This window comes from Paenibacillus sp. NPDC058177 (assembly GCF_042883835.1).
GTDB classification, from domain to species: Bacteria; Bacillota; Bacilli; order Paenibacillales; family Paenibacillaceae; genus Paenibacillus_AQ; species Paenibacillus_AQ agri.
Genome location: NZ_JBHVVB010000006.1, coordinates 216,907 through 332,249, shown reverse-complemented (window position 1 = coordinate 332,249; position 115,343 = coordinate 216,907). Strand labels below are relative to the sequence as shown.

Below are 115,343 nucleotides of genomic sequence, written 5' to 3'. Positions count from 1 at the left end.
ATAGAAGCCGAGGTGGCCTGTATGCACGCCTACAAACGCCAGATTCGGAATGCGGTCGATAAAGGTGTGAAAAGCATGAAGCATCGTGCCATCGCCACCAATTGAGATGACAATCTCCGGGGACTCGGCATCCAGCTCCAGGTTTCGCTCCGCCGCCAGCTTGTGAAATTGCTCCGCAAGATTGATGGACAGATCATCACCGCGGTCCAGAACATAATATCTCAAGATGTACAGGCTCCTTTGTTTAATTCAGTCATACACCGATCATAATCAATCTTGATGCGGAACACAATATTTGAGGGTGTAAAAGAGCAAAGCTGATCGCAGAGCCTCAGCGATCAGCTCTTGCGGTGCAGTCGCAGCAGGGACAGCACCAGAGCCAGCAAGAGGGCTACGCTAAGGAGTAGGCCGAGAAATACAAGGCTCGCGCCGAGGCTAGAGCCGGCATTTGAAAGTGTGGCTGCAGGAGGCCAGTGGCTCCAGGCCGCCGCCAGCCGGCCGCCAGCGACGGGTTGCCATAGCAGCAAGGCGAGGCTGGCCGCGAGCACGCCATGCACCAGGCGTGCGATCATGAACGGCAGGTAGCGCAGCCCCGTGCCGTTCAGAATGCTTGCGACCTGGGCGTGGACAGACAGGCCGCCCCAGGAGAGAATGAAGGCCGCCGCTGCGATTTTGAAGTGAAGCGGCACGGCAGAGGCTGCTTCCCCGGCGGAACGGACGCCGAGGGTGACTTCGAAGAATCCGCCTACCAGGGCTTGCGCTAGCTCCGGTGAAAAGCCGATCAGGGACAGCAGGGCCCCTACAAGAGTGAAGAGTGACGACATGATGCCGGCGCGCGATAATAACTCCATCAGCACGCTGAAGAATACAACTAGGCCACCGACGACAATAATAAGTTTTAAAGAGGACTGAATGGCATCCTTCATGATTTCGCCAAGGCTTCGGCCATCCCTGCGCCGGGCTTCTGCCATCGCTGACAGCGCAGCACGAATCCTGCCAATACCTTGTCCCGTGTGGGGCTGCACAGGCACAGTGACGGAAAGATCGGGGGTGGCTGCTGCCCTCCGGCCATGAAGAGACATCAACAGCCCGACTAGCAGCCCGCCGCCATAATGAGAAATGGCCAGGATTAGGCCCAAAGACACGTCGTGAAAAAATCCGACAGAAACCGCGCCAAGCAGGAAAATAGGATCGGAAGAGGTGGTGAAAGCCACCAGCCGTTCTCCTTCTACCCGAGTAATCAAGTTCTGCTCACGTAGCTTGGCGGTTAATTTGGCGCCAACGGGGTATCCTGAGACATATCCCATAGCGGCTACGAAACCGCCGCTGCCTGGTATACGAAACAGCGGGCGCATCAGTGGATCAAGCAGAGTACCAAAGAGATGGACTACACCAAAGCCCAGCATCATCTCGGAGATGACGAAGAAAGGGAACAGCGACGGGAATAGAACATCCCACCAGATGGAGAGCCCGCGCAGTGCAGCGGTAAGGGATGATCCGGGATGTAGCAGCATCAGTACCATGCAGCCCGCCAGCCCGAAAGCCAGCAAAGGACCACCTATTCTTTTCATGATCATGATTTATGCCTCCAGGTCTATTGCTAAGAAGATATGCAAAAACAGGGACAAACAGCACAAAAAAGAAGGACAAAAGACACAAAAAAACAAGGAAAGCGGTTACAAATGTCTGTGCTTTTCGGTTGAATTTGTGATATTATAAAATTAATAAATACAACACCGCTGTACATCAGATAATTAGGGATGGAGTGATGGTGATGAGCATAGTTGCCGGAGTGCTGGTTTGTGCTTTTGTATATGTGATCCGTGCTTCCCTCGTCCCGCCTGGTGATGAGGACTTTCGGACCTATTGAATATGTAATAATGACGCTAAACAATCGTTTAGCGTCTTTTTTGTCTATGCGCAGCGTGCAAGATTTGAAGTCCTCGGGACAGATATCATTGTAGGCTGTTTTTTTGGTATAATGAATAGGCCGTTACATTATTATGGAAGAAAGCTGGTACCTTTCAATGAATCCAAATGACAGTATATATGTTAACCTGGGGGGCGCTGAAGGTCTTCACCGCCTGGTAGAGGTCTTCTATAGCAAAGTTCAAGCCCACCCACAGCTTGGTCCATTGTTCCCCGAGGACATTGCGCCTGTCCTGGAGAAGCAGTATCAATTCCTGAGCCAATTCTTTGGCGGCCCTGCGCTCTTCTCTGAGCTTCATGGACATCCCATGATGAGAGCGCGGCATATGCATGTTCCGATTACCCCGGAGCGTGCAGAGGAATGGCTGCAGTGCATGAAAGAAGCACTGGAGGAGAGAGAAGTGGAGGAGCCACTGCGTTCTTTTGTATTAAATCGCCTGGCTGGCCCTGCGCATCACTTTGTGAACATGCCCCAAGAATAAGATAAGGTTCTATGGCGAAAGGAATGAGGGCATTTGACAGAATTAATACCTTTGTATTCCATCAAGGTTCAGTGCTGTAACTGTGAACACGAGTTTTTAACCTCCCGGGTACGGCCCAGCCTCAAAAAAGCAGAACGCCGCGATGCGGATTTTTGTTCTTATTACAAGAATGAGAATCCGGATTATTATGTTGTGAGAGTCTGCCCGCAATGCGGATTTGCCTCTACAGAGAATTCTGCGGACAAGCTTGCTGATTGGCAGCGTAAAGCCTTTAATGATCAGGTCGGAAAACGCTGGAAAACGCGTGACTTCGGTGAGAAGCGTAGCTGGGGAGAAGCACTGGAGACATATAAGCTCGCGCTATTGTGTGCCCAGAGCATCAATGACAAGGATCGCATTATAGCGAGCCTGCTGCATCACATCGCTTGGTTGTACCGATATCAGGGGGACACGGCACAGGAGATGCGCTTTTTGCAGTACTCTCTAGACGCTTATATCAAGGTGTATGAGGGCGATGGTATCGGCGGGAATGATGCCCGGCTAATGTTCCTCATTGGAGAGCTTAACCGGCGCACGGGTAATTTCTCGGATGCGGTCAAATGGTTCTCCCGCCTGGTGAATGATCAGCGGATTATGGATGCAGCGATGATCCGGGCCGCACGTGAGCAATGGACGATTTTGCGTGAGCAGATGCGTGGTGAAGAGATTAGTGAGGATGGACTTCCTTCCGACTCGGTAGGAAGCTAACGGTACGTGAGCTATGTTCCTCCTCTGGCTGGAGACATAGAAAAAGCGCAGAGAGGAGCTCCTCTCTGCGCTTTGCCATCGGCTGGGACGTCCTAAACGGCCCGTTGCTTCTCCTCTTTTTACGCCAAAGTCATCTTACGGCGCGGTCGAACAGCAGATAGTCGGCATCGTTGTCGATGACCGTGAGGCTGGTGCTGCAGCAGGGAAAGACCAGAAGTCGCTTCTTGCCATCACGGATAAGAGGCAGTTCTTTCGGTTTTAGGGGCAGCAGCACATTCTCATGGGTACAGAACGGGCAGTATTGCACGTACATATCGCCCAGTATAATGTCATAAGGCCAGGTGTGGCTGAAAGGGATCATTGTCCATCCTTCCCGGATGAAGGCAATTCCGGCCGGTCTTCGGCCTGTGTTGTGTTCTTCTTGGATAGCTCAGCTATCTTTTGCAGCAAAATATGTTGGGGCATATGCATCAAGTGTTCCAAGGGAACACCAAGCTGTTTGGACAGGGCAATGGCCGTTTCTGGCGAAATTTGCAGCGGCTTCATTATGAATCCTCCTTAAGTGGTTGCCATGCAGCGCAGGCTTATGGATAGTTCCAATATTGTAATCCACTTTACCACGGCTCTTGGCCAATTACAAAGAAAAGCAAATGTGAGAAAAGGAATGGTGAATACACATGAAACAACCGTTATCGTTAACCTGGGAATTGGACTCCATTTTTAACGGAGGCTCAGCTTCTCCCGAGTTCGAAAGCTTCCTCCATAAACTGGAGGGGGATATTGAGACTTTGCAGCAGCAAGTGCAAGCTTCTGTCTCCCCGGCTGATGTCAAAGGAACAGAGGCTTTGGACAGTGTGATTGAGCTGCTGCAGAGTTGTACTAGTCGTCTGGTACAGGCTGCTGAGTTCACAGGCTGCCTTGGCGCTCAGAATCAGCAAGATAAAGGCGCGGTGCGTCTGTCCTCCAAGGTATCTGGACTGCGTGCCCGCTTCGAAGGCATTAGCTCGCAATTTGATAATGTGCTGCGCCAAACCTCTGATGAAGTATGGGGGGAGTGGATAGCCCGGCCAGAGATTGCTCCATTATCGTTCGTGCTTAGCGAGAGCCGCAGTCTGGCCCGTGAGAAAATGAGCCCTGAACTGGAAAGCTTGGCCCTCTCCTTGGCAGTAGACGGATACCATGGCTGGAGTGAGCATTATGAGACCATCGTTTCCTCCATCAAGATTCCTTTTGAAGATCAAGAAGGCAACCGTGTACTATCTGCAGGCCAGGCTTTCAACAAACTGGATGATGCAGATCCGGCCGTCCGCTCCGCAATGTTCACCAAGTGGGAAGAAGCGTGGGGCGGTGTTGAAGATTACTGTGCGGATACACTTAACCACCTAGCGGGCTTCCGCCTGAACCTCTATAACGGCCGCGGCTGGGATGACATCTTGAAAGAGCCGCTTGGAATCAACCGTATGACCCGTGAGACACTGGATGTGATGTGGGATGTCATTAACCGTAACAAGCCGGCTTTGGTTTCTTACCTGGAGCGCAAAGCGAAACTGCTTGGATTGGAGTCGCTATCCTGGGTGGATGTCGAAGCGCCTGTCGGCAATGCTAACGGCAAAATCTCCTATGATCAGGCAGCACAAGACATTGTTGCACAATTCCGCAATTTCAGTCCGAAAATGGCGGATTTCGCGGAAGAAGCTTTCGACAAAAATTGGATTGAAGTCGAAGATCGTGCAGCAAAACGCCCTGGCGGATTCTGTGTCACATTCCCTGAGAGCAAGGAATCCCGTATTTTTATGACTTACAGCGGTACGGCTTCTAATGTGTCGACACTGGCACACGAACTGGGACATGCTTATCATTCTTACCTGCTGAAGGATCAGCCGGTGTTCAATCAGAATTATGCGATGAACGTGGCGGAGACAGCTTCGACTTTCGCTGAAGCGATTATTTCTGATGCGCAAGTGAAGGCCGCGACTAATCCTGAAGAGAAGCTGGCACTGCTGGAGTCCAAGATTCAAAGAAGCGTGGCGTTCTTTATGAACATCCATGCCCGCTTCCTGTTCGAAACCCGCTTCTACGAAAAACGCAAGCAAGGTGTTGTCAGTGCAGAAGAACTGTCTGCTTTGATGGAAGAAGCACAGAAGGAAGCCTTCAACGGGGTTCTCTCCAGCTACCATCCTCATTTCTGGGCATCCAAGCTGCATTTCTATATCACAGATGTGCCGTTCTATAACTTCCCGTACACAGTGGGCTATATGTTCAGTACAGGTCTGTACCGGCTTGCACTTCAAGATGGTTCTTCATTCGCAAATAAGTATGATGATTTGCTGCGGGATACAGGTGTGATGACCTTGGAGGATTTGGTGTCGAAACATCTGGGTGTTGATCTGACTCAGCCGGATTTCTGGCAGGGAGCCACGGATCTGATTATTGCTGATATTGAAGAGTTCCTGCAAATGACAGAGCATCTGGCCTAAGATTTATGGCGATATAAAGACAACTTAGCACACGAGATGCTTAGTTAGTTAACCACAATAAGGTATTAATGCGAAAAGACCCTCAATTGAGGGTCTTTTTTTGCTTATATATTGTCGAAAATGATCAGTTTTATGGGGGCGATATTAGTTTTTAATATGAAAAATACGCATTTATAGTTATTATTGACCAATTATGTTGAATAATGTTGTATGGATTGCTGTAATTAACCTATAATTGAGTCCTAAGCCTTATATAAGGCGTGCTAGGAAGATAACTGAGGAGGAAATTTATGATGAAGACGGAGCAATTATCGCTGGCGCGACAGATCGATCTGGTGTTCAAGGAATTGCAAGAAGAACTGTCAGGTTTGTCTTCCGGCACGGTATTTGTGCAAATACGCAACAATGTCATTGGAAAGTTTGGTATTCGCCATCTTCCTCTATCCGGAAGAAAAGGTGCTTTTGCTGCTGAAACGGAAGGATTGACCCCCGAGCAGCAGGCTTCCTTCCGGTTGATGGCGCTGGAAAGCCTTAAATATAAACGGCGGTGGACCCACGGTGAGATTAGCTATGAATTTGCTGTTCGGCAGGGCATGGTTATCGTGGATGCCACGTTGGAGTCTAATTACAATATGGCGAATCTGATGATCCGTTATCCCCGCAATTCGCAATCCGACGCACATGATCAATTCCTGGGTTGATGGACGTAAGGAATGTATTGTCAAAATATTAAAAGCCCCCTCACGCTTCTGTTTAAAAGAAGCGCAAGAGGGCTGGGAAGCTTTGCAGGATAGGCTGTGATGCCTAACCAAGTAAGGCGTTTAAGATAAGGGTGTGACTAGTTCGAACGACCGGACAATTGTTGCTCTGCCAGTTGTACGAGACGTTTGGTGATGTATCCTCCCAAAGAACCGGTTTCGCGGGAAGTGTAGTTTCCGTAATAACCGTCTTGAGGAATGGTTACACCAAGCTCTTGAGCTGCTTCATATTTCAGTTGTTGCAAAGCAGCGTTTGCTTGAGGAACGACCAGGTTATTGGAACGACTACCACGACCTTGGCTTTGACCTGCTTGACCCATGTTTGTCACCTCCTTCGCCCGTTGTGAAGATAGTATGAGCGCTAGGAGATGAATTCATGCACCTTTTCGAAAGGTTTTAAGGATGGTAATTTTTAGTGTGTCATGATTGATTTTAAAAGATATGATGACTCTAATCCGCCGCAGAAGGTCAAAAAAGCGATCATCTCCTAGTATGCAGGGGATGACCGCTTGGGCGGATAATGGTGTTTAGCGATTGGGATGAATCATTTCGAGTGTGGTTGACAGCTCAATGCTGTGTCCCGGTTCCAATGTCAACAGGCCGGTAAACTCCGGATCTGGCGATACATTCGGCGCATCGGGAAGCCATGTATAGGGTTCGATGCAGAGGAATTGATCAGCCGGTCCTTTTGTATAAAGCACCCAGTGACGGAAGAGATTCTCGTCGGCTGTATACCGTAGTCCGTAGCCATCATCGCGTAGTAATAGAGCCTCTACAGGCTGATTTTTGCCGATTCGCAGAGCTGTGTCAAAGTTGGTTCCCTGAATGTTCTTTCCCTCGTTAAGGTCCTGAAGATCTCCGAGAGGAAGCAGATTGCCGCTTGGCAGCAATTCCTCATTCAGCTCATAGATGCCCTCTACAGGCAGCTTGAGATTCCAGCGTTCAGGTTCTCCATCAATCATAAACCAAGTGTGATAGCCAAGTCCGAACGGGATACGCTGTTCACCAAGGTTAGTTACTTTAAGAATCTGTTTCAGTCTGGCATCCTGTAGCCGAAATGTCATTTCGAATTTGAGTGGCACAGGCAGCTGCTCCATCCAGTGTGGATCGTCCACAGTGTTGAACTCCGTCGTTACGGCGCAGCCATCCTCGTCTTCTTCAATGTCACTAACACACCAAGCCTGTGTTCTGTGCAGGCCATGGATGTGATTGTCACCCGCGGTGTTTTGGTCAAACTGGTAACTTGCCCCGTCAAATTGAAATTGTCCTTTGCGAATGCGTCCTGGTGGGATCAAGAGCGGAATGCCAAAATGATATGGCTTTTGCATAAAAAAATCTAGGTCGCTTTCTTCAGGCCGTCGCAGAATTTGCCGTTCTTCCTTGAGGTCTTTCAAGGCTATCACGTTATTTCCAAGTCGCGGCAAAAGCGTGACTTCCAGTTCGCGGCTGTGCAAAATATAAGTATCATAACCGCCCCACTGCCCTTTGGTCACCTGTTTCATGAGATATGCTCCTTTATTGTAGCTGTAATCGGAATAGAACGCGGATAACCTTATCATAACAGATTTATGCGGCCCTGGGTTAAGGGAATTGACAAACCTCTCCGCATCGTTCATGATGAACTCATTCAATAATAATGGCAATGTGATGACGGGGACAAGTAGTCAGATGATGAACCTTCAGAAAGCCGGTGGATGATGCGAACCGGTGGAATTCTTCTGGTGAATGGACCTCCGAGCGCCGAGTTTGAACAGGAGCATAACGTCTCCCCAGTAGTCCGGCCGGTTCTTCCCCGTTAACGGAAGCTTAAGGCTGCTGTTGTCCTTTGACAAAGGACAGATGCGGCGAATAAGGGTGGCACCACGGTCTCACGTCCCTTGCGGAGTGGGCCTTTTTTGCGTTCATTACACATTGCATCTCATTCGGAAATACACTACATGGAGGGATTAGCATGGCTAAAAAAGTATTATCGGGTATTCAGCCCAGCGGTACATTGACACTTGGGAACTATATTGGAGCAATGAAGAATTTCGTGAAGCTGCAGGAAGAACATGAATGTTATTTCATGGTGGTGGATTTGCACGCTATTACAGTAGCTCAAGAGCCTGCGGCACTTCGCGAGCAATCGGAGTCGGTAGCTGCGCTGTTTATTGCAGCCGGAATTGATCCGGCACGTTCCAATGTGTATCTCCAGTCTCATGTTCCGCAGCATGCTGAGCTTGGCTGGATCATGACAACCCTGACTGCAATGGGAGAGCTGGAGCGGATGACTCAGTTCAAGGATAAATCCTCCGGTAAGGATTCTGTAGGTGCAGGCTTATTCGTTTATCCGTCGCTGATGGCAGCCGATATCCTGGTCTACAATGCAGACCTAGTACCGGTGGGGGAAGACCAGAAACAGCATTTGGAACTGACCCGCGACTTGGCAGGGCGCTTTAACAGCCGTTTTGGGGAGTTCTTCACGATTCCCGAACCGTATATCCCGCAAGTGGGCGCACGGATTATGTCTCTTGACGATGGAACCAAAAAAATGAGTAAGAGCAATCCTAATGCGGGCAGCTTTATTTCGCTTTTGGATCCGCCGGATGTCATCCGTAAGAAGATTAGCCGGGCAACTACGGACTCGGGGCGCGAAGTGATCTTTGATCCACAGAACAAACCGGAAGTTAGTAATCTGATGAGTATCTATGCGGAATGTTCAGGGATGTCGCTGGGGCAGATTGCTGACCGTTTTGAAGGACAAATGTACGGTGGCTTCAAGAAAGAGCTTGCTGAGGTGGTCGTGGCGACGCTTGAGCCACTGCAGCAGCGCTATCACGAAATCAGAAATTCAGGTGCCTTGAGCGATATTCTGGCAGAAAGTGCTGAGCGCGCCCGCGTGGTAGCTGCACAGACGCTGGCTGGCGTGAAGGAACGTATGGGTTTCCTGCCGGTACGATAAGGACAGAGCTGCAGGAAGGCATACACAAACGTTAAGCTTGTGTTGTGCCTTCCTGCCGACGTCTGCGCCGGGCTTTGACAATAAAACCCCAGCCGATGTTCAGAATGCAGGCCAAGCCAAGCGCCAGTGCTGTCCAAATACTGTAGCTGATCGCGATGGAGGCGGCGGTCAGGAGCAGAATGGACGAGCATGCGAACCACAGGGAGAGTCCTTTTCCCATAATTGACAGCCTCCTTTAGGCAATAGAGAAAGTGATCCCGGATCATTAACGTGATTCCGGGATTTTTGTGTTCATACGATTGTGACATCAACGAGTAGAATTAACGGAATGAATAGTGAAGAGCGTTATCTTGTAAACGCTTTATGGTGATTGTGCCTTATACCCGGTAAGGGAGTCAAGGGGAAAAGCCCGGCTCCTTGGGAATCTACACTTTCATGGACCCGGGGCCACTGGCAAAACGTTCGTTCAGCTTCTCGCTGCTGAGCCAGCCTACGTACGTATTCAACGGATGATAGTCGTTATCCATGACGAGAACTGCCACGAAAGGGAATTGCTTGCGGTGTAAATAACGCACATCCCCCCAGCGTACAATATAACCGGAGGGCAATTCTTCTACCTCTGCGACTGCATAAGAGGTGAAGTACAGGAAGGACTGGATATCCGGATGGGATTTGGATTGCGCTACGGCAGGGTGTTCGGAGCTTACGGCATGTTTGAACCAGTGAAGCCGACCACCTAGCAACTGGCCAATATCATAACTGCCGTCAGGTTTGGCTTTGACGATGTTCCAGCGTTTGGGCGAGATTGTGGGGATTATGTAATAGCGGTCCCCAGGGTCATGTGTGACATCCTTGACCTTGATCCTGCGTGAAAGCCGGAAATGGACAAGGGTCCGCCAAAGGTAATAAATCACGATACAAATATAGAGCGTAATGAACAAAGGGGCGGGAGGGACGAGGCCGCTCACCCAGAGCACGAGAGCTGCCGTATGGCTGCCGAAGATAAAGGGATCAAAGATGTGAATGATGTTCCAGGCAATCCATTTCTCGGTGAACGGCCTCGCGGCCTGGGTACCATAAGTATTGAATAGATCAGAAAAAACATGTACGAATACACCGATGAAACTCCAAAGCGCAATGTGACCCAGTCTGTGCGGATCGCTAACTCCAAACAAGGGTCCGATTACTATAGTAATTAGCGCGGGCCACAGTAAGAGAAAAGGCAGGGAATGGGTGATGCCTCGGTGATTGCGTATATACATCGCATTGCTCTTCAATCGCAATACAGTATCGGCATCGGGGGCCTGTGACGCAATAACGACAGATACCATAACAGCTCCGGCAAGCACAGGGTCGGAAGCAACGGCCGGATCAACGAAGGACAGCCCCGCCAGCCCCAGGCCCATGACAACATGTGTAGCAGAATCCATAATACAGTTCTCCTTTGTTTGAAAGTTCCTATTCATTACTACCCACAATCATGTCCAGTTATTAAATTGTAATCAAATTATTATCGTCACGTAATTGTCGAATTCATGAACATCAGGCCAAATGATTGTCAATTTCTTCAGGGGTTTGTTATGATAAAGTTAACAGCGGAGAGTATATTTCTCTGTCGGGAACGTTAGAAGTTTGTTTTAGAAGGAGGATCAAAACGCGTGGATAATCAATGGAGATATCAGGCTTCTTCGGATTCCGCAGCAGTGTCTGCCAAGCTTCCGCCAAAAGGTGCGAGCTGGCGTGATTTCATTACTGTGACGAAGCCAGGTATTATCAGATCGAACCTGATTGCAGCCTTTGCTGGTTTTTGGTTAGCTTCTGGATGGCATGTCCAATACGGAAGCTTGATTTTAACTTTGCTAGGTACAATGCTTGTAATGGCCTCGGCCTGTGTATTTAATAACTATTTTGACCGGGACCTGGATATGAAAATGGAACGGACCCGTGATCGCGGATTGCCTACAGGCAGACTGAAGCCGCGAACGGTTCTAGTGTATGGGATTGTTCTAGGAATTGCCGGTCTTGTTGTACTATTTGCGTTCTGCGGGATGCTTGCCGGTTTGTTCGGGATACTCGGGGTATTCGTCTATGTTGTCATATATACCCTGTGGCTCAAGCGAACATCCACTTGGAGTACTTCGGTTGGTGCCATTTCCGGAGCTACCCCACCAGTGATCGGCTATGTAGCGGTTACAGGCCAAGTAGACCTTGCCGCTGTTCTGTTATTCGCCATGCTGTTCCTGTGGCAGCCCCCCCATTTCTGGGCGCTCGGTATCCGCCGCAAGGAAGAGTACCGTGCTGCGGGCTTTCCGTTGCTACCTGTGGTAAAAGGCGTTCGTCGCACTAAGTTCCAGATGATTCCTTATGTGGCTCTGCTGCTGCCGATTCCGGTTCTGATGTATGCTTACGGATATGCGGGTATTTTCTACCTGATTATATCCAGTCTGTTGTCCCTGATGTGGTTGTATTTGACACTGAAGGGCTTCAAGGCCAAAGACGATGAAGTCTGGGCCAAACAGAATTTCCTCTTTTCCATCAATTATTTGACGGTCAGCTTGATCGTGCTAGTGCTGAATACAACTCACTTGTAATGGAGGGGAGAATGTCCTTGCAAACCTTGAAACGTTATAAATGGACCTGGCTACTTCTTCTGCTTGCATTAATTATGGCTGCTTATCTGGCCTTCAATTCCCTGGCGCTGGGGAGCAAAGAATTGCCGGTCATCGGGGAAGTGCAGGACTTCTCCCTTGAGAATGTAAATGGAGATACTGTGACGCTTGCGGATACACAAGGGAAGGCCCGGTTGGTGTACTTCTTTTTCACGGATTGTCCTGATGTGTGTCCTATAACGACATTTATGCTCTCTCAGACTCAGAATTTACTGGTCAAGGATGGTAGCTTTGGCAAGGATGTGTCGTTCTTGTCGATTTCCTTCGATCCGAAGAGAGATACGCGGGAAGCCATTAAGGATTTTGCCGACCGGTTCCATGCTAATTATGACGGCTGGTATTTCCTGCGGGGTGACCAGGAGAAGATCCGTAAGATTGCTGCAGAGTCCTTCAAGGTGCTAATTGCGGGAGATAACAAGGACAACTTTGCCCATGCGAATCTGATCGGGCTGGTGGACCGGGAGAACCGTCTTCGGGCGCTGTACGATGCTGGGGACAGCGAGAATGTTACCCCTGAATTTTTGGCCGCTGCTGTGAAGGATTTGGCCCGTGAGTAACTGAATAATCACTGATTAACCAAAACGCCTTTTTTGCTGCTCACCTTCTCATGGGAAGGGAGAACAAAGAAGGCGTTTTTGGTTTGAATTCTATTCTTAATAGGGCAGGGGTTCTGGATAGATGATAAATTCCTCCAGACCTGCTTTTTCCAGCTGAGTGATGTTATACTCGTCCGGCGTACCTTCTACCCCGGCATATCCCCGCCTTGTGTAGATGTGACCAGCGTCAGGAAAAGCATCGCGAAGCACACCGCGGATTTTTTTGCCGGAACTGTCGTTGTCCATGTACAGATAGACTTCACTATCCCCAACCTGTTGGCGCAGATTCTCCAGCTTGAGGGTGTTCAGGGTGCCAAAGGTACAGAGAATATCAACTTCAGGCATCAAGATCCGCCGTAATCTGCTGCGGTCGTTTTTGCCTTCGACAATGATTGTGATGGACATATTCAGTTCGTCACCTCCGGAGCGATAATCATGACACACACGCATATATTTTACCTAAGCTTCGTCATTTTTAACAGGCGCTAACGCGGATATGTAATCATTCCCCGGGAAATGTCGCAAAAGCAAACAATCACCCGGGTGATATGCCGGGTGATTGAGGATACGACAAAAACGCTTCCTATGGAATATTTAGAATACTCAAGCGCGGCGCATGATTACCAAAAGAATGTCCAACACCAGAATAATGACGGTGGAAGTCCAGAAAACCGGGGATACCCCAAAAAAACGTATTGAGAACCAGCCAGTTAGGCTTTAGGCTGCGCGTCCGTTCAGGCCTGCTTTGTAGCTAGGTTCGAGCTTTGTGCTCTTTGGCGGAAGCAGAAGCAGTGCAGTCATCAGCAGCAGGAAGGCAATAAAGTAAGGGGAGACAATACCCCGCAGCTGACCGGCAGCGACGGGACCTGCGAATGCGCCGAGGGACATGGCGATAGATTGCATGGAGAACGTTCTGCCTAGCCGCCCCGGGCCACCAAGGCTAATGAACAGTGAGGCCATTGCGGGAAACAGCACACCCTTGGCAGCGCCCATCAGGAACAGGAGGAGGCCAGGTGGGATGTTGCCGAAAGCAGCAAGCCCGAAGAAGCAGATCGCCATGCCGAGCAGCGCTGCGGCTATTCTACCGGAAGGTGTCAGCCGATGCAGGAAAAACATGCTGAGTGTCACGAGAGCCCCCAAACTCAGAAGCGAGAGCAGCAGGCCTGTGGAGAGAATGTCCCGACCTCCATTTTGTGAAAGAGGAAGCTCAAAGAACAGTACCCCCTGGGAACAAGAGACGAAAAATGGCAGCAGATAATAGCGTCTGGAGGGCTTGGCGAAATTGGTGTTGGTCTGAGAAGGAGCCGATTTTGCCAGTTGAGTAGCTTCCAGATCGGCTTCCGTATGAACCAAAGGATCAGCTGCACGGGTCTGCACATGCTTGGGGACGCTGAAGAAGGCCATGAAGCCAGTCAGAATCAGCAGCCAGCCTAAGCTACTGAACGTGCCGGAGAATCCGGCTTTGGCGACGATAAACGCACCGGCTGCAGGAGAGATCACAGAGGCGAGTGTATGCACGATGCCATGACCGGACATGTACTTGCCTTGAGTGGCCGAATCCGAAGAGAGCGAGGCCAATAGTGTCATACAGGCCGGGGACAGGAAGGCCAGTGCGAAGCCGCTTGCTGCGCGCAGCAGCAGCAGATGCCAGGGGAACTGCGCATGCGCCTGCAGTAGCAGGAGCACACCGGCAGTGACCAGGCTGAAGACGATATACCGGCGGCTTCCGTTACGATCCACAAGCACTCCGGCCAGCAGATTGCCGGGGAGGTGGGTCAGCGAATACATGCCCATCATCCAGCCGATAAAGGCGGGGCCGGCGCCAAGTGATATGGCAAACGGCGTCAGCACGGGATATTGGGCGTGCAAATCGAAGAAGGCCAGAAAAAGGAACAAGTAGAGCCATAGCGCAGTTTTCACATGTAACACCTCCGGGCCTGTCGCAACATAGGGATTGCAGGGCAGGCGTATTCAAATAGTTCATCTGCAGAACGAAAAAGCAGCTACTTGTACTTTACGTGGGCCAGGCAGGGCTTATACCGTTTATTAATGAGTAAAGTACTTTTCTTTTCATTAGTGTATTTGATCTTATTTAGTTCCCTGTCATGCAGTTGGTTTTTATTCTTTAGATGATTATAGAAGTCATATTGAATATCATTAATTTGTAGTATTATAAAAAATAATGTATGATAATGTTATATCATGGAAACGAAGGGAGGTATTTGTTTATTTGAGGAGTGTGTTTAGAGTCTCTTAAAGAGATTCTCATTAATATAATTAGCTCAAAAAAATATTGAAAAGGTGGCTGAACTATTTTGAAGAAACGTATGCTTCTACTAATGTTGACAACCTCTCTAATTTGCTCTATTCTTGTTCCTTCCTTTGCATCAGCATCAGAATTATCTAAAGAGGAGAAAATACAACAGACAATACAAAACTTCTATTCTAGTCTGAATGAAGCAAACAAAAATGAATATTTAAATTTAATAGCTGATTCCAATAGTCCAGAAAATCAATATGCTGCTGAAAATTTGAAGCCATCGCAAATTACTTACAACGTAATAAAGCTTGAGAAAGTGTCTGAATTAAAGTACATCGCTGATATTCTTGTTGAGGATAATGGAACTTCTTATCCACTCTTTCCATATGATATTATCTTGGAAAATGGCCAGTGGAAAGTAAACACTGACTCTTTCACAGTAGCTTCAAAAGAGCTTTTAAAAAATAGACCTTCGGGTAACATCTTTAGTGAAAATGACTACTTTATTGTTAGAAAAAATGAATACACTGAAGCTAACGATAATGCACAGTTAGCTAAAAATTCGATAGTTGCTGCTGGGACTTTATCTTATTCTTTCGGGAAATTATCTACAGACATTTATACAAACGGTTCAGTTACTCTTTATGCTTATCCTTCAGGGTATTTGGATGGCTTTACAGCGTTAGCTTATTCTAAAAATGGACAATTTCCATCGCTTGTTCGCCAAGAGTTCGTAGACTACAGTCAACGTAAGAGTGTTACATTTTCTGGATTGTATGGTTATCATGCTTATACTGTGGAGATAAATTCTATTAACCCTCCGTCAGGATACTATAGCGTCTACTACTAAGTGTTTTGAGTAATACTTTTAATTAGAATCTAGAGTAGGATGCAGGAGTAATTGTGGTAAAAGAAACGACTTTTCTTGTAGCGTATTAAATGCTCTTTTGAAAGTTGTGGCTGTGAGCAAGAGAATGATTTGCCTATGCCACTATAGTTGTGATGAGTGACCTAGACGTGTGCTGACTAAAGAGAAAACCCATGGTGATTTCATGGATATTACAGTTCTACATGTATATAGGCTCTCATGAAGATTTTGAAACTTTACTCGTATGACTAATCAGGGCAGTGTTGAATTTTAATTTAACACTGCCCTCTCTGTGAACTTTTCCGAGCTTATGACTCACTTTGCTCCAACACAAATTTTCAAAAAGAATATAAGAATATCCTATGTTATTGAATTTGGCCTCTCTAATTAGTATTGACTTATAGCTTTGCTGGCGTAACCACGAAGGAGTTTAGGACGAGCACTTTATTGTCTCTTTGTTATACTGGGTGGAGTTGAGGTGCGTTTGATAGAGTAATAGAGGGATTTGACATGGAGCCTCTGCGGGCATGAGTACTCGCGAAAGCCGCTAAGCGCAAGGACTTCGCGATGCTAACCAGCTTATCATGCCAGCCTTTCCATATAAAATCGGTATCTATAATACCTACCTCACATAGCGAGGAAGCACTTTATTTTAAGAGCATTCTTTAACTCTACAGTAAATCTTAAGCGGTAACTCTTATTTAAAATCAAAATCTTATATGTTTTCTTATTATTAGGTCAGCCCGAATGTTTTGGTTGGTCTTTTCATGGCTGGTGCATGATATCAGGGCATGTTCGGATATGAAAATGGTATTAGACAATTTAAATTTTCCTTCGAGTATTTACTTCATTTAAGAAGTGCGTTCAAAGATTATCAAGATTTTCAGTAACTAATTAAGATTATGCTCAAAATAATAATGAAAAGGTGGCTGAACTATTTTGAAGAAACGTATGCTTCTACTATTGCTGACAACCTCTCTAATTTGCTCTATTCTTGTTCCTTCCTTTGCATCAGCATCAGAATTATCTAAAGAGGAGAAAATACAACAGACAATACAAAACTTCTATTCTAGTCTGAATGAAGCAAACAAAAATGAATATTTAAATTTGATAGCTGATTCCAATAGTCCAGAAAATCAATATGCTGCTGAAAATTTGAAACCATCGCAAATTACTTACAACGTTATAAAGCTTGAGAAAGTGTCTGAATTAAAGTACATTGCTTATATTCTTATTGAGGATAATGGAACTTCTTATCCACTCTTTCCATATGATATTATCTTGGAAAATGGCCAGTGGAAAGTAAACACTGACTCTTTCACAGTAGCTTCAAAAGAGCTTTTAAAAAATAGACCTTCGGGTAACATCTTTAGTGAAAATGACTACTTTATTGTTAGAAAAAATGAATACACTGAAGCTAACGATAATTCACAGTTAGCTAAAAATTCGATAGTTGCCGCTGGTGCTCTATCATATTCTTTCGGTCAAGTTTCTACAGACATTTATACAAACGGTTCAGTTACTCTTTATGCTTATCCATCGGGGTATATACCGGGGTTTTCAGCAGAAGCTTATTCGAAAGCCGGGCAGTTTCCAGTGCTAGTTGAACAAACATTTGTGGACTACAGCCAAACTAGAAGCGTGAAATTTTCTGGTTTATACGGTTATCATTTTTATCGTGTAGATGCTAATTTTGCCGGTGCTTCATCAGGATACTATACCGTTTACTACTGAGTGTGTTTAAGAGAGATACCTTAAAAGTTATAGAAACCTGTGTAGGGTTAGAAGTATTAGTAGAGAAAAGAGGACTACTTTTCTTGTGCCAATAAGTTCTTACTAGAAAACTGTGAGGAATCAAGTTCTATTTTCATGAGATATTTTGTATTATTAGGTCAGCCAGAATGTTCTGGTTGGCCTTTTTTGTGATTGATATACGATTGTGGTACGTTCAGGTACAATTCGATAAAAACAAGGGTTAGTAGAATTTCATATTCGCTCATACAGTCATTCATGCTCCTGTAGTCGCTTTATGTTTCAAAGGTTCCATAGAGTGTCAACCATCTAGTGAATTTGGAAATTAACATCAGTAGAACCGATCGTTTGGAATTATTAGCATCCTTTTGCCTCGATGCTGCGGATATGAAATCTGAGATTCGTTCAGGTATAATAATTTATTATATACGGAATAGGGGTGTTGTGAAGTTGATGAATACAGAGGTGTGGTCACAGTTTATTAGAGAGAATTGGCTAGTCATCGTTATTGCGCTTGTGCTGCTGTTCGCTGTGGTCAATCTGGTCAAGACGGTTCTGAAATGGGCGATTGTCATTGTTATCATCGCCGGTTTGTTTATCTACAGCGGGGTTACAATGGATCAGATCGGGAACGCTGTGAACAAAGTGGCCGACAGCACATTAAGCACCTTAAAAAGCGAAGCGCAGGACGTTATGCTTAAGGAGGCTAAGGACGCCAAGTATACCTCCGGTGGGGATGGCACATTTACAATCACTACTCCGAATCTTGAAGTCAAAGGGAAAGCCGGGGAGGACAAGGTGGAAGTTACCTTCCGCGGTGTTGGACTGGGAAAATGGAGTATTAATGATACAACCAAAACTTTTATTGATGCCGCACGTAAACAGAATACAGCTGGAAAGTAAAGATAGACGGGTATTTATCAAGACACTCCATAGCTAAAGAAAGGGGGAGCGGACATGCTCAACGGATGGATAAAAAGCGTGGCTGATGCCAACATAATCTCCATCATCCTACTTCTTATTGTTGCCTTCTCCCTCTTGCAGGGCTGGGGTAGAGGGTTTTCACGTTCGACAGGCAGGTTGTTTGGTCTTTTGGGTGCGGGGATATCGACGCTTGTCGCGCTTCTTCTTGCTATACCGGCTGCGGCTTATTTCTCTCCGCTTGTCGAAGCATGGGCTTCCGGGGTGAAGTACATGGACAACGAGCTGACAAGGTGGCAGCAGCTGTACTATACAGCTATTTCCGTTTTGGCGGGATCTCCGGTTGTAAGGTTTCTATTAGTGTTGTTACTCTGTTACAGCTTGATACGTATGCTACTCGGAGTTGTTATTCTTCTGCTTCCGTTTCAGAGCAGCGGTCGTCGTAGAGGGGACAAGAAGGTGACCGCGCTAAGCCGTCTGGGCGGAGCAGGCGTTGGATTATTGATCGGGATGGCACGGGGGCTTATATTGGTAGCCGTACTTTTCATCGGCGTTGCCCTGAGTCCGGACAGCAGCTTCAGTCGTTATGTGGAATCTTCTCCAGTCTATAGCCAGAGTGCAGCCGCAGTCATTGAGCCTTTCGCTGGTGATACGGTTCATAAAAAGCTACCGATTCTGACTCAGGCAGTCGCGGCAGAGATGAATGATATTCTTCGTCGTAAATACGAGATTATCGATCACGATATTTCCGGCGATATCACTGGGGCGGCTGCTGATATTGTCGGAAAGACAGCAGGGGAAGAGGAAAAAGCACGGCTGCTGTATGACTGGGTCGGTTCCCGGGTTGCTTATGATTATGCCAAGGCTGAGAATTACGAGAAGAACCGGGTCTGGCATGAGCAGACCCCACAAGACACGTTCAATACACGACTTGGTGTATGCATTGACTATGCACGCCTTTATGCCGTAATGGCCCGTTCACAGGGCCTTCAGGTGCGAGTTGTGACTGGTCAGGGATATGATGGACAGGGCGGATACGGTCCGCACGCCTGGAATGAGGTATACGTGAGTGACAAGCAAGCCTGGATCCCCCTCGACCCTACTTGGGCGAGTAGCGGGAACTGGTTCAACACTAAGGATTTCTATGACACGCATATCAGGGAGAGCGTGCTGTGACGTAAAGGCGCAGCGTAAACAGATGTGGTACAATAAACTGGACTAACTAGACTACTCATCATAAGAATTAATAGGATTGGCTTACATTTATGTGCCATATTTTATCTATTGTTAGGAGAGAGGGCTGTGAGTCAGTTTCGTAGACAGAGACCCGGTTCGGATGATACGCCGAACAGAGGATTCACGGGTCTGCGGATCAATCTGTTCTTTTTTGGCACGTTTATTATTTTCTGCGTAATCATCGTTCGACTTGCCATTGTGCAGTTTGTCGAAGGCCCCACATTGACCGAAGTAGAGTCAGATCGTAATACGAAGAATGTGCCGCTTGCTGCTTTGCGCGGGAACATCTTTGCAGCAGGGGGCGAGAGTCTCGCTTATTCCACGTCGGTATATTCTATGTACATCACGTTAACTAAGGAGTACACAGCTAAGACGAAGGTCTTGGGCAAATCGGTTTTGACACCGGAGGCCCAGGCTAAGTCGGATGATTTGGTTGCTCGCCTTGTGGCGGATTTCAAGAAATATGGTGATCCCGCCGTTAAGGAGCAGACACAAGAGGATGTTCTTAAAGCGCTCGATTTGAATTTTCGCAAATCACTTGGTTATGTTCCCCGCCGGGTAAAGACCGGGCTGACGAATAAGGAAGTTGCCTATTTTATGGAACACAAGGATGACTACCCGGGACTAGAAATTGTTGAAGAAACTGTACGTCACTACGACAAGGATACAGTAGCCGTGCAGACTGTTGGTTATATCAAGCCGTTTAGTTATTCGCATGACCGGGCTTTCTATCAAGATATTGCTCAGGCCATGAAGAGGGAGACAGATCCGGGCCTCGTCTACAAAGATGATGAGATCGTTGGCTTCGACGGTCTGGAGCTGCAATATCAGAAAGAACTGCGCGGGAAAAATGGTTATCTAGAGATATCGGTCAATCCACAGAATATGGCAGAGAAGGTGGAACAGGTTGTTCCACCGGTTAAAGGTAACGACATCTGGACAACGATTAACAAAAACATTCAGCTTAAGACTGAGCAGGCTATCATGGAGCAGATCAATTGGCTTCATACCAACCCTGTACAGGGACAGGTCCATCCCGCCGCATTGACCGGCTATGCTGTAGCTATGGAGGTAGACACTGGCAATATCGTCGCCATGGCGAGTATGCCCGACTATGATACGAATGTGTGGACAACAGGTACTCTGTCTACGGCTGCCTGGGAGAAGATGATGTACAATTACCAGAATGGCACGATTAACCCGATTTCATCGGGGTTATCCGGACATGGACTTCAGTCGGTGCTATTGATGGGTTCGACGGTCAAACCGCTGACGGTGCTGATTGGCCTTAAAGAAGGTTTTATCTCTCCTTCGACCAGGTACATCGACACAGGCAGCACTTCGTTCGGTAAAGAAGGTCATGAGACCACAGTGAGGAACTCCTCAGGCCACGTGTATGGGAAGATGGGACCCGCAACCGCGATTGAGAAATCGTCTAATGTGTTCATGATCGATATGGTTGGCAAGAAGCTGTATGAGAAATATAAAAGCAAAGGCATTGATGTCTGGGATAGGTATATGAAGGAGTTCGGACTTGGTGTATCTACAGAAAGCGGTCTGCCTGGCGAACATCGTGGCAAGATTAACTATACCAACATCGAAGCAGCGGGTAGCTTTCAAGCCGCATTGGTGTACGCGTCTTTTGGCCAACAGGGGAGTTATACGACACTGCAATTGGCTCAATATGCCACTACGTTAGCCAATGAAGGGCAGCGGATTAAACCGCAACTGGTCAGCAAAATAACGGATGCAGAGGGCAAAACGGTTACCAAATTCAGTCGAGAAGTGCTGAATGAGGTGACGAAATTTGATAAGTCGTTTTGGCAGGAGATTAAGAAGGGTATGAACAGTAAAGTCAGTGCCTTCGATGGCTTCCCCTATGATTTTGCCCGCAAAACGGGAACTTCCCAGGAACTAGCCAAAAAGGAGCTGCGTGATAATGGTGTCTTTATCGCCTTTGCACCACGTGACAAGCCCAAGCTTGCCGTAGCGGTGGTGATTCCTGAAGGAGGATTCGGCTCCAATAGTGCTGCTCCGGTAGCCCGCAAAATATTTGACGCCTATGATTGGGAATACGGGCTGAATGGGGTGCCGAAGAAGAATCTTCAACCAGTTGTCACCACGACTCCTGAGGGTGGCGCGGCAGAATAATCATCTTAGAGAAGAAGGAGAGGAAAAACTGTGAGCTTTTTCCGTAAGCAGGCCTCGTCACAGGACGAGACTACTAGCAAAAGTTCCCTTGGCCTACGGATCAACGTGTTTTTCTTCAGCACGTTTATTATTTTTTGTGTCATTATTATTCGTCTTGCGGTTCTGCAGTTTGTAGAAGGCCCGACCTTGACCGAGGTGGAGACTAACCGGGCAACGAAGAGTGTGCCGCTTGCAGCCATGCGCGGTGTGATTTATGCCGCAGGGGGCGAGAAGCTGGCCTATTCTACACCGGTGCAATCGCTATACATTACACTGACCAAAGAATTTACGGCAAAGGTAACCGACAAAGAGACTGGGAAGACGACACTTTCACCTGCAGCTCAGGCCAAGTCCGATGATCTGGCTAACCGCCTTGTCGCGGACTTTGCAAAGTTCGGTGCCAAAGATGTCAAAGCTATGACGAAGGAAGATGTGCTGGATTCCATGGACTTGTACTTCAAGAAGTATTCAGGGTACATGGCCCGACGGATTAAGTCAGGTCTCACTGAAGAAGAAGTAGCTTACTTCATGGAACACAAGGATGAGTACCCTGGACTTACCGTGGTGGAGGAGAGCAACCGCCATTATGACAAGGACACAGTCGCCGTGCAGACCATTGGATATATCAAGCCTTTTAAGTCCTCCAACAGTTTGCCGATTTATCAGAATATTTTGAATCAGATGAAGAACAATCCCACTGCCGGTCTGACCTACAAGGACGATGAATTTGTTGGTTTTGATGGGCTGGAGCTGCAATACCAGCGGGAACTTCGCGGTCAGAACGGTTATCAGGAGATATCAGTCAACCCGCAGAATATGGCTGAGAGAATTGAGGAGGTAGTTCCGCCTGTGAAGGGAAATGACATTTGGACGACGATCAACAAGGATATCCAGATGAAAACTGAACAGGCCATTACCGACCAGCTCAACTGGCTACACAAGAATCCAGTTCAAGGGAAACTGCATCCGTCTGCGGTTACCGGCTACGCCGTGGCGATTGAAGTGGATACTGGTAATGTTGTGGCTATGGCAAGCATGCCAGATTACGATACCAATGTGTGGACACAAGACAAAATAGTCCCCGCTGTGTGGGAAAAGATTATGGGCAATTATCAAAACGGTACCATTACTCCGTTTTCTTCAGGCAGATCAGGAAATAATTTTGACTCGACCGTCTTCTTGGGATCCACGATTAAGCCACTGACAGTGCTTATTGGTCTCAAGGAAGGTTTCATTACTACACATACCACTTATTCAGATACAGGGAGCACTAAATTTGGTAAAGCTGGTCATGAAACCACGGTTAGGAATGCCGGGAGCCATGCCTATGGATTCTTTAGATCTCCGGCTGATGCCATTGCGAACTCCTCCAACGTCTTTATGATCGATAAGGTAGGTAAGAAGCTTTATGAGCAATACGGATCTAAGGGGGTAGAAGTCTGGGATAGATATATGAAGGAATTCGGACTTGGTGTATCTACGGGTGTTGACCTGCCCAACGAATATAATGGGAAATTGAACTATTTTAAAGAGGCTGAAGCAGGGAGTGCTCAATCCGCATTAGTCTATGCTTCATTTGGTCAGCAAGGTAGTTATACTACTCTGCAACTGGCTCAGTATGCATCGACGATCGCGAATCAAGGTGTACGGGTTAAACCTCAATTGGTCAGTAAAATCACCGATTCCTCCGGCAAGGTAGTGAAGACTTTCGGCCGTGAAGAACTGGATAAGGTGGATTTCGATCCGGCTTATTGGAGAGAAGTTATCAAGGGAATGAGCAGTAAAGTCAGCAGCTTTGATAAATTCCCGTATGATTTTGCCCGTAAGACAGGTACTTCGCAGCAGGATGCCTATAGTAAAGGTGTTAAAAATACAATCGATAACGGGGTATTTATTGCCTTTGCCCCGCGTGAACATCCAAAGCTGGCTGTTGCAGTAATTATTCCAGAGGGCGGATTGGGTGGCAGCAGTGCCGCACCAGTAGCCCGGAAAATCTTTGATGCCTACGATTGGGAATATGGACTGAACGGTGTGCCTAAGAAGAGCTTGCAATCTGCAACCAATGGACAAGACAATGCCGAATCTACAGATGCAACAGTAAATACACAACAACCATAAAATCGCCCGCAGATGGGCACAACAAAGAATGGAGGGGTGGCAATGACTGCCAAATACCGCCTGCTTGCCTTGGATATGGATGGAACCCTGTTGAATGATGAACAAATCATTACCCCAAAGACAGTGGAATGGATTCAAAAAGCGGTGAAGGCGGGCGTTCATGTCTGCCTATCCACAGGTCGTTCTTTTAACGGTGCCTGGCCTTATGCCAAGCAGCTTGGTCTGGAGACGCCAATGGTAACGGTGAACGGCAGCGAAGTGTGGCGTGCGCCACATGAGCTGTATCGCCGTTCCTTAATGGATCCTAAACTTGTGAGTCAGTTGTATGACATGGCAGAGCGTTATGGGATCTGGTTCTGGGCTTACTCTCTGGAGCAAGTACACAACCGGGAGAACTGGGATGGAAATACAGAGGGCCGTGAATGGTTGAAGTTCGGGTACAGCACTGAGGATGATGACATCCGGCACAAGCTGCTGCTGGAGCTGCAAGACTTAGGCGGGCTGGAAATCACGAATTCTTCGCCGCATAACCTGGAGATTAACCCGCTGGGTATTAACAAAGCAACCGGAATTAAGGAAGTCTGCCAGCTGCTCGGCATCGATATGTCCCAAGTCGTGGCCGCCGGAGACAGTCTGAACGATCTTGCAGTAATTCAGCAGGCAGGTCTTGGGGTCGCGATGGGCAATGCCCAGGAGACGGTTCTTCAGGAAGCGGACGCTATTGTAGCTAACAATAACGAAGATGGCATTGCTGAGGTCATTCAACGATTTATATTGTAAAGTGAACGACATTGGAGGAGAAGGAATTGACAATCCTGGGTTGGATTCTGATTATCGCTTTATTTGCTGTCGGGTTGGCCGGTGCAGTAGTTCCGATTCTTCCGGGTGCACTTGCGATTTATCTTGCCTTTTTTGTATACGGATGGTTCTTTTCCTTCCAGTCCTTTGGCGCCTGGTTCTGGATTACCCAGACACTGATCGTGGTGGTGCTTTTTATCGCTGATTATGTAGTTGGAGCTTGGGGTGTCAAAAAATTCGGCGGCTCACGTGCTTCGGTCATCGGCAGCACCATCGGTTTGATATTCGGGCCGTTCGTCATTCCGGCGTTCGGTTTGATTATTGGCCCGTTTCTGGGCGCGTTTATTGGTGAACTGATCGTCGGCTCCTCAGCGGGCAAAGCCACCAAAGTAAGTGTAGGAGCATTAATTGGTTTGTTCAGCAGTACGGTAGTCAAGATTGTGCTGCAATTAGCGATGGTCATCCTCTTTTTCATCTGGATCGGCCTGCATTAATTTAACAGTGAAGAAGGCGAAGCAGTTTGTCTAAGAAAGAGTCTTTTGTCAAAGGCACGCTAATATTGGCTGCAGCAGCACTCGTGGCGCGCGTGCTTGGTATTTTTCAGCGGGTTCCGCTGGAGCATCTGTTTGACGATATCGGGAACGCAGCATTTGTACAAGCGAACAACGTGTATTTAATGCTGCTGACGCTGGCAACTGCCGGTATCCCAAGTACACTTAGTAAAATGGTGTCGGAACGGTATGCGCTGAACCGACCGGATGAAGCGCGGCAGGTCTATCGGGCGGCGCTTATTTTTGCTGCGGTGATGGGGGTTATTATGAGCGTGGCGCTGTACTTTGCCGCGCCGTGGTTCGCGAACCACGCCAAGGTTCCACAGAGTACAAGGGCCATTCAGGCCATTGCGCCTGCACTCCTCTTGTTCCCGGCCATCGCGATGATGCGTGGTTATCTGCAGGGACGTAATAATATGATGGCTGGCGGTATTTCACAGATCGTGGAGCAGATTGCCAGAGTGTTCACAGCGATTCTGCTGGCTTATATTTTGCTCAAACAAGGCTATGGAAATCCGATCATGGCAGCAGGTGCTTCTTTCGGGAGCGTGCTGGGAAGTATTGCTGCGTTTGGGGTCATGCTCTATTTCATCATGAAGACCCGGAAGAAGGATCGTCTGGAGAATTTAAATACAGCGCCTAGTGCCAAGCTTCCGATGTTTGGGATATATAAGGATATTTTTAGTCTGTCCATTCCAATCGTGCTATCATCCATGACCATCCAAGCAGTGTATTTCATTGATACGACCCTGATTGTTCCGCTTCTCAGCGGCCAAATTGGTGAGGCCAGCGCCACGCAAATGCTGGGGATTCTGGGGCAAAAAGCGCAGAGCATCGCGGGAATCCCACCCGTGCTTGCCATTGCGCTAAGCACATCGCTGATCCCGGTGATCTCAGCGGCTTATGCGCGGCGGGATGATGTTCACCTGAAGCGGCAGATTACACTCGCGCTGCGGATTTCCATTTTAACAGGAACACCGATTGTTATGTCATTAGTTGCTGCCGCCTATTCTATCAATGGGCTTCTGTTCACCAATATTACAGGAACTGGAATTATTGCGCTCCTTACATTCGGTACGATTTTCCAAATAACAATGACAACCTCGAACTCGATATTGCTGGGGATGGGCAAATCCCGAATCTCTATGTTCTACGTGCTCGGCGGGATCGCCACGAAGCTTATCTTCAGTTTGGTGCTTAGCCGGTTCATGGGGATCTACGGAATTGTTATTGCAACAGCACTCTGTTTTATCGTGATTACATACTTGAACCTGCGTCTGCTGCGAAAGATCGTACCTTTCGAGATTATGGGCAAGCGCTGGGGAGGTTTTGTATTTGCGGTTCTAGTCTCCGTGGGCATCGGCTATGGCTTGAATGAAGCCGGTATTCTGCTGACACATGTTATGCCTGCTCGTCTGGCATTCTTGCTGACTTGCCTCGTGGTGGGCGCAGCGGTTGTAATTATCTATCTTGTACTGCTCATCGTGCTAGGTGTGATCAGCAAGCAGGAAATTTCCGGATACCCTCGCGCCCTTCAGAAACTTCTGAACCCGTTGATGAGATTACAGCCGGCTCGTGTGCGGGCAAGAGAATAATGCAATGATTGATTTGACTTCCGTGTCGCATTTTGCTTCACTTAAAAGGTATAGGCAACATATTTTTTATTGGAAGGGAATGACCCCTGGATGGATAAGATTAGTTCTCCCGCTGAGTTTCAGGTAGCGATTCAATCGCCCCGGCTGACGATAGCCGTATTCAAAGCCGACTGGTGTGTCGACTGCAAGTTCATTGATCCCTTTATGCCTGAGGTGGAGCAGAATTATAACGGCCGCCTGACGCTCGTGGAAGTGGATGTCGACGCTGTTGGCGATGTAAGCCAGGAGCAGAACATTCTCGGCATTCCGAGTTTTGTGGCTTATACCGATGGACGCGAGTTGGTTCGCTTTGTGAGCAAGCTGCGTAAATCCCGTGAGGAAATCGAGAATTTCCTCAATACAGCCCTTGAGGTTTATCAAAGCATTCACAAGTAATGGATGGATAATGGAAACACCGCTTTCGCCCGTTTTATGAGCAAAGCGGTGTTTTTTTTAGATATCAGACAACGGGGAGGCCATTTCTTCTTAAAATGCAGAATCAAATGCCGCAAATACCATTTTATCGGTTATAATGGAAACGCATTACTTCATACTTTTCCAGCAAAAGTCATTCATTTACTTATTTATTTTATAATGCGGGTGATCACATTTGACGACAAATCAGTTGAAGTGGCTTAGTTACATAACCTGTCTGGTAATGTTCCTGGCGCTGCTGGGCGGGGCGGTAGTAACCAAAACAGGTTCGGGCCTGGAGTGCGGAAATGAATGGCCATTGTGTCATGGTAAGCTGATTCCTGCCTATACTGTAGGGTCCTTGATCGAATATACCCACCGCTTATTTAGCGGATTGGCGGGTATGCTCTCGCTTGCCTCCATGTTTGCCTTCTGGCGTTATGCGCGTCAGCGGCGCGATCTGTTAGTGTATGCCTGGATGACGCTGCTCTTTGTAATTGTACAAGGCGGAATGGGAGCGCTTGCAGTGCTTAAATCCCAGTCTGCAGCTGTGATGGCGCTACATATGGGATTTTCACTGATTGCGTTTGCCAGTTCCCTGATGTTGGCGTTAGGGTCCAAAAGAAGGCATGAAGAAGGAGACGCTTTTTCTGTGCCCGGCAAGCCGGTGAGTATTTCTTTTCGCAATTTGACTTGGTTCACGACAATTTATTCTTACATCGTTGTCTACATAGGGGCGTTTGTTAGCCATACCGACTCCCAAGGGGGCTGCTCTGGCTGGCCACTCTGTAATGGGGAGTGGATTCCCGAGCTATCGGGGGGCGTTGGGGTTGTGTTCACGCACCGGATAGCGGCTTTGCTGTTGTTTATGTTGACGGCATTGCTGGGACATTTGGCATTCTGGAAGCAGAAGGACCACAGAGAGCTTAGAATGTTGGGGGTTGCAGCGGTTCTGCTATGCCTGATGCAGGTGTTCAGCGGGGCGGCGGTTGTGTATACGCTCGGGAATGATAAGCTCTACATCTTTGCCGCTCTTGCTCACATTTTGCTGATTGCCGGACTATTCGGTGTACTGTGTTATATGAGCGTACGGGTATGGCAGCTTAGCAAGGGAAACAGGCGTTAACTCGGCACTCATATCCTTACAGATCCTTGCGGCATTTATGTTATGCTGATCATTACTTGATCAAATGTCCCCTGAGGCTAAGAGGATGGATAGAGTGGCTTACAGGGTGGGACAATAACACTCATATTGGATTTGCTGCATCCGAAGCAGGTAAGGAGGACAACATATGCTGCGGATATTGCTGGGAGAACCGCCCCGGGTGAACAGTGGTGTGCTCGCTGAGGCGATGGAACATATGGCGGAATTTGCATCGCTACTGCGCAAGGAAATGAACAGGTATGAGGATCGTGATCATGAATTCCGAAAGCTGGAAATCTGGACTCGCGGCCTGATCGTCTCATTGGATGAACTGGAGCAGAGCTGGTTTGCCGCTGCTTTTTATCGAAAATCCGTAAAGGCCGGGTATATGGATGATATGTCGGTGGCCGAGCAGGGCGAATATGCGCGATATGTGTATTTTTATAAAAACGGCTTTATTCGTGTCTTCTCCTTGCTGGACAAGCTTGGCACGGTATTGAACAGTCTTTATGATCTTAATACATCCAGGGTTAAAACCCACTTCTCCTATTTCACGGTACTCCGGGAATTTCTTACCCACAAGGAGCATGCTGTGCTGGCCGACCAGCTGGAGAACATTAAGAACTCTTACCGGGACCCACTGCAGAACCTGCGTAAGCGCCGCAATGCCGAAATCCATTATATGAACGCTGAAATGCAGGATGATTTGTGGCAGCGGCATCAGGGTCTTCACGACAAAATACAGCTTGAGGATCTCGACAGTCATCTGGAGGATTTAAAACAGGGGCTGGAAATGGTCTGCAAATCATTAGAGGCTGTATATAAATACAGTACGGAACACTGGCTTAAGAATACTGGGAAATCCTGATGATGTAAAAATGGAATTCTGCGGAAAATTTTCCTTTGACAAAGAATGCAGAACTAAATTATACTAAATCATGCCTTCTTAGGCCGGACATTTTATGACAAACTACAACACTATATCACATATCTTATCGAGAGTGGCGGAGGGATAGGCCCGATGAAGCCCGGCAACCGATTTATGTTTATGCGTGAACCGCGTGTACATAAGTGCCATGGTGCTAATTCCTACAATGCCGTGTGAGTGCGGACGTTGGCAGATGAGACGGCATTGTCTATAAGCGCACAGGGCCTCTTGCGATCTGCAAACGATCGTCGGAGGCTTTTTTTGTACAATTCATTGATATTATCGTTAAAGGAGGACGGCAGCTTGATAGAGCTAAAGAGTCTAACCAAGGTATATGGTAAAGGCAGCAAAACCGCCACGGCACTCTCGGGGCTAAACCTGTCGATCAAGAAAGGGGAAATCTTCGGAGTCATCGGCCACTCTGGGGCAGGAAAAAGCACGCTGATCCGTTGTATTAATCTGCTGGAGCGTCCGACCGAAGGCGAGGTCTGGGTAGATGGCGTGGAACTGACTCAATTGCCGGAAGGACAGCTGCAGGAGAAGCGGCGCAAGATCGGGATGATTTTTCAGCACTTCAATCTGCTGTCCTCCGCGACCATCTACGAGAATATCGCTTTTCCGCTGCGGCTGACACGCGCTTCGAAGAAGTTTATTGACAATAAGGTCAAGGAATTGTTGGCTCTGGTAGGGCTGGAGGAACATCGGGACAAGTACCCGGCTCAATTATCGGGCGGTCAAAAACAGCGTGTCGGTATCGCCCGTGCGTTGGCCAGCGACCCGGACGTGCTTCTCTGTGATGAGGCGACCTCGGCACTTGACCCACAGACAACAGACTCGATTCTCCGTCTGCTTCTGGACATCAATAAACGGTTCAATCTGACGATTGTGCTGATTACGCACGAAATGCATGTAATCCAGAGCATTTGTGACCGGGTGGCTGTTATCCATGGCGGCGGCATCGTCGAGCAGGGAGAAGTGACGGAGGTCTTCCTGAAGCCCAAGCATGAGATCACCCGCGAGTTCATTCGCAGTGAGGCACAGCATGATGGTCCGCTGCGGGCGGCTATCGACGCCTCCCATGATGGCTCAGCGCAAGCAGTCAAGATTACTTTCCTCGGGGAAAAAACGTACGGGTCGGCCTTATCCCAGATTGCGCGAGAGACAGGCGTCGATTTTTCCATTCTTTCGGGCACCATCTCTACGATCAAGGATGTGCCTTACGGGCAACTGATCGTTCGTTTTGAAGGAGAGGCCGGGAAGGTTGCACAGACCATCGCAGAGCTGACCGCTCAAGGCCTTGATGTGGAGGTGATTGCGTAATGGGTGGCTTGGATTTCAGCAAAATTAATTGGTCGGAAATGATGGATGCTGCGGTATCCACTCTGAAAATGCTTGGAATTTCCGGAATATTCACAATTATTCTTGGTTTGCCGCTCGGAATTGTGCTATATTTATGGGGCAGATCCAACCAGTCCTTTTTAAGAGTGATCTATTCAATTCTATCGTTCGTTGTGAACATTCTGCGATCCGTACCGTTCATCATTCTGATGGTAGCGCTGATCCCGATTAGCAAATCGATTGTAGGCACCTCGATTGGTGTGTTGGGCACGATTCCCGCACTCGTCATTGGGGCTGCACCGTTCTTCGCCCGGCTGGTGGAGACGGCGCTGCGTGAGGTAGATCGCGGAGTGATCGAGGCTGCACAAGGCATGGGAGCTTCTACCGGACAGATTGTCACGCGTGTACTGCTGCCAGAGGCTCGTCCAGGTTTGTTGGCTGGGGTAACGATTACGATTGTGACGCTGGTCTCCTACACGGCAATGTCGGGGATGGTTGGCGGCGGTGGTCTGGGTGACTTGGCTATCCGTTATGGATACTATCGGTATGAGAAGGAAGTCATGATTATCTCTGTAGCGCTGATGGTTATTCTGGTGCAGTTGCTGCAAATGGCCGGCGATCGGCTAGTGAGGTATTTTACAAGGAAATAAGGGCCATTAATTATAGATATCCTTATTTACACAAAAAAACATACTGTTTTAAGGGGGATTTACAAATGAAAAAAGTACTACTGACCTTTTTTAGCCTGACACTGATTCTGGTGCTGGCTGCTTGCGGCAGCAACAACACTGCCAATAATGCTACGAACTCCGCAGCGACCAATGCTCCTTCGGATGCTTCCGCTGAGCCGACTACAGAACCAGCAGCTGATCCTGTTACATTGGTTGTAGGTGCATCTCCAGTGCCGCACGCTGAAATTTTGAAAGCTATCGCTCCATTGCTTGAAGCTCAAGGCATCAAGCTGGAAATTAAAGAATTCACGGACTATGTACAACCAAACGTTCAGCTGGCTGAGAAGCAACTGGATGCGAACTTCTTCCAGCATCAGCCTTACCTTGACGACCAGAACCAGAAGAACGGAACGGATCTTGTATCTGTAGCTGCTGTTCACGTTGAGCCATTTGGCGGTTACTCCAAGAAAATCAAATCCATCGACGAGCTGAAAGATGGTGCCAAAGTAGCGATTCCGAACGATCCAACCAACGGTGGACGTGCATTGATTCTTTTGGCTAAGAATGGTCTGATCACGTTGAAGGATGACACTAACATTACTTCTACCAAAGCAGACATCACTGAGAACAAGAAAAACCTGAATATCATTGAACTGGATGCAGCAATGCTGCCACGCCAATTGGATGAAGTAGATCTTGCGCTGATTAACACTAACTTTGCACTGGAAGCCAATCTGGTGCCAACCAAAGATGCTCTGTTCATCGAAGGTGGAGATTCCCCATACGCTAACATCCTGGTATCCCGTGCAGACAACAAGGACTCCGATGCGATCAAGAAGCTGGCTGCGGCTCTGACTTCTCCTGAAGCTAAGAAGTTCATCGAAGACAAGTACCAAGGTTCCATCATTCCAGCATTCTAAGATCATATTTAACAGCAAACCCCCACGGCCTTGAAGGCCGCGGGGGTTTTTGGTATGATAATGCGCATATTAGTTGCCAAAAAAAGAAGCCCCGGATACCTGTGACAGGCTTCCGGGACAACTATAGAACGGGATTAGAATACTTGAATAACTTCTTCAATGCCTTCTACTTCTTCAATGAGGGCACGCTCAATCCCAGCTTTCAGAGTAATTGTGGAGCTTGGGCAGCTACCGCAGGCACCCATCAGCTTCAATTTAACAATGCCGTCTTCGACATCAATCAGTTCTACGTCACCGCCATCGCGTTGCAGGAACGGACGGAGCTTATCGAGCACTTCCAGCACTTCATCATACATGGACGTGCTTTGTGTAGTTTCACTCATTTCTCAATCACTCCTTTCTTAGTGTTATTATAGTACAAAAGATTAAAAAATAAAATGGTTAGGACAGAATAGGGAGATCATCATGAGACCAATAATAGAATTTTGTGCCAGTAATGCCGGCCACGGGACCGATCCTTTGCGCATCAAGCTGGAACAAAACCCCGAATATGACGTCATTGAATATGGTTGTCTGAACAATTGCGGACAGTGCTACCTGGCTCCGTTCGCCATGGTAGAAGGCGAGATTGTGGAAGCCGAAACCGCAGAAGAACTGGAAGCAGGGATAGATGCCAAGATCAAAGAATTGGAAGAATGGTTCAATATTGATCCGGACTAGTCCCATCCAATCTTAGCCAAAATGACGTTTGGACATCCAGAGCACCCCGCTCTTAAGCAGGCGGGGGACTCTGCCCATGACAGAACGCCGGCCCATAAGTCCAAATCCGGCGTTCTTGCCGAGGGAGCCTAAAGTGCCTTTCAGGCGGATTTCATGCAGCTTTGGCGTCTCATTCCGCCAAAGTGCCTGCAGAACCTGCCCTACCTGCTCACCTTGTCCTCCAGCTGCCTGGGCGCTTGGGGCGAACGGCAGACTTGCACAGTCGCCGATCACGAACACTTCCGGATACTGTGGCACCCGGTAGTATTCATCGAGAATAACCCGGCCGCCGCGATCCTTCGCCACATCCAGGTCTTGAACGACCTTGACTGGCTGGATACCGCCCGTCCATACGGTTACGTCCGAGGCAATGGCTTGATCGCCATTAAAGACAGCTCCATCCTCGACGTGGGATACGCAGACACGGGATACAGTCTCCACGTGATGTACATTAAACCATTCCTCAACATATTGCGAGAGCTTCGACGGGAAGGCGGATAGCACACGTTCTCCCCGGTCCAGAATGGAGATGTTGAGGTCAGGGCGACTTTCCCTTAGCTCTGCTGCCAGTTCCACCCCGCTGAGTCCACCACCGACGATATTCACTTTACCGTAAGGCTTGACATCATTCAGACGACGGTAAGTCTCGCGTGTACCCGCGAACGTCTGAATACTGCAGGTATATTGATCTGCTCCAGGGATGTTGTGGTAATTATCCGTGCAACCCAGCGCGATGGCCAGGATATCATAGGAGATCGGCTCGCCGCCCTCCATGGATACTACCCGGCTCTCCAGGTCAATGGAAGCAATCTCACCGTATCGAACGGTGAGACGGGGATGAACCGGGAACTGGATGCGCAGATGGTAATCAGTGACGGTACCTGCGGCAAGCGCATAGTATTCCGTCTTGATGCCCTGATAGGGCATTCGGTCAATCAAAACAATTTCTACGTCAGAGGGAAGATGGTTGCTAATCAATTCTTGAATCAGGGCGAGGCCGCCGTAGCCGCCTCCTAGAACAAGCAGTGTTTGCATGAGACCTTACTTCCTTTCAGATAGGCATAGCCGGCAGAATCCGGCTTTCTTATTCGTAGACCTTGATTTCGTTATAGAAAGTATCGCGTTCGACAGGAATTCGCCCGGCACCTTTTACTAACCAGATTAGCTCATCGCGGGTCAAGCCTTCAGGAGTCAGTGCACCTGCAGCATGACTGATGCGTTCCTTCAGGATCGTCCCGTGAACATCGGATGCACCGAAGTTGAGCGCTACCTGTGTTAATTGTGCACCGATATTAATGAAGTACGCCTTAATATGGTCGAAATTGTCCAGCATTAATCGGCTGACAGCAATTGTCTTGAGATCCTCATAAGCTGAGTTGCGGCGCATAATGCCTGCGTTCTTGTTCTTAGGCTGCATGGACAGTGGAATGAACACCATAAAGCCGTTTGTTTCGTCCTGCAGTTCGCGAATTTGCATCATGTGGCGAATGCGGTCCTCACGAGACTCGATGGAGCCGTACAGCATGGTCGTATGGGTCTTCATACCAAGGTTGTGCGCGGTCCGGTGAACCTCCAGATATTCCTCAACGTTAGCTTTATCCACCCGCATTTTTTTACGATATTGGTCAGACAGAATTTCCGCGCCGCCACCAGTTAACGTTTTGAGACCGGCTGCACGCAGTTTTTCCAGCACTTCCCGGATACTCAGTCCACTGATTCGAGTGAAAAAGTCAATTTCCGCTGCCGTGTATGCTTTTAGGGTAACTTCGGGAAATCTGTCATGCAGGGCTTGCAAAGAATCGACATAATATTGAAAGGGTACCTTATCATTATGCCCGCCGACAATATGGAACTCCCGCACCCCTGGATTAATGTGTTGTTCGACATATTGCACCATTTCCGGACCCGAAAGGGTATACGCGCCTTCTTCACCGTCGTCTTTGCGGAAATTGCAGAATGCGCAGCGTGATTCGCAGACATTGGTGAAATACAGACTCATATTTTCGATAAAATAAACCTTGTTTCCGTTCTTGCGAAGATTGACTTCATTGGCCAGCTGGCCAATGGTCAGCAAGTCGTTGCTTTCATATAAATAAACGCCATCTTCCAAATTCAACCGTTCTCCGCCACGGACTTTCTCAATAATGGTTGCCATTCTGGCATCCGTATGAGGGGTTATAAGAGTAGACATATCATTTCCTCCTGAAAGTTTAGCGAAGCAAAAACAATGCATCGCAGTATCATACCAAGACCTGCCTGAATCTCAGGCATTTCTTTATCCTGTAGCGATAAGGGCGCCAGCTCTTCCCGTGACAATTTTTTGAATTTTTGCTCGGGCTGCCTCCCCTATTATAAACCTCTCTTTTGGGGGGAGCAACATCTGAAGCACATCTGCTTAGGTGTAATCAATAACCTTGATCATGGCAGTTATAACTTGAGAGCCGGGGGATAGTGGAGTATACTTAACTTACTTCAGAAAAATAACTTTTGGTCCTCTGGACCTTTAATACCGGAATGTTCCTGACGAATTCGCCGGAGCATCACATTATGATTTAGGGAGGTACAGTTATGATTAATATTAGTGAAACAGCTGCGGAGCAGTTGAAGACAATGCTTGGAGAACAGGAGACACCGGGGATGTTCCTGCGTCTGGGTGTGGCAGCCGGGGGCTGCAGCGGGTTCTCTTACGCCATGGGCTTCGATGACAACGAGACCGACAAAGACGTATACATGGACGTGGAGGGCCTCAAGGTCGTGGTTGAGAAGGATGATCTGCGCTACCTCAACGGTCTGGAGATCGATTTCGAGGAATCTGGTATGACCGGAGGCTTTACCATCAACAATCCTAACGCAACCGCTACCTGCGGCTGTGGCAGCAGCTTCCGTACGGCTACGGATGCCGGGAAGCCGAATGCGGAGCCTTGCTAATATGTAGTGACGCGGTTTTACGAGCTTGTTGAGCAAAAGAGCTAAGCTCTGGGATAGAATGTTGATCTAGTAACCGTGGATTATGAATTGCAAAGGAAAATAAGCACACAGCAATCGTCAATTTGTGTGGTAACAACCCTAAAATGATGTTGCGAGAATTGCGGCTTCCGAACCTCTTGAATTGTGTATGATGCCAATACACTTTTTCAGGAGGTTTTTTATGTTGAACAAAAAACAACGGCGAGCGCCAATTGGAAGAAGACCGGATCAAGAGGAATACACGAGGATAACGTTTCAGCAGGGATTGGACTTTGCTATTAATGCAAAACGCTCGGAAGGACTTAGGGAACGCACTTTAACACCACTATTAGTGGACATGGATCTGTCAATGATTAAGTGAAACAAGAAAGCCAAGAAGGAGCCATTGTCAAAAAAACAATGGCTCCTTCTTAATGAAATTACTATTTTGATAAACTTGATGGAACATCAGTATCAGCCGAATTTTCATCTGTTTCATTTAAGAGCAACGAATTGGGATACGATTTAAGAAATGTTGATTCATCTACTTTTAAAAAAAACTCGCCCTCAAAAATTAGTTGATTCGTATTAGGCCCGATTTGATCTAAATTTCTTGCTATCTCCGATTCCTTAAAGATACTTTGTTTATCTGCTCGCAAGAACATGCCATGAGGTGTATATAGTTGACTATAATACCCTTTTGCGATTTTTGATTCTACGGATTCTACGGATTTTACGTTATTTGTTGAAAAATTAGTGTTAACCGGATCTACTTCTGTCTTATTTACGGTTACCGATTCTGGATCGGAATCCGCTTTTGAATTTGCACTTAATGCCATTCCTGAAATTATAGTCACTGCAAAGGCTGCTAAAAATATTTTTTTTAACATGTTTATTTTCCACCCTTTCTTTACCAAATATTTATTTCCTACTTTCAATCTTCGTATTCAAAAAGTTGATAGTTTTACGAGAATAATCATAAAGAAGTCGTATAATTATATATGAAATAAAGCACACAGCAATTATCCCTTGGTTTGCTAACAACCTAAAGGATGTTTGCTATTTTACCTCCCGAATGGTGTATGATGCCAATACACCTTCGGGAGGTTTTTATTCTCATGAAGTAAAGGAGTTAGCCTACAGAAGAGAAGCTGGGCGGGAAGGGGAATTCGTTGAACAAATTGGTTGCAGTCTTGAGAATTTTCTCGGTGGATTCGTAAGGGATTTTCTTGCTGCCTTTTCCTGAACTAAGCACTTGCGCGGTTTCGATTTGCACTTTTAATAACCGAAAGGTAGTTGACCTTTTTAAATTACTGATGTATTCGGAGGCCGTAGTGTCTGCTGAAGTGTCGTAGTTTTCCAGCCGAGATAAGGATTCGAGAAGTCCTCCACACAAATCAGTAACATCCCTATTCGTTAAAACTCCTTTAAATTGGCTAGTCTGATCTTTGATTTTGGATACTATAGCCTTAACCTCTTGAATTTGAGTCACTTCCGTCTTTAATTTGACAGTGCTGCTACGTACCTCAACATCTTCCTTGATCTCTAAAGCCTTGTTGTACACCTCTAAAGCTGCTTCATAATCCAGGTTATCCTGATGCTGTTTGGCCTGGGTGACTAAATCATTGAATTTTCTGTCTTGCCTCGATACGCAGGAGGTGAGGAGTATCACAATAACTACTAACACAAGGATAGGTTTGATTGTTTTCAATAAACACCCTCCATATTATGGTACTTTATCTAATTATACGCATGTCCTCTCCTGCAGTGTCAATCGAAAATTACCTGACTATGCTTTAAAGCTATTCTTAGGATGAGTATGATGGGGACAGGTACACAAAGACAAAAACCTGCGATTTTCGGGACTGTAAAAGTCCTGAGCGTCGCAGGTTTATTTGTATGCTGTCTATGAATCTTGTTTTACTGACAAATTTCTCTTCTATTATATGTAGCATTGAAGCTGCTGCCGTCTCACGCTGGGATAATGAATTTGTAATTGACCATGAACACGATCATTCCTGCGGCAACCAGAGAGAAGGCAATGCAGCTTGCCCCGAGTACTCTGCGGCGGTCCTTGATGAACTTAAAGCCGATAGCGCAGACCAGAAGGGTCGTCCCTGCCAGAACAACGGACATCGCGATCATCGCCACCCAATACAATACCTCGAAAAATTGAGCCAATCCAGAGCGCCTCCCATGTAAAATGTTTCAAATTAATGTCATGATTATTTTTTACTATACGATACTTGCCCAAGTTTGAAAAGCGGTTTCTTGCTTGCTATAGCTCATTTGATTGCGTTTACAAAATGTGTCGTATTTCGCCCTGGCAGCCTGCGACAAAATTCCGCGGTTGTCACAGCCCATTCTTGTTTTTTCTTGCTTTTGCCAAGGATTATATTCTTTTGCCGAAAGATGCAGTATCTTGGGCGTGCGCCAAGGGCGGCTGCCTCTGGCACGAGCGCCCCTTTTTGCTGTAAGCGGCCCGGGCACGGACAATCATACAGGAGGGCGGGGTACTTTCTGAGTAAAGTATACGGTAGGCTACGATAATGAAGGGAGAGGGAGGACGATGGCAGGAAGACAACTGGCCAGCAAATGGCTGAAAACCGAGGCGTTGCTTAGCGATTCCAGGGTTGCCGGTTACATTCCAAGAACACAGCAATATAGTGATGCTGCTTTGCTGAATATGCTGGGCAGATATGGAAATGTAGTCATCAAACCCGTTGTGGGCGGCGGAGGCTACGGTGTGATCAAAGTGTTCCGCGACCGGCGAGGGTATGGGTTTACTTATATGTCGAAGACACGGATCTACCGCGATTTTTACGCTATGGGAAATGCACTGAACAGAGTAAGGGTGCGGCGCAGATACCTGATCCAGCAGGGGATATCTCTAGCACGGATTGCTGGCCGGCCCATCGACTATCGCGTTAAGGTAGTGAAGAACGGTGAGCACTGGGAATTTCGTTCAATGGTGGGGCGTTTGGCCCGGCCCGGCTTGTTTGTCACCAATCTGTGTAAAGGCGGAACGATGCTGAGCTGTCGCGAAGGGCTGAGACGTTCGCTCCCGAGGGTGAAGTCATCTGCCAAGCGGGCGGAGATGCGTCGTTTGACGCTGATTTGTATTGAATTGATGGAGCGGCGTTTCCCAGGAATAGGCGAGTTGGGCTTTGATTATGCCGTGGATTATAGTGGTAAAATATGGATTTTGGAAGTGAATACACGTCCCCAATAAATTAAATAATTTTTAAGAATTGACGATAATAGAAGTAGTAGGATAAAATTGCGTTTAGTTGTGTTTCCTTTGAGAAAATAATTACAGTAAAATATGACAATTTTGAAAAAAATATTTTTCTGTGTACATGTGGAAAATCTCCTGTGTATAACTCTTATCCCCATAGTCCACTGCGTAGCGATACTCTTTCTCACCCTTACACACAAATTATGCACAGGATTTCCACATGTACTTGTGGATAGTGAGAACGCTTGTTCGAAAAATGATAGTTTGATATGATAGATTCAGATCCAAATAAAGGAAAGGTAGGTGATCGTTATGGTTGAATTGTCGGATGAGATGCTGCTTGACTCTTACCATAGAGCAATAGAGCTGCAACTAGAGCATGATTTCATCGCTCTATTACTCGTTGAAATTCGCAAACGGAACTTACACTCTCCAGATCATGCGGTACTCCATTAAGACGCAGACGTTCTTCTGCAGCAGCTACATATATCAAACCGCAAGTTACACAAAATAGGGTATCCTTCCCGGCTTGGTGTTAAGCCGACGGCAGGATACCCTTTTATTATGATGTAATCATTCATACATTTTAATGAATAATTATTCTTCTCGCTAAGTCATTGGAATTGGTCTGTCAAACCTCTACAGCTTCAAGTTACTGCTGTGTCCTGGAGAGAGCTTGGCCTCTGGATCGATATAGACTTTCGCGTTGTTCACGGCAGTTGGAGCTTCACCAAAACCTACGGCGATCAGCTTCAGCTTGCCCGGATAAGTCGTAATGTCACCTGCGGCAAAAATGCCGGGGATATTGGTCTCCATGCGGGAGTCCACCACAATAGAGTTGCTCGCAATCTCAATTCCCCATTCAGCAATGGGGCCCAGGGACGAAACGAAGCCGAAATTGACAATCACGCTGTCCACTTCGATTTCCTGTGTTTCTTTGGTTTTGATATGGGATAATGTTACTTTGGTTATGAATTCCTCGCCATGCAAGGCGGTAATTTCGGTTGGAGTAATGACGTTGACCTTGGAAGCCATCAGCTTCTCCACGCTATGCTCATGCGCGCGGAATTTATCCCGGCGGTGAATCAGGGTGACTTGCTCGGCAATTGGTTCAAGCATCAAAGCCCAGTCTACTGCGGAGTCGCCACCGCCACTGATCAGCACTTTTTTACCCTTGAAGGCGTTCAGATCGTTGATGAAATAGTGCAGGTTGGCTTTCTCAAAACGCTGTGCCTCTGGCAATTCCAGACGACGTGGCTCGAATGCGCCTACTCCAGCTGTGATGATCACAGCTTTACTGTGGTATTCTGCTTTGTCAGTTGTTACCACGAAATGGCGTTCATCGCGCTTCTGTACGGAAACGACCTTCTCTTCCAAGCGGATATCGGATTGGAACAGCTCCATTTGGCGGCTCAGATTGTCCACAAGTTCCTGTGCGGTAACTTTTGGGAAACCAGCCACATCATAAATATATTTTTCAGGATAAAGAGCGGCAAGCTGTCCCCCAAGTTGGGGCATACTTTCAATAAGGGTTACAGATGCCTGGCGCATACCGCCGTAAAATGCGGCGAACATGCCGGCTGGACCGCCGCCTATGATTAGAAGGTCGCTCATAGGAACGCCGGAAGAATCTAGAGTCACAGGATATTACACCTCCGAGTTGATATATTCAATTTGCCATACTTGTTTACACTCCCATTATAAACATTGTGGCTGATACCTGCAAAGAATTTGACCTTCGTTCAAAGGATATCCATTTTTTGATGATAACATTTGATTAATAATCGAGTTAGGTTTACAATAGATATGTCAATTTTCGAAATACTTTAAGTTTGATTGGAATTTCCTCTGAATTTAAGTGTATAATTTCACAAAAATGGTTTTTAAAAAATACCACATAGACAGATTTACCTGTTGGAAGGAGTCGGAACATGAGCAGTATTCCTAAAATCGTAATCCTCGGCGCGGGGTACGGAGGAATTTTGACCGCCCAGCGGTTGCAAAAGGCGTTGAATTACAATGAGGCAGACGTGACTTTGGTTAACCGGCACGAGTACCACTATTTCACCACGCATCTTCACATGCCGGCAGCTGGCACGGACAGCATTGAGCATACCCGTGTACCTATTTCCAAGCTGATCGACGAGTTCAAGATTGACCTTGTTAAATCTTCGGTACAAGAAATTCGTACCCAACAAAAGAAAGTTATCCTTGAGGATGGCACGCTTTCGTACGACTATCTCGTGATTGCCTTGGGTGGAGAGCCTGAAACCTTTGGTATTCCTGGATTGGATAAATATGCAATGACGATCCGCAGTATTAACTCTGTGCGTTTGATCCGTGAGCATATCGAATATCAATTCGCGAAGTATAAGAACGAAGGCAATGCACAAGAGCACATCAACTTCGTGGTTGGCGGTGCAGGCTTCAGTGGTATCGAGTTTGTAGCAGAACTGGCGGACCGTATTCCTGAGCTGTGCAAAGAGTTCGACGTTGATCCTAGCCTTGTGAATATCTACAACGTAGAAGCAGCACCAACAGCATTGCCAGGCTTTGCACCTGAACTGGTGGAGCATGCAATGAACGTCCTGACGAAGAAAGGTGTTACCTTCAAAATGGGCGTTGCCATCAAGGAATGTCTGCCTGACGGAGTTATCTTGGCTACCGGCGAAGAAATCAAAGCTTCGACAATCGTATGGACCGGCGGTATCCGCGGTAACCGTCTGATTGAAGCTGCTGGCTTTGAAGCTATGCGTGGTCGTGTTAAAGTGGACGAGTTCCTGCGTGCGCCTGGCCATGACAACATCTTTATCATCGGCGACGGCTCGCTCATGATCAATCCGGAAGGGCGTCCATACCCGCCAACGGCTCAAATTGCAATGCAACAAGGCGAATGTTGTGCGCATAACTTGGTGGCATCCATCCGCAATCAACAGCCGAAGAAATTTGTATTCAGCAACAAAGGAACTGTAGCCTCCCTTGGTAGAGGTCAAGGTGTCGCTGTTGTCGGCTCCAAGACATACAAAGGCTGGTTTGCTGCGCAGTTGAAGAAAGTGGTCGATGCGCGTTACCTGTTCATTATTGGCGGCATTCCGCTCGTATTGAAAAAAGGAAAATTCCTCTAAGATGCGCCATTGCAGCGTGCAAGTGAGAGGACTGCTTACGCGTGAGGAACTGGACCGTTATAACGGTCTGATTGAAGTGGGTTCTTATCTTGAAGATCAGAATCGCTATGATCTGGCCTATAATGTCCAGAAGGAGATTGATCTGTTGATTCTGCCGGGCATTGAACGTCTGAAGGATAAGGGGCGGGCTCGTGACCGGGCGACAGCAGAGTATTTGGAAAGCCTGAAGGATACTGAGGGTGGACCCGAAGAAGAATAAGTAAGCATCAAGCTGTGATGAAGGACAAGCGTTCATCATTGCAGCCAGGATGCTTAACCATAAAACGGGGTGTCTCCAAAGCCATGGCTTTGAGGACACCCCGTTTGTTGTTACCAAAGTATGAAAATGAGTCTCCGATTATAGCTTCAGCATCTCTTCGAAGGACTCTGGTGTCAGCAGGTTGCCGACATAGAAAGGACCGAATTCGCCATAGCGGGAACTGACCTCGTCAAAGCGCATTTCGTAGATCAGCTTTTTGAACTGGAGTGCATCTTCAGCGAACAAAGTAACGCCCCATTCCCAGTCGTCAAAGCCGACAGAGCCGGTAATAATCTGCTTAACCTTGCCAGCATAGCTGCGGCCAATCAGGCCATGGGAATGCATCAGCTCACGCCGCTTGTCCATATCGAGAGTATACCAGTTGTCGTCCAGGTGCCGCTTCTTGTTCATCGGGTAGAAGCAAATATGCTTCGCTTGCGGCAAAATAGGCTTGAGCCGTGCTTGGACATGGGGACTCTGCATTGGATCTCCGCCGTTGCTGCTTCCACTTGCAGCATAGTTGCTAAGTTCGACAATGCTGACATAGGAGTAGGCTTTCGTTGTATATTGGGCGAAGGCGGTCTTGTTAAAGGCCGTCTCCAACCGGTTCAGATCTTCCAGGGTCTCACGCAGGTACATCAGTACGAAATCGGCCTTCTGGCCTACAATGGCGTATACTGCGGAGCTGCCCTGCTTGGCTTCCTCCACAGGACCCCATTCTTGTATAAAAGCATGCAGTTCTTCCAGAGCAACGGCACGTTCTTCATCATCAGCTGCCGTCCAAGCGGTCCAGTTCAGAGAGCGGAAGTCATGCAGGGCGTACCACCCTTCCAGGGTTAAAGCGGCTTCGTTCATGTTCTTTCTCACTCCTTAAAAGTTTTACTAGCATCAGCTTCCTAAGAAATACATCGGTAAAACTCGCTTCGGAAGCATGGCTTAGTTTTACTAGCTTAAACTGCTTAGAGACCCATCGGTAAAACTCGCTTCGGAAGCATGGCTTAGTTTTACTAGCTTAAACTGCTTAGAGACCCATCGGTAAAACTTGCTTCGGAAGCGTGGGCTTAGTTTTACTAGCGTAAGCTTCGCTTATATCATAGAGGCCATAGTGTCTTACTATGGCTACAGGGCGCATAAACTATGTATAGTCCAATTTGTCCTAGTTGCATTGTATCGCATGCAGCGACTCAAGAGCAAACCATAACATCCTTTTTTCGGTAAAGTTCATTGATTCGTTACATTTTTTCTAGTAAACTTACTATTAGCTCGTGTTAGATGTGCGGTTCTTTATAGAGAGGGGTGAAGACGGTAGATGGGATTGATTCCTGTGTTTGTTCTGGCCGTTTTGTTCTTTGTCATGATGTTCGGCATTGGCTTTATCCTTAACATGTTAATGAAGACCACCTGGTTTCCAGCTTACCTGTTTGTAATCGTCATTTTACCGGTCGTCGTGTATTCCATTTGGGATCGCAGCGCCATGACCCTCTGGGAGCATTTATCTTCCTTCCATATTGTCGATTATCTCACGGGTGTTGCCGGTCTGATCGGTGCTGTGCTCAGCGGCTGGACGATTCGCAAGCTGCGGATCGGCGGCTACAAAATGTTTTAGTTCTACAACGACATATAATATTTAAACCGGACTGTCCGCCCTATTTTTGAAAGGGCTCTCAGTCTGCCGGGAAATCCGGTCATTCCGATGACTGTGATTTCTTTTTTTATTGGGAAGAGACATGAAAATAAGTCCTATTAAAGAATAAACAGGGACTCGCAGGAATAAAATCGGCTATGTATAAGGGCTTGGAAAATGATAGCTGGTGCAGTGAATCGGTGGTTCGCGGAAAAGGTCGAAATTGCACTTTTTTTTACATTTCCGGCTGCGTTTTTTGTGATAGAATAGAACTCTATATGAATTCGTGCAGATAAGGGGGAGGTTTCCGCAGATGCGCATGAGTCATTTACATCATTTTACCGAACATCATCGGTACTGCGTTTCCCGCGAATTCGGCCTTAGTGTGCTTGATGGACGAATGCTGGGCTCCGTATACCAGCCTATGGTGGGTGCTTTCGCCATCAGCCTGTACCGTTTGCTCTTCGAGCATATCCCGGCAGAGGCTATTGGCTACTCCGGAGTAGAGCAGCAACGTCGACTGTTCATGACACTGGGCGTAGAACCGAACGAGAAAGGCCGTAAATATTTGATTGATCAAGCTTCCCGGCTTGAAGCAGTGGGGCTATTACAGACCTGCCGGATTTATATGCCGGAGACGGATGACTATATGTATGAATATGAGCTGCTGGCTCCGCTTTCTCCTACCGAGTTTTTTGCTACCCAGCATCTAACCCTGCTGTTGCGTGACAAAATCGGCAAATTCGCCGTGCTGGCGCTGCGGGAGCAGTTCTGGACCCGGGAGCCGGAGGAGCTTAGCCGCCGCTCGCTTGGCAAGGAGAACATCTCGCTGCCGTTCTATGATATTTTTGAGCTCAATACACATGTGATAGATTATGAGCTGGAGCAGGCGCTGGCCGAGGTTGCCATTGTACGGCAGCCTGGTGCCCGCGAAGATGGAGACCAGGCTATTGGATATAGTGATATTATTCTGCGATTCCCGCGAGAATCGGTGAACCGGTCCCATGTAGAGAAGCTGCGCTTCGATCATAACCAGATGGGGGTCATTAATTATGTGGCCCGCAAGTATGATCTGGGCCCGCAGGATATATGCCGCCTGCTGGATGAGGATGGAGTGTTCGCGCCGGACGGTGAGGTGATTCTGGACACGCTTCAGCATATCGCCAGCCAGCATTTCCGGCAGGATCTGAAACGGCAGGAGAAGCGTGAAGTCGCTGCTGCTAAGGTGGTGTCCCTCCGCTCTGCAGTGAGTGAGGAGAATAGCGACGCTATTGCTCCGCTAGAACAGGCTGTCGAGATGGAATATTATGTGGAGGTCCCTCCACAGTTTCTGTCCAAATGCGATATTCACCAATATAATATGATGCTGCGCAACGAGCCTTATACACGGCTACTGCAAACATTTTTCCCGGGCACGGTGCCGGGGCAGCTGCTGGACATTTTCGAGAAGATCGACTTGAACTACAAATTGAACGGCGAAGTTATCAACGTCCTTATCCATTACTTAATGACTATGGTTGCTTCTGGTGGTGACCAACGGATGAACCGTAATTTCGTAGAGGCGATTGCTTCCAACATGCTGGTTAAGCAGGTCAATACTTACGAGAAAGCCGTACGGTATATTCGTGATCAGTCCAAGGTTAAAGGTAAGAATGCGAGCAGTCCCGCAGCCGGAGGCCGTACGCGCACTTATACGCGGAACGGAAACCGTCCGGCGAAGCCGGATATTCCGATTGCGCTGGATGATGGCAGTGCCGGAACGGTATCGGAAGAGGAATTCGCGGCGATGATGAAGAAAGCTGCCGAAATTAAGGCTGGCAAGAAAAAAGGCGTCTCCAAGGCGCCGTAAAGAAAGTGTGGTGGAACAATGGAGTCTACGGGCGATGTGCTGCGTTCAATGAACAATCCCGCTCTGCGCCAGCGTTCCCGTGATCTGGAGCAAGGACTGCTGAACCATCCCCTGGTGAAGCAGCTCCGGGAAGAACATCCCGAGCTGGACGAATCACGTCTGCGGCTTCATCTGAGCCGCCTGTACCAGTATGTGGAGGAAAGCCGCCACTGCGCTAACTGTCCCGGCCTTGCGGCATGCCCGAATGATTTTCCGGGTCATTACAGCAAGCTAACCGTGGAGAGTGTCAGTGGTGCGCCGGATCTGTATGAACGCAAGACGCCGTGTGCGCTGAAGGTGGCGCAGGACAGTCAGGATAGCATTCGCAAGCGGATCCGCAGCTTTTATGTGGACGAGCGTGTTCTGCACGGCGGTTATGACGAGATCGATATTATGGGCAAGGACCCTCGCCGGGGGGTTGCCGTTAATAAATTATTTGATTACATTACTACCACGAAAGAGAATGGTCTGACCCCGCACGGCATCTATTTGCATGGCTCGTTCGGTACTGGCAAGACCTTTCTAATGTGCTATTTGCTGCACGAACTCGCGGTGGCTGGCTATAACGGCGTTATCGTGTATATGCCTGATTTTATCGAGGATCTGAAATCGATCATGATGGATGGTCAGAAGCTGAAGGAGACTGTGGATACGCTGAAGAACTGCGATCTGTTGATCTTTGACGATATCGGTGCAGAGAACCTGAATCCCTGGGCACGCGATCACATCCTGGGGGCCATCCTGAACTACCGGATGAACCGCAAGCCGACCTTCTACACCTCGAACTATCCGCTTGAAGGTCTGGAGAAGCATCTCAGCTTCACCAGCAAGGACGGAGAGGAGATTTACAAGGGCCAACGGCTGATGGACCGGATTGCACCGTTTGTTGATGTTATTCCGCTGTACGGGGAGAATCAACGCGGCAAGCGATAATAGTATATACAGGGCAGCTATGGATCAATATAAAACGAACAAAATAATGTAACGAAAAGCGAGAAGGAACGAAGGGGAAGTTTGGAGCTGAAGGAGCGAAAGCGTTCGCCTTATTCCCAGATTTCAACCGCTAGAAGCGGTTTATAAATAAGAAATCTGGGAACAACAGCGACCGGAAGTCCAAACATTCACCGTAGTGACGACCGAGCCTTACGTTCGGATCTTAAGTTCAGCTTATAGCGCACAAAAAATCCGTTATCTTCCTCTGGGGGAAGATAACGGATTTTTGCTTCGATAGCAAAGACGGACGATAATGGGCCGTGCTTGCTATTCCGAAAGGATGAACTTGATGATGACCATACCGAAGAACACTACCGCCATGAAGGTTGTCATGCCGAAGAATCCGTTCATCAGATCGCCAAGGTCGTTGCGGGGCTCTTCGTTGACATGCTCCCGCGGGTCACGTACATGCGCGTTGACATCCATAGTCTTTGCCTCCTTGCAGGCACCAAGCCTGCATTCTTAAATCATTATGAGATAAGTCATTGACAAATAATGCGCTTTCCATAAGTATAACGAACCTGCTGACCTCTTGTAAAGATAAGAGTGTTCCCGGCAAAATAACTGGAGAGCAATATAATTGCATGAGACATTTCACAAATTCATTATAAATATGTTATACTTAGAGCGTGTCGGTAATTGGTAATCTGGTTATCATATTACATGAAACAATTTATTCATTATAATTTCGGAGCTGTTATGCCAACCTAAGCTTCAGGCTTACTAAGCAAGCATGGCTTCGCAAAACTAAAAGGAGGAACATATCATGGCTATCGTGAACGTGTCCGACCAATCCTTCACCAATGAAGTGGAAGGTCAAGGGACTGTTGTTGTAGATTTCTGGGCTCCTTGGTGCGGCCCTTGTAAAATGCTTGCTCCGATTCTGGACGAATTGTCCGCAGAACTGGGTGACAGCGTGAAAATCGCTAAGGTGAACGTGGATGAGAACCCGGAAACAGCTTCCCGCTTTGGCGTAATGAGCATTCCGACACTGATCTTCTTCAAAGACGGTCAACCGGTTGATAAAGTAGTGGGACTGAACTCCAAAGAATCCCTGAAAAATATCGTTGCCAAACATCAATAAGATTTGATACGGCCTTCTAGGTCTGTTGCTTAGCGCCTTCGGTTCATTCCGGAGGCGCTTTGTGTGCTATAATTAGAGATAAATTATCCGCAGCACGGATCTCTTTTTTGGTTACCTGAATTGGGTGTCTGATTAGATCATGCTCTGCGGCGTCTCCCCAAGGGGAAGGATTTAGGTGGGGGTAAATCATGGATCATATGGATCATATCCGCAACAAGCTGGCACTGCTGCCCGACCTGCCCGGGTGTTATCTGATGAAGAACAAGGAAGGCACCATTATTTATGTGGGCAAGGCGAAGGTGCTGAAGAACCGGGTCCGCTCTTATTTTACAGGCAGTCATAACGGCAAAACCCAGCGTCTTGTGCTCGATATTACCGATTTCGAGTATATTGTCACGTCCAGCAATATGGAAGCCTTGATTCTGGAGTGCAATCTGATTAAGAAGCATATGCCGCGCTATAACGTGCAGCTCAAGGACGACAAGACCTTTCCGTATTTGAAAATCACGAACGAAACGCACCCGCGGCTGGAAGTAACCCGCCGGGTGATTAAAGATAAAGCCAAATATTTTGGGCCATACCCGAATGCTTATGCTGCCCAGCAGACGAAGAAGCTGCTTGACCGGATGTATCCGCTGCGCAAATGCGGCGTGATGCCGAAGGAGGTCTGTCTCTATTATCATATGGGCCAATGTCTGGCTCCGTGTGAGAAAGAGGTGCAGAAATCTCAGTATGAAGAGATCACGCAGAGTATTGCTGCTTTTCTCGGAGGCGGGCATGAGGCGGTCAAGAAAGATCTTCAGCAGAAGATGCAGGAGGCGGCCGAGGAGCTGTATTTCGAGCGGGCCAAGGAACTGCGTGACCAGATCATGTATATTGAGGCTCTGATGGAGAAGCAGAACATCAATACTACGGACACCAAAGACCGCGATGTCTTCGGCTATGCAGTGGATAAGGGCTGGATGTGTGTGCAGATTCTGTACATGCGTCAGGGTAAAATGATTCAGCGGCAATCGTCGGCCTTCCCGTTCTATGGCGAAGCGTACAGCGACTTTATGTCTTACGTCACTCAGTATTACAGTGACAACCCTGCGTTGCCGCAGGAGATTCTGCTGCCGGATGCGGTACGCGAAGCCACCGCGGAAGATCAGCCGGTGAAGGCATCGTCCACACCTGCTGCCGCCGGTGAGGCGGACGGCGCAGAGGAAGAGCCGGAGACGGCGCAAGAGGCTGCGCAGCGTGAAGCTGCGGCTGCAGAAGCGGCCGCAGCCGGGGTTGTAGATGCTGCTGGCGGAGCAGCAGCTATTCAGGAGTGGCTTGGCGTCAAGGTGCTGGTGCCGCAGCGCGGCCTGAAGAAGCAGATGGTGCGCATGGCCTGCGAGAACGGACGGGTGTCGCTGGACGAGAAATTCCGGCTCATCGAGCGGGATGAAGAGCGCACCTCGGGTGCGGCGTTCAGCCTGGGCCAGAGCCTGGGCCTGGAATCTCTTCACCGGATCGAGGCGTTCGATAACTCTAACATCCAGGGCACAAATCCGGTGTCGGCGATGGTCGTATTCATCGACGGCAAGCCGGCCCGGAAGGAGTACCGCAAGTACAAAGTACGTACGGTTCAAGGGCCGGATGATTATGAGACGATGCGTGAAGTCATTCGGCGGCGCTATGAACGGGTGCTGAAAGAGAATCTGCCGATGCCCGACCTGATCGTGGTCGACGGCGGTAAAGGGCAGATTTCAGCTGCGGTAGACATTCTGGAGAACGAGCTTGGTCTGTTCATTCCAGTCTGTGGTCTTGTGAAGGACGTGAAGCACAAGACGGCCCAGCTGCTGGTTGGCGATCCTCCGGAGCCGGTGGGTCTGGCGCGTGATAGCCAGGAATTCTATCTGCTCCAGCGCATCCAGGATGAAGTGCACAGATTCGCGATCACCTTCCACCGCGAGCAGCGCGGGAAGTCCATGGTCACCTCGAAGCTTGATTCCATTCCGGGCATTGGTGAGAAGCGGCGCAAGCTGCTGCTGAAGCATTTTGGCTCACTCAAGAAAATCAAAGAGGCCAGTATCGAGGATTTCCGTACATTGTCTATTGGAGAGAAGCTTGCAGGACAGATTCTGGAAGCCCTTCGGGATGAGGAATCGGTATTACAGGAAGATGGGGCGGAGCATTCATAACATGGGCGTGATCGTATCGTACAATGGCTGACCTTCAGGGGTCAGCCTTTTTGTTATATTTGATTTATGGTACGAAAGACCTGCTTCATTTTAGGTGAAGTCCACATGATTTGGAAGTTCGTGTAAAACTGCATGAAATCGTTGCTTTGTATAATTGTATCCGCATACATAAAAAGTTATAGTGTACACGAATTAAATGAAAGCGCTTCAAGTTGGTGGCAAATTATTGCCTTTCAAGTATGAAAAGGAGTTGATGAAGCCCAAGATCATGTAATGAAATGCAAAAGCAAGATCATATGCAATCATTTTCACAATTATAAAAATTTGAAGGAGGATTTAACGTTAATGACACCCTTACGTGTGATGAACGGTAAAAAAAGTACAAAGTTTACAGCGATGACGCTTGTACTATCCCTGCTTTTCAGCCTGGTGCTTGTTGCCCCTCAGCGGGCGGAGGCAGCACCTTCATACCTGCTTTCCCTTGACAGGCCAGCGTATGCGTCTGGCTCGGAAGGAAATAACACACCTGATCTGGCGGTGGACGGCAATACATCTTCACGTTGGAGCAGCTCTTGGGGAAATACAAATGACTGGATTTATGTGGATCTTGGCGCCTCGGCCCAAGTAGACCGGATCGTGCTGCGTTGGGAAGGCGCTTATGCTAAAGCCTATAAAATTCAGGTGTCCCAAGATGAGCTGCAGTGGAATGAGATTCATTCCAAGGTGAACGGTACCGGTGGCATTGAAGATTTTGTAGTAAACGGCACCGGCAGATACGTACGCCTTCAAGCTACTGAGAAGGCGCTACCGCAATATGGCATCTCGCTCTTCGAGTTTGAGATTTACGGCACCGGTGGTGTCAATCCTCCACCTGTGGCCCTTGGACCGAACGTGGCCCTGAACCGTCCGGTAACGGCCTCCTCTTATGAGCAGTCTCCTTACCTGCCTCCTAACTCTACCTTGCCGCAGCTGGCGGTTGACGGTAACAAGGACACCCGCTGGTCTTCCAATCCGACAGATGATGAATGGATCAGAGTGGATCTTGGCAGCGTTCGTACGCTGGGCCGGGTAATTATCGACTGGGAAGCGGCTGCCGGCCGTATCTATGATATCCAGCTCTCGAATGACGGGAACAACTGGACTACTATTTACCGCGAAATGCATGGCGACGGTGGAACACTTAACTTGCCCGTGTATGCTAGCGGTCGTTACCTGCAGATGAAGGGAATCGCCCGGGCGACTACCTTTGGCTACTCGATTTTTGAATTCAAGGCCTATGATTATGTACAGGGTGATCCAAGACCGACCTATACCATTGCGCCATTGCCGACCCTTACTACAGTTCCAGTGGGACAAGGCAGTCATTCTATGAATAACCGCTCGGTTCCACAGCCTAAATACCCGCTCTACAAAGCCGATAATATGAACGCACCGCTGCCGTCGAATGACTGGTGGCAATCGATTATGGTTAACAAGCTCGGCAACGGTATTATTACCCTGCCGCTTAAATCCAAGTACACCAAGCAAGGACTTAGCGTCTTGAACCCTGGCGCCGGCTATTTAAGTGCGGACGGTAAGGCGCAGGAAGCGGCGGGAAGTCCGGACTTGTATCTGATGGCCAGCAACATTAATACCTCTGCGATGACCAATCGTATCACCGGATACGGAGACTGGTCTGCAGTCGCGGTACTGAGCGACGGTGCTGCGGAGAAGCTGAAAACCACCTTTGTAAAAGGCTCGCCGTATCTTTTCTCGGAATTCAGCGATCCGAACAGCCCGGAACTCTATTTGCCGGCATCGGTCCGTTTCTTCAATGATCAGAACACAGAAATTCTAGTGGCTGACGGCTCGTCGATCACCGCGGATCATATCGGACTCGAAATCACCAATTCCAATGGTGCGCCTACACCTGCCATGGTAAAAAGAACGTATGGCGTGTTTGCTCCTCCGGGAACGATTTTCAAGAAGGTAGGCTCCAAGCTGAAAATCCAACTCGGACAGGGCCAGAACTATTTGTCACTGGCAGCCATTCCGAAAACTGCAGATCTCAGCTATTATCATCAGCACGCGTATGCTTTTGTAACCGATACCAAAGTAGCTTATAGCTTTAATGAGACCACTTCTGACGTCACAACTGACTTCAATGTGACTACACAGCTGAAACGCCCGGGGTTTGCGAATACAACCCTGATGGCGCAGCTTCCACACCAATGGAAGGTAACGACTACACCGCTGACAGCACTGTCCTATCCATCGATCCGGGGCACGATGAAAGTGAGTGAAGGCAACACCTTCCGGACCGTTGACAAGTTCTACGGTATTGTACCGCAGTTCACCGAACCGGATGATCCGACCTATTCACGTCAGACACTGCTGAATCAGTTGGCGATACTGGACACGGATACTGCAACCGATCTTATGAAAGCCGATGCCTACTGGCAAGGCAAGAAGCTTCATCCGCTGGCAATGGGCGTCCTGATTGCTGATCAGATTGGCAACGACCATTACAAGAATCTGTTCCTGTCCAGAATGAAGACTATTCTTGCGGACTGGTACACTTACACAGCGGGCGAATCCGATTACTTCTTCGATTACAACCCTGATTGGGGTACGCTGATCTATAAGACCAGTGAGTTCGGGGCCAACTCCGGCATTACCGACCATCACTTTACCTATGGCTATTATGTCTTTGCTTCCGCCGTGCTGGCGACCTTCGATAATGACTTCAAGAACAAATACAGCGGCATGGTTGATGAGTTAATCCGCGATTATGCCAACCCGTCCAAGACCGATCCTAAATATCCGTATATGCGCAGCTTCGATGCCTATGAGGGCCATTCATGGGCTGGCGGTTATGCCGACAATGACAGTGGCAACAACCAGGAAGCCGCCGGGGAGTCGCTGTTCGGTTGGGTTGGACAATACATGTGGAGCGCCCTGACCGGGCAGAAGAATTACCGCGATGCTTCCATCATGGGCTTCACCACCGAACTGAATGCAGTGAAGCAATACTGGTTCAATTATGACAACGACAATTGGCTTCCGAGCTACACGCATAAGACTGTAGGGCAAGTCTACGGCAGCTCCAACTTCTTCGGCACCTTCTTCAATGGGAATCCGGTATACGTGTATGGTATCCATTGGCTGCCGACCTCAGAGTATTTGACCAGCTATGGTTTTGAAAAAGACAGTGCGAAGGTTGCCGGGCTGTACAGCGGTTTTGTTGCTGACAACGGCGGACCGGAAGAGGATTGGTACCATATCGTCTGGCCGATTCAGGCGCTGAGCGATCCACAGGCAGTGCTCAATAAATGGAATCCTGCGCCTGTGCAGCAAAATGAGTTGTTCAATACCTACTGGTTCGTGCACAGCATGGCATCTCTTGGAAAGCGTAGCACCGATATTTGGGCGACCAACGGACACAGTGCCACTGTATATAAAAAAGGCTCTGCCTACCAGGCGCTGATCTGGAATCCAACAGACGCCGAAATTACGGTTACTTTCCGCAATGCTAGCGGTGTAACTGGTTCTGCCAAGGTGGCAGCCAAGAAGCTGGTCAAAGTTGACCCGACTAAAAATACGACAGGAACCGGTCCAACCGGTCCAACCGGTCCTAACCTGGCTTTGAACAAGACGGCGACATCATCACCAAATCCGAAGACGCTGGCACGCTACGCGTTTGATGGCGATCCCGGCACCAGATGGGAATCCGATTTCAGCGATCCTCAATTCATTCAGGTTGATCTGGGCGCCTCCAGGTCCATTAACTATATTGTTCTGAACTGGGAGGGGGCTTACGCCAAGTCATACCAAATCGAGACTTCCGTGAACGGAACTAGCTGGAATCAAGTCTATGCTACAACGACAGGTGCCGGTGGGATAGAGAGACTGAGTCTTAATCCTACGACTGCCCGCTATGTCAAATTGACAGGCACTCAGCGGGGCACTCCTTACGGATACTCACTATGGGAGTTTGAAGTCTATGGAACAGGAGCCAATCTGCTTGCAGCACCTGCCCTTACGGCGGATTCTGCCGCTAGCGCGGACAGCCAGCCGGTCAACATTACTTTCCCTGACAGCCCGGCCTGGAGAACGGCTGTAGAGTCTATCAAGGTAGACGACAAGGAACTGACGGCAGATCTGTTTAAGATAAGCGCAGGACAAATCGAACTGGATGGTGCGCTGTTCGAAGCCGCTAAAGATTATGAGATTACAGTGGAAGCCTCCGGCTATGAAGAGGCCGCCGTGCAGCAGCCTGTGGCAGAAGTTAATACGTTGAATCTCGCACTGCACAAGCCAGTCACCTCTTCGCCTAGTTCTGTTCAGGCTGCTGTATATGCGGTAGATGGTGATCCTGGAACCCGCTGGGAGTCTGCCTACACGGATGTCCAGTTCATTCAGGTAGACCTTGAAGCAGTGAAGACAGTTAGCCGTGTAGTGCTGGACTGGGAAGGAGCTTATGCAAAGGCATATACCATTGAACTGTCAGTAGACGGCAAGACCTGGACACAGGTGTATAACACCAAATCAGGCAAAGGGGGGCTGGAGCAGATTAGCTTTAACCCGGCAGAGGCTCGTTATGTACGCGTGAACGGTCAGGAGCGAGGCACCAATTATGGCTATTCTTTGTGGGAGATATCCATCTATTAATAAAATTTACAAGACCGTTGATTATGTAAAATAATCGTTAATTCTTCTCGTAGAGATCGCTTTCACTTTAGCGGTAAGATAATAGCATCAAATGAAAGAAATGGTGATGCTATGAAAAAAGAAACGATACCCAGTGGCGTACCGGCCAAGGCGTATAAACCCTTGGGCACGAAAGCGCCGGGCACGGGAGTCTGGAGCAGATTCGCCCGACAGTGGGATTATCAGCTCATGATTCTTCCCTCGATTATATTCATTCTGATCTTCAGCTATATTCCGATGTGGGGCGTGTTGATGGCCTTTAAGGAATACAATCTGTTCGAGGGATTTGCCGCAAGTCCGTGGGTCGGGACGATGCACTTCCGGATGTTCTTTGAATCACCGGAGTTCTGGAGCATTGTCAGAAATACTTTTGGCATCAGTTTGCTGAAGCTTCTGATCGGATTCCCGGCACCGATTATTTTGGCCCTTATGTTGAATGAAGTAAAAAATATAGTGTTTAAAAGCATTGTCCAGACCGTTACCTATATCCCTCACTTTATCTCATGGGTCGTTGTATCCGGGCTAGTGTTCTCGATGCTTGCTGTGGATAACGGTGCGGTGAATGAAGTTTTGGTCAAGATGTCTCTAATTGACAAGCCAATCAACTGGCTGTCCATTCCAGAATACTTCTGGGGCATTCTCGTATCCGTAGGCGTTTGGAAGGAAATCGGGTTTGGTTCCATCGTCTATATGGCAGCTATTGCCGGGATTGATCCAGCGATGTATGAAGCAGCTTCCATTGATGGGGCGAGTAAATTTAAGCAAATCTTCAAAATTACAATTCCGAGCATTGCACCGGTTATCACGATTTTCCTGCTGCTTGGAGTAGGTAATATCCTGAACGCAGGCTTTGAAGATATCTTGCTGCTAACCAAAAATTTGAATAACGGTATTCTGATGCCTTATGCACAGACGGTAGATACCTATGTATATCAAATGGGGATTCTGAACCAACGTTATTCATACGCGACCGCAGCCGGATTGCTTAAATCGGTGTTGAGCGTACTTCTTCTCTATGTTGCCAATACCATCTCACGCCGTTTTGGTAAAGCCAGTCTCTGGTAAGCCCATTCGGTTCTCATCAAGAAAGGAGGACACTTCTTGAAAAGCAGTCGTTCTGATAAAATCATGCATGGAATTATTTATGTCTTACTTATATTCCTTGCCTTCATTACTTTTTATCCGTTCTGGAACTCATTAGTAATTTCATTTAACAACGGAAGTGACACAGCATTGGGTGGAGTTACTTTCTGGCCACGCTCGTTCACGTTTGAGAATTACAATATCGTCTTCAAGGAAGACAACATTTTCAGAGCTTACATGATTACCATCCTACGGACGGTATTGGGAACAGCACTGTCCATGTTCTTTACGTCACTCTTTGCTTATGGTCTTTCCAAGAAAGGCATTGTGTTCAAAAAATTCTACATGATCATCTGTATCATTACGATGTACTTCACCGGAGGATTAATTCCTTACTTCATCCTGATCTACCAGATGCAACTTTACAATACGTTCACGTTCTTGTTAATTCATGGTATGGTCAATGTATTTAACATGATTATCTTCCGTACCTTCTTTGCAGAACTACCTGACGGACTTGAGGAATCAGGCAGGATTGACGGATGCTCCAACTTTGGTGTATTTTTCAAGATTGTACTGCCAATCTCCGGACCTGTTATGGCGACACTCGGATTGTTCACCGCTGTTGGACTATGGAATGACTGGTTCACACCGGCGATCTTTATCAGTGATCAGAATCTGATCCCACTGCAAACACTGCTTGTACAGATTATTAATGCAGGGGCAACCGCGAGTCTGATGAGTAACCTGAACTCCTATGCCCAAAGTTTGGTGCAGAACACGGTGACGGTCAAAGCACTGCAGATGGCAACGATGATGATTGCTACACTGCCGATACTAATGATCTATCCGTTCCTGCAAAAGTTCTTCGTCAAGGGCGCATTGGTAGGATCATTGAAAGAGTAGTATCTATGGTTATCTGTGGGGGCAGCTTCGGCTGCCGCCCACTAATGACATATTAAACTGTAAATGTGAGAGGGGTTATGAGATGAAGAAAAATAAGATAGGGCTTCTGCTGCTTGTCAGTGCAATGGCTACAAGTATGCTCGCTGCTTGCTCGAGTAACAACAACAATGCCGCGTCTGAACCAAGTCCATCCGCTGCACCCAACACAGAGAAGAGCACTGAGAATACAGGAAATACAACTCCCAGCAATAGTCCAGCAGGTGAAGGTGAAGACGCAGCGGCAAAAGTGAAACCGGTTACGTTCACAAGTTTTGTAAACTATGACTGGTACACTGCACCAACATGGGCAGAAAGACCGCATGGTCAATGGATTACCGAGAACTTGAAGGTTACCCTTGATCCGGTACAATCCAACGGCGCTGCAGCTCAAAAGCTGAACGCTATGATCGTATCCAATCAATTGCCTGACAATATTATTCTGGACCGTGGTAAAGACGTAGAGCGTCTGCAAAAAGCAGGAAAGCTGGTTGCAATCGATCCTTACCTGGAGAAGTATCCTGAGTTTGTTAAAAATGTAGGTGAGGAAACCCTGAACATGCTGCGTAGCGAAGACGGCAAGCTGTATCAGATTCCGAACTGGTACATTAATGGTAAGAACGGTAATGGTAACGCAGCCTATCTCGTAGAGAAGAAGACTTACAAAGCGCTTGGATCTCCTAAGCTTGAAACATGGGAAGACCTTGAGTCTTACCTGAAGCAAGTCAAAGAGAAATTCCCTAACTTGGTGCCGATTGACTTTGGTGAAACCCGTGATGGTGCTGACTTGCAAATGATCGGTATGCTATACAGTGGTTCCGCAAATGACCGTACACCTGGCTTTATCTCTCCTGGATCGGGCCAAATTTTCGGGGTGCCAAACGGCTCTGAGCTGACATCCGTTTATCAGGATCAAGGCTTTAAGGATACTGCTTTGTACGCAAGCAGATTGTTCCGTGAAGGTCTGACTTCCCAGGATTTGCTGACCCAAACCCGTGATCAGGTGCTTGAGAAGCTGAAGACCGGTAAAATCGCAGTATTCGGCGCTTATGACTCTGTAGTTGAAGGTATCGGACGTGAGGCGAACAACTTGCTGACCGCCAAAGATCCTGAAGGTGGCTACGAGCCAATCTGGCCTGTACACAAAGATGGCGTAGATAAGGATAAAGTCTATCCTTCCGGATTCAATACACTGGGTTGGAATGTAAACGTAATCACTACAAATGCAAAAGATCCTGAAGCGATCTTCTCTTACATGAACTGGGCAACTAGCCCAGAAGGACAACAAATTTTATTCTTCGGGCCTCCTGGATTATTTTATGATAAAGTAGAAGATGGAGTACCAATTCCAAACGATGCCTATATCAATCGCGATCCTAAGAAATACGACGAATTGAAGATTGGCGAATTTAACTGGTACGGAAACACTTCCTATGTAGACAGAGTAAAAGCAGAACGCGAGAAGTTGCTGCCTGCAGAAGCACAGGATTGGACGACACTGGCTCAGTCCAGCATCTCCTTCAAGACTTCCAAGAACATCACTGAGTTCTCGAATCTTGATCCGGCTCCAAACTCTGAAGAGGGTATCATTCTGCAACGCTTGAAAGATCAATACGCTCAAGTTATACCTAAAATTATCTTCGCGAAGAGCGACGAAGAAGTGCTTCGTTTGATCGAAGAAACGGACAAAGAAGCAGCGAAGATGGGTTATGATAAAGTTCTGAAATGGAAAACAAATGTATGGCAACAAAATCTCAGCAAAATTAAAGGCTAACGCCAGCGAAGGCGGGAACAAGAGGGACACAATCCGTGCCCTCTTTTCCTCATGAAGGGGGAGGGATTGTCATGTATAGGGCCGTGCTTGTGGACGATGAGAATTATGATCTAGAGGGGCTTCGCTGTCTTATTCCCTGGAATGACCTTGGGATCGAGGTAGTGTGTAGCGAGAACAAGGCGCTTGCTGCGCTTCAATTTATAGAAAATCATGATATTGATTTGCTGATCACCGACATTAAAATGCCGGTGATTTCTGGCATTGAGCTGTCACGCAAAGCACTGGAGAAGAATCCAGGCATCAAAACGGTCTTCATCAGTGGTTATCAGGATTTCCATTATGCCAAGCAGGCGCTTGATCTCAAGGCGCATGGCTATATTCTGAAGCCGGTTGATGATGAAGAGATCGTGGCGGTTCTGAAGACGGCGACAGCAGAACTGGACAGTGAACGCGTCAAACGAAGTGAAGATACCAGTGCCATGACCTCGTTTGAGTTCATTAAGAACGATGTGCTGAGACATTTGCTGGAGGGCACGATCGATCAGGAGACTCTTGGTGCTTTTCTGGCTCGTTATCCTATGGATTTAGTATTTACAAGCGCTTACGCGGTGCTAATTGAGGCGGACGATGTGTTGTCGCGGATCGGCGAGAATCCAGAATCCGGAAATGCCGCTCTGGACGATCTCTATGGATATATTGCCAGCCGGCTGGAGGCTGCGGGCACCGGTAAAATATGCCGTTTGAACCGCTCCCAGATTGGGCTGATCTACACAACGGAGTCAGACCTGCTGGAACTGCAGTTGCAAAAGCTGGTACAAGAGGTGCGTGAGCAAACCTCGTTTACGATAACTGTAAGCTATGGAAGTCAAGCGACTTCCCTGGAAGAGCTTCCGGTGTCTTTTTCCCAAGCTAAGACCTTTATGAACGGGAAGATGTTCATCGGCAAGAACCGGGTCATCCACCCGGTGATGAATAAAGCAGGAATGACCAAGGATATTAAGGATTTGAGCGTTGTGCTGGAAGCCATGTTTGGAGCGATGGCTGGATACAGACTGATTGATATTTGCGACTGTATTGATGAGCTATTCGACGTGGCCGCTGATTTTGAGCATCCAGTCAAGGTATACCACTTCTCTATTCACATTGCGACCCGGCTTGAAGCTTATCTGGGAACATTGAATGAGACCTATGAGAGTCTGCTTGGATGGGGCATTCAGCAAATGGATGTCATTCATAATTTGGAAACTGTGGAGGACATCAAACGCTGGCTTCGCAATACGCTGTTCCAGATTTCGGAGATTCTGTTTATGAAGAAACAGCATAAGAACCGGCGTTTAATGGAGCACATTGAACAATATATCAAGGAGAAGCTGTCCGATAACTTGACGCTGCGCGAGGTGGCTAACCATTTTGCCTATTCTCCGAATCACCTGGGCGTGATGTTCAAGGAGCATATGGGAGAGAGCTTCAATGAATATCTGGTTCGCATCCGTATGGAAAAGGCGATTACCCTGCTGGATCAGCACCAGTACAAGATTTATGAGGTGGCCGAGATGGTGGGCTACAAGAATATTGCCTATTTCAGCAGACAATTCCGTGAATTCTTCAACATTACCGCAGCAGATTACAGAAAGCAGAGTTGATCTTCATGCAGAGACGCTTTCCTTCCACTTATATGCCTTTGGGCTACAAGCTGTTGATATCCTATTTGCTGCTGGTGCTGACTCCGGTCATAGGCATCGGCAGTTATGCGTACATCTCATCCGTAAATACGATTGCAGAGCATACTAGAAGCAGTCTCGAAGTTACGGTGAAGCAGGTAGGTAATAACGTCGATTATCGTCTGAAGGACCTGATTCGCAGCTCGGATGAGATTTACGCAGATCAGACGTTGTCACGTTATTTGACCGGCTATCATTCCGGGTGGGAAAAATACAATATTATGTCCCAGTACATTCTGCCCAAATTGGAGAATGCCGCAAGCTTACCCAATCAGGAAGTGAAGTTGTCTCTGTATGTGGACAACCCGAATGTTAGCGAGTATTACTACCTTAGCGAGTATTACTATAATGACAACAGTACCGTAAATACGGGACAGGGAGGGCGCAAGTATTCTCTCTTTCACAGCGAGCGGATTCAGAATGCACCGTGGTATCAATCACTGGATCTGCATTTTGGCTCGGCGGAGTGGAAGCAGGTGGATAAGGACAGAGAAACGGGTAGCATCTCTTACCTGAGACCACTGATCAATTACGATACCCTGCAACTGAGCGGCCTGATTAAGATGACGGTGAATATGAAGTATATTTTCTCCGACGTAGATACTGGACATCTGGGCGAGGACAGCATCCTCTTTATTGTAGATGATAAGGATCATCTGCTGTTCTCCAGCTCGAAGAATCAGATGGACCCGGCGATGCTGTCTGGCGCTGCCAATGGGGATATCGTCAAACCTGAATCTTTCATGGAGATTAAGACGCCAATTGATAACATGTCGGCGAGCATAGTAGCCTGGGTCCCGTATTCTTCATTGAAAAAGAACTCTGAACAAGTGCGTAATGTGACGATATGGATCTGCGTATTGATTCTGGCGCTACTGTTCGTGATCAGCATTATTATGTCCCAGTATTTCTCACGGCGGTTCATGAAGCTGACTGCTTCTCTGAAGTCCTTCCAGGAAGGGAACTTCCACAAGCGGATGCCGATTCAGGGGAACGATGAATTTTCAGAGATTGGCAGTGCCTTCAATGATATGGCGTCAACGATTCAGCGGTTGATCGATGAAGTGTATATCAGTAATCTGGAGAAGAAGGAAACGGAGCTGCAGGTGCTTCATTCCCAGATGAATCCGCATTTTCTGTACAACACCTTCTCGTCCATCAGCCGGATGGCGAAGCTGGGGGAAATTGATAAGCTGCATGAAATCGTACGGGCTTTGGCGAGATTCTACCGTCTTTCTCTGCATCGCGGAGATATGATTATTCCGATTGAGCAGGAGATTCAGATTGTGGAATCCTATCTGGAGATTCAGAAGATCAAGAATGCTGACCGCATCAACGTGACTTATGAGATTGCGCCGGAAGTGATGGAATACGAGACGGTGAAGTTTATTCTGCAGCCGTTTGTGGAAAATGCGCTCGAACATGCCTGGTACGATGATGAGATTTCGATTATCATCCGTGCGTATCCTGAGGGCGAGGATATCTGCTTCGAAGTTGAAGATAATGGACTTGGTATGAAAGAAGAAATCATTGAACTGGTGCTGGACCCGACAGACAAGGGAATTGGCTATGGCATCCGCAATGTGGATCAGCGCATCAAGCTGCAGTACGGCAAGGAATACGGTGTAATTATCAATAGCTCACTAGGTGAGGGAACGGTCATCCGAATTCGTTTTCCTTCCCTTCTGCCAGGCAAGGATACGAAGGGCGAACAAGGCTTGACGATGTAATCCAAGCGATGACATCCATCTGTACATGCAAAAGGGATGCTCCAAAGGCCAGTGAACGGCTTAAGGAGCATCCCTTTTTTTTATATCACTGGATTGACGACTTCAGGATCTCCCGGAGTCTTGGATCGGTTAAACAGGTAGACGATATAAGCGACCAGGAATGGCATCACAATGGCAAAGATGCCTGCCCACACATTAACACTTTCCTTCATGAAGATCAGCGTCACACCCATCAGAATGCTGTCAAACACGACATGGCTGAACATGACGGCAATAAAGCCATAGCGCAGGAAAATGTAGCTGAACAGCAGTCCGATTACAGTCAGCTCAATCGGGCGCGAAGAGATCGGATAGATCGGGTACAGCGTATGCCCGAAAGCCCAGATGAGGGTTGTAATCAGGCTGGCAATTAATGTGCTGCGCACGATTTTCTTCAACATACGAATACCGAACAGGCGGTAGATAGCTTCCTCAGACAGGCCTGCGAGCCAGGCTATGACCGGCAGCAGCCAAGCGTACCTCATATTATAAGGCGACTGGCTGGCATCGGTTGTGGACCAATTGTGCAGGGTCAATGACAGGAGGATGAACATCAGCGTTTGAACCCCAAGCAGGACAAAGGCCCAGACGTACCCGGCACGAATGCTGTCCAGTACATATTGGCCGTATCCCGGCTCTTTGGCACGGGGCCATGGATTCATCCCCTCTTCTTTACGCCAGAGGCCGTCTCCGCCGACCAGTGAGAAGTAGAGCAGGGAAGACATGAGCAGGCTGTAAAGCGCATAAATCACGAACATCACAATGGCCGTAACCCGTGCCTCCACATTATCGCCAGAGGTCTCCGGCAGCATGTTGTACGTAGTGGCCATCATAATCAGGAAATGAACCGTGCTGAGGAAGAGGCCGCGCTTAAAAGAAGTATGGCTCCGCTTCAGAATGCTGTAGATCAAGGCCAGCACGCCCAGAGCGATGGTCGGCAGGCCATAGCCGTACAGGGTCATTTTCGTAGCCAATGACTTCTGGCTGTCTACGTACGAAGTATGCCAGCCTGGCGCTGTAAATCCGGGCTTGAAGGAGGAAACATCTCCTCCATCAAAAGTAAATTGATACTGCAGGCGTGATTCTCCTACAGTAACCGAGCTGTCTGTGTACGTCAGCCCGGAACTGCCGCTGCTACCCGGCTCAATTTGCAGCTTGGCAGGATTAACGCCCCATTCCTTCAGCCAGGGACGGGCCAGCTGCTCCTTCTGTGCTAAGGACAGTGGCGTTTCTTCCTCGCTCGCGGCAATGGAATGAGCACCGCTGCGCGAATTGCCGCCCGGAACAGCTGCCCCGCGGGCAAAGCTGACCGCCTGCCCGGTATACATATTAAGATTCACGGTCAGAAGAGTACCATTCTGGCCTGCAGGTGTGAAGGCCGCATGATAAACATCGTAGGGATAACGCTGGTCCAGTTTCTTTTTACTATAGTCCTCCAGCAGTTTCTCCCGGGACATATAGCCGAAGAAGGAAGAGTCGGACTGGTAGGTGATGTTCCATTCTCCGTCCGAGACGGTATAGCCCAGTTTCTCTGCCGCGAACGCTGCGGCGTTACTCCGTGCCACGTCTTTACTGATTACCGCGGTGTTTCCTTCAGGTACACCTCCGAGTAAGGAAGGGAACACTTGGAACATAATGAACAGGGCAATGCCGATGATGCCCGAAATAATAAGCCCTTTGGAGAGAGGACGCTGCTTAAGGGGCTGGCCGACGGGATTCATATAACGCCTCCTTTTGGGTGAACTCATATATTATGGCACTACTTGCAATACGGTACAAATGAGAGCAAAACAGTTATTTTGCTTGTCTACAATCTTCTAACAAGTATTCTTACGCAGAGGGGCCTGTTTTTATGACTCTAATGTTTCTTTCGGTTGACCGTTTCATTGCTTTGAGCGATAACGAGGTGTAGATATCTGGCCCCGAGAGGGAGGCAGGCCGCGGCAAGCGGCAATCCGATCAAGGTTACCCATCCAAGCAGCAGCCAATTCGGCGTCTGTCCGATTTGTATATTTTCCGGGAGAAAGGTATTATTCACAATCGTTTGTTGAAGCGCAATGATCATATACAGCGGGAAGATCAGTCCGATCAGTATCTTTGATTTCATCAGATAATAGCTGATTTGCACCAGGCAGAGGGATAGGATGAGCATCAGTGCTGATGTTAAGAAGATGTATGCAAACCAATGCAGATAATCAGTAACAGAAGCGAAATTGGTTCTTCCCCCTGCGAGAGCTGCCCCGATTCCAGCCAGAGTGGCTATGCTCAGCATCAGATGTAGGCGAAGGACGGTGACCCCTGTTGCGACGATACTAGATGTTATAAGCAGCAGTCTAGGATGGGGAAAAGAGAGGCGCCAATTCAGCTGCTTGTGCTCCACCCCGCTCTTGCACATGATCCATATGGAAGCTACCAGCACAGGCAAGATAAATTGCATCTTGGTCAGAGTCAGTACAAACTGATCGTCTTCGGGGAACAGGTAGAACAAGATAAACGCCCCAGCAAGTACGACTCCCTTGATCACCTTAATGGGTAGTAATCTTTCGAAATACTGCAGACGGCTGCGCTCCAGTTGATACAGTGCCTGGAATCCGGAAGAACGCCGGTACGACTTTATAGTGTTCTGCTCTTTAACAATCGGAAGCTGTACGGCCAGGAAATTATATCGGATCTCACTCATTCTTTCGAGACCAGCCTTGGCAATCCAATGGATCAGCATGTAGCTCAGAGGCCAGCCAATCAGTAGAATTCCTACCGTATACAGCAGGATATAGGACGGACTCAGGTATTGTAATTGCTCACCGTTCAAAGCAGTGGAGTTCAAGTAGGTGGACAAAGCCATCAATGGAGACAGCCATAATAATGAAAAGGGAACGAACAGCAGCATTTTCCAGCCCATAAGAATGGTTCCTGCCAGCAATCCGCATACGATGGCGAGCGGAAAGATCGAAGCCATAAAGAGTGCATGAGCGACTACTGTTAGGATGAGCTCTTTGAACAGAAGGTGCTCATAGTGTCCTGTCAGGTTGAAGAGTACATACAGTCCGATATTAGCAGCTATAACGATGGAAGCAAGATACAATCCATGCTTAAACAGGCTGATCGCCTTGGCATACAGAAGTAGCTTGCGGGGGTGCGGGAAATTCAGAATCCACTCCCGGCTACTATGGACTGTAAACAACAGCATATCGACTGAAGCGAGATACATAATGATCCCTACCATAAGAAAGGTGCCTGCTGTAAAAGGAGTTTGCAGGGAAGGCTGTCTGCCATGAAAGAGATACCATCCGATACCCAAGAGCAGAGCGAATAGGGCTACAGTAATCCCCAAAAAAGATTTTTGGCCCCACTTAAACGGATTATAGCGGCTGTACTCCAGATCTGTTAACGCTCTAAGCGCTGTCATGCGAACACTTCCCTGTAACGGGATTCAACGGAATGACCGGACTGACGGAGCCGTTCCACATCCTCAATACCTTGTATCCGTCCGTTACCGATTAGAATTAGGCGGTCAAACAGTAGCTCCATTTCCCGGATATCATGAGTAGCAATCAAAAAGGTACGTTCACCATCAGCCATCTCTCCCACAACTGTGGATGCAATTTCCTCTCTGGAAATGAGATCCACACCAGTGAAGGGCTCATCGAGTATGACTAACGGAGCTTTGCGGGACAGGCAGGTCAGCAGTTGCAGTCTGGCTTCTTCCCCGCGGGATAAGGTTGAGATACGGGATTCCCTCTTAACGGAAAGCTGACCCATTAGTTGTTCTGCCTTCACATTGTCCCAATCGGGATATATGCCTTCAGCAAAGTGAAGCCAGCGCCCTACAGTCAGCCATCCAGGCAGGCTGCTGCGGTCCGGCAGCAGGGATAACTGTCCTAGACGGTCTACGCCGGCAGGTTCGCCGAAAATCTTCACGGAGCCGGAGTCTGGTGTAGCCAGTCCGGTGATCAGGCGTAATAGGGTAGACTTGCCTGCACCATTAGGACCGAGCAGTCCAGTGATACTGCCTTGGGGAATATGAAAGCTTACGTCGTCCAAAATTGTTTTTTTCCTCGTGCGGAGCGTCAGGTTCTGACATTGCACGGCTGCCTTGAGTTCCGGCAGTGATGAAATATCTTTATTCGTACGCATCAAGATTCCTCCTTATCAAATTGCAGCATCTGTTCTGCTGACAGCCCCAGGCTGGCGCCCGCAGCTTTAAATTGCCGCACGGCCTCCAGGATCATTTCCTTGCGAGCCTCCCCGATGACATCCTGTTCCCTCGTAACAAAGGTACCCTGTCCACGATAGGTGACAATCAGGCTCATTCGCTCCAGCTCCTGATAAGTTCTTGCAGCTGTAGTGGGATTCACGCCTCGGTCGGCTGCCAAATCCCTCACGGATGGCAGACGCGAGCCAAGCGGGATGATACCGGTAACAATCCGGCCCCGGATGGCTTCGACGAATTGTTCATAGATGGGACGCGAGGGATTGATCTGAAATTGCTGCGGCAGCAGCTCCAAAGATTCTTCCATGTCTTCCCCCTAGTAGGAATAATGTGTATGGGTATAGGTCATACACTTGTTGTGTGTAGTGTATCATTCCTCACCATACAATTTCAAGGTTAAAAGTTCTATATATTCATGAAACCGTGAAAAACGATGCAATTACAGGAAAGTCACGGAAAAGGAATGAGAACAGGGTCTCCTGTGTTCCCGGTCACTCTTTAAGACATTATTTTATCCAAATATACTTAATAGTGTCTTTGTGATGTCAGGACAGAACGTATATAATTTGAATGCAATTAGATATAAGCCGAATTTCAATTGAAAACGGGGGAACCATAAGAAGTGAAAGGTGCATATAGACGTAAGTTTGGGCGCCGATCTTCAGGGGTGAATTTCGTTCCGGGAACGAATAGGGCACTGCAGCTGCCCGAATCCGTCAGCTAACCTCGTAGGCTTCAGAACACTGCAGGAACCAAGGGGAGAGGCATTGGTGATCCAGTGCTTTTTTTGTTTGGCATTCTAATGATATACAACGTCAATTTATTATAGTGAGAGGTGAGGATTTGGTTTCGCCATTCCCCAGGTTGAACCGTTTCACAATATTGAAACTTTCCCCGCCCCAGACGCTGGTACTCGGTTTTGCGGCGATCATTTTGATTGGTACGCTGCTGCTGATGCTTCCGGTTGCCAGTCGGACGGGACATTCATTGAACTTTATAGATGCGCTATTTACAGCAACTTCTGCTACCTGTGTTACGGGGCTGGTAGTTGTGGACACCGGCACGTATTTTTCCCTTTTTGGGCAGACCGTCATTATGATCCTGATTCAGGTTGGCGGCCTGGGCTTCATGACGATGGCAACACTCTTTGCTCTGGTGTTAAAGCGGAAAATATCGCTGCGCGACCGGCTTATTCTGCAGGAGGCCATGAACCAGAACTCGATGGAAGGCATTGTACGGCTCATCCGTCGGGTGCTGATCTATTCACTCATGATCGAGGGGAGTGCGGCACTGCTGCTGTCGATACGCTGGGCGTTTGATATGCCGCTCGGCAAGGCGATTTACTTTGGACTGTTCCATTCCATTTCCATGTTCAACAATGCAGGTTTTGACCTGTTCGGCCATTACCGCAGCCTGATGGGATATGTCAATGATCCTGTAGTGAATCTGATTGTCATGTTCCTGATTGTCACCGGTGGGCTTGGGTTTATCGTAATTGCCGATATCGTCGATTACCGGCGCAAGCGCAGGTTGTCGCTGCACAGCAAGGTGGTATTATCCACAACCGCAGCGCTGATTCTGGCAGGCACGCTCGTGATTTTTGTATTTGAATTTACGAATCCGCGGAGCATGGGCTCCCTGAACATCGGCGGGAAAATACTGGCTGCATTCTTCCAGTCGGTCACACCGCGTACGGCCGGGGCTAATACGCTGGATATTTCCGGGCTGCGTCAGGCCACGCAATTTTTTATCGTGATTCTAATGTTTATCGGTGCTTCTCCCGGTTCTACCGGGGGTGGGATCAAAACAACGACCTTTACGCTCATGATCGGCGCTGTAATCTCCATGCTGCGTGGGCGTGAGGATATAGTATTCTTCCGTTACCGGCTGGCACAGGAGCGGGTGTTCAAAGCACTGACCATCACCTTGCTCGCTCTGCTATTGATTGTCACTGTATCTATGGTGCTCTCGACGACTGAGGGACGCGACTTTTTGGAGATTCTGTTCGAGACAACTTCGGCTTTCGCGACCGTGGGGCTGAGCATGGGGTTGACGCCGGAGCTGTCGTTAGTCGGCAAAATCCTCATCTGTCTCACTATGTTCGCTGGCAGGCTGGGACTATTGACGCTGGCCTATGCACTTGGCCCAAAACAGGGTAAACCATTGTATCAGTATCCGGAAGGCAAAATGATTATTGGATAAGGAGTTATCGGGAGATGAAACCACAGCAATTTGTAGTAATTGGGCTGGGACGGTTCGGTTCAAGCTTGGCGCTTGAGCTGATGGATATGGGCTATGAGGTGCTCGGAGTGGACCATCTGGAAGAACGGGTGGAGGAGATGAGCGACAAGCTCACCCATGCGGTGATGGCGGATGCCACAGACGAGGGCATTTTGCGTTCGCTCGGTGTCCGAAATTTTGACTGTGGTATTGTAGCCATTGGCGATAATATGGAGCGTAGTATTCTGACAGCCATTCTGCTGAAGGAGCTTGGTGTCAAGCAGGTGGTGGCCAAGGCTATATCTATTCTTCATGGACGCGCCTTGACCAAACTGGGTGTGGACCGGGTGATTTTCCCCGAGCGGGATATGGGGGTTCGGGTGGCTCACCAGTTAGTCACTCCCAATCTGCTGGATTATATCGAAATATCCAAGGATTATAAAATTGTCGAGATGAATGTTCCATCCTGTATGGATGGCAAGAGTCTGTCCCAGCTGAATACCCGGGCCAAATACGGGTGCAGCATCATTGCCATCAACAGGGAGAGTGGAATTATCGTCGCTCCGACTGCGCTGGATTCCTTGTACGAAGGTGATATTATGGTCGTCATCGGCTCCAATGAGGGTATTGACCAATTTGAGGAAGAAGCCGTTAACCTGTAATTGTTTATGCCAAAAACCCGTCTGCGGCTTGTCCGCAGGCGGGTTTTTTAGAGCAAAGCCTCTTCTCAATCGGTCAGCTTTGGCAGGAATACTTCTTCTGTCACCTGCACCAGTGAGCGGGCAGCACCGCTTAGCCCGCCGCCGTCCCGGTAGATCAGACAGGTAGTCCGCTGGGTCTGCTCCAGCTCCTTGATATGCAGCGAGACGAGCCCGCTGCCATTCAGCAGCTCGGGACGCAGATAGGATTTGGGCAGGAGTGCCGCGGTCTTCGCCGTCGGCAGCAGCCGGACGATCGCCTCGAAGGAATCGATCTCCATGCGCACATCGGGATCAATACCGCAGCGCTGGAACAAATCGTCGGTCAGGCGGCGGTACCAGGTTCCCTTGGAGAACAGGATCATCGGCAGGCGTGAGAGATGGTCCATGCTCAGCTTGGGCAGCAGAGTGAGCGGATGCTGACTGGAGACCACCAGGCGGAGCTGATCCTCGAAGAGCGGAATACAGCGCAGCCCGGGCTCCTGAATGGAGGAAGCAATAATTCCTACATCACACTTGCCCTCGCTGACCGAGGAGACAATCTCATGCGTCTTTCCGGTAATCAGTTTCAGTTCGGCAGCGGGATACTTCTCCATATAGGTGTTGACCAGCGGCGGCAGTGTAGTCTGCAGCGTGGTCAGGCTGGCCCCCAGCGTAACAAGCTGGGGTTCGCCTTCTTTGAACTTTGAGAGCGCCTCCAGAAACTTGGAACGCTGTTGTCGCTGCTCTAGCGCATAGGTGTAAGCGAGGCGGCCAACCTCGGTGAGTTCCAAGCGCTTGCCGTACCGGTTGAACAATGGAACGCCCAGCCTCTCCTCCAGCTTGGAGATTTTGCGGGAAAGGGCGGGTTGTGACAGGTTAAGCTGGCGTGAAGCCCGGTTCAGGCTGGAATGCTCCACCACTGCCGCGAATATATCCAGATCGTCAAACATAGTGTCTTCCTCCCGTAATAATACAAGGTATGACTCTGTCAGGATTGTGCCTTATTCTGCCGGTATAAGAAGTGATAAAAAGCATAGAACGATTGAGGGTTGAATCACAGATAAGTAGTGCTTTCAGGAATGAAAAGGAAAAAAAGCGCTGTAAATGATAATCATTATCACATAAAAAACATTCTTATGCATTAATTGTATAACGATTAATAATTATATTGCAATTCCCTTATAAGACAAAAAAGAGTAACATGAAAAGTGACACAAGATATTCACACTTTGTGAATAAATAATCAAAGTCCGGGAACACAAGGGATAGCGGGTTGCAAATCGGGAGATACCCTTTTTTATGTCATCATGCGCTGTTTCAAGAAGTAGTCCCGGCGGTAAATGCTCATTAATGAAAACGCTGTTTTAATCGGAAAGGGGACACACCAGTATGAGAGGATTTTATTCCAGAAAGATTCATTCCTTGCTCGGCGTTATCCCGCTCGGGGGCTTTTTTCTTGAGCACATGCTGACGAATTTCTCGGCAGTTGAGGGTGGCGCTTCCGGTTTCACAGACAGTGTGCTGTGGCTGAACAGCCTGCCGCTCGTCTTCTTCCTGGAATTGTTCGGTATATGGCTTCCCTTGCTGTACCACGGGGTATACGGTCTGTACATCGCCTACCAGTCGAAGCCAAACCTGAACCGTTTTAAGCTGGAACGCAACTGGCGCTATACGCTGCAGCGGGTCACAGGGGTTATCACGTTTATCTTTATCGTCTGGCATGTGTTCGAGACTCGTTTCCAAGTGACGCTTGGCAATGTGAAGCACGAGGAGCTTGGCGGATTGATGCACAATATTGTGACACAGCCGCTGCTGCTTACATTCTACATCATCGCGATCGTGGCGGCGTCCTTCCACTTTGCCAACGGTCTGTGGTCGTTCCTGATCAGCTGGGGTATTACCGTCGGGCCGCGTTCGCAGCGCGTATCTTCCGTGATCTGCCTGGGGCTGTTCGTAATCGTAACAGTTATGTTCCTGGTATCGCTGGTTACTTTCCGTGACAGTGAGTTCCAGACAACTGCTACTGCCCTGCAATCATTGAAAACCTTTATCTAAATTAAAAGTAGATTTTTCATATTTTCGGTAAGCGTGTGCTTTTGAAGCGGGTTTTGTACGAAGCTGATCGATGCGGCATATGCTGACAAAACTGTTAGGAGTGAACTTATCATGGCAACAGCAGACATCATTATCGTGGGCGGTGGTCTGGCCGGCTTGATGGCGACCATCAAGGCAGCCGAGTCCGGTGCGCATGTTCATCTATTCTCGCTTGTCCCTGTCAAAAGATCACACTCTGTCTGCGCCCAAGGCGGCATCAATGGTGCCGTGAACACCAAGGGCGAGGGCGACTCGCCCTGGGAGCATTTTGACGACACGGTCTACGGTGGAGACTTCTTAGCGAATCAGCCGCCAGTCAAGGCGATGTGTGAAGCGGCGCCCGGCATTATCCACTTGATGGACCGGATGGGCGTTATGTTCAACCGTACGCCGGAAGGCTTGCTCGATTTCCGCCGGTTTGGCGGCACGAAGCGCCACCGGACGGCTTTTGCGGGAGCGACGACAGGTCAGCAGCTGCTGTACGCACTTGACGAGCAGGTTCGCCGCTGGGAGGCGGAGGGTCTGGTCACCAAGAGCGAGAACTGGGAATTCCTTTCGGCCATTATTGATAACGACGGCGTCTGCCGCGGAATCAGCGCCCAGAATCTGAAGACGATGGAAATCGAGACTTTCCCGGCCGATGCCGTAATTCTGGCCAGCGGCGGTCCCGGCATTATTTTCGGCAAAACGACCAACTCTGTCATTAACACAGGTACTGCGGCCAGCGCCGTCTATCAACAGGGTGTGCATTACGCGAACGGAGAGTTCATTCAGATTCACCCTACAGCCATTCCGGGCGACGACAAGCTGCGGCTGATGTCGGAATCGGCGCGCGGGGAGGGCGGACGGATCTGGACTTACAAGGACGGCAAGCCATGGTATTTCCTCGAGGAAAAATATCCGGCGTACGGTAACCTGGTGCCGCGTGACATCGCGACCCGTGAAATTTTCAATGTCTGTGTGGATCAAGGCCTCGGCATTAACGGAGAGAACATGGTCTATCTCGATCTTTCCCACAAAGATCCGAAGGAGCTGGACGTTAAGTTGGGCGGGATTATCGAAATCTATGAGAAGTTCATGGGCGATGATCCACGCAAGATTCCAATGAAAATCTTCCCGGCGGTCCACTATTCCATGGGCGGCATGTGGGTCGACTACAACCAGATGACGAACATTCCGGGCCTCTTCGCGGCTGGGGAATGTGAGTACCAGTACCATGGAGCGAACCGCCTCGGCGCGAACTCATTGGTATCCGCCATTTACGGCGGCATGGTCGCCGGGCCGAAGGCGGTTGAATATATTAAAGGCTTGAAGAAATCGGTGCAGGATATCTCTTCCACCGTGTTCGATGGCTTCCACAAGAAGCAGGTCGATAAATATGAATCCCTCCTGGGGATGTCGGGCAACGAGAATGCCTATGTCATTCACAAGGAACTGGGCGAATGGATGACCGCCAACATGACGGTGGTGCGCCACAACACCAAGCTGGAAGCGACAATCGGCAAAATTAAGGAGCTTAAGCAGCGGTACCAAAACATCAACATGAACGATACGTCACGCTGGAACAACCAAGGCGTCGCGTTCACCCGCCAGCTGTGGAACATGCTGGAGCTGTCCGAGGCGATGACGCTGGGCGCACTGCTCCGCAACGAGAGCCGCGGGGCACACTACAAGCCAGAGTTCCCTGACCGCAACGACGAGGAGTTCCTGAAGACAACCAAAGCGGAGTGGACTGCGGAAGGCCCGCAGATTTCTTACGAAGCCGTGGATGTCTCACTGATCCCGCCGCGGATTCGCGACTACTCGAAGGACAAGTAAGCGGAAAGCGTAACATGGCCAGGCAAGGGCTGGATGTAGACTGCTCCTGATATCGAGGATTGCAAATTCCTGAGGAATTAACAGGAAGGTTTCCAGCTATTTTGAGCAATACGGGCAGAAGCGTAGAAATAACATTAGAAACTCCTGTTAATTAGGTGACTAGTGCATAGATGGATGTTTTTAACAAACAGTCCTATTGGTAGATCGTTAGTGAGATTTAAGAAGCGTATACTTCACAACACTTTTAGGAGGTAACGATGATGGCGGAAACAGCCCAAGCTCCCAAAAACGTAAAGTTTGTTATCACCCGCCAGGATGATCCGCAAAGCTCGTCGTATACAGAGGAATTTGATCTTCCTTACCGTCCGGGGATGAACGTGATCAGCGCCCTGATGGAAATTCAGCGTAATCCGGTCAATGCCAAGGGCGACAATACGGTTCCGGTATGTTGGGACTCCAACTGTTTGGAGGAAGTGTGTGGTGCCTGCTCTATGGTCATCAACGGCAAGCCCCGCCAAGCCTGTGCGGCCCTGATTGATAATCTGGAACAGCCTGTCCGGATCGAACCGATGAAGACATTCCCTGTGGTGCGTGACCTTGTCATTGACCGCAGTCGGATGTTTAACGCGCTTAAACGGGTAAAAGCCTGGATTCCTATTGACGGTACCTATGATTTGGGTCCGGGACCGCGTATGCCTGAAAAGAAACGGCAATGGGCTTACGAGTTGTCCAAATGCATGACCTGTGGCGTCTGCCTGGAGGCCTGCCCGAATGTCAATGCCAAGACCGATTTTATCGGTCCGGCAGCCATCTCTCAGGTCCGGTTGTTTAATGCCCATCCAACGGGCGAGATGAATGCTGAAGAGCGCCTCGAAGCACTGATGGACGATGGCGGGATTGACGGGTGCGGTAACTCGCAGAACTGTGTGGCGGCTTGTCCGAAGGGCATTCCACTGACAACTTCGATTGCCGAGATTAACAAGCAGACTACAAAACATATGTTCAAACGCTGGCTGGGTGTGTAACAGGCACTCTGCTAAGCAGTACAGACAGCCATTCCCAGCCATCTGCTGCGGGGTGGCTGTCTGTTTTTTTTAGCAGACGGGTTTGAGCCTGCACTTTTTAGCGTAAATATCCATAAAGTCTATTATAAAAGCGCTTTCCTGCTGGATTTATGTCATCATATCCAACTATGATATAATCATTATAGTTTATGTAAGCCAGAGAGCAGGAAGAGTTGGGGAGGAATAGATGTGATTTGTCGGGAGCAGGACGGAGCATTTGTGATGATGAGGCAGCACGAGCATGGGGAATTGTCGGGTGTCCTTGCGGAATGGATCAAGGAAGAGCGCGGTCTTGGGGAGTACCGGCGGGAGGAAGTGCTGCGAGCGGTGGCTGAGCATGATCGGGGCTGGATTGATCTCGATGAGACGCCTTTCTGGAACGATGCGGCTGATGCGCCTTATACCTTCTTCGATTTCCCTTTAGTTCCGAAACTAACCTTCTATCAGCGAGGGCTGAACGAGATTGAAGCTGACACGCCATATGGGGCGCTTCTATGCAGCCTGCACTTCGATCGGCTGATTGATATATCCGGCGAGGATTATCCTGAACTGACTGTATACCAGGAGCATGAGAAGGCCCGCCGGGCCCGCATCCGCCATGAGTTAGAGGCGACTGCTCCAATCGGGGAGAGTGAACTGCGCTATGATTCCCATCTGCTGCAGTTCTGTGACGATCTCTCGTTGTACTTGGGGCTGAATAAGCCTGGTAGTACGAAAGCAGAGGGACATCCTTGGTGGCGTGACGGGTTTTCCGGCAGTGAGGATTTTTCCTTTACTTCCGGACAGCGGATTACGGCGACATGGAAGGATGAGGGGACTTTGATTTTGAACCCGTTTCCATTTAGGCGGCAACTGGAAGTATCCTTCAAACAGCGTCGTGTCCAGAGGTCGGTAATCAAGGAAAAGGGGATTGCCTTTGCATACAAGGAGGCGCCGGAGGAGGAAGTACATCTGGTGCTGACTGGCCCGGAGCAATAAGGTGAAGTCCGGAAGTAATTAGCCCGAAAGGAGAATACCCTATGAATAAAAGCTCGTCCGGGGTTCCTCCCCTTGAAGGTACAGATAAGAACAATATGCAGCACCAGCGGCCCAAAATTAGCCGTCGCCAGTTTTTGGCTCGCGGCGCGGCAGCCGTTGTAGGCGCAGGGCTTCTGACCGGTGGCTACTCTTGGCTGGCGGAGCCGCGCTGGCTGGAGGTGACCCGGTTGGAGCTGCCTCTAGCTGGGCTACCGGGTGCTTTTGCAGGTCTGAAAGTGGTGCATTTTAGCGACACACATCTGGGTTTTAACAAGGATGCCAGTGATATAACCCGTTTGGTTAGTCATATCAGGGAGGCTGACCCGGATCTGATTTGTTTTACCGGTGATATTGTGGACAGTAATCCCGGCGACCTGACGGAATCTGTACCTGTGCTGGCTGAGTTGAAGGCTCCCCTTGGCAAGTATGCGATTCTGGGCAACCATGATTATAAGAATACGGACAAAGTTACCGGGTTGCTAAAATCAGCGGGATTTCAGGTGCTGCGCAATGAATCTATGCTAATCAAGCGTGGCGGTGCGGTAATGGCGATCACCGGACTCGATGATTTGCTGCATGGCAAACCCGACCCGGAGGCAGCGCTGCAAGGCGTTCCGCCGGGGACCTTCACACTGCTACTGATGCATGAACCGGATTACGCCGATACGGCGGAGGACTACCCTTTTCATCTACAGTTGTCGGGGCACAGCCATGGCGGGCAAATCCGTCTGCCAGTGGTTGGTGCGCCGTTCACTCCCTATGGAGCGCTAAAATACATATCCGGATTGTATTACACGGAGAACAAGCGGATGCCGGTCTATGTGAACCGGGGTTTTGGCGAGACTTATATGCCCTTCCGGCTGCTTTGCAGGCCCGAGCTTACGGTATTAACCTTGCGTCAGGCTTGAGCCAAGGAGTAAGGAGTGAAGCAGAACACAATATTGTGTAGCTTTCGATTGAGGAGTGTGGAGAGTTAATGAGTCCCTATGAGACCTTGAAGCTGCCCCATCAGAACGGGACGGCAATAGAACTGCGGCCCATGTTGCCGGAGGATGCCCGTACTTTGCGGATGCTGCTCTCTCATCCACAGGTCAAGGCACATATTGTGATGCGCCCGGGAGGGTCGCAGCCTGCCTTTATGGATAGGCTGATCAACCGAATGCTGTACGCCATTGATCATAGTGCACTGCATGCGGGGATTTATAGACGCGGACAGCAGGGACTGGTGGGAACCGTCTCTTTGCAGAACTGGAACCGGCAGGAGGGCAGAGCTATTTTAGGCTACATGGTTGATCCAAAGTGGTGGGGACATGGCTACGCTACAGAGGCAGTAGGACTCTTGCTGAACTATGGATTTCAGGAGCTGGGGCTGAAGGTGGTAGAAGGCCGATGCCGTGGGGACAACAGTGGTTCAGAGCGGGTGATGCTAAAAAATGGCTTGCAACTGGAGCGAACGGTGCCGATTGTAGCTTCCGGAGGCGATGTAATGAAAGTCTTTAGGCTTTGTTACACAAATGAAATAATGCCGTTATAAAACTCTAACAGTGTCCGGTTAAACTAAGTACATGACCCCCTTTTGAAAATATATAACTGCTTTGGGACCCGATCACTCGGGTCCATTTTTTTTTGCCGTTACTCATATATGGGAATTTACGGTTATGCATGTGGCTAGAGGGCTACGGTGACCTTCTCGCGCTGCTTGAAGTATACCCAGTGTTTGAACCCGATTTCCTTGAGGCGCGCAGCGACGTCGTCTAATTCATCAGCCACACGGGACGGCTTGTGTGCATCAGAGCCGAAGGTAACCTCGACACCGAAATGCAGGGCCCGCTCCAAAATGGCGTCAGACGGGTACCAGCCGCCGCTCAGCTTCGTTTTACCTGAGGTGTTGATCTCGATCGCCACGCCGCTCTCACCGATGGTGCGCAGGCAGTCATCCAACGGCCCTGGTGCAGGAATCTCAGAGAAAGCCGGGTAATTGCCCTTCATAGCATCGATATGCCCCAGTATTTGGAACATTCCGCTGCGAGCGGACTCAGCAATCAGGCGGTAATACTCGGTTTTGGCAGCAATTTTGTCAGAACTGTTCAGCCCTTTCCAGCGGCCTTTATTGAAAATACTGACATCAGCCACATAATGCACTGACCCGATAATATAGTCGAAAGGATGGCGTGCGAGTGTCGTGCGATATAGCTCCGCATATTGTGGAAAATAATCCGATTCGATACCCAGAAGCACGTCGATCCGGCCTTCGTATTCTTTTTTCAGCGACAGAACTTCATCAACATAGAATGCCAGCTCTGACTTCGCCATAGCGATGCGCGGGTAGGCTTGTTCCTCGGGGCTTCCGAAGTAAGGGGTGTGATCGGAGATACCTATGGCGCTCAGTCCGGCGCTCAGTCCAGCCTCAATATAATCGCGGATGTTTCCGTCGGCATGGCCGCAGCGAAAATGATGTGTGTGCAGATCGAATTTCATGGCGGGACCTCTCCTTTTGACCAAAATATAGTGGTGTGTCGGTTATTCTGAACCGATGAACTGCGTTTCCGGCATGCCTTTGAGATCGCTTAGAAATTGTCTCATAGCGGAGTTGACATATTTGCCGGATTTGGTAATGACGCCTACCGGATGGGTGACTTCAAGCTCGATTATCGGCACAATTTTCAGGCTTCCTGCCCGCACTTCTGCGGTGACAGACTGCTTGGAGATGATAGCGGCGCCGAGATCCAGTTCCACCATCCGTTTGACTTCCTCACTGCTGGTTAGCTCCATAATAACCTGGGGCTGAATGCCATGTTTGGCCAGGACCTCATCAGCAAATTTGCGGCCGACGGTATCCGGCGATAGCAGGATTAGCGGCGTTTTGGCCAGGGCTTCTATTCCTGCGGTCTTGACCTGTGCCAGCGGATGGCGGGGTGAAACGACAAGCTCGAAGGTATCATAATACAGAGTGGACGTGCTCACGCCCGAATTGTTGCCGATCAGATAACCGATGCCGACATCGACGAGTCCGTTCTCTACTTGATGATAAATCTGAGAGGAGGACATTGACGAGATAGATGTTTTGATATGGGGAAACTGGTCTTTAAAGTAAGAGAGAATACGCGGAAGAATTTGAATGGCGATGGAAGTGGTCGTGCCGAGAACGATATGCCCCTGCGGGTTCTCTTCCAGATCCGCAAGCCGCTGCTTTAATTCCTCGACAATATTTACAATTTGTTCTGCATGGGTCAAGAATACTTGGCCCCTATCGGTCAACGTGACGGGCTGGTTCCGGTCAACGAGTTGGGTCTTGAATTCTTCCTCTAGACTTTTGATTTGTGCCGAAACCGCCGGTTGGGTCAGATTGAGCTGCTCTCCCGCTTTGCGAAAGCTCATGGTTTTGGAGATAGTGATAAGCGTCTCAAGCTGGCTGATGTTCATGGAATTCCTCCCTTGGACCAACCGAAGTGGCTCCTTGTTATTAACGTATCTTACGCACATTGTTGGTATTTGATTAAATTATAGGAGATTACACCCGGCAGGGCAATGATCCGCCTTGAGTAATCTTGGGATTTTAGTTGGTCAGGCCTTAATTTTTGGTGAATTGTGCCGATATATGGAGTATAATAATTTATATTGCCTGGGACTTTTGGTATATGACTAAAGCCTAGCGAGGGGGGACAGCATCTTCATGAAAGCAGAAGTAATCAATCCGTTTCTGGAGTCTGCACGCATTGTAATTGAGCAAGTAATTCAGGTTTCGCCGTCCACCGGTAATCTGGGTGTCAAAGAGATCAAGCAAATCGATAATCATATATGGATACAGGTAGGGATGACCGGACAGCTTAGCGGAAATATTATTTTCGGGATTGCAGAGCAGGTGGCGCTACGTATGGTATCGATCATGATGGGTGGTTTTGTCATCACGGAAATGGACGAGATGGGCCAAAGCGCGATTTCGGAGCTCAGCAATATGATCAGCGGCAATGCCAGCACCATTTTATCCAACCAGGGGGTTTCTGTAGATATTACACCGCCGAAGGTGATGAAATCGGACAGTATGTCGTTTGAATCAAGCAAAGCGCTTAGCATCCCTCTGCTGATGGAAGGTATCGGCGAACTGGATATTCAGGTGATGATCTCTTAGCGTAAAGACAGGGAGCTGAACTGCATTTCATGGAGCTGAAGAATAAAATTGTTGTCATTACAGGGGCGTCGAGCGGCATCGGCGCACTCACGGCGCAGATGTTGAGCGGCCGGGGTGCGGTTCCTGTTCTGTTGGCGCGTTCAGAAGACAAGCTAAAAGAAACGGCGGCCGGGATTCCGGGCGTTTTTGGATTGTATCCGTGCGATGTACGGAATGCGGCAGCCGTTGAAGAGACGTTTGACAGAATCCTTGCCGATTATGGCAGAATCGATATTTTGCTTAACAATGCCGGGTATGGCAAATTTGCCCCGTTCACAGACATGGACCCCGAGGAATTTGACGATATGATGGATGTCAATTACATGGGGATTGTCCGTTGCACCAAGGCGGTAGTTCCGCATATGTTGGCACGGGGAAGCGGCCAGATCGTGAATGTGGCTTCCATGGCGGGCAAGATCGGAACTTCTAAAGCGGTGGCATATACTGCAACCAAGCACGCTGTGCTGGGTTTTACGAATGCGCTGCGACAAGAGCTGCGCAAGACCGGCATCATTGTCTCGGCAGTCAATCCCGGGCCGATCGCGACGGATTTCTTCAAGATTGCCGACCCGTCCGGGGGGTATGAGAAGAGCGTGGCGAGAATGATGATGACACCGGAGCATGTCTCCACCAAGATTGTCCGGTTGATGGAGAAGGGCAAAGAGGAGCTGGATTTACCGGGCCTCGCGGCCTTCGGCATCCGGCTGTATGGACTTTTTCCCCGGCTGGCGGACAAGCTAACCTATAACGCCATGAACCGTAAATAACGAGCGGCAACAGGACGATGGGGCCTTCCATTTGGTGGAGAGGCCTTTTTGGCATATAATAAAGATATTATCTCAAGCGAAAAGGATGAATTACTATTATGACTAAAGCTTCATTTGCGGCCATCGGCATCCAGGAAGACCTAGCAGCCCGATTGTCAGAATTCGGCATCAACGAGCCTTCCCCTGTACAGGAGCAGACCATTCCGTTGCTGCTGGAAGGAAGAGACGTGATTGCGGCTTCCCAGACTGGCACAGGTAAAACGCTGGCCTATCTGCTGCCGCTGCTTCAGGGCATCAACCCGGAACAGAAAGTGGTGCAGAAGCTCGTGCTTGCGCCTACACAGGAGCTGGCCATGCAGATTCTGCGTGAAGCTGAGCGTTATGGTGCTCACCGGGGAATCCGTGTGCAGGGACTGATCGGCGGTGCGGCGATCAAGCGGCAGATAGACAAGCTGCGTGAGCATCCACAGCTTGTAGTCGGTACCCCTGGCCGAATCCGGGAACTGATCGGACTGCGCAAGTTGAAGATGCATGAGGTCACCACCATCGTTATTGACGAGGCAGACCAAATGTTCCAACTAAGCGGAGCCGGAGAGGTAGCGAAGATTGTCAGCAGTGCGCTGCGGACAAGACAGCTCGTTATGTTATCGGCCACGATTGGGCCGGAGACGAAAGCACTAGCGGCACGGGAGATGAAGAACCCGGCAGAGGTTGGCATTGCCCCGGAAGTGATGACCTCCCAAACTCTGGAGCATCATTACGTGGTAACTGAGGAACGGAACAAGATCGACATGCTACGCCGGGTGATTCGCCATTACAATCCCAAGAAGGCCATTGTGTTCGTGAATGCGACAGATGATATTGCCGAAGTAGAAGCTAAGCTGAACCATCTGGGATTGACAGCGGCAGCACTTTACGGAGATGCAGATAAAGTTACACGTAGCCATGTATTGTCGAAGTTCCGTGACGGTAAATTCAAGGTGCTGGTCGCCAGTGACGTGGCTGCGCGGGGATTGGATATTGAGGATTTGTCGCTGGTGGTGAGCTTTGATCCCGCCTTTGACTCTGAGCATTATGTACACCGGGCTGGCCGGACCGGTCGCATGGGCCGCCGCGGTTTATCGGTCTCCATTGTGACAGAGCAGCAGACTTTTATTATGCGCAAATTCGCACGGGAGCTGGACATTGCGCTGGAAGAGCGCGAATTGTTCGCCGGGAAGGTGCTTACGTCGGATGAAGCCCGCGGTGCGGCCCGCAGTGGCGGTTCTTATAGCGGCGCAACGGCACCGCGCGGCAGTTCTTCAGGCGGGGAAACGGCATCACGTAACGGCAAGCCTACAGTACGGACGTCCAGTACAAGTACTGGTTCTACTGCTGCAAAAGCGGCCAATTCTGCCGAGCCGACCCATCGTCCGGCGCAAGAGAAAGCGGGTACGTCTGCCGGTGGGGAACCACGGCGGGATCACCGCGGCGGAGCAGCACCTGTTCCCAATAAACGGGCGAGCAACAAGGTCCGCGAGCAGGACCGGAAGAATAAGGGAGCACCGAAGTGGCTCAAGAACAAAACTCCTAGGGGGGATGGCCAATGAGTATAACTCCCGTATTACAAATTACGGGTTTAACTGGTGGCTACAGTCTGAACAAGCCAGTGCTGCATGACATTGCGCTACAAGTGCAGCCTGGTGAGATGGTTGGTCTGATCGGCCTGAACGGGGCAGGCAAGAGCACGACGATGAAACATATTCTTGGGCTGATGTCCCCGCACAAGGGAGAAATCCGGGTCAACGATAAGACACGACTTTCTGATCCCGAGGGGTATCACGGGGCGTTGTCCTTTGTACCGGAATCTCCGCTGTTGTACGAAGAGATGACAGTGCGGGAGCATGTTGAATTTACAGCGCGAGCTTATGGTGTGGACCGCAGCGACTATGAATCTCGCAGCATCCAACTCGCAAAGCTATTTCGCATGGAGGACAAGATGGACACCCTGTCTTCTCATCTGTCCAAGGGCATGAAGCAGAAGGTGATGATTATGTGCGCTTTCGTGGCACGTCCTGCCTTGTATGTGATTGACGAGCCTTTTCTGGGTCTGGACCCGCTAGGAATTCGTTCCCTGTTGGACTTCATGATGGATCTGAAGAAATCCGGCGCGTCGATTCTGCTCAGCTCTCATATTCTGTCCACGATCGAGAACTATTGCGATCGTTTTATTGTTCTGCACCAGGGTAAGGTGATCTCCAGCGGCACGCTGGACGAAATGACTGCGGCGGCCGGGTCTCCGGGACAGTCTTTGGAGCAGCTGTTCTACGAGTTGGTTCAAGGAGGTCAGTGATATGGATCTGAAAGAGCTGCGGCGGCAGCGGCGCGGCCAGTCCATGGGGAAAATGCTGCCTTATGCCGGATACATTATCCAGAGTGGTGTGGCCATGGTATTCCTCTTCATCGTGATCGCTTTTTCCGCTTGGTATACTTCTCTGCTCCGGAACATTCCGGAGGGCGTTCCGATTCGCTGGATCATGCTGGTACTGCTGCTGCCTGCGGCGGTGCACAGCAGCTTCAGGACTTATTTGCAAAGTCCGGATACCGTATTCCTGCTGCCGCAAGGTCACCGGATGCGGGAATATTTTGCTCCGGCTTGGGTTAGCGGGAATGTGTGGAAGCTCCTGCGGCTGGCCTTTGTGCTGATAACGTTATGGCCGCTGTACATACGCACGGAAGACACTCCCAAGCTGCTCGGGGCTACAGTGCTCTTATTGGCGGGAGTGAAGCTGCTGTCGAGCTTCGGCTGCTGGCGCGAGCTTGGCATGTTGTCGCGCCCTGCCTCCAGGTCGTTCGCCCTCCTGCGCTGGGCGGTTGGCGGTCTCATGATCGCAGCCTGGATTTGGCAGCCGCCCGGCCGGGCGTTGATCTTCATTGTGCTGCTGGCAGCGGCTTACCTCGCAGCACTTGCCGTTCCGGGCCGTCACCGTGTGGCGTGGGAACGGCTCATCGCCACCGAGAAGAACCAGGGCGCTCGGGCGCTGATGATTCTCGGCTGGTTCGTGGACGTGCCTGGGCGCGAGCAGCGGGTTAATGCCCGTCGTTATCTCTCCAAATGGGGGAACCGCTTGCCTTGGCGGCAGAATACAGCCTACCGTTTTCTGCTGACCAAGAGCTTTGCCCGCGGTGACATCTTCGCAATTGTGTTGCGGATCGCCGTGATTGCCCTGTTCCTGAACTGGTGGAACTATGCCAGCTATCTGGGCAGTGGGATTTATCTATTTTTCCTGTTCATTGTCGGCATTCAGTTGTCTGCATTGCGGAGGCTTCATAGCGAGTCCTTCTGGCTAATTGTGTATCCTCTGCCACAGGGCAGTAAAGCGCAGAATTCGATCATGTTTATCTTCCGCGTCCAACTTGCATTGGCTGTATTGTTATGGCTGCCCTTCCTCAGGGGCATCGGGGAACAGCCAGGGCTGGTGGCCGGAAATCTGGTCGCCGGCGCGCTGTTGACTTACCTGTTTAAGGCTTACGCTTCCCGTAAGGAAGCTTCACTGGATGACGAAGATTTATAGCAGAAGGGGCTGTCCCTGAAGTAGTTTTTCTAACGATCGGACACCGCTTCTTTCATTCTAGCGACAAAAAAGTAAGCAGAGCAGCGATTCACCCGTTATTGGAGAATCGCTGCTCTGCTTTTTTGGTCCGCTGCGGCTTGCTTCAACATGTTATGGGCAAGCGAAAGCCATCCGACCGGGGGGCGTCACTTTCTCTATGCCGCGAAGCAGAAATCGCCGGAAACCCCGGTTGTTCTTTAGTTGTCCAAACACACACTCCGGTTCCGTCATTCGATGTACGGCCAAAGCGTAACCCCCTTCACCGAATCATAATCTGTCGACAGATTTCAACCAGTAGAAGCGGTATATTTGCAATTCTCCTTCACCAGTCCTCTGAACAGTGTAAAAGAGGGGGCACCTCGGCCACTAAGAGCATTTTTGTACCTTATTTTTCTTTAATATAGGCAAATGAGGGAAATAGGGGCATTATTGTATCTTATTTTTCGGAAAAGCACGCTGAACGGGGGATTCTGGAAAATTTAAGGTACAATATTGCACTTAATCTCCTATAACCCTCAGCTGTTGACGATTTAAGGTACAAAAATGCCGTTAATTACACTTCGTTCCTTGCCCGTAGCGCTGCTCCTCAGCTCCGCCATTAACTATTTTTCGCATTATTTTTAAGCAGTTGGGCTTCTCATCAATGAGCACCTAGTTCTGGGACAACCCATTCGCGTGAGGGGATCGTGTCAAATAACGCCTTGACTTTATTTTTAAGCACAGCTATAATCAACGCCAAGCCATACAATCCCGGCTATGACCAGAGACATGATTCCATTAATCAAGCTGCACAGAGAGAGAAGCAACCGCTGCAAGCTTCTTCTGATTGACGATGGAGTTACCCCTTTGTAGCCGTGATGTGGAACCTGAAGGCTCCGTGCCTGCGGAAGTATACATCACCGGACCATCTCCGTTACAAGATGCTGATGAGGACCTGGCAAGTTGCGGGTCAAATTAGGGTGGAACCACGAGCTGAACGCACTCGTCCCTTGGGATGAGTGTTTTTTTGCGTTCAATAATTCGTGGATGGAGGCATAACAAATGGTTAAAGTGATACTTCCGGACGGATCTGTCCGGGCATATGAACAAGGCGTGACTGTAGAACAGATTGCAGGTTCCATCAGCCCCGCTTTGCGGAAATCGGCAGTTGCCGGCAAAGTGGATGGTGAATTGGTGGATCTCCGCACAGCGGTAGAAGGCGATAGCGGGATCGAGATTGTGACGCTGGAGAATGAGGAAGGACTGAAGATATACCGGCACAGCACAGCTCATCTCTTGGCTCAGGCACTGAAAAGAATATATGGGCAAAAGGCCGTCAAATTGGGCATTGGTCCCGTTATCGAAGACGGATTCTATTACGATATCGACATGGAGAAATCCTTGTCTACAGACGATCTGAAAGTCATTGAGAAAGAAATGAAGAAGATTATCCAAGAAAATCTCCCGATTACTCGCCGTGTAGTTAGCCGGGAAGAGGCGCTGGCCATCTTCGGGGAACTGGAAGATCCCTACAAGCTGGAATTGATTCGTGATTTGCCGGAAGATTCGGTTATCAGCATCTATGACCAGGGAGAATTCTTCGATCTCTGCCGGGGACCGCATCTGCCGTCTACTGGCAAGATCAAGGCGTTCAAGCTGCTGAATGTAGCCGGTGCATACTGGCGGGGAGATTCCAATAACATCATGCTGCAACGCATATACGGTACATCTTTTCCGAAGCAGAGTCAGTTGGATGAGCATCTGAACCTGCTGGAGGAAGCCAAGAAACGGGATCACCGCAAGCTGGGCAAAGAATTGGAATTGTTCATGTTCTCGGAAGAAGCGCCGGGCATGCCTTTCTTCCTGCCCAAAGGCATGATTATTCGTACAGAGCTGGAGGACTTCTCCCGTGAGTTGCTAAGACAGGGCGGCTATGATGAAGTGCGTACACCATTTATGATGAACGTCCGGATGTGGGAGCAATCAGGGCATTGGGATCACTATAAGGACAATATGTACTTCACAGATGTAGACGATACGAAGTTCGCATTGAAGCCTATGAACTGTCCGGGTCACATGCTGATGTTCAAGAACAGCCGACATTCCTACCGGGAGCTTCCGATGCGTCTGGCCGAATTCGGCCAGGTTCACCGCCATGAATTCTCTGGCGCGCTAAATGGCATGATGCGGGTACGCTCCTTCTGTCAGGATGATGCTCATTTGTTCGTGCTCCCTTCCCAGATCGAGGAGGAGATCGCCGGCGTCATTGAGCTCATTGACCATATCTATCAGGTCTTTGGTTTTCAGTACAGCATCGAATTGTCTACTCGTCCTGAGGATTACATGGGCTCCGAGGAGCTGTGGGACGCGGCGGAGCAATCCCTGCAAAATGTGTTGGAGAAGCGCGGCATCCAGTACCGGATCAATCCGGGGGATGGGGCCTTCTACGGACCGAAGATCGACTTCCACATTCTCGACGCGCTGAAGCGCAGCTGGCAGTGTGGAACCATTCAGCTGGACTTCCAGATGCCTGAGAAATTCGACCTCAATTACATTGGCGAAGATAACGGAAAGCATCGGCCTGTGGTCATCCACCGGGCAGTCTACGGCTCCATTGATCGCTTTATCGGGATATTAATAGAGCATTTCTCCGGGGCCTTCCCGGTATGGATATCCCCTGTGCAGGTCCAGATCCTGCCGGTCTCTGACAGGTACAGTGAATATGCCTCGCAGGTGAGAAAGGTCTTGGAGGCGGCAGGTATTCGCACTGAGGTTGACTACCGTAGCGAGAAGCTGGGTTACAAAATCCGTGAAGCGCAAATGGCCAAGGTTCCGTACATGATCGTACTGGGTGAGAGCGAGCAGGCCGGACAATCCATCTCACTCCGCAAGCGGGGGCAGGCTGAGACGGTCACAACAGATCTGCAATCCTTCCTGGCAGTGATCAAGCAGGAGATTGCACTGAAGTCCCTTGAATTTCTTGATGACAATTATGCAATAGCAATACCACAAGCTTAAGATAACTAATGAAGAGAGCGCCGGGCGGATTCCGTCAGGCGCTCTTTTTTTTCGCGGTAAAAACAATACTGGCAATAAAATTAGATGCGGTCAGATCCCTGCGTGTGATTCCCAAGAATGCCAGACTAACTCCGGGGTTTATAAGCAATCCCATCGATCATGCACAGACAGGATGAATTCACAAATTTGCTGGTGGTGGTCATTCTTGCCGGAAACGTCTCATTATCAAAGTAAGTGCGAAATACGTCGCGGGCGGCGGAGAAATGCTCGATATCCCGCAGATACAGGTTGATTTGCACAAGATCGCCAAGTCTGGCTCCTGCGGCATGCAGGGTGGTCTTGAGATTCTCGAAGCTCTGCACCATCTGGAAAGCAATGTCGTCCCGCTCGTGTCCTCCAGAATGATGGGCAAGAAAGATGAAATCTCCGGCAGCGGTGAAAGCAGAGCAGGTATCATCCCCGTAATGGTTGGATAAGCGCGTAATCATTTATTTTCCTCGCTATCTATTATGTAATTTTATATCCATTATACCAAACGTATGTTCTTAAATCTATGATTCATAGTACCTTCTTTCAGACCGCCGTAAATCCTGATTCATTGTTAATTTCGCAAAAACGGTGCAGATGATTTAAAAAATGAGGCCTGTCTTTTACCAATCGTCTCCAGCATAATAAGCCTGAGCTTAAATTTGTATACGCTTCCAGGTGGGAGTGCGCACTAATTTCCGTACCAAACAACAACATTGGGGGAGGATTCAGGCGTGAAAAGAAGATTGTCCATTTTTTTGGTAATGCTTTTGCTGTCTTCAGTGGTTTTGGATGTGCTGGGGGCAGGCGTGGCAAGTGCCGCAAGTGATGAGACAGGACTTCCGGTATACTATGATGCGAGGAAAAGCGTGGATGAACGTACAGCCGACTTGCTGTCCCGCATGACACTGGACGAGAAGATCGGGCAGATGATTCAAGCTGAAAGAGCCTCGGTAACACCTGAGGAAGTGTTGGAGTATAGACTGGGCTCTGTCCTCAGTGGCGGCGGCTCCTTTCCGAATGGAAAAGAAAGCGACAGCACACCAGATCACTGGAGAGCGCTGATCGACGGATATCAGGATGGCGCATTGTCGACGCGGCTGGGTATTCCCCTGCTGTATGGCGTCGATGCAGTGCATGGACATAACAATCTCATAGGGGCTACGCTGTTCCCTCACAACATCGGGCTGGGGGCAGCGAATGATCTTGAACTGACTGAGAAGATCGGGGCAGCTGTTGCTAAAGAAGTCGCGGCTACCGGAGCCAACTGGACCTTTGCACCAACCATGGCCTCTCCCTACAACGTTAGATGGGGACGCACATATGAGGGATTCAGCGACAATCAAGAGGTTACTGCCAAGCTTGGGGCGGCTTATATTCTGGGATTGCAGGGGCGAACGCCTGCGGAATTGGCTGGTTCAGGTACCATAACTGGTACTGCCAAGCATTATTTAGGTGAGGGCTACACGGACAATGGAGTAAATCAGGGTGATACTACTCACTACACCGAAGAAGAAATTATCAAGAAGGATCTGAAAGTATATGAGGCTGCAGTGAATGCGGGTGTGCAGACTGTAATGGCCTCCTATCACAGCATTAACGGTCTGAAGATGCATGCTAACCAGCATCTGCTCACAGATGTCTTGAAGGGCGACAAGAAGAACGGAGGCCTGGGCTTTACAGGATTTGTTGTTTCTGACTATAACGCTGTACAGCAAATTACGCGGGATAGTGACGGGAATCCGGTCAGCGGATTGAAGAATCAGCTTGCTGCTTCTATCAACGCCGGGGTTGATATGTTCATGCTGACAGCAGACTGGAAAGTCAGTCTGAAGCATATCAAGGATCTTGTAGGCGAAGGCAGAATCAAGGAGGAGCGCATTACTGATGCTGCCGAACGGATTATTCGGGTGAAAATCGCGTCCGGACTGTTCGAGCATCCGAAGAGTGATTCTGATCTGGCGGGTGCCTTCGGCTCCGCGGAGAACCGGGCACTGGCGCGTCAGTCGGTAGCGGAATCTCTGGTGCTATTGAAGAATGACAAGGTGAACGGCAAGCCGATTCTATCCCAGCTAGGCGGAATGAAGAAGATTTTTGTCGCCGGGAAGAATGCGGATGATCTTGGTAATCAGGCGGGGGGCTGGTCGATCACCTGGCAGGGCAAATCCGGAAAGATCACGGAAGGAACCACCATTCTGCAAGGTATCAAGGATGTGGTCTCACCGTCCGCAAGCGTTACGTATAACAAAAATGGACGCGGTGCGGCCGGCCATGATGTGGCCATCGCTGTAATTGGCGAAACGCCATATGCGGAGAGCGCCGGGGACCGTACGAATCTGAACCTGGATGAGCAGGATCTGGCAACAGTGGCCAACATTCGGGCTGCTGATCCTAATATTCCGATTATTGTGGTGCTCGTCTCCGGACGTCCGATGACAATTGCTCCGCAGTTGAAGGATTGGGATGCACTCGTCGCGGCTTGGCTGCCAGGTACAGAGGGAGCAGGAGTTGCCGATGTATTGTTCGGCGACAAGGAATTTAAGGGCAAGAATCCGATCCGCTGGCCGTTCACACTGGACCAATATCCGGTGAATAACGAGAGTGAGAATGTCTTGTTCAAGACTGGTTATGGTTTGACTAAAAATGAAGAGACACCTGTTCTGCCGGAAGGACCGGTAGTCCAGGATCCGTCACATCTCATTCCAGGGAAAATTGAGGCTGAAGATTTCAGCGCCAAGAGCGCAGGTCTGCAAACCCAGGAGACACAGGATGTAGGCGGAGGACTCAATGTTGGCTACACCGCAGCAGGAGAGTGGCTGGACTATAATGTCAACGTGGCTGAAGCAGGCACCTATCGGGTGGATTTCCGGTATGCAGTCAATGGCAACCCTACGGGCATCAGGGTCAAATCTGCAGAAGGGAAGACACTAGGCACCTTAAGCGTAACATCGACAGGAGGCTGGCAGAACTGGCAGACCCAAGCGGTGGATAATGTAGTCTTCCACAAGGCAGGTTTGCAAAAAATCCGTCTTGAATTTACCAGCGGCAACATCAACCTGAACTGGGTTCAATACACCCGGACTGGGGATGTCTCCACCGAAGAACCTAACCCGGGCGGTGGCGGGGAAGAGGTTCAAGAGAACGTCATTAAGCAGGATGCAGTCAGCTCCTGGGTCTCTAGAGAACGTGATCCATCTGACCGGAAATGGTATTATGCCGACCGCTACCAGGAGGGCGATGCCAAGCTGGAGCAGCAGAAACCGCTGAATATTGCCCTGCCGAATAATGCGGAAGGCACGTCCATTCACATTGATCCGGACAAGAAATATCAGTCGATTCTGGGTATCGGAACCTCGATGGAGGAATCGACCGTCAACAATCTGGCCAAGATGTCTCCGGCCAAGCAGGATGAGCTGCTTCGCCAGATGATCGATCCGAAGGACGGAATCGGCATGAGTATGCTGCGCCTGACGATCGGGACGGCCGATTTTACAGATAAAGAATTTTACAGCTATAACGATATGCCGCCAGGACAAACAGATGTTAACCTGGAGCATTTCTCGATCCAGAAGGATATTGACTACCATATCATCAGCACCGTGAAAAAAATTCAGAGCATTAACCCGGACATTAAGTTTTTTGCTTCACCATGGAGCCCGCCGGGTTGGATGAAAACAACGGACAGCATGCTCAAGGGGCAAGTGAAGGAAGAATATTTGCCAGTGCTGGCCAAATATTATGTGAGATTCCTCCAGGAATATGCGAAGCTCGGCATCACCTTTGAGGGAATGACCATGCAGAATGAACCTCTGCTGGAAATTGAGTACCCTAGTACCAGAATGTCGTGGGAACAGCAGTCCCGGCTCGCCAAGCTTTTACGTGCTGAACTGGATGCTGCCGGGTTCACGTATGTGAAGCTGTGGACGTTTGACCACAACCCTGGTGATACGATGGCGTATCCGGCACAGATTCTCGGGAATAAGGAAGAGGGTGCCTATGATGCCGTGGACGGTACAGCCTTCCATGATTACGGAGGCGATCTTGGGCTGATGACCCAGCTTCATGACCTGTATCCTGATAAGCATGTCTACCTGACTGAACGTGCGGTATGGGGGACGTCAGGTGCTGACCGGATGGCCCAATATTTCCGTAATTGGGCCCGTAGCTACAACTCCTGGGTAGCGATGCTGGACAGCGATATCGCCTCCCACCAATGGACGGGAATTCCCGATCCTACGCCGATTGTGCAAGATTCATCGGACCGCAACAACTATTGGCTGCTGCCGGAATATTATTTGATGGGCCAATATACAAAGTTCGTCAAGCCAGGTTATGTGCGGATTGATAGTGACTATGGCTCAAGCAGCACTATAACCAACGTGGCGTTTGCAAGCCCGGATGGCAAAGAAATCGTAACCGTGGTGATCAACCAGACGAATGAAGCACAGCGTTTCAAGCTGCTTGCCGACGGTACACAGATTACTGCAGTATTACCGGCTAAATCGGTAGGAACGTATACATGGGAACGTGTGAATGGAATTAAGAAGGTGCCAGGCACTTGGAATGCTGTTGATTTTGATGCTGCCGAGGGCCAATACACCAAGCATGCTAATGGATATATTTCCGGACTTTCCGAAGGCACCTCTTCCTTCGACTATGTAGTGAATGTACAGGAAAGCGGAAGCTATGTCCTGAATTTTGAACACAGCTTTACCGGCACTGCCGGAGCTGGACAGCAAGTGGAGATCTTTGAAGACCAGAAGCCTGTTGGAGTCATTCACTTGACCAAGCAGACTGCGGGTGAAGAGGATTTTGCCGCAAACCGCACGATTCTATCACTGGATAAAGGAACTCATAAGCTCACGCTGAAGACCACCGGCAAGGGCTATAATATTAAATCGCTGACTCTTGCAAAAGCTTCTGCTGAAGCAAATAATCTGCCGGGCATCCTTCCTGCCGCAGATTTTACCGAATCCTCCGGGGTCCTGGTGAAGGACGAAGCGGTTGGATTTACCGGCAATGGCGATTGGGCGAAATATAAGGTCAATGTCCCAGAGGCCGGCAGCTATCCGTTGCTGCTATCCTATGCCACTGCTAATAACGGCGCCGGGTTCGAACTGCTCGCAGGTGAAGGAGACAGTACTGTGACCGCAGCGACCTACGGTTTGCCGGGTACGGGCGGATGGAGCAACTGGCAATCCTTCCAAGGTGCCGTGACTCTCCCTGCGGGGGATCAGACCTTGACGCTAAAAGTAACAGGGGAAGGCTTCCAGCTTAAATCACTGGTGATCGGCCCTGCACTGCAATCAGACACGATCCTCACTGAAGGCCAGGAGGATGGAGCCGAAGTGTTAGTTACTCTGCGCAACGAAAAATATGCATCAGTACTGGATGCAGCATATTGGAACGTTGAAGATTACCCTGGTACCGTAGTGAACAGCGTGTATCGGGTAGACGATCACACAGCCAAAGTTGTACTGGAAGGCATGCGGAGCGTTGATTTTGACAAAGACCGTGTACTGACCGTTACGGCTGATGTATATCAGACCGAATCACAGAGAGCTTACGGCAATGTGAAGCTTCTGAAAGTGCCTGTTACCGTGAAGGCAGTGAATGATGAGGAGAGCATTACGCTGGAACCATCCAATCTGCCTTATAACGTGAAGGGACAGGAAATCATAATCTCCCTGACCGGGGGAACGTTTGTCCCTGAACATCTTCAAGACATTACCGTGTCTGGAACGGCAAAAGATCAGGGTCATGTCTCCATTGCCTCGGCGGTTCTAATCAACCCGGTTCAAGTGAAGCTGACGCTGGCCTGGGATGGGCAGCCATATTATAGCGATTTGAAGCTGAAGGTGAACGTGCCAACCAGCGCTTACGCTGATTCTGAAGGTGGCGGCACGCTGACGGCGGAAGCTACGCTGGCGGGAACGACCCGTGCGGTTGCGCCTACCAATCTTTTGGAGCTGAGTTCACTGGATCAATTCTACCGCCTGCAAGGGATGACAGCGAGTGGTGGAGGCAGTGGAGCCAAGCTAACGGGTATTCATGCCGGGGATAGCGTGGACTATTGGGTGAATGTACCGGAGGATGGCGACTATGCGGTAACGCTGACAGCGACATCCACAGGTGCAGCATCTCAGGGGATTATTTTCAAAACTGAAACAGGTCAAACCTTGAAAACAGTAGATGTACCGAATCTCTATTCACAGACAGTCGGTATTCGTGCAGTTCTTTCGTTGAAGAGCGGCGAGCAGAAGCTGCGTCTGCAAGCAGGCTCGGGCGGATATGAACTCAGCGGCATCGCAGTAGAACAATATGTACCGGATGTCATGGACAGCAGCAGGTTCATTAAAGTTGAAGCTGAAAACTATTATAATGCTGCAACAAACGGGATTCAGAGCAATTTGAAGGACGGCACTTTGCAATTTAAAAATATTGGATTTACCTCATCCGGCGGTTCCTTTGACTATAAACTGAGCGTTGCTGAAGCCGGATTATACAAAATCATTTATCGCTATGCCACCACAGAAGGCGGCGTAAGTGCTACCCTGTCCGCGAACAGTAATAAGCTGCTGGATGCGGCCATGCCCGCAACAGGTAACTGGGACTCATACAGTGAGGCAGGTGGTGTTGTCCGGCTTGCACAGGGAGAACAGATTCTGCGGATCACGTTAAACAACAACGGGGCGAACCTGGATTGGTTCTCACTGGAGCCGGCGGACGATAGCGAAGTGAAGGAAGGCAAGGCTGCACTGCCTGTCTCTTCTCTGAAGTGGGGCACGTACAAAGGATTGCAAATCGTAACCTTAAGCACGGAAACGGAAGGAGTAGAAATCTACTACACTACAGATGGTTCTCTGCCTACAGCAGACAGCAAGCTGTACAGCGGACCGATTGAGATTTCGGATATGACCGTCATTCGTTCCGTAGCGGTGAAGGAAGGCATGAACAGCAGCTATGTTGCACCGTTCTCTTACCTCATCACCGAAGACTCTGAAGTGAAGAAGGTATCCGCGCCGCAAGCAGACCCTGCTGGAGGCACATACACCGGCGAGGTGAAGGTGAAGCTGACGACAGCAACAGCCGGAGCGGAAATTCGTTATACCCAGGATGGTTCCGTTCCAACAGCAAGCAGTCAACTTTACAGCGGACCAATCTTTGTAGGCAAAAGTAAAACGATTAAGGCTATCGCGCTCAAAGAGGGTTGGAAGGACAGCGACGTATCGAGCTTTAAATATATCCTGGGTGAGGATGGTGAACCAGGTACAACGCCAAGTCCTACACCAAGCCCGACACCAATCCCAACGCCGGGATCAACCTATAGCCCGGATCAGAACTCAGGGTATGCCCCGACACCAAGTCCAACACCCGCAGCGGGTGGAAGCAAAGAAAGTGTTGTTGGCGGCAAAATCATCACCGCGTCACCAGTCTTAACCAAAGACAGTGGTAGTGCAAGGGCGATGGTCAGCGCAGAAGCCTTGAAGCAGGCGGAAGCTGCACTGTCTGGCAATGCAAAGAATGTTGTCATTGAAATTCCAGCTCTGGCGGATGCCAAAGCCTATGAGCTTGGGCTGCCGGCAGGAGTATTATTCGCGGATGCGAAGACTTCTATTGAAGTCCGTACCGGATTCGGTACGCTGTTGATTCCGGCCAGTGTGCTGAAGGCGGGGGCGGATCAGAGTCAATCGCCATGGATCATTACCATCGCCAAGGCAGAAGGACCATTGGCAGGACAAAATGCACGGCCAGCTTACAAAATTAGTGCAACGGTCAATGGAAAAGAAGTGTCGTGGAAATCACCGGATTTGCGGATCACAGTCTCCCTGCCGTATGTGCTACTGGCTGGAGAACGTGGTAAAGAGGAACATCTCACGATCCACAGCCTGAATGCAGCAGGAACACTGACCGCTGTACCAAGTGGTCAATATCACAGTGATGCAGGGGCAGTAGTCTTTAGCGGAGCATTCTCCGGCACGTATGTCATTACGTTTACGGAGAAGACCTTCGGGGATATCGGGCGTTACCCATGGGCCCGTCAGGCGATTGAAGTGCTTGGGTCCAAAGGAATTATTACCGGTATTACGGACCAAACGTTTGGACCGCAGAGTGAGGTGAAACGCGGAGACTTTGTACTCCTGCTTGTCAGAGCACTCGGTCTGGACACTGCTGACGCAAGTGACAGCAGCTTCAGTGATGTGAAAGCGGGCGACTACCGATACGAAGCGCTGGCTATTGCCAAGCAGCTGAACATTGCCTCCGGCCGTCCGGATGGAAGCTTTGATCCTGATGCTTCAGTGACGCGTCAGGAGATGATGACTCTGGCCGCCAAGGCGATCGCCGCGGCAGGGAAGAAACTGCCGGCGGGAAGCGGGGCCTCTTTGCAAAGCTTCAGCGATGGTGGTCAAGTGGCGCCATACGCCCAAGGTAGCGTTGCGGGGCTGATCGCAGCAGGAATCATCAAAGGGGATGGTACGCGTCTCCATCCGCTCGGGGTAACGACCCGTGCAGAGGCCGCGGTGCTGATCTACAATCTGTATAATTTGTAATCGCTCTGCCGGTAGGTAACGGTGAGCATAAATAAACGCCTTGACGTATGCTTTCGTCAAGGCGTTTTTTTTCAATGCGGCTGCTGTTTCAAAGGATAATCATCTCTGTGACCTTCCTACGAATGTGATGCGATGAGATACTAACAGAATAAGAAGAGCGCAGAGGCGCTCTTCTTTACTTTGTCAGTTCCACTTAGATAAAGAGTGAACGGCTGATGATGACCAGCAGGATAAAGAGAACCAAAATGGCGCCAGTACTTGTGAATCCACCGTGTCCGTGTCCGTATCCGCCTCTAACTTCTTCGCTCATGTTCATTCCCCTTCCGCATGTGAGTGTGTGTACTTGAGTACATCGTATTGTATGTGCGGAGGGGGAGAGGTGTATGGGCCAATGCCGGAAAGAATGACAAAAAAATATCAGCCCCGGATCAAGTCGGGACTGATATTGGATGAAAAATCAGTGAAATCAAGCTTTCTCAAGATCACGAACGCCTGCATAGACCAGATCGAACAGGTCTTCCAGATGCTCCTCTTCAATACAGGAGAAGGCAATGCGCAGATCGGTCTCGCCGAGTGCGATGGTGCCAAGTCCATAATGGTGTATGAGATGCAGCCGCAGCGCTTCCGCAGAGACAGTCTTCAGCTTCAGGCACATAAAGTAACCGGAGTTGAACGGATAGTAGGTCCAGACATCGTCACCGTATTTACCGCTGTCGAGCAGCGACTTCACCTTATTGGCGCGCCCTTTCATGATTTGGAATTTCTCTTCCTTTTGAGCCGAGAATTCCGGTGCCTTCAGCGCATCCAGCACGAAAGTCTGCGACGGATGGGCTCCGCTGGAGATCGTGGCACGGATGATACCGAGCGTCTTCTGCTCCAGTGCAGACAGCAAATCTTTGTTCTCCGAAGCAAAGGTAATGAAGCCAACACGGAAGCCCCAGACGAATTCTTCCTTCGTCGCTCCGTCTACCTTCACGGCGAGAACACGCGGATGCAGGCTGGCCAGTTTGCCGAACAGGGATTCCTTGAGTGAATCCTCGAAGAACAACCCAAAATACGCATCGTCGCTAACTACAACTACGTTAATACCTTCCTCAGCTGCACGAAGAATGGCTGCCACAATCTCTTCGCCTTCCTGAAGTCCCGGGGTGTATCCTGTAGGATTGTTCGGGAAGTTGAGCAGTACGATTGCTTTACCGCGTTCTTTCTGAGCGAGCAATGCATCCAGCAGACCTGCGCTGTTGAAGGTCATTTCGTCCGTGAAGAGCGGATAGTTAACGGTCTCGGCATGACGACGGATGCCAAAGGTCAGCTCATAGTTCTCCCAGTTCTTGTCCGGATAGATGACGGCATCGCCCGGCTCTGCGAACAGGTCAGCAACAATGCTAAGTCCATGCGTGAGCGCGTTGGTCACAACGGGATTGCTGAAGGACTTGCCTTCCAGCGACGGATTCTCAAGCAGCATCTTCTCACGCCACACAGTACGCAGCTCCGGCTTGCCTGCCGGGGGAGCATAGCTGTAAAGATCCTTGGGGCTGTAGGCAGAGAGTTTATCTTGAATGACGCCAAGGTGCATAGGTACGCCGCCTTCAGTGGCAATGCCGATCGTAGCATTGTATTTCTTGGCATGAGCACCAGCTTCCGCAGATTGGCTTAGAATCCCTTCTTTAGGGAAATAAATTTCCTTGCCAAGGGTGGAGAGCATCTCGTAGACATGTTCATTTCCGGCTTTGATACTTTCGTTCAATTGTCCAGCCAATGAATTCATCAGTTTCATCCTTCCGGGTTATCTTGGGGAATAGATACGCTTAACATTGCCTAACATTATATCATCGCGAAATGCCGCCGTCACTGATGAAAGCGCGTTTTTTTCAAATAGTTTTACGGCATTTCCAGCGGCCTCAGCAGTCCGTTTTAGTTTTGAAAAAAGAACTGTCCGCAGTAGACGGACAGTTCTTTTCAGGCTTTATTTCATAAGGGTGCAGCATCTTGTTATCCCTGCCTTGAAGGGAGCGGGAAAGAACTGCTTGGGTACCCCATGCAGTTCAGCAAGTCCGGCGAGTATACGTTGTCCACTGGACTAATAAGTAGGTGACTCTTCGGTCTTAATTTATAAATCATGTGGATAAGGACAGAATTTCTTCATCAATTCTATCGTCTCTGCATCCCGTTCTCCGTTGCGCTCTGCTAGACCGCTGATCACGCCTGTTCGTTCGTCTTCTTTGAGATTCTGTCCGAATTTGAATTTTGCGGTCAACTCATCCGGCGTAATGCGGACAACGGCAACGCCCTTCAGGCGGCCGCGATATTGCGGGTCAGTCGCATCAATTTCGTCATAGCCGCCTTCGGGCTGCAGTTTTTTCATAAACAGGGCTAACACCGTTGCTTTTTCAGTGATATCACTCACCGGTTCGGCGGTGCCGAAGGCCGTCACACTCTTAAAATATGCAGTGGCAGGGCAGGCGAGATGCGGATCACTGAAATAGGAGGGAATCAAAGCGTACTCGTCCGCAACCGTGAAGCATACCCGCTCCTGGCGGCGGATGGCCTCCATCTTGCCCCCGGCATGGCTGCCGTGAAAATAAAAGCATCCGTCTGTGTAAACAAAATTCAGCGGGGTCACCCTTGGCCGTCCTTGCTCATCCGTCGTACCGAGAAAGCCGAAGCTCATCTCGTTCAGGAAGGTTTGCAGCTCCTCCTCGTTGTCGATTTGAAATTCTTTTCTGCGCATGTTGAACACTCCTCTGATTCTTGAATTTGTGGAGCGTTCGCTCCTGCTTATCCTTGTATGTCTTGGTTTCTACAGGATAGAATGAAAATTGACAATAAAAAAGGACCGATTTGCATTATTTTTATTAGTCCAATTGGTTTCATGAGTGAAAGGAATGACTTCATTATGGAGCTTACATTACCTTACGATCAGTATCTGGCGTTACATCGCTATAAATATCTGGCACTCTATCATGCTCTGCGTGCGGCCATTTTGGAGGGGACGCTGCCAGGCGGCACCCGGCTGCCATCCACGCGAAGATTAGCCGAGTTATATAACCTGTCCCGAGGTTCGGCTTCTCAAGTCTATGAAATGCTCCTGGCCGACGGGTATGTTCAGGGAGAGACCGGCCGGGGAACGTTTGTGTCGGAGGATATCTTCGCCGCAACGCATCAGGAAACCCATGAACGGCCCCTTTCACCCTTTATCACTAATGAAGGGGGTGCTTCAGAGGCCGCGGAATATGATGAACTGGCTCATCTTCCACTCTCGGCCTGGGGGAAGCGTCTGGCAGTCGCCTCGGCCCCAGCCCGAATTTATGAAGACTTCGGGGGAGATGTCATCGATTTTAGCAGCAAGGGAATGCAAATGGTGCATTTTCCTTACAGTGAATGGAAAAGCGCTCTTGCCTATGCCGGAGGTAAGGGCGGCACACTGCTGGAGAGCGCTGGCCCGCCACAGGGCGATGAAGGCTTAAGGCGGGCTATCGCCGCACATCTGCGGATTACCCGTGGCATCCGCGCAGAGGCCGGGCAGATCGTGTTGTTCAGCGGATCGATGCAGGGCATCGTTCTGCTGACTCAACTGCTGCTGGACCCTGGAGCGCCCGCCGTTGCCGAGGACCCCGGCTTTCACGGCATCCGCCGGGCGGTGGAGGTGACCGGCGGAGTGTTAATACCCGGCACGGTCGATGATAACGGTCTTGTGCCGGAGGACTGGAACGCTCGGCTGCTATTCGTGACACCGAGCCGGCAGTTCCCCACGGGCGCTGTGCTGCCCCTGGAGCGGCGGCGAGCGCTGCTGGACTGGGCGCAGCGTCATCATGCCGTCATCCTTGAGGACGACTATGACAGCGAATTCCGCTGGACGGGCCGTCCGATCGAGCCTTTGAAGGCGCTCGACCGGGGTGACCGTGTGATTTACATCGGCTCCTTCTCCAACACGATGTTCGCGGGCCTGCGGCTCGGCTACGCCGTGCTGCCGCAGCCGCTTGCCGGCCCAGCGGTGGCCGCCAAAGCCCTCTATGAACCGCTGGCGGCAGGGCTGCTGGAGCAGCGGGCCCTGGCGCGGTTCATGAACACCGGCGGGTACCGCCGACATCTGCGGCGGATGACCCGCATTTACGGCGAGCGCGGGCGGGCCTTCCGCGCCTTGCTGTCATCGCAGCTTGGCGGCCTGTTCGAGCCGCTGCCCGGCGATGCTGGCCTGCATGTGTACGCCCGCTGGCTGGGCAGCGCGGAGGCGTTCGAGGCTTTCCGCGCCGCGGCCCTCCGGCGCGGCGCAGGCTTTCGGGACGCCGGGCTGTACCGGGTGGCGCCGGGAGACCCTGCGGCCTGCTTTTATTTTTCCCATCTGGATCTTCCCTCTATTAAAGAAGGCATGCGTCGTCTAAAACAGGCATGGGATGATGTGCAAAATGCCACGTGACAAGGTATGATGGAAGAAGAACAGCTGCACTAAACTTTCAGGAGGTCACATTTATGCTGCATGCATCGCCGTCCTCTTTTGTCATTCTGCCTGCCCTGGCGAAAATTGTGTGCGAACCAGGTTGGAAATGGCAGAAGCGGGAGAAGCCGTTGCAAAATTATGATTTATTCTATATCTGGAGCGGGGAAGGCACGTTGGAGCGCAACGGGGTTCCTTATGAGATTGGCAAGGGGAGCTGCTTCCTGTTCCGTCCGGGAGACCATACAGTGGCTTCACATAATCCGCAAAAACCGCTCGTGCTTACATACATTCATTTCGATGTAGCTGAAGATGTAACCGAGGTTCCACAGCCTTACCGCGTACTCACGGAGACGGTGGAATTCGAGCATCTGCTTGCCCGTTATGTCCGGCTCTTTCTCGTGCAGACCTTCGCTGCTGAGCAAGAAGGCCAATTGATCCTGAAGCAACTGATGATCCACTTGCTGCGGGAGGATCGGGTCATGCCGGTGGAGCGTCATGTCAGCAACCAGCTCGCCGAGGTGATTCATGAGGTAGCCAACTATGTAAGCCAGCATCCCGGTTTATCGCATCGGGTGGAGGATCTTGCTGCCCGGGCGGGGCTGTCGTCGCGGTATTTCTCCATCAAATTCAAGGAGCTTACCGGTTCGTCCGTTCAGTCCTATGTTATCCGTGCCCGAATTGAACGGGCTCAGCATTTGCTGCTGTATGCCGGGATGAACGTTACCGAAGTGGCGGACGCGCTGGGGTACCGTGATATTTTCTTCTTCAGCCGTCAGTTCAAGCAGTATACGGGAAAAAGCCCCTCTGAGATCCGCTGAAGTCGCGGGGCCTGATTATAATTACAATGTATATAAAAAAATCACAGAGAACCGGCGCCCATGTGGTGACCGGTTTTTTGTGATGTCATGAATGGCGGGAGTATAATCGTATTATAGAAGCGTATCCTTCGGATGTAACCGGGGTATAAGGTATATAAGTGCGCTTTTGTCAGGGGTGCTACATAAGGACCTTGGGGATGACGATACCAGAGGCTAAAGGAGAGAGAGAAATGTATGAGATTGTGTTAATACGGCATGGTGAGAGTGAATATAATAGGCAGAACCTGTTCACAGGCTGGAGTGACCCCGATCTGACCGAGAAAGGAGTCCAGGAGGCCAAGGAAGCAGGCAAGCTGCTGAGAGAAGCCGGGTATACGTTCGATCTGGCCTTTGCCTCCGTGTTGAAGCGTTCCATTAAGACCCTGCATTATATTCTTGAGGAATTGGATTTGTTATGGCTTCCCGTACAGAAATCCTGGAAGCTGAATGAGCGTCATTACGGGGCGCTGCAAGGGCTCAGCAAGAGTGAAACGGCAGTGAAATACGGCGAGGAGCAGCTTCATATCTGGCGGCGTAGTCTGTCTGTCCGTCCACCGCTTCTGGAGCCGGATGATCCAAGATATCCCCGGACCGATATCCGTTATCAAAATGTCCGGGAGGGCGATATTCCGCGTGGTGAGAGCCTGGAGGATACTGTACATCGGGTCGGTGACTTCTGGGTCAACCGGATTGTACCACTGATTCGCAAGAAGGAGCGGGTTCTGATCTCTGCACATGGCAATACACTGCGGGCGCTGATCAAATATATGGAAGACATTGACGAGGCGACCCTTCTGGATTTGAACATCCCTACAGGCGTTCCGCTGGTTTACAAGCTGGACGAGAATGTGAATCCGATCAGTCGGTTCTATCTTGGAGAGCCGGCTGAAGTGCAGGCCAAGGCTCAGGAGGTAGCCAATCAGAGTAAGGTTACAGAGTAATCGAACGAGGTTAACGTGCCAGTCCATACAGGGCTGATCAAGGAAAAAGGGAGTTCTTTAAGCCGGATGATGGCTTTGGAACTCCCTTTTATGCGGTAAAGCGGCACAAAACAAATGATACATGAGGATATTCATGGAACGGATGAGGATTTTCTATGTTAGGATGAAAATTCTGATGCTACTATCAAGATGAGCTAATCAAGCAAAGGGGGAATCAATGAATATTCTCACACTTACAGGTGTTTGGAAGTTATGGTCCGGTTTTCGTTTCAACAAATATAAATCTGTAATATTGGAGGTGATCCCCTGAGATTGTAACCCGTTCTTGAGCAATTCCGAATTCCACGCTAATAGATACAGCAATATCGGAAGTATAATCCCTCTGATTAACAAATAACCCCATATTATATAATAAATGAATGTTCATGTATTTACGTGTCGTTTTTTGCAGACTCCGATCGGGTTCTATTAAAGTGAATCTCTCAAGCTATCCCTTAAACGAAAGGAATGGTGTATAGGAATGAGGAAAAATTGTAACCGCTTACTTAAGATTGTATTCTGCTTTATCCTGCTAGCCTCAATCATAACGCCTGGTACCAGTTCTCCTGCTTTGGCCAAGGTTCTGCCGGGATTGGCGGATGTGTCCAGAGAAGTAGCCGCCGAAGGGATTGTGCTGCTGCAAAATCCGGGGTATAAACCTGCCGGGGCACAAGTGAACGAGAATGAACAAGTGCTTCCGATCAAGAAGAGTGAAAATGTATCGGTGTTTGGCCGCATACAAGCGCATTACTACAAATCCGGCACAGGCTCCGGCGGAGCTGTTCGTGTGGAGTATGTGAATGGCATTCTGGAGGGGCTACGGAATAACCCCAGCCTCAAATTGAATGAAGATCTGGCGAAGATCTATGCGGAGTGGATCAAAACACACCCCTTTAACAATGGCGGTGGCGGATGGGCAGCCGAGCCGTGGTCTCAGGCGGAAATGCCTTTAACGGATCCTATCGTGGATGCAGCAAAGGCAAAATCTGACGCAGCTGTGGTTATCATCGGCAGAACAGCCGGTGAAGATAAGGATAACACGGACGTCAAAGGCGCCTACCGTCTCACGGATCTTGAAGTAGATATGCTTAACAAGGTGTATGCCAAATTCGATCGGGTTGCGATTGTCTTGAACGTAGCCAACGTTATCGATATGTCATGGGCCAAGAACTATCCCAAAGCTGCTATTGTCTATGCATGGCAGGGGGGAATGGAGGGCGGCAGTGCAGTAGCCGACGTGCTGACCGGAGATGTTACACCAAGCGGAAAATTGAGTGATACGATTGCAGCTACACTGGCTGACTATCGTTCCACCGCCAATTTTGGCAGCAGAACGGAAAATGCATATGCCGAGGACATTTATGTAGGTTATCGTTATTTTGAGACCTTTGCTCCTGAAAAGGTGCTCTATCCATTCGGATTCGGACTGTCCTATACCAATTTCAAGATTACTACGAATAATGTTAACGTTAGCGACGATGAAGTTGCTGTAAACGTAACTGTGCAGAATACGGGAAAGACCGAAGGTAAGGAAGTTGTGCAGGTGTATTACGGCGCGCCGCAAGGGAAGCTTGGCAAGCCAACCAAGGAACTTGCTGCTTTTGCCAAAACCCGGTTGCTTCAACCTGGGGAATCTCAGTCAATCACGATTACGTACGATACCAAAGATATGGCTTCGTATGATGACAGCGGAATTACAGGTCACGATTCCTCCTATGTTCTGGAGGCCGGTGACTATAACATTTTTGTAGGGAACAGCGTAAGAGACAGCGTGAAGCAAAAGACGTATACATTGCCTCAGTTGAAGGTTGTAGAAGTTTTGCAGGAAGCACTCGCACCGACTAAGAATTTTGACCGTATTAAACCAGGTGCGCCTAAGGGTGACGGAACCTTTAGTGAAGTTACTGAAAAGGTACCGACACGGAGTAACAACCTGGATGAGAGAATCAAGCAAAACCTCCCTGCGGCCATTCCGCAAACTGGAGACAAGGGCTACACCTTATTGGATGTGTACAATCAAAAAGTTACGATGGACCAGTTTATTGCTCAATTCTCCAACAATGATCTGGGAGCGATTATTCTAGGGGAAGGGATGTCCAGCCCTAAAGTTACTGCAGGTACTGCTGCAGCATTTGGCGGCGTCACCCAAAACCTGCTGAAATTCGGGCTTCCGATCGACAGTGCTGCCGACGGCCCATCGGGCATCCGGATGGAGACCAACGCAGAGAGAGCGACCAGTATTCCGAACGGGACGATGCTGGCCTGCACATGGAACACTGAACTGAATGAAAGACTGTTCGACCTGCTCGGCAAAGAAATGCTGATCAATAATATTGACACTTTGCTTGGACCAGGGATCAATATCCACAGAAGTCCGCTGAACGGCAGAAACTTCGAGTATTTCTCAGAAGACCCGCTGCTGACAGGCATCATGGCTGCTGCTCAGACAAAAGGCCTTCAGAAGAACGGTACAGCACCGACACTCAAGCATTTCGTGGCTAACAACCAAGAAACAGACAGACACCTTGTCAATGCACTCGTCTCGGAAAGAGCATTGCGTGAGATTTATTTGAAAGGCTATGAAATGGCAATAAAGAGCGGGAAGGCGCGTTCGGTAATGACGTCCTATGGACCGGTCAACGGAACTTGGGCTGCCAGTAACTATGATCTGAATACCACCATCCTGCGTGGAGAATGGGGCTTTGATGGTATTGTCATGACAGACTGGTGGGCAAAGTTGAGCGAAGACCAAGGCTTCTATGCCTCTTCCAATCGTTATGACGAAACGAACGGCAAATCCATGGTTCGCGCGCAAAACGATTTGTACATGGTCATTCCGAATAATAATGCAGAGACTCACAGAAACCGGAATAACAGCACCTTCAATACGATGGCTTCGCTTACGAACGGCAGCCTGACATTAGGCGAATTGCAGCGCTCTGCCAAAAATATTGTGAACTTCCTGATCCAATCTCCAGCTTTTGCAAGAACCGCTAAAGTTGATTATGTCGTCAATTATACACCGGGGAAAGATTGGTTCCGGGTAAGTACGGCCAAAGCCGGAGATCCGCAGCTCTCCGGGATTACAGTAGGCGGCAAGAAGATCAAAATCTTCAATCCGCTGAAACTTGATTACAAAGCGTTTGGTGAGACGGATGAAACCAGCACATATCCGGAAGTTAAGGCTACAGGGATGGCTGGGGTAGACGTAACGGTTCGACAAGCCGACAAAGATCGGCCAGCTGCTGTAATTACAGCTACTGCCGGAGGAGAGAAACGGACTTATAAAGTAATATTCTCATCAGAGGAAGGTCTGGAGCCGATTTTTGAGAATCCTACCTATGCCTATTTGAAGAGTATTTCCGTTGGCGGCAAACCACTCGAAGGGTTCTCGCAGACCCGATTCAGTTACGATGTAGGTCTCACTAACGGGGCTGTGTTGCCTGCAGTTACGTTTGAAACCAACACAGGCATAACAGCGAAGGCCACAGTAGATAACGTTAATAAAAGAGTGACCATCAAAGCTGTAAGTACCGACCAAGCCAACTCCTATGTGATCCAGTTTGGTACGACACCACAAAGCGACGAGTTCGACAGCACCACGTTGAACAGCTTCTGGACCATTAATAAAGAAACTGCTACAAATGTGGAAAATAAAAATAACTGGTCGTTAAGCACGGTTCCCGGATTCTTGAGAATCATTGCTGAAAGAGGCGATTTCTGGAGCGATCATGCCGATCTAAGAAATTACTTCCAGCAAGAAGCCTTTGGTAACTGGGAAGCTACTGTGAAGATTAATATGAGTAAAGCGCCTAATCAGAATTATAACGGCGTGGGTATTACGGCTTCACAGGATAACAACAATTATATTTGGGTGAAGTATGAATTTAGCACCGGCAAAATTATAGGTATGGTCAAAGAAACTGGAGGAACAGCACCTGTAACCATCGGGCAGCTCTCAGCCAGCCAGGTGACCAATGTGTTCGGCGACAAGAAAGAGCTGTATCTGCGCCTCAAAAAAATAGGAAACAGCTATTCCGGTTATGTTAGTGCAGATGGCGTAGAGTATATTTCACTCGGCAGTACAACTGCGAATTATGCCAATCCGAAGTTTGGATTACTGGCTTCCAACGGCAGCCAGGTCCTCACAGAGCCATTTATTGCTGATTTTGACTATGTGAGAATCAAAAGTGATGTGGCTTTGGCAGTGAAGAAAATTGGCAAGAACACCAAACTGAAGGTGGCTGAAACGGAGTTCTCCTCCATTACACCAGTCATCACGCCGGTCACTTGTAACGATGTAGACGGCGGATTATGCTACACCAACACCAATAAAGGTGAAGCGATCTCCTATAAAGTGAATGTGGAGAAGGCAGGCACATACAAAGTCACATCACGTCTTCGTTCCAGTCAGTCCGATGTCGCGCAAATGTCCTTCGGTGTCTATGATGGAGACAAACATCTCGGCACCTTCGATCTGACTACGACCAAGGGCGAATGGAAAACGTTCAGAATTCCGGATGTTCAATTATCTGCCGGCGAGCATAATCTCAGAATTGTCTTTGAGAGCGCTGGTATTGATATCAACTGGCTGACCTTCCAGCTGAAGCAGGATAATGTAGACACATCAGCGCTGGATGCAGCTATCAAAGCTGCACAGAACATTGATATGAATGCGTATACATCCTACAAAAAGCTCAAATTCAATGCTGTGCTAGAAGAAGTGAAGGGTGTTCTTCTGGAGCCGATTAATGACGAGGTTGTTGCAGACGCGATTGCTGTTCTAAATGCGGCTATCGCAGATTTGAACACTTCATCCATGCCAGTCAATCTGGCGCCAAAGGATACTCAAAGCGTGGAGAACGGTATTCGAGTCTACGCGTATAACGCACCATGGATTTATGCAGGCAATACCCAATTCAGATTTGAAGCGGGTACGGATGCCATGAGTTATGTCAATTCCAATGACCTTGTCTACTTTGGGCAGATTGACCTGACCAATCTGGCTGAAATCAGAGTACAGTATGCCCGTGAAGGCGCGTCCGCCCCATCCTTCAAGTTCTATACGGAGGCAGACAACACGGGGAAACCGGTAAAACGATCCACTACACAAGGCAGAGCGTATGCTGATGCCTATAGTGGTGGCGGTTCTTTTGAATACGGAAATGAGTTTGCCAGCATCACTCTGGCTCAAAAGGCAGGCGCTGCCTGGACCGGATATGGCATGGCTAGCACCAAGCAAACGCTGGGCAATGCCAACATTGATCACTATGTAGCAGATGACACTTTCCTGGACAGAAGCAAAGCAACAGGAAAACAAAATGTCTATATGCGATTCAATGGACTGAACGCCAACTTACAGTATATTGAACTCATTTATGCCGAACCGATTGAGGTTACCTTTGATCTCAATTATCCAGAGGCACCGGCAGCAGCCAAAGTAAAGGCGCTTAAGGGAGAAACCTTTGGAACGCTGCCGCAGGCACCGGTTCGTGAAGACTTCCTCTTCGAAGGCTGGTATGACAATAAGGCAGGGGAAGGCAGTGCACTGACATCGCAGACGGTATTGAATGCAAGCACAGTGTTCTACGCTAAATGGAAGGAAGATCTTCAAGCCAAAGAGATTGTCTCGATTGCCCAGCCGCAGCTGCTCAGTGTACCGTTCGGTACTGCAGCAGAGGAACTGAATCTGCCGTCAGAAGTGGAAGCAACACTGGGTAATCATAAGACAGTTAACTTGACTGTACAGTGGGATACCAAGGATTACAACGGTGGCAAAGCAGGGAACTATACCTTGGCGGGAACCTTCGAGCTGCCAGAGGGTGTTCTGAACAGTGCCAATAAAACAGTGGCCATCACTGTGGTCGTACTGCCGGAAGGCACCCACCCGATCAAGATTACTGAAGTAGAGAAGCTGGAGAGCAGAAGCGTTGACTTCGGAACAACCTTTGATAAGCTGGATTTACCATCGTCAGCTAGCGTAACACTGGATACGTATGGTACGAAGGCACTTGCGGTTGAATGGAGCCCAGCGGGCTACAACGGCAATGCAGAGGGAGCGTACACCCTAAGCGGCACATTGGTGCTGGAAGAAGGAATGATCAATCCAAGCGATCTCAAAGCTTCCATTATCGTTAATGTCTTGCCGGAAGTAGTTAAGGTTGCCAAGATTACTGCAGTGCAGGAACTGGAAGGCAAGAGTATTCCGTTTGGAACTGAATTTGCCGGATTGAAACTGCCATCTTCAGTTACAGCGACATTGGATAATGGCGAGACGAAGGACATCACCGTGAAATGGAGCAGTGAAGGCTACAATGGTCATCAGGAAGGAAGCTATACTTTGAGCGGCACACTGGTGCCAGCTGAGGGAATAATTAATCCAGACGACCTGAAGGCATCTATTACGGTTCATGTCCTGCCGGAAGTCATTAAGCTGGCAGAAATTAAGACCGTTCAAGCATTGGCGAGCAAGAGTGTTGCTTACGGTACTGGCTTTAATAGCCTGGAACTGCCAGGAGCAGTATCCGTAACTTTGAATAATGGAGACATTAAGATCGTTTCCGTTCAATGGAACCAAGAGGGGTATAACGGTAATGCAGAAGGAACATACACTCTTACGGGGAATCTGATCCTGCCGGAAGGTGTAGTTAATCCGCAAAGCCTGAAAGCGGAGATTTCTGTAGTCGTCAGACCTAACAGTGGCGGAAGTTCAGGTGGTGATGGCGGTTCGAGCGGAGGCGGGCAGCAGCCTGGCGGGTCGGGCCCAAGCACACCGGTTACTCCATCTGTTCCAGGGGAAATCGTTAAGCCTGGAGAGCAACAACCTCAGTCTCCAGCGACAGGTGAAGGCATCAAGACACCTGAGCAAATCAAGCAAGAATTGAGTCTCAAATTTAAAGATGCTGTGTTGATTCCAAGCTGGGCAGAATCTGCAGTAGCAGCCTTGGCTGAGAAAAAAATTATCGGTGGGCGCACGGACGGAAGCTTTGATCCGAGTGGCCAAGTGAACCGTGCTGAATTCCTGGCTATGGTTGTCAAAAGCTTTGACTTTAGTCTGGGCGACCAACAGAAATCATTCACCGACGTTCTGAGCGGAGCCTGGTATAAAACCTTTGTTGATATCGGAACGTCTAATAATCTGATCAACGGCATCGGTAATGGCCTGTTCGCTCCTAACAAGAGTATCAGCCGTCAAGACCTGTGTGTCATTGCATTCAACGCATTGAAGAAGCTGAATGTGGAGCTGCCGCAAGTGACCGAGCATGACTTCCCGGATGATGCTTCCATTGCGGGCTACGCCAAAGAGGCGGTCTATGCCTTCAAAGCACTGGGTATTGTCAATGGCGGCACCGGCGGAAAAATGGACCCGACTGCACCGGCCACTAGAGCGGAAGCAGCTGTGATTATCAAGAACGTACTGGATTACTATACCAGCCTCACAAGCACAACTGTACAATAACCTCTATTTAAAAGGAGCTGGCAGACTGCATTAGTTTGCCGGCTGTCCCAAAACCATCTTCACCTCGCGTAACTAAATAAGGGTATCCCGGCGCCGCTCTTACATGACGGACAGGGATACCCTTATTTTTCATTGTCATTGTAAAAGAACGCTCTACTACAGTGGGCGATGAAGGCTACCCAGCAGTTCGCCCATTTTCACTTTGGTGTTGACCCGCAGGCCTGGGCGCGGAGAGAAGGTACCGTTCTCAGTGAGCAGCACGACCGTTGACCCAAATTCAAAGTAGGCGAGATCGCCGCCTTTTTCCCACGTAACTACCTTGTCATCCGCGTAGCGGATGCTGCTGACATTCATTGCGCCTACCTTAACTACTGCAGTCTCGCCGTAGTCTCCGGCAATATAGGTAATGAGCCGTTCGTTGCGACTCAGCACCCCTTTCATGTTCCGCATGCCGAATTCATTGACGGGATAGGCCCGTCCACGGATATAATCGCTCTCCACCTTGCGTCCCGCAATCGGAGAATGTATACGGTGATAGTCGGTAGGGCTCAGGTAGAGTACGAAGAAGAACCCCCTTTTGTACAGCTCCAGGTGGGGGGAATGATTCAGCAGTTCCTCCAGTTTATAATCCTGGCCTTTTACATTCATAATAGTGCCGGCCTGTATTTCTCCCATGGCGGTAATCATCGCATCCACAGGGCTTGCCAGCGTGTTGGGCTCCGGTGCAACAGGACGCATGCCAGGCTTCAGCCGTCTGCTGAAGAATTCGTTCAGCGTACGGTATTCTTCGGGATTCTTTTCCGCTTCAGCGGCTGGAATACGATAAGAACGAATAAATGCCGGAATAAAGAAACGGCTGAGTCTGCTATGGGATAAGGCCCCCATCACCTGCGAAAGCCATCTGTGTGAGGACAGCTCGGTCATCAGCCGTAGCAATTGTTTAACCATGCCCATCTCCCTTCCATAATACAGCAGTACGGCCCGGCGAACCCGGACCGTAACCGCTCTGCATTATATTGACATAGAATAGGAGACAAATCAACAACCTTCTACTAAGGCCTGCCATTTTCCAGCAGAAAACGTGCATAGCCCATGGGTCGGCGGTAGCTGTCTTTCCAGGTCTCGGCCAGGCCGGCTTTGCGGAATCCGTAGCGCTGATCGCGCCCGTTGCACTCGATGAAGAACAGGCGTCCGTTCGCAGCGATACCGATATCCAGTCCCACATCGGCCAGCTCCGGAAGGCCCTGTTCCAGCCAACGTGCAACGGCAAGACCAAGAGTGCCAACCGACATGCGAAGATGGGCAGCGGTTTCGCCTGGAAAAGCCTTCTCCAGCGCGACATTGGAACGGAGCGCTTCGCCGCCTCTGGCAATGTTCGAGACGAAGCCGCCGGGGGCGGCCACCTTGGCGAACATGCCGGTGATCTGCCATTCCCCGCCCCAGCCGCGCTGAACGGTGACGCGCAGATCAAAGGGCCGGCGGCCGATGACGGCTAGCGGAATGCGCTCCTGCACCAGATACGGCACGGAGGCCAGATGGCTCCGCAGCGCCCGTGGCAGCGCATTTATACTAACAGGAACGCTTACCCAGTGCCGCGATCTGGCAGAGTAGTAAATCCAGGTCCAGTTCCCTGCATTCCGGTGAATCAGGCGCATGACACCTTTGCCGATACTTCCTCGGCAAGGCTTCAAGATGAGATCGGGGAAGCGCTCCATCATAAGCTTCAGCCCGGACAGGCCAAGCGCCGTAGCTGGTAGGAAGTCCCGGAGCTCTGCGCTCTTCCGGAGAAGGGTGTGGATCTCGTCCTTGCCATAACGGTTCCAGGCGTTGAAGACTCTGGGACCATGGCGGAGCAGCCTTTTCATGCCAGAACTGTTCTGATGGTAAATAGCCCGGTTATGAATGACGGTGGGCGTGGGGATGATGGCTCTCCGGTATCCCTGGGTTTCTTTTATATAGGCGGCGCTGAAGCCCGAATCTGTATCGATTTCATCCAGACGCAGGAAGCATGGGACCAAGCCGTACACAGCGGCTGCCTCCTCATAGTTGGAAAGGGATTCCTGTCCCGTTCTCAGCCGGGGAACGCCCCGGTGCATTGCGGCATTAAGCAGTATTCCTACGAGCTGTTGCCCCATGTTCGTTCCTCCTGTTATCTTCAGTCGCTTACGGCAGTATGCTTCTCTCCTTAGTGTATGTTTGTACGTCCTGATCAGGGTGGACGAATGCGCGGCGGCAGACGCCCTTTTTTACGGAGCCAGAAGGGTGTCATTCGCCTACCTCGCTGCATATGATGCCTAGGAGATACATTCGATGGAAGGAGGGGACTGCTTGTGAGGAGAACCCCAAAAAAGCAGCCGCGTTCTGCTAAAAAGAAACCCTATTTCGTAGATAATCCCAACACTGAGGAATTGAGTCTGCTGGATAGAAGCCAAAAAGCTTTTCCAATGAACGAGAGCCCAGTTAGCTTTACAGAGGCAGATGAAGAGGCGGATGAAGAGGCACAGCAGGCATTACAGATTAGCGCGGTGGGGATGGCGGAAGCAGATGCGGCGGTGGCCGTGCCGAATGTCGTACCTGCCGGAGAGCAGCATCGGGAAGAGAAAGTTCAGAATCAGTTGACTCCACAGAAGGAGCAAGAAGCGGATACAACTGTCTTAAGGCTGGCAGAGAAGGAGCGTCTGCAGCCCGTGTATACAGATGATCTGTCCGATGCATCCGTCACCGGGGCCAAGATTGCTCCCCGCACGATCGATGGTTCCAAGCTCAAGTACGGTATTATTGGCACACCTTGGCTACAGGATTATGCCGTACAGAGTATAAATATTGCGGACAAGGCAGTAACCTCCTCCAAGCTTGCTCACGAAGCTGTTTCGGGTGAGCATTTGGCAGAAGGCAGTGTGACCGGAAGCAAGCTGCTGGACCACTCCATTGGCGCAGAAAAGCTGAAGAATGGCAGCATCGGTCCGGATAAGCTTGCAGACCGCGTAATGGACGGCGGTAAAATTGCCGACCATTCGATAGAGAGCCGTCATTTAAGCCAATTCATTATCACGTCGGATTTGTTGGAAGACGGTGCCGTTACCGGTGACAAAATAGGAAGCGGCAGCATTGCCAGCCGCCATTTGGCTAACGGCAGCATTGACCGCTCGAAGCTGGCGGACGGCGCGGTGGCAGAAGACCAGATTGCCGATGGCGGAATCACGGGTGCCAAGCTGGCCCAAGGTATTATTGAAAGTGGTCATCTCGGCGACAGTGTCATCCTGGCGCAGCATCTGGCGCCGGGTGCCATCGGGCGGGATCAACTAGCCAGCGGGCTGATCGGCAAGGAGCAGCTCCAGTCCGGGATCATCGACAGCAGCCATCTGGTTGATGGCGCCATCGGATCGCGCCAGCTCCGCACGGAAGCGGTGCGGGCGACGCATCTCAGCCCAGACAGCATTGGGGGGGAACACATCGCCGAAGGGGAGATTACCGGCCGTCATCTGGCTGATCGAAGCATTTCTTTCGTGAAGCTGGCAGAGGGGGCCGTCGGTACCGCCCAGCTTGTGGAGCAGGCGGTCACAGCTTCGAAAATTGCGGACCAAAGTGTGCTGGCACACAAGCTGGCCGATGAAGCCGTGAATACCCGGCACATCGCCAAGTCAGCCGTACGCGGCCCACAACTGGCCGCGCAATCTGTATCCTCTGTTCATATTCAGCGGGAGTCTGTGGAGCATTCTCATCTGGCAGAGAACGCAGTGGGGCCCGAGCAGATTCAGGAGGAAGCGGTAAAGACCCTCCATCTTAGTCCCGGTTCTGTTACGGGGGGACAGCTCGCAGTGGAAGCTGTGGGTCAAGAGCATCTCCGTCCACTCAGCATTACCTCTGGCAAGCTGGCGGACGGTGCAGTTACCACCTCTAAATTGGCAGCCGGTGCGGTAGGCAGTCATGCCCTCGCCCGGGAAGCGGTCAGCGGGGATCATCTGGCTCAAGGTACGGTAGGGGAGAAGCATTTGTCCGATGACAGTATTAGCGGACGTGTGTTAAAGAGTGCCGCAGTGCAGGCCGAACATTTGGCGCCGGGATCGGTAGAGCGGCGGCATCTTGGGGACAACAGTGTGACAGAGACAGCTCTGCAACCCGGTGCAGTTTCGGGCGACAAGCTTGCCTCCGGTGCAGTGAAGGAGATTCATTTATCCGCAGGGGCGGTTCAGCCGCATCACCTGGCTGATTATGCCGTGACTTCACTTAAGCTCTCGCCGGAGAGTGTATCCACGGATAAACTTGGTGACTTATCGGTCACCTCGATCAAGCTGGCGGACGGTAGCGTGGATTCATCCAAGCTGACGGCGGGTGCCGTTCTTCCCGAGCACTTGTCTCCAGGGGTGATCGGGTCAAGCGCGGTCGCCGACAGTGCCTTACAGGGCAAGCATTTGTCCATCGGAAGTATTGGCGGAACACATATCCGTCCACTTTCTATCGGCAATGGCCATATTATCCCGAACGCCATTTCGTCCATTCAGCTTCAGAATGGAAGCATCGACGGCACGAAGCTGGCGAAGAGTTCGGTGAATGCTGGTCACCTGGCTGCGGATAGTGTGGGGGAAGGTCATCTGGGCTCCGGTGCGGTCAAAGGCCGCCATATCGAGCTTGGTGAGATTACACTACAGCATTTAGCCGAGGAAGTGCGGACAGCAGAACTACTGCCAGATGGAAGTATTACCGGAGAGAAGCTCGCCGACAGCGTCATCGGTCCCCTTCATCTCACACCCGAGAGTGTGTATGGTGAGCATATAGCCGGGAATACCGTAGAAGGCCATCATATCGTGTATGGAAGTATCACGCTGGAGCATCTTGCACAAGAAACGCGGACAGCTAAGCTGTTACCCGATGGCAGTATTACCGGAGCGAAGTTGGCGGAAGGTTCGGTGGACACGGTCCATCTTACACCGGATAGTATAAAGGGTCAGCACTTGGACGATCAGTCGGTAGAAAACCGTCACATCCGCCCCGGCAGTATCACCATGGATCATCTGGCGGAGGAAGTGCGGACCTCCGAGCTGTTGCCTGATGGCAGCATTACCGGAGAAAAGCTGGCAAAAGGCTCTGTAGGCTCCTTCCACCTTACACCTGGCAGTGTATATGGCGAGCATTTAGCCGGGGAGATGGTAGAAGGCCATCACATCCGTCCCGGCAGCATTACACTGGAGCATTTGGACGGAGAAGTACGGACTGCCGATCTTCTGCCTGACGGCAGTATCACCGGGGTAAAGCTTGCGCAGGATGCAGTAGGTTCCCTTCATCTTGCTCCGGGCAGTGTTTATGGAGAGCATTTAGCCGGAGAGATGGTAGAGGGGCGTCACATCATACCTGGCAGTATCTCCATGCAGCATCTGGCAGAAGAAGTGCGAACGGCTGAGCTTTTCCCAGACGGCAGCATTACTGGTGTCAAGCTGGCGGGCAGCTCCGTAGGCTCCACCCAATTAGCGCTGGGTAGTGTATACGGTGAGCATTTGGCAGCAGAGACGGTCGATAGCCGTCACATCATACCTGGCTGCATTAACCTGTCACATCTGGCTGAAGAGGTACGGTCAGCTGAACTGTTGGTGGACGGAAGTATTACTGGTGCCAAGCTGGCGGAAAGCTCTGTAGAATCGCTCCACCTAGCCCCGGGCAGTGTAAATGGGAAGCATATCGCAGATGAGACGGTCGATAGCCGCCACATCCTCCCAAGCAGCATTACTCTCGCCCATCTGGCTGAAGAGGTGCGTACAGCCGAACTGTTGGTGGACGGAAGTATTACCGGTGCCAAGCTGGCGGAAAACTCTGTAGAATCGCTTCATCTAGCCCCGGGCAGTGTAAATGGAGAGCATATCGCAGACGAGACGGTCGATAGCCGCCACATCCTCCCAAGCAGCATTACTCTCGCCCATCTGGCTGAAGAGGTGCGTACAGCCGAACTGTTGGTGGACGGAAGTAT

Annotated in this window: 92 protein-coding genes, 2 pseudogenes and 2 riboswitches (1 of these 96 running past the window's edge); of the genes and pseudogenes, 60 read left to right on the top strand and 34 right to left on the bottom strand. The window is 49.6% G+C overall.

What is annotated here, in order from left to right; translation table 11 throughout:
* A protein-coding gene (locus ACFVU8_RS23005; protein ID WP_379467889.1) for an NAD kinase crosses the window boundary here: on the bottom strand, positions 1-225 show its 5' end (the start). 579 nt of this gene lie to the left of the window's left edge; the window shows 225 of its 804 coding nt (coding positions 1-225); its start codon is at positions 223-225; its stop codon lies off the left edge, out of view.
* A 113-nt stretch (positions 226-338) separates the two neighbouring features.
* On the bottom strand, positions 339-1,577 hold the full coding sequence (gene ylbJ / locus ACFVU8_RS23000; protein ID WP_387430395.1) for a sporulation integral membrane protein YlbJ: 1,239 nt from the start codon (positions 1,575-1,577) through the stop codon (positions 339-341).
* A 450-nt stretch (positions 1,578-2,027) separates the two neighbouring features.
* Between ylbJ and ACFVU8_RS22995 the strand changes: the two genes are divergently transcribed.
* Together ACFVU8_RS22995 and ACFVU8_RS22990 are read left to right on the top strand one after the other, a co-directional pair.
* Positions 2,028-2,411, top strand: coding sequence for a globin domain-containing protein (locus ACFVU8_RS22995; RefSeq protein ID WP_175371409.1), 384 nt, complete (start codon positions 2,028-2,030; stop codon positions 2,409-2,411).
* Between the two features lie 33 nt (positions 2,412-2,444).
* Positions 2,445-3,158, top strand: coding sequence for a DUF2225 domain-containing protein (locus ACFVU8_RS22990; RefSeq protein WP_379467894.1), 714 nt, complete (start codon positions 2,445-2,447; stop codon positions 3,156-3,158).
* A 130-nt stretch (positions 3,159-3,288) separates the two neighbouring features.
* Here ACFVU8_RS22990 and ACFVU8_RS22985 read toward each other — a convergent pair whose 3' ends face one another.
* Together ACFVU8_RS22985 and ACFVU8_RS22980 are read right to left on the bottom strand one after the other, a co-directional pair.
* Entirely contained in the window at positions 3,289-3,519 is a 231-nt protein-coding gene (locus tag ACFVU8_RS22985; RefSeq protein WP_066376312.1) for a hypothetical protein, read from the bottom strand.
* A complete protein-coding gene (locus ACFVU8_RS22980; RefSeq protein ID WP_387430393.1) occupies positions 3,516-3,704 on the bottom strand; it encodes a YycC family protein in 189 nt (62 codons plus the stop codon). Before ACFVU8_RS22980 ends, ACFVU8_RS22985 begins: the two co-directional genes overlap by 4 nt.
* Before the next feature lie 131 nt (positions 3,705-3,835).
* On the opposite strand from ACFVU8_RS22980, the gene ACFVU8_RS22975 reads away from it, so the two are divergent.
* Together ACFVU8_RS22975 and ACFVU8_RS22970 are read left to right on the top strand one after the other, a co-directional pair.
* Complete coding sequence (locus ACFVU8_RS22975; RefSeq protein WP_387430391.1) at positions 3,836-5,635, top strand: M3 family oligoendopeptidase; 1,800 nt, start codon at positions 3,836-3,838, stop codon at positions 5,633-5,635.
* Between the two features lie 290 nt (positions 5,636-5,925).
* Positions 5,926-6,336, top strand: coding sequence for an O-methyltransferase (locus tag ACFVU8_RS22970; protein ID WP_379467898.1), 411 nt, complete (start codon positions 5,926-5,928; stop codon positions 6,334-6,336).
* A gap of 137 nt (positions 6,337-6,473) precedes the next feature.
* Here ACFVU8_RS22970 and ACFVU8_RS22965 read toward each other — a convergent pair whose 3' ends face one another.
* Positions 6,474-6,713: an alpha/beta-type small acid-soluble spore protein gene (locus ACFVU8_RS22965; protein WP_066376333.1), complete on the bottom strand. Its 240-nt coding sequence runs from the start codon at positions 6,711-6,713 to the stop codon at positions 6,474-6,476.
* 207 nt (positions 6,714-6,920) lie between these two features.
* Positions 6,921-7,895: an aldose 1-epimerase gene (locus ACFVU8_RS22960; RefSeq protein WP_379467900.1), complete on the bottom strand. Its 975-nt coding sequence runs from the start codon at positions 7,893-7,895 to the stop codon at positions 6,921-6,923.
* A 449-nt stretch (positions 7,896-8,344) separates the two neighbouring features.
* On the opposite strand from ACFVU8_RS22960, the gene trpS reads away from it, so the two are divergent.
* Positions 8,345-9,334: a tryptophan--tRNA ligase gene (gene trpS / locus ACFVU8_RS22955; protein WP_175371403.1), complete on the top strand. Its 990-nt coding sequence runs from the start codon at positions 8,345-8,347 to the stop codon at positions 9,332-9,334.
* A gap of 31 nt (positions 9,335-9,365) precedes the next feature.
* On the opposite strand, the gene ACFVU8_RS22950 is transcribed toward trpS, so the two are convergent.
* Entirely contained in the window at positions 9,366-9,554 is a 189-nt protein-coding gene (locus tag ACFVU8_RS22950) for a hypothetical protein (protein ID WP_387430389.1), read from the bottom strand.
* A 205-nt stretch (positions 9,555-9,759) separates the two neighbouring features.
* On the bottom strand, positions 9,760-10,764 hold the full coding sequence (locus ACFVU8_RS22945; protein WP_387430387.1) for a metal-dependent hydrolase: 1,005 nt from the start codon (positions 10,762-10,764) through the stop codon (positions 9,760-9,762).
* A gap of 228 nt (positions 10,765-10,992) precedes the next feature.
* Here ACFVU8_RS22945 and cyoE point away from each other — a divergent pair, with 228 nt between their 5' ends.
* Entirely contained in the window at positions 10,993-11,925 is a 933-nt protein-coding gene (cyoE, locus tag ACFVU8_RS22940; RefSeq protein WP_379467908.1) for a heme o synthase, read from the top strand.
* A gap of 11 nt (positions 11,926-11,936) precedes the next feature.
* On the top strand, positions 11,937-12,560 hold the full coding sequence (locus ACFVU8_RS22935; protein ID WP_379467910.1) for an SCO family protein: 624 nt from the start codon (positions 11,937-11,939) through the stop codon (positions 12,558-12,560).
* Between the two features lie 96 nt (positions 12,561-12,656).
* On the opposite strand, the gene ACFVU8_RS22930 is transcribed toward ACFVU8_RS22935, so the two are convergent.
* Positions 12,657-13,004, bottom strand: a complete 348-nt coding sequence (locus ACFVU8_RS22930; protein ID WP_066376351.1) for a DNA primase — start codon at positions 13,002-13,004, stop codon at positions 12,657-12,659.
* Positions 13,005-13,316: 312 nt separating this feature from the next.
* Complete coding sequence (locus tag ACFVU8_RS22925; RefSeq protein ID WP_379467912.1) at positions 13,317-14,519, bottom strand: MFS transporter; 1,203 nt, start codon at positions 14,517-14,519, stop codon at positions 13,317-13,319.
* Positions 14,520-14,914: 395 nt separating this feature from the next.
* On the opposite strand from ACFVU8_RS22925, the gene ACFVU8_RS22920 reads away from it, so the two are divergent.
* From ACFVU8_RS22920 to ACFVU8_RS22850, 15 genes are all read left to right on the top strand, one after another.
* Positions 14,915-15,709, top strand: a complete 795-nt coding sequence (locus ACFVU8_RS22920) for a hypothetical protein (protein ID WP_387430385.1) — start codon at positions 14,915-14,917, stop codon at positions 15,707-15,709.
* 957 nt (positions 15,710-16,666) lie between these two features.
* Entirely contained in the window at positions 16,667-17,461 is a 795-nt protein-coding gene (locus tag ACFVU8_RS22915; RefSeq protein WP_387430383.1) for a hypothetical protein, read from the top strand.
* A gap of 471 nt (positions 17,462-17,932) precedes the next feature.
* Positions 17,933-18,382: a hypothetical protein gene (locus tag ACFVU8_RS22910; protein WP_175371445.1), complete on the top strand. Its 450-nt coding sequence runs from the start codon at positions 17,933-17,935 to the stop codon at positions 18,380-18,382.
* 54 nt (positions 18,383-18,436) lie between these two features.
* On the top strand, positions 18,437-19,576 hold the full coding sequence (locus tag ACFVU8_RS22905; RefSeq protein ID WP_387430381.1) for a transglutaminase domain-containing protein: 1,140 nt from the start codon (positions 18,437-18,439) through the stop codon (positions 19,574-19,576).
* A gap of 126 nt (positions 19,577-19,702) precedes the next feature.
* Positions 19,703-21,787 carry a peptidoglycan D,D-transpeptidase FtsI family protein gene (locus ACFVU8_RS22900; RefSeq protein ID WP_387430380.1) on the top strand — a complete coding sequence of 695 codons (2,085 nt, stop codon included), beginning with the start codon at positions 19,703-19,705 and terminating at the stop codon, positions 21,785-21,787.
* Between the two features lie 30 nt (positions 21,788-21,817).
* Entirely contained in the window at positions 21,818-23,944 is a 2,127-nt protein-coding gene (locus ACFVU8_RS22895; RefSeq protein WP_387430378.1) for a peptidoglycan D,D-transpeptidase FtsI family protein, read from the top strand.
* A gap of 42 nt (positions 23,945-23,986) precedes the next feature.
* A complete protein-coding gene (locus ACFVU8_RS22890) occupies positions 23,987-24,724 on the top strand; it encodes a Cof-type HAD-IIB family hydrolase (RefSeq protein WP_387430376.1) in 738 nt (245 codons plus the stop codon).
* Between the two features lie 26 nt (positions 24,725-24,750).
* Complete coding sequence (locus ACFVU8_RS22885) at positions 24,751-25,236, top strand: DUF456 domain-containing protein (protein WP_379467918.1); 486 nt, start codon at positions 24,751-24,753, stop codon at positions 25,234-25,236.
* 26 nt (positions 25,237-25,262) lie between these two features.
* On the top strand, positions 25,263-26,888 hold the full coding sequence (locus ACFVU8_RS22880) for a putative polysaccharide biosynthesis protein (RefSeq protein WP_387430374.1): 1,626 nt from the start codon (positions 25,263-25,265) through the stop codon (positions 26,886-26,888).
* A 90-nt stretch (positions 26,889-26,978) separates the two neighbouring features.
* Positions 26,979-27,323 (top strand): thioredoxin family protein, encoded by a 345-nt coding sequence (locus tag ACFVU8_RS22875; protein ID WP_066376398.1) that lies wholly within the window; start codon positions 26,979-26,981, stop codon positions 27,321-27,323.
* 214 nt (positions 27,324-27,537) lie between these two features.
* Positions 27,538-28,467, top strand: coding sequence for a COX15/CtaA family protein (locus tag ACFVU8_RS22870; RefSeq protein ID WP_387430372.1), 930 nt, complete (start codon positions 27,538-27,540; stop codon positions 28,465-28,467).
* Between the two features lie 166 nt (positions 28,468-28,633).
* Positions 28,634-29,353: a Cthe_2314 family HEPN domain-containing protein gene (locus ACFVU8_RS22865; protein WP_379467926.1), complete on the top strand. Its 720-nt coding sequence runs from the start codon at positions 28,634-28,636 to the stop codon at positions 29,351-29,353.
* A 121-nt stretch (positions 29,354-29,474) separates the two neighbouring features.
* Positions 29,475-29,613, top strand: a riboswitch (SAM riboswitch).
* 103 nt (positions 29,614-29,716) lie between these two features.
* Entirely contained in the window at positions 29,717-30,733 is a 1,017-nt protein-coding gene (locus ACFVU8_RS22860; RefSeq protein WP_379467928.1) for a methionine ABC transporter ATP-binding protein, read from the top strand.
* Entirely contained in the window at positions 30,733-31,401 is a 669-nt protein-coding gene (locus ACFVU8_RS22855) for a methionine ABC transporter permease (RefSeq protein ID WP_379467931.1), read from the top strand. The genes ACFVU8_RS22860 and ACFVU8_RS22855 overlap by 1 nt, the downstream gene beginning before the upstream one ends.
* Before the next feature lie 65 nt (positions 31,402-31,466).
* Entirely contained in the window at positions 31,467-32,342 is an 876-nt protein-coding gene (locus tag ACFVU8_RS22850; protein ID WP_387430370.1) for a MetQ/NlpA family ABC transporter substrate-binding protein, read from the top strand.
* A gap of 134 nt (positions 32,343-32,476) precedes the next feature.
* Here ACFVU8_RS22850 and ACFVU8_RS22845 read toward each other — a convergent pair whose 3' ends face one another.
* The gene (locus ACFVU8_RS22845) at positions 32,477-32,725 is read right to left on the bottom strand and encodes a NifU family protein (RefSeq protein ID WP_066376413.1); all 249 of its coding nucleotides are present in this window, start codon (positions 32,723-32,725) and stop codon (positions 32,477-32,479) included.
* Positions 32,726-32,807: 82 nt separating this feature from the next.
* On the opposite strand from ACFVU8_RS22845, the gene ACFVU8_RS22840 reads away from it, so the two are divergent.
* On the top strand, positions 32,808-33,062 hold the full coding sequence (locus ACFVU8_RS22840) for a YuzB family protein (RefSeq protein ID WP_387430368.1): 255 nt from the start codon (positions 32,808-32,810) through the stop codon (positions 33,060-33,062).
* 12 nt (positions 33,063-33,074) lie between these two features.
* Here the strand turns inward: ACFVU8_RS22840 and ACFVU8_RS22835 are convergent, their stop codons facing one another.
* Positions 33,075-34,136: an NAD(P)/FAD-dependent oxidoreductase gene (locus tag ACFVU8_RS22835; protein ID WP_387430366.1), complete on the bottom strand. Its 1,062-nt coding sequence runs from the start codon at positions 34,134-34,136 to the stop codon at positions 33,075-33,077.
* Between the two features lie 49 nt (positions 34,137-34,185).
* Positions 34,186-35,292, bottom strand: a complete 1,107-nt coding sequence (mqnE, locus tag ACFVU8_RS22830) for an aminofutalosine synthase MqnE (protein ID WP_379467939.1) — start codon at positions 35,290-35,292, stop codon at positions 34,186-34,188.
* A gap of 377 nt (positions 35,293-35,669) precedes the next feature.
* On the opposite strand from mqnE, the gene ACFVU8_RS22825 reads away from it, so the two are divergent.
* Positions 35,670-36,029, top strand: coding sequence for a HesB/IscA family protein (locus ACFVU8_RS22825; RefSeq protein ID WP_175371384.1), 360 nt, complete (start codon positions 35,670-35,672; stop codon positions 36,027-36,029).
* Positions 36,030-36,249: 220 nt separating this feature from the next.
* Positions 36,250-36,429, top strand: coding sequence for a hypothetical protein (locus ACFVU8_RS22820; protein WP_387430364.1), 180 nt, complete (start codon positions 36,250-36,252; stop codon positions 36,427-36,429).
* Between the two features lie 61 nt (positions 36,430-36,490).
* Here the strand turns inward: ACFVU8_RS22820 and ACFVU8_RS22815 are convergent, their stop codons facing one another.
* The 3 genes from ACFVU8_RS22815 to ACFVU8_RS22805 all read right to left on the bottom strand — a co-directional run bounded on the left by ACFVU8_RS22815 (position 36,491) and on the right by ACFVU8_RS22805 (position 38,228).
* Complete coding sequence (locus tag ACFVU8_RS22815; protein ID WP_387430362.1) at positions 36,491-36,937, bottom strand: hypothetical protein; 447 nt, start codon at positions 36,935-36,937, stop codon at positions 36,491-36,493.
* 242 nt (positions 36,938-37,179) lie between these two features.
* Positions 37,180-37,758 (bottom strand): hypothetical protein, encoded by a 579-nt coding sequence (locus ACFVU8_RS22810; RefSeq protein WP_387430360.1) that lies wholly within the window; start codon positions 37,756-37,758, stop codon positions 37,180-37,182.
* 260 nt (positions 37,759-38,018) lie between these two features.
* The gene (locus tag ACFVU8_RS22805; RefSeq protein ID WP_066376429.1) at positions 38,019-38,228 is read right to left on the bottom strand and encodes a hypothetical protein; all 210 of its coding nucleotides are present in this window, start codon (positions 38,226-38,228) and stop codon (positions 38,019-38,021) included.
* Positions 38,229-38,616: 388 nt separating this feature from the next.
* Here ACFVU8_RS22805 and ACFVU8_RS22800 point away from each other — a divergent pair, with 388 nt between their 5' ends.
* Positions 38,617-39,279, top strand: coding sequence for a YheC/YheD family protein (locus tag ACFVU8_RS22800; protein ID WP_387430358.1), 663 nt, complete (start codon positions 38,617-38,619; stop codon positions 39,277-39,279).
* Between the two features lie 318 nt (positions 39,280-39,597).
* On the top strand, positions 39,598-39,741 hold the full coding sequence (gene sda / locus ACFVU8_RS22795; protein WP_175371379.1) for a sporulation histidine kinase inhibitor Sda: 144 nt from the start codon (positions 39,598-39,600) through the stop codon (positions 39,739-39,741).
* A 183-nt stretch (positions 39,742-39,924) separates the two neighbouring features.
* On the opposite strand, the gene ACFVU8_RS22790 is transcribed toward sda, so the two are convergent.
* Positions 39,925-40,899, bottom strand: coding sequence for an NAD(P)/FAD-dependent oxidoreductase (locus tag ACFVU8_RS22790; RefSeq protein ID WP_379468043.1), 975 nt, complete (start codon positions 40,897-40,899; stop codon positions 39,925-39,927).
* A gap of 317 nt (positions 40,900-41,216) precedes the next feature.
* On the opposite strand from ACFVU8_RS22790, the gene ACFVU8_RS22785 reads away from it, so the two are divergent.
* Positions 41,217-42,410: an NAD(P)/FAD-dependent oxidoreductase gene (locus tag ACFVU8_RS22785; protein WP_175371377.1), complete on the top strand. Its 1,194-nt coding sequence runs from the start codon at positions 41,217-41,219 to the stop codon at positions 42,408-42,410.
* 1 nt (position 42,411) lies between these two features.
* The gene (locus ACFVU8_RS22780; protein WP_175371376.1) at positions 42,412-42,669 is read left to right on the top strand and encodes a hypothetical protein; all 258 of its coding nucleotides are present in this window, start codon (positions 42,412-42,414) and stop codon (positions 42,667-42,669) included.
* A gap of 138 nt (positions 42,670-42,807) precedes the next feature.
* On the opposite strand, the gene hemQ is transcribed toward ACFVU8_RS22780, so the two are convergent.
* Positions 42,808-43,563, bottom strand: coding sequence for a hydrogen peroxide-dependent heme synthase (gene hemQ, locus ACFVU8_RS22775; protein WP_175371375.1), 756 nt, complete (start codon positions 43,561-43,563; stop codon positions 42,808-42,810).
* Between the two features lie 454 nt (positions 43,564-44,017).
* Between hemQ and ACFVU8_RS22770 the strand changes: the two genes are divergently transcribed.
* From ACFVU8_RS22770 to dnaI, 3 genes are all read left to right on the top strand, one after another.
* The gene (locus ACFVU8_RS22770) at positions 44,018-44,314 is read left to right on the top strand and encodes a YuiB family protein (RefSeq protein ID WP_066376464.1); all 297 of its coding nucleotides are present in this window, start codon (positions 44,018-44,020) and stop codon (positions 44,312-44,314) included.
* A gap of 331 nt (positions 44,315-44,645) precedes the next feature.
* Positions 44,646-46,181 (top strand): replication initiation and membrane attachment family protein, encoded by a 1,536-nt coding sequence (locus tag ACFVU8_RS22765; protein ID WP_387430356.1) that lies wholly within the window; start codon positions 44,646-44,648, stop codon positions 46,179-46,181.
* A gap of 18 nt (positions 46,182-46,199) precedes the next feature.
* Entirely contained in the window at positions 46,200-47,153 is a 954-nt protein-coding gene (gene dnaI / locus ACFVU8_RS22760; protein ID WP_387430354.1) for a primosomal protein DnaI, read from the top strand.
* A 327-nt stretch (positions 47,154-47,480) separates the two neighbouring features.
* Here the strand turns inward: dnaI and ACFVU8_RS22755 are convergent, their stop codons facing one another.
* A complete protein-coding gene (locus ACFVU8_RS22755) occupies positions 47,481-47,639 on the bottom strand; it encodes a YqzM family protein (RefSeq protein WP_139085089.1) in 159 nt (52 codons plus the stop codon).
* A 340-nt stretch (positions 47,640-47,979) separates the two neighbouring features.
* Here ACFVU8_RS22755 and trxA point away from each other — a divergent pair, with 340 nt between their 5' ends.
* The 8 genes from trxA (at position 47,980) to ACFVU8_RS22715 (ending at position 62,404) form a co-directional block, all read left to right on the top strand.
* Positions 47,980-48,297 carry a thioredoxin gene (trxA, locus tag ACFVU8_RS22750; protein ID WP_066376474.1) on the top strand — a complete coding sequence of 106 codons (318 nt, stop codon included), beginning with the start codon at positions 47,980-47,982 and terminating at the stop codon, positions 48,295-48,297.
* Positions 48,298-48,485: 188 nt separating this feature from the next.
* Positions 48,486-50,465: an excinuclease ABC subunit UvrC gene (gene uvrC / locus ACFVU8_RS22745; RefSeq protein WP_387430352.1), complete on the top strand. Its 1,980-nt coding sequence runs from the start codon at positions 48,486-48,488 to the stop codon at positions 50,463-50,465.
* Between the two features lie 345 nt (positions 50,466-50,810).
* On the top strand, positions 50,811-55,115 hold the full coding sequence (locus ACFVU8_RS22740; RefSeq protein WP_387430350.1) for a galactose-binding domain-containing protein: 4,305 nt from the start codon (positions 50,811-50,813) through the stop codon (positions 55,113-55,115).
* A 228-nt stretch (positions 55,116-55,343) separates the two neighbouring features.
* Positions 55,344-56,219, top strand: coding sequence for an ABC transporter permease (locus ACFVU8_RS22735; protein ID WP_246317029.1), 876 nt, complete (start codon positions 55,344-55,346; stop codon positions 56,217-56,219).
* 63 nt (positions 56,220-56,282) lie between these two features.
* Positions 56,283-57,143 (top strand): carbohydrate ABC transporter permease, encoded by an 861-nt coding sequence (locus ACFVU8_RS22730; RefSeq protein ID WP_175371444.1) that lies wholly within the window; start codon positions 56,283-56,285, stop codon positions 57,141-57,143.
* Between the two features lie 82 nt (positions 57,144-57,225).
* Positions 57,226-58,953, top strand: a complete 1,728-nt coding sequence (locus ACFVU8_RS22725) for an extracellular solute-binding protein (protein WP_387430348.1) — start codon at positions 57,226-57,228, stop codon at positions 58,951-58,953.
* A gap of 71 nt (positions 58,954-59,024) precedes the next feature.
* A complete protein-coding gene (locus ACFVU8_RS22720) occupies positions 59,025-60,596 on the top strand; it encodes a response regulator (protein WP_387430346.1) in 1,572 nt (523 codons plus the stop codon).
* A 5-nt stretch (positions 60,597-60,601) separates the two neighbouring features.
* A complete protein-coding gene (locus tag ACFVU8_RS22715; protein WP_387430344.1) occupies positions 60,602-62,404 on the top strand; it encodes a cache domain-containing sensor histidine kinase in 1,803 nt (600 codons plus the stop codon).
* Between the two features lie 80 nt (positions 62,405-62,484).
* Here ACFVU8_RS22715 and ACFVU8_RS22710 read toward each other — a convergent pair whose 3' ends face one another.
* The 4 genes from ACFVU8_RS22710 to ACFVU8_RS22695 form a co-directional block, all read right to left on the bottom strand.
* Positions 62,485-64,164, bottom strand: coding sequence for a CPBP family glutamic-type intramembrane protease (locus ACFVU8_RS22710; RefSeq protein WP_387430342.1), 1,680 nt, complete (start codon positions 64,162-64,164; stop codon positions 62,485-62,487).
* 137 nt (positions 64,165-64,301) lie between these two features.
* Positions 64,302-65,849, bottom strand: a complete 1,548-nt coding sequence (locus ACFVU8_RS22705) for a hypothetical protein (RefSeq protein ID WP_387430340.1) — start codon at positions 65,847-65,849, stop codon at positions 64,302-64,304.
* Positions 65,846-66,577, bottom strand: coding sequence for an ABC transporter ATP-binding protein (locus ACFVU8_RS22700; RefSeq protein ID WP_379467970.1), 732 nt, complete (start codon positions 66,575-66,577; stop codon positions 65,846-65,848). Before ACFVU8_RS22700 ends, ACFVU8_RS22705 begins: the two co-directional genes overlap by 4 nt.
* Entirely contained in the window at positions 66,577-66,960 is a 384-nt protein-coding gene (locus ACFVU8_RS22695) for a GntR family transcriptional regulator (RefSeq protein ID WP_387430338.1), read from the bottom strand. Before ACFVU8_RS22695 ends, ACFVU8_RS22700 begins: the two co-directional genes overlap by 1 nt.
* 268 nt (positions 66,961-67,228) lie before the next feature.
* A riboswitch (cyclic di-AMP (ydaO/yuaA leader) is annotated at positions 67,229-67,404 on the top strand.
* Between the two features lie 92 nt (positions 67,405-67,496).
* Between ACFVU8_RS22695 and ACFVU8_RS22690 the strand changes: the two genes are divergently transcribed.
* Together ACFVU8_RS22690 and ACFVU8_RS22685 are read left to right on the top strand one after the other, a co-directional pair.
* Positions 67,497-68,855 carry a TrkH family potassium uptake protein gene (locus ACFVU8_RS22690; RefSeq protein ID WP_387430336.1) on the top strand — a complete coding sequence of 453 codons (1,359 nt, stop codon included), beginning with the start codon at positions 67,497-67,499 and terminating at the stop codon, positions 68,853-68,855.
* Positions 68,856-68,869: 14 nt separating this feature from the next.
* Positions 68,870-69,535, top strand: coding sequence for a potassium channel family protein (locus ACFVU8_RS22685; protein ID WP_066376500.1), 666 nt, complete (start codon positions 68,870-68,872; stop codon positions 69,533-69,535).
* A gap of 65 nt (positions 69,536-69,600) precedes the next feature.
* On the opposite strand, the gene ACFVU8_RS22680 is transcribed toward ACFVU8_RS22685, so the two are convergent.
* Positions 69,601-70,503: a LysR family transcriptional regulator gene (locus ACFVU8_RS22680; RefSeq protein WP_175371363.1), complete on the bottom strand. Its 903-nt coding sequence runs from the start codon at positions 70,501-70,503 to the stop codon at positions 69,601-69,603.
* Positions 70,504-70,942: 439 nt separating this feature from the next.
* Between ACFVU8_RS22680 and ACFVU8_RS22675 the strand changes: the two genes are divergently transcribed.
* From ACFVU8_RS22675 to ACFVU8_RS22650, 6 genes are all read left to right on the top strand, one after another.
* On the top strand, positions 70,943-71,608 hold the full coding sequence (locus ACFVU8_RS22675) for a succinate dehydrogenase cytochrome b558 subunit (RefSeq protein WP_175371362.1): 666 nt from the start codon (positions 70,943-70,945) through the stop codon (positions 71,606-71,608).
* Between the two features lie 111 nt (positions 71,609-71,719).
* Positions 71,720-73,465 carry a succinate dehydrogenase flavoprotein subunit gene (gene sdhA, locus ACFVU8_RS22670; RefSeq protein WP_066376507.1) on the top strand — a complete coding sequence of 582 codons (1,746 nt, stop codon included), beginning with the start codon at positions 71,720-71,722 and terminating at the stop codon, positions 73,463-73,465.
* A 260-nt stretch (positions 73,466-73,725) separates the two neighbouring features.
* Complete coding sequence (gene sdhB, locus ACFVU8_RS22665) at positions 73,726-74,490, top strand: succinate dehydrogenase iron-sulfur subunit (protein WP_066376509.1); 765 nt, start codon at positions 73,726-73,728, stop codon at positions 74,488-74,490.
* A 228-nt stretch (positions 74,491-74,718) separates the two neighbouring features.
* A complete protein-coding gene (locus ACFVU8_RS22660; protein WP_387430334.1) occupies positions 74,719-75,507 on the top strand; it encodes a DUF3891 family protein in 789 nt (262 codons plus the stop codon).
* A 41-nt stretch (positions 75,508-75,548) separates the two neighbouring features.
* Complete coding sequence (locus tag ACFVU8_RS22655; RefSeq protein WP_387430332.1) at positions 75,549-76,454, top strand: metallophosphoesterase; 906 nt, start codon at positions 75,549-75,551, stop codon at positions 76,452-76,454.
* 68 nt (positions 76,455-76,522) lie between these two features.
* Positions 76,523-77,080, top strand: a complete 558-nt coding sequence (locus ACFVU8_RS22650; protein ID WP_379467984.1) for a GNAT family N-acetyltransferase — start codon at positions 76,523-76,525, stop codon at positions 77,078-77,080.
* A gap of 134 nt (positions 77,081-77,214) precedes the next feature.
* On the opposite strand, the gene ACFVU8_RS22645 is transcribed toward ACFVU8_RS22650, so the two are convergent.
* Entirely contained in the window at positions 77,215-78,024 is an 810-nt protein-coding gene (locus ACFVU8_RS22645; RefSeq protein WP_379468050.1) for a histidinol-phosphatase, read from the bottom strand.
* Positions 78,025-78,066: 42 nt separating this feature from the next.
* On the bottom strand, positions 78,067-78,969 hold the full coding sequence (locus ACFVU8_RS22640; protein ID WP_175371357.1) for a LysR family transcriptional regulator: 903 nt from the start codon (positions 78,967-78,969) through the stop codon (positions 78,067-78,069).
* Between the two features lie 250 nt (positions 78,970-79,219).
* On the opposite strand from ACFVU8_RS22640, the gene ACFVU8_RS22635 reads away from it, so the two are divergent.
* The 5 genes from ACFVU8_RS22635 (at position 79,220) to ACFVU8_RS22615 (ending at position 84,035) form a co-directional block, all read left to right on the top strand.
* The gene (locus ACFVU8_RS22635; protein ID WP_175371356.1) at positions 79,220-79,675 is read left to right on the top strand and encodes a chemotaxis protein CheX; all 456 of its coding nucleotides are present in this window, start codon (positions 79,220-79,222) and stop codon (positions 79,673-79,675) included.
* A gap of 29 nt (positions 79,676-79,704) precedes the next feature.
* A complete protein-coding gene (locus ACFVU8_RS22630) occupies positions 79,705-80,481 on the top strand; it encodes an SDR family NAD(P)-dependent oxidoreductase (protein WP_387430330.1) in 777 nt (258 codons plus the stop codon).
* A 98-nt stretch (positions 80,482-80,579) separates the two neighbouring features.
* Positions 80,580-82,070 (top strand): DEAD/DEAH box helicase, encoded by a 1,491-nt coding sequence (locus ACFVU8_RS22625; protein WP_387430328.1) that lies wholly within the window; start codon positions 80,580-80,582, stop codon positions 82,068-82,070.
* Complete coding sequence (locus ACFVU8_RS22620) at positions 82,067-82,813, top strand: ABC transporter ATP-binding protein (protein ID WP_379467993.1); 747 nt, start codon at positions 82,067-82,069, stop codon at positions 82,811-82,813. Before ACFVU8_RS22625 ends, ACFVU8_RS22620 begins: the two co-directional genes overlap by 4 nt.
* A gap of 1 nt (position 82,814) precedes the next feature.
* Positions 82,815-84,035 (top strand): ABC transporter permease, encoded by a 1,221-nt coding sequence (locus ACFVU8_RS22615; RefSeq protein ID WP_387430326.1) that lies wholly within the window; start codon positions 82,815-82,817, stop codon positions 84,033-84,035.
* 95 nt (positions 84,036-84,130) lie between these two features.
* Here the strand turns inward: ACFVU8_RS22615 and ACFVU8_RS29995 are convergent.
* Positions 84,131-84,335: pseudogene (locus tag ACFVU8_RS29995) on the bottom strand (transposase); the annotation flags it as partial.
* A 516-nt stretch (positions 84,336-84,851) separates the two neighbouring features.
* The gene (locus ACFVU8_RS22605; protein WP_379467999.1) at positions 84,852-84,974 is read right to left on the bottom strand and encodes a hypothetical protein; all 123 of its coding nucleotides are present in this window, start codon (positions 84,972-84,974) and stop codon (positions 84,852-84,854) included.
* Positions 84,975-85,115: 141 nt separating this feature from the next.
* Between ACFVU8_RS22605 and thrS the strand changes: the two genes are divergently transcribed.
* Complete coding sequence (gene thrS, locus ACFVU8_RS22600) at positions 85,116-87,071, top strand: threonine--tRNA ligase (RefSeq protein WP_379468001.1); 1,956 nt, start codon at positions 85,116-85,118, stop codon at positions 87,069-87,071.
* 125 nt (positions 87,072-87,196) lie between these two features.
* On the opposite strand, the gene ACFVU8_RS22595 is transcribed toward thrS, so the two are convergent.
* Positions 87,197-87,559, bottom strand: coding sequence for a RidA family protein (locus tag ACFVU8_RS22595; protein ID WP_379468003.1), 363 nt, complete (start codon positions 87,557-87,559; stop codon positions 87,197-87,199).
* Between the two features lie 273 nt (positions 87,560-87,832).
* Here ACFVU8_RS22595 and ACFVU8_RS22590 point away from each other — a divergent pair, with 273 nt between their 5' ends.
* Complete coding sequence (locus ACFVU8_RS22590) at positions 87,833-95,650, top strand: glycoside hydrolase family 3 N-terminal domain-containing protein (RefSeq protein WP_387430324.1); 7,818 nt, start codon at positions 87,833-87,835, stop codon at positions 95,648-95,650.
* Between the two features lie 193 nt (positions 95,651-95,843).
* Here the strand turns inward: ACFVU8_RS22590 and ACFVU8_RS22585 are convergent, their stop codons facing one another.
* The 3 genes from ACFVU8_RS22585 to ACFVU8_RS22575 form a co-directional block, all read right to left on the bottom strand.
* The gene (locus ACFVU8_RS22585) at positions 95,844-95,960 is read right to left on the bottom strand and encodes a YjcZ family sporulation protein (RefSeq protein ID WP_217492848.1); all 117 of its coding nucleotides are present in this window, start codon (positions 95,958-95,960) and stop codon (positions 95,844-95,846) included.
* 156 nt (positions 95,961-96,116) lie between these two features.
* Positions 96,117-97,418 carry an aminotransferase class I/II-fold pyridoxal phosphate-dependent enzyme gene (locus ACFVU8_RS22580; protein ID WP_387430322.1) on the bottom strand — a complete coding sequence of 434 codons (1,302 nt, stop codon included), beginning with the start codon at positions 97,416-97,418 and terminating at the stop codon, positions 96,117-96,119.
* 342 nt (positions 97,419-97,760) lie between these two features.
* On the bottom strand, positions 97,761-98,381 hold the full coding sequence (locus ACFVU8_RS22575; protein ID WP_379468010.1) for a pyridoxamine 5'-phosphate oxidase family protein: 621 nt from the start codon (positions 98,379-98,381) through the stop codon (positions 97,761-97,763).
* Between the two features lie 81 nt (positions 98,382-98,462).
* On the opposite strand from ACFVU8_RS22575, the gene pdxR reads away from it, so the two are divergent.
* The 4 genes from pdxR to ACFVU8_RS22555 all read left to right on the top strand — a co-directional run bounded on the left by pdxR (position 98,463) and on the right by ACFVU8_RS22555 (position 109,384).
* Complete coding sequence (gene pdxR, locus ACFVU8_RS22570) at positions 98,463-100,067, top strand: MocR-like pyridoxine biosynthesis transcription factor PdxR (RefSeq protein ID WP_387430320.1); 1,605 nt, start codon at positions 98,463-98,465, stop codon at positions 100,065-100,067.
* A 53-nt stretch (positions 100,068-100,120) separates the two neighbouring features.
* Complete coding sequence (locus ACFVU8_RS22565; RefSeq protein WP_175371346.1) at positions 100,121-100,906, top strand: helix-turn-helix domain-containing protein; 786 nt, start codon at positions 100,121-100,123, stop codon at positions 100,904-100,906.
* A 230-nt stretch (positions 100,907-101,136) separates the two neighbouring features.
* Positions 101,137-101,886 carry a 2,3-diphosphoglycerate-dependent phosphoglycerate mutase gene (gpmA, locus tag ACFVU8_RS22560; RefSeq protein ID WP_379468015.1) on the top strand — a complete coding sequence of 250 codons (750 nt, stop codon included), beginning with the start codon at positions 101,137-101,139 and terminating at the stop codon, positions 101,884-101,886.
* 520 nt (positions 101,887-102,406) lie between these two features.
* Complete coding sequence (locus ACFVU8_RS22555; RefSeq protein WP_387430318.1) at positions 102,407-109,384, top strand: glycoside hydrolase family 3 C-terminal domain-containing protein; 6,978 nt, start codon at positions 102,407-102,409, stop codon at positions 109,382-109,384.
* Between the two features lie 156 nt (positions 109,385-109,540).
* On the opposite strand, the gene asd is transcribed toward ACFVU8_RS22555, so the two are convergent.
* On the bottom strand, positions 109,541-110,332 hold the full coding sequence (gene asd, locus ACFVU8_RS22550) for an archaetidylserine decarboxylase (RefSeq protein ID WP_387430316.1): 792 nt from the start codon (positions 110,330-110,332) through the stop codon (positions 109,541-109,543).
* A gap of 104 nt (positions 110,333-110,436) precedes the next feature.
* On the bottom strand, positions 110,437-111,519 hold the full coding sequence (locus ACFVU8_RS22545; RefSeq protein WP_387430314.1) for a YheC/YheD family endospore coat-associated protein: 1,083 nt from the start codon (positions 111,517-111,519) through the stop codon (positions 110,437-110,439).
* 195 nt (positions 111,520-111,714) lie between these two features.
* On the opposite strand from ACFVU8_RS22545, the pseudogene ACFVU8_RS22540 reads away from it, so the two are divergent.
* Positions 111,715-115,343: pseudogene (locus tag ACFVU8_RS22540) on the top strand (hypothetical protein); the annotation flags it as partial.

Bases quoted from the DNA above. Each gene is read 5' to 3' on its own strand.
- ylbJ (WP_387430395.1), bottom strand. From the start codon at position 1,577: ATGATCATGAAAAGAATAGGTGGTCCTTTGCTGGCTTTCGGGCTGGCG.
- ACFVU8_RS22995 (WP_175371409.1), top strand. From the start codon at position 2,028: ATGAATCCAAATGACAGTATATATGTTAACCTGGGGGGCGCTGAAGGT.
- ACFVU8_RS22985 (WP_066376312.1), bottom strand. From the start codon at position 3,519: ATGATCCCTTTCAGCCACACCTGGCCTTATGACATTATACTGGGCGAT.
- ACFVU8_RS22980 (WP_387430393.1), bottom strand. From the start codon at position 3,704: ATGAAGCCGCTGCAAATTTCGCCAGAAACGGCCATTGCCCTGTCCAAA.
- ACFVU8_RS22975 (WP_387430391.1), top strand. From the start codon at position 3,836: ATGAAACAACCGTTATCGTTAACCTGGGAATTGGACTCCATTTTTAAC.
- ACFVU8_RS22970 (WP_379467898.1), top strand. From the start codon at position 5,926: ATGATGAAGACGGAGCAATTATCGCTGGCGCGACAGATCGATCTGGTG.
- ACFVU8_RS22965 (WP_066376333.1), bottom strand. From the start codon at position 6,713: ATGGGTCAAGCAGGTCAAAGCCAAGGTCGTGGTAGTCGTTCCAATAAC.
- ACFVU8_RS22960 (WP_379467900.1), bottom strand. From the start codon at position 7,895: ATGAAACAGGTGACCAAAGGGCAGTGGGGCGGTTATGATACTTATATT.
- trpS (WP_175371403.1), top strand. From the start codon at position 8,345: ATGGCTAAAAAAGTATTATCGGGTATTCAGCCCAGCGGTACATTGACA.
- ACFVU8_RS22950 (WP_387430389.1), bottom strand. From the start codon at position 9,554: ATGGGAAAAGGACTCTCCCTGTGGTTCGCATGCTCGTCCATTCTGCTC.
- ACFVU8_RS22945 (WP_387430387.1), bottom strand. From the start codon at position 10,764: ATGGATTCTGCTACACATGTTGTCATGGGCCTGGGGCTGGCGGGGCTG.
- ACFVU8_RS22935 (WP_379467910.1), top strand. From the start codon at position 11,937: ATGTCCTTGCAAACCTTGAAACGTTATAAATGGACCTGGCTACTTCTT.
- ACFVU8_RS22930 (WP_066376351.1), bottom strand. From the start codon at position 13,004: ATGTCCATCACAATCATTGTCGAAGGCAAAAACGACCGCAGCAGATTA.
- ACFVU8_RS22910 (WP_175371445.1), top strand. From the start codon at position 17,933: ATGAATACAGAGGTGTGGTCACAGTTTATTAGAGAGAATTGGCTAGTC.
- ACFVU8_RS22905 (WP_387430381.1), top strand. From the start codon at position 18,437: ATGCTCAACGGATGGATAAAAAGCGTGGCTGATGCCAACATAATCTCC.
- ACFVU8_RS22890 (WP_387430376.1), top strand. From the start codon at position 23,987: ATGACTGCCAAATACCGCCTGCTTGCCTTGGATATGGATGGAACCCTG.
- ACFVU8_RS22875 (WP_066376398.1), top strand. From the start codon at position 26,979: ATGGATAAGATTAGTTCTCCCGCTGAGTTTCAGGTAGCGATTCAATCG.
- ACFVU8_RS22865 (WP_379467926.1), top strand. From the start codon at position 28,634: ATGCTGCGGATATTGCTGGGAGAACCGCCCCGGGTGAACAGTGGTGTG.
- ACFVU8_RS22855 (WP_379467931.1), top strand. From the start codon at position 30,733: ATGGGTGGCTTGGATTTCAGCAAAATTAATTGGTCGGAAATGATGGAT.
- ACFVU8_RS22850 (WP_387430370.1), top strand. From the start codon at position 31,467: ATGAAAAAAGTACTACTGACCTTTTTTAGCCTGACACTGATTCTGGTG.
- ACFVU8_RS22845 (WP_066376413.1), bottom strand. From the start codon at position 32,725: ATGAGTGAAACTACACAAAGCACGTCCATGTATGATGAAGTGCTGGAA.
- ACFVU8_RS22840 (WP_387430368.1), top strand. From the start codon at position 32,808: ATGAGACCAATAATAGAATTTTGTGCCAGTAATGCCGGCCACGGGACC.
- ACFVU8_RS22835 (WP_387430366.1), bottom strand. From the start codon at position 34,136: ATGCAAACACTGCTTGTTCTAGGAGGCGGCTACGGCGGCCTCGCCCTG.
- mqnE (WP_379467939.1), bottom strand. From the start codon at position 35,292: ATGTCTACTCTTATAACCCCTCATACGGATGCCAGAATGGCAACCATT.
- ACFVU8_RS22825 (WP_175371384.1), top strand. From the start codon at position 35,670: ATGATTAATATTAGTGAAACAGCTGCGGAGCAGTTGAAGACAATGCTT.
- ACFVU8_RS22820 (WP_387430364.1), top strand. From the start codon at position 36,250: ATGTTGAACAAAAAACAACGGCGAGCGCCAATTGGAAGAAGACCGGAT.
- ACFVU8_RS22815 (WP_387430362.1), bottom strand. From the start codon at position 36,937: ATGTTAAAAAAAATATTTTTAGCAGCCTTTGCAGTGACTATAATTTCA.
- ACFVU8_RS22800 (WP_387430358.1), top strand. From the start codon at position 38,617: ATGGCAGGAAGACAACTGGCCAGCAAATGGCTGAAAACCGAGGCGTTG.
- sda (WP_175371379.1), top strand. From the start codon at position 39,598: ATGGTTGAATTGTCGGATGAGATGCTGCTTGACTCTTACCATAGAGCA.
- ACFVU8_RS22790 (WP_379468043.1), bottom strand. From the start codon at position 40,899: ATGAGCGACCTTCTAATCATAGGCGGCGGTCCAGCCGGCATGTTCGCC.
- ACFVU8_RS22785 (WP_175371377.1), top strand. From the start codon at position 41,217: ATGAGCAGTATTCCTAAAATCGTAATCCTCGGCGCGGGGTACGGAGGA.
- ACFVU8_RS22780 (WP_175371376.1), top strand. From the start codon at position 42,412: ATGCGCCATTGCAGCGTGCAAGTGAGAGGACTGCTTACGCGTGAGGAA.
- hemQ (WP_175371375.1), bottom strand. From the start codon at position 43,563: ATGAACGAAGCCGCTTTAACCCTGGAAGGGTGGTACGCCCTGCATGAC.
- ACFVU8_RS22770 (WP_066376464.1), top strand. From the start codon at position 44,018: ATGGGATTGATTCCTGTGTTTGTTCTGGCCGTTTTGTTCTTTGTCATG.
- ACFVU8_RS22765 (WP_387430356.1), top strand. From the start codon at position 44,646: ATGCGCATGAGTCATTTACATCATTTTACCGAACATCATCGGTACTGC.
- dnaI (WP_387430354.1), top strand. From the start codon at position 46,200: ATGGAGTCTACGGGCGATGTGCTGCGTTCAATGAACAATCCCGCTCTG.
- ACFVU8_RS22755 (WP_139085089.1), bottom strand. From the start codon at position 47,639: ATGGATGTCAACGCGCATGTACGTGACCCGCGGGAGCATGTCAACGAA.
- trxA (WP_066376474.1), top strand. From the start codon at position 47,980: ATGGCTATCGTGAACGTGTCCGACCAATCCTTCACCAATGAAGTGGAA.
- uvrC (WP_387430352.1), top strand. From the start codon at position 48,486: ATGGATCATATGGATCATATCCGCAACAAGCTGGCACTGCTGCCCGAC.
- ACFVU8_RS22740 (WP_387430350.1), top strand. From the start codon at position 50,811: ATGACACCCTTACGTGTGATGAACGGTAAAAAAAGTACAAAGTTTACA.
- ACFVU8_RS22735 (WP_246317029.1), top strand. From the start codon at position 55,344: ATGATTCTTCCCTCGATTATATTCATTCTGATCTTCAGCTATATTCCG.
- ACFVU8_RS22730 (WP_175371444.1), top strand. From the start codon at position 56,283: ATGCATGGAATTATTTATGTCTTACTTATATTCCTTGCCTTCATTACT.
- ACFVU8_RS22725 (WP_387430348.1), top strand. From the start codon at position 57,226: ATGAAGAAAAATAAGATAGGGCTTCTGCTGCTTGTCAGTGCAATGGCT.
- ACFVU8_RS22720 (WP_387430346.1), top strand. From the start codon at position 59,025: ATGTATAGGGCCGTGCTTGTGGACGATGAGAATTATGATCTAGAGGGG.
- ACFVU8_RS22715 (WP_387430344.1), top strand. From the start codon at position 60,602: ATGCAGAGACGCTTTCCTTCCACTTATATGCCTTTGGGCTACAAGCTG.
- ACFVU8_RS22710 (WP_387430342.1), bottom strand. From the start codon at position 64,164: ATGAATCCCGTCGGCCAGCCCCTTAAGCAGCGTCCTCTCTCCAAAGGG.
- ACFVU8_RS22705 (WP_387430340.1), bottom strand. From the start codon at position 65,849: ATGACAGCGCTTAGAGCGTTAACAGATCTGGAGTACAGCCGCTATAAT.
- ACFVU8_RS22700 (WP_379467970.1), bottom strand. From the start codon at position 66,577: ATGCGTACGAATAAAGATATTTCATCACTGCCGGAACTCAAGGCAGCC.
- ACFVU8_RS22695 (WP_387430338.1), bottom strand. From the start codon at position 66,960: ATGGAAGAATCTTTGGAGCTGCTGCCGCAGCAATTTCAGATCAATCCC.
- ACFVU8_RS22685 (WP_066376500.1), top strand. From the start codon at position 68,870: ATGAAACCACAGCAATTTGTAGTAATTGGGCTGGGACGGTTCGGTTCA.
- ACFVU8_RS22680 (WP_175371363.1), bottom strand. From the start codon at position 70,503: ATGTTTGACGATCTGGATATATTCGCGGCAGTGGTGGAGCATTCCAGC.
- ACFVU8_RS22675 (WP_175371362.1), top strand. From the start codon at position 70,943: ATGAGAGGATTTTATTCCAGAAAGATTCATTCCTTGCTCGGCGTTATC.
- sdhA (WP_066376507.1), top strand. From the start codon at position 71,720: ATGGCAACAGCAGACATCATTATCGTGGGCGGTGGTCTGGCCGGCTTG.
- sdhB (WP_066376509.1), top strand. From the start codon at position 73,726: ATGGCGGAAACAGCCCAAGCTCCCAAAAACGTAAAGTTTGTTATCACC.
- ACFVU8_RS22655 (WP_387430332.1), top strand. From the start codon at position 75,549: ATGAATAAAAGCTCGTCCGGGGTTCCTCCCCTTGAAGGTACAGATAAG.
- ACFVU8_RS22650 (WP_379467984.1), top strand. From the start codon at position 76,523: ATGAGTCCCTATGAGACCTTGAAGCTGCCCCATCAGAACGGGACGGCA.
- ACFVU8_RS22645 (WP_379468050.1), bottom strand. From the start codon at position 78,024: ATGAAATTCGATCTGCACACACATCATTTTCGCTGCGGCCATGCCGAC.
- ACFVU8_RS22640 (WP_175371357.1), bottom strand. From the start codon at position 78,969: ATGAACATCAGCCAGCTTGAGACGCTTATCACTATCTCCAAAACCATG.
- ACFVU8_RS22635 (WP_175371356.1), top strand. From the start codon at position 79,220: ATGAAAGCAGAAGTAATCAATCCGTTTCTGGAGTCTGCACGCATTGTA.
- ACFVU8_RS22630 (WP_387430330.1), top strand. From the start codon at position 79,705: ATGGAGCTGAAGAATAAAATTGTTGTCATTACAGGGGCGTCGAGCGGC.
- ACFVU8_RS22625 (WP_387430328.1), top strand. From the start codon at position 80,580: ATGACTAAAGCTTCATTTGCGGCCATCGGCATCCAGGAAGACCTAGCA.
- ACFVU8_RS22620 (WP_379467993.1), top strand. From the start codon at position 82,067: ATGAGTATAACTCCCGTATTACAAATTACGGGTTTAACTGGTGGCTAC.
- ACFVU8_RS22615 (WP_387430326.1), top strand. From the start codon at position 82,815: ATGGATCTGAAAGAGCTGCGGCGGCAGCGGCGCGGCCAGTCCATGGGG.
- thrS (WP_379468001.1), top strand. From the start codon at position 85,116: ATGGTTAAAGTGATACTTCCGGACGGATCTGTCCGGGCATATGAACAA.
- ACFVU8_RS22595 (WP_379468003.1), bottom strand. From the start codon at position 87,559: ATGATTACGCGCTTATCCAACCATTACGGGGATGATACCTGCTCTGCT.
- ACFVU8_RS22585 (WP_217492848.1), bottom strand. From the start codon at position 95,960: ATGAGCGAAGAAGTTAGAGGCGGATACGGACACGGACACGGTGGATTC.
- ACFVU8_RS22580 (WP_387430322.1), bottom strand. From the start codon at position 97,418: ATGAATTCATTGGCTGGACAATTGAACGAAAGTATCAAAGCCGGAAAT.
- ACFVU8_RS22575 (WP_379468010.1), bottom strand. From the start codon at position 98,381: ATGCGCAGAAAAGAATTTCAAATCGACAACGAGGAGGAGCTGCAAACC.
- pdxR (WP_387430320.1), top strand. From the start codon at position 98,463: ATGAAAATTGACAATAAAAAAGGACCGATTTGCATTATTTTTATTAGT.
- ACFVU8_RS22565 (WP_175371346.1), top strand. From the start codon at position 100,121: ATGCTGCATGCATCGCCGTCCTCTTTTGTCATTCTGCCTGCCCTGGCG.
- gpmA (WP_379468015.1), top strand. From the start codon at position 101,137: ATGTATGAGATTGTGTTAATACGGCATGGTGAGAGTGAATATAATAGG.
- ACFVU8_RS22555 (WP_387430318.1), top strand. From the start codon at position 102,407: ATGAGGAAAAATTGTAACCGCTTACTTAAGATTGTATTCTGCTTTATC.
- asd (WP_387430316.1), bottom strand. From the start codon at position 110,332: ATGGTTAAACAATTGCTACGGCTGATGACCGAGCTGTCCTCACACAGA.
- ACFVU8_RS22545 (WP_387430314.1), bottom strand. From the start codon at position 111,519: ATGGGGCAACAGCTCGTAGGAATACTGCTTAATGCCGCAATGCACCGG.